Annotated in this window: 108 protein-coding genes (1 of these 108 running past the window's edge); 35 read left to right on the top strand and 73 right to left on the bottom strand. The window is 67.1% G+C overall.

The annotated features are described in order from the left end of the window. On the top strand, window positions 1-52 hold the end of the coding sequence (locus tag V1Y59_RS00540; protein ID WP_330502898.1) for a dihydrofolate reductase family protein. 515 nt of this gene lie to the left of the window's left edge; only the last 52 of its 567 coding nucleotides appear in the window; the start codon falls outside the window, past its left edge; it ends in the stop codon at window positions 50-52. Window positions 53-129: 77 nt separating this feature from the next. On the opposite strand, the gene rpsQ is transcribed toward V1Y59_RS00540, so the two are convergent. The 11 genes from rpsQ to rpsJ are packed head-to-tail and all read right to left on the bottom strand — an operon-like array spanning window position 130 to window position 5,427. Beyond that, entirely contained in the window at window positions 130-429 is a 300-nt protein-coding gene (gene rpsQ, locus V1Y59_RS00535) for a 30S ribosomal protein S17 (RefSeq protein ID WP_431309069.1), read from the bottom strand. After that, entirely contained in the window at window positions 426-659 is a 234-nt protein-coding gene (gene rpmC / locus V1Y59_RS00530) for a 50S ribosomal protein L29 (RefSeq protein WP_330432749.1), read from the bottom strand. The genes rpsQ and rpmC overlap by 4 nt, the downstream gene beginning before the upstream one ends. Continuing rightward, the gene (gene rplP / locus V1Y59_RS00525) at window positions 659-1,075 is read right to left on the bottom strand and encodes a 50S ribosomal protein L16 (RefSeq protein ID WP_086534385.1); all 417 of its coding nucleotides are present in this window, start codon (window positions 1,073-1,075) and stop codon (window positions 659-661) included. The genes rpmC and rplP overlap by 1 nt, the downstream gene beginning before the upstream one ends. A gap of 3 nt (window positions 1,076-1,078) precedes the next feature. Then, entirely contained in the window at window positions 1,079-1,885 is an 807-nt protein-coding gene (gene rpsC / locus V1Y59_RS00520) for a 30S ribosomal protein S3 (RefSeq protein WP_330432751.1), read from the bottom strand. Continuing rightward, window positions 1,885-2,295, bottom strand: coding sequence for a 50S ribosomal protein L22 (gene rplV / locus V1Y59_RS00515; protein WP_330502897.1), 411 nt, complete (start codon window positions 2,293-2,295; stop codon window positions 1,885-1,887). Before rplV ends, rpsC begins: the two co-directional genes overlap by 1 nt. Further along, window positions 2,295-2,576: a 30S ribosomal protein S19 gene (rpsS, locus tag V1Y59_RS00510; RefSeq protein ID WP_005170311.1), complete on the bottom strand. Its 282-nt coding sequence runs from the start codon at window positions 2,574-2,576 to the stop codon at window positions 2,295-2,297. Before rpsS ends, rplV begins: the two co-directional genes overlap by 1 nt. A 20-nt stretch (window positions 2,577-2,596) precedes the next feature. After that, window positions 2,597-3,433, bottom strand: a complete 837-nt coding sequence (gene rplB / locus V1Y59_RS00505; protein ID WP_330432753.1) for a 50S ribosomal protein L2 — start codon at window positions 3,431-3,433, stop codon at window positions 2,597-2,599. Window positions 3,434-3,463: 30 nt separating this feature from the next. Then, window positions 3,464-3,769, bottom strand: a complete 306-nt coding sequence (gene rplW, locus V1Y59_RS00500; RefSeq protein WP_330502896.1) for a 50S ribosomal protein L23 — start codon at window positions 3,767-3,769, stop codon at window positions 3,464-3,466. 1 nt (window position 3,770) lies between these two features. Further along, entirely contained in the window at window positions 3,771-4,427 is a 657-nt protein-coding gene (gene rplD / locus V1Y59_RS00495; protein WP_330502895.1) for a 50S ribosomal protein L4, read from the bottom strand. Then, the gene (gene rplC, locus V1Y59_RS00490; RefSeq protein WP_330502894.1) at window positions 4,424-5,101 is read right to left on the bottom strand and encodes a 50S ribosomal protein L3; all 678 of its coding nucleotides are present in this window, start codon (window positions 5,099-5,101) and stop codon (window positions 4,424-4,426) included. The genes rplD and rplC overlap by 4 nt, the downstream gene beginning before the upstream one ends. A 20-nt stretch (window positions 5,102-5,121) precedes the next feature. Continuing rightward, window positions 5,122-5,427 (bottom strand): 30S ribosomal protein S10, encoded by a 306-nt coding sequence (rpsJ, locus tag V1Y59_RS00485; protein WP_003938093.1) that lies wholly within the window; start codon window positions 5,425-5,427, stop codon window positions 5,122-5,124. A 709-nt stretch (window positions 5,428-6,136) separates the two neighbouring features. Between rpsJ and V1Y59_RS00480 the strand changes: the two genes are divergently transcribed. The 6 genes from V1Y59_RS00480 to V1Y59_RS00455 all read left to right on the top strand — a co-directional run bounded on the left by V1Y59_RS00480 (window position 6,137) and on the right by V1Y59_RS00455 (window position 14,746). Continuing rightward, window positions 6,137-6,613, top strand: coding sequence for a hotdog fold domain-containing protein (locus tag V1Y59_RS00480; protein WP_330432779.1), 477 nt, complete (start codon window positions 6,137-6,139; stop codon window positions 6,611-6,613). Window positions 6,614-6,657: 44 nt separating this feature from the next. Further along, on the top strand, window positions 6,658-9,396 hold the full coding sequence (locus V1Y59_RS00475; protein WP_330502893.1) for a glutamate--cysteine ligase: 2,739 nt from the start codon (window positions 6,658-6,660) through the stop codon (window positions 9,394-9,396). Between the two features lie 3 nt (window positions 9,397-9,399). Next, on the top strand, window positions 9,400-11,199 hold the full coding sequence (locus tag V1Y59_RS00470) for an N-acetylglutaminylglutamine amidotransferase (RefSeq protein ID WP_330502891.1): 1,800 nt from the start codon (window positions 9,400-9,402) through the stop codon (window positions 11,197-11,199). Continuing rightward, a complete protein-coding gene (locus tag V1Y59_RS00465; protein WP_330502890.1) occupies window positions 11,196-13,166 on the top strand; it encodes a S9 family peptidase in 1,971 nt (656 codons plus the stop codon). The genes V1Y59_RS00470 and V1Y59_RS00465 overlap by 4 nt, the downstream gene beginning before the upstream one ends. An 8-nt stretch (window positions 13,167-13,174) precedes the next feature. Beyond that, the gene (locus V1Y59_RS00460) at window positions 13,175-13,870 is read left to right on the top strand and encodes a GntR family transcriptional regulator (protein WP_330502889.1); all 696 of its coding nucleotides are present in this window, start codon (window positions 13,175-13,177) and stop codon (window positions 13,868-13,870) included. 135 nt (window positions 13,871-14,005) lie between these two features. After that, on the top strand, window positions 14,006-14,746 hold the full coding sequence (locus V1Y59_RS00455; RefSeq protein ID WP_330502888.1) for an aspartate/glutamate racemase family protein: 741 nt from the start codon (window positions 14,006-14,008) through the stop codon (window positions 14,744-14,746). 4 nt (window positions 14,747-14,750) lie between these two features. Here V1Y59_RS00455 and V1Y59_RS00450 read toward each other — a convergent pair whose 3' ends face one another. Beyond that, window positions 14,751-15,983, bottom strand: coding sequence for a CynX/NimT family MFS transporter (locus V1Y59_RS00450; protein ID WP_431309068.1), 1,233 nt, complete (start codon window positions 15,981-15,983; stop codon window positions 14,751-14,753). Then, the gene (locus V1Y59_RS00445; protein WP_330502887.1) at window positions 15,980-16,660 is read right to left on the bottom strand and encodes a FadR/GntR family transcriptional regulator; all 681 of its coding nucleotides are present in this window, start codon (window positions 16,658-16,660) and stop codon (window positions 15,980-15,982) included. The genes V1Y59_RS00450 and V1Y59_RS00445 overlap by 4 nt, the downstream gene beginning before the upstream one ends. Before the next feature lie 162 nt (window positions 16,661-16,822). Between V1Y59_RS00445 and V1Y59_RS00440 the strand changes: the two genes are divergently transcribed. Both V1Y59_RS00440 and V1Y59_RS00435 read left to right on the top strand, forming a co-directional pair. Next, window positions 16,823-17,548 carry a DsbA family protein gene (locus tag V1Y59_RS00440; RefSeq protein WP_330502886.1) on the top strand — a complete coding sequence of 242 codons (726 nt, stop codon included), beginning with the start codon at window positions 16,823-16,825 and terminating at the stop codon, window positions 17,546-17,548. Window positions 17,549-17,574: 26 nt separating this feature from the next. Next, window positions 17,575-18,219, top strand: a complete 645-nt coding sequence (locus V1Y59_RS00435; protein WP_330502885.1) for a vitamin K epoxide reductase family protein — start codon at window positions 17,575-17,577, stop codon at window positions 18,217-18,219. A 25-nt stretch (window positions 18,220-18,244) separates the two neighbouring features. Here V1Y59_RS00435 and V1Y59_RS00430 read toward each other — a convergent pair whose 3' ends face one another. Genes V1Y59_RS00430 through mftE form a run of 4 tightly spaced genes read right to left on the bottom strand, consistent with a single transcriptional unit; the run spans window position 18,245 to window position 22,208 of the window. Further along, entirely contained in the window at window positions 18,245-18,673 is a 429-nt protein-coding gene (locus tag V1Y59_RS00430; RefSeq protein ID WP_330502884.1) for a PPOX class F420-dependent oxidoreductase, read from the bottom strand. A gap of 9 nt (window positions 18,674-18,682) precedes the next feature. Next, the gene (gene mftG / locus V1Y59_RS00425) at window positions 18,683-20,026 is read right to left on the bottom strand and encodes a mycofactocin system GMC family oxidoreductase MftG (protein WP_330502883.1); all 1,344 of its coding nucleotides are present in this window, start codon (window positions 20,024-20,026) and stop codon (window positions 18,683-18,685) included. Between the two features lie 5 nt (window positions 20,027-20,031). Continuing rightward, a complete protein-coding gene (gene mftF, locus V1Y59_RS00420; RefSeq protein ID WP_330502882.1) occupies window positions 20,032-21,465 on the bottom strand; it encodes a mycofactocin biosynthesis glycosyltransferase MftF in 1,434 nt (477 codons plus the stop codon). Continuing rightward, complete coding sequence (mftE, locus tag V1Y59_RS00415) at window positions 21,462-22,208, bottom strand: mycofactocin biosynthesis peptidyl-dipeptidase MftE (protein WP_330502881.1); 747 nt, start codon at window positions 22,206-22,208, stop codon at window positions 21,462-21,464. The genes mftF and mftE overlap by 4 nt, the downstream gene beginning before the upstream one ends. Before the next feature lie 180 nt (window positions 22,209-22,388). Here mftE and V1Y59_RS00410 point away from each other — a divergent pair, with 180 nt between their 5' ends. Further along, entirely contained in the window at window positions 22,389-23,501 is a 1,113-nt protein-coding gene (locus tag V1Y59_RS00410; protein WP_330502880.1) for a CaiB/BaiF CoA transferase family protein, read from the top strand. A 232-nt stretch (window positions 23,502-23,733) separates the two neighbouring features. Here V1Y59_RS00410 and V1Y59_RS00405 read toward each other — a convergent pair whose 3' ends face one another. The 5 genes from V1Y59_RS00405 to mftA form a co-directional block, all read right to left on the bottom strand. Further along, window positions 23,734-24,546, bottom strand: coding sequence for a mycofactocin-coupled SDR family oxidoreductase (locus V1Y59_RS00405; protein WP_330502879.1), 813 nt, complete (start codon window positions 24,544-24,546; stop codon window positions 23,734-23,736). Between the two features lie 123 nt (window positions 24,547-24,669). Beyond that, complete coding sequence (gene mftD / locus V1Y59_RS00400; RefSeq protein WP_330502878.1) at window positions 24,670-25,869, bottom strand: pre-mycofactocin synthase MftD; 1,200 nt, start codon at window positions 25,867-25,869, stop codon at window positions 24,670-24,672. A gap of 45 nt (window positions 25,870-25,914) precedes the next feature. After that, a complete protein-coding gene (gene mftC, locus V1Y59_RS00395) occupies window positions 25,915-27,201 on the bottom strand; it encodes a mycofactocin radical SAM maturase (RefSeq protein ID WP_330502877.1) in 1,287 nt (428 codons plus the stop codon). A gap of 44 nt (window positions 27,202-27,245) precedes the next feature. Continuing rightward, complete coding sequence (mftB, locus tag V1Y59_RS00390) at window positions 27,246-27,614, bottom strand: mycofactocin biosynthesis chaperone MftB (protein ID WP_330502876.1); 369 nt, start codon at window positions 27,612-27,614, stop codon at window positions 27,246-27,248. After that, window positions 27,614-27,709 carry a mycofactocin precursor MftA gene (gene mftA, locus V1Y59_RS00385; protein WP_330432806.1) on the bottom strand — a complete coding sequence of 32 codons (96 nt, stop codon included), beginning with the start codon at window positions 27,707-27,709 and terminating at the stop codon, window positions 27,614-27,616. Before mftA ends, mftB begins: the two co-directional genes overlap by 1 nt. Before the next feature lie 110 nt (window positions 27,710-27,819). Here mftA and mftR point away from each other — a divergent pair, with 110 nt between their 5' ends. The 3 genes from mftR (at window position 27,820) to V1Y59_RS00370 (ending at window position 30,038) form a co-directional block, all read left to right on the top strand. Continuing rightward, entirely contained in the window at window positions 27,820-28,440 is a 621-nt protein-coding gene (gene mftR, locus V1Y59_RS00380) for a mycofactocin system transcriptional regulator MftR (protein ID WP_330502875.1), read from the top strand. Window positions 28,441-28,571: 131 nt separating this feature from the next. Further along, window positions 28,572-29,627 carry a ferredoxin--NADP reductase gene (locus V1Y59_RS00375; RefSeq protein ID WP_330432808.1) on the top strand — a complete coding sequence of 352 codons (1,056 nt, stop codon included), beginning with the start codon at window positions 28,572-28,574 and terminating at the stop codon, window positions 29,625-29,627. Between the two features lie 42 nt (window positions 29,628-29,669). After that, window positions 29,670-30,038 (top strand): DoxX family protein, encoded by a 369-nt coding sequence (locus V1Y59_RS00370; RefSeq protein ID WP_330502874.1) that lies wholly within the window; start codon window positions 29,670-29,672, stop codon window positions 30,036-30,038. A gap of 164 nt (window positions 30,039-30,202) precedes the next feature. Here the strand turns inward: V1Y59_RS00370 and V1Y59_RS00365 are convergent, their stop codons facing one another. The 6 genes from V1Y59_RS00365 to V1Y59_RS00340 form a co-directional block, all read right to left on the bottom strand. Continuing rightward, window positions 30,203-30,925 (bottom strand): DNA alkylation repair protein, encoded by a 723-nt coding sequence (locus V1Y59_RS00365; RefSeq protein WP_330502873.1) that lies wholly within the window; start codon window positions 30,923-30,925, stop codon window positions 30,203-30,205. Beyond that, window positions 30,925-32,139, bottom strand: a complete 1,215-nt coding sequence (locus V1Y59_RS00360) for an NAD(P)/FAD-dependent oxidoreductase (protein ID WP_330502872.1) — start codon at window positions 32,137-32,139, stop codon at window positions 30,925-30,927. The genes V1Y59_RS00365 and V1Y59_RS00360 overlap by 1 nt, the downstream gene beginning before the upstream one ends. Window positions 32,140-32,236: 97 nt before the next feature. Next, window positions 32,237-32,806 carry a hypothetical protein gene (locus V1Y59_RS00355; RefSeq protein WP_330502871.1) on the bottom strand — a complete coding sequence of 190 codons (570 nt, stop codon included), beginning with the start codon at window positions 32,804-32,806 and terminating at the stop codon, window positions 32,237-32,239. Beyond that, a complete protein-coding gene (locus V1Y59_RS00350) occupies window positions 32,803-33,450 on the bottom strand; it encodes a hypothetical protein (protein ID WP_330502870.1) in 648 nt (215 codons plus the stop codon). Before V1Y59_RS00350 ends, V1Y59_RS00355 begins: the two co-directional genes overlap by 4 nt. Next, window positions 33,450-33,968, bottom strand: a complete 519-nt coding sequence (locus tag V1Y59_RS00345; RefSeq protein WP_330502869.1) for a hypothetical protein — start codon at window positions 33,966-33,968, stop codon at window positions 33,450-33,452. Before V1Y59_RS00345 ends, V1Y59_RS00350 begins: the two co-directional genes overlap by 1 nt. After that, window positions 33,965-34,546 carry a hypothetical protein gene (locus tag V1Y59_RS00340; protein WP_330502868.1) on the bottom strand — a complete coding sequence of 194 codons (582 nt, stop codon included), beginning with the start codon at window positions 34,544-34,546 and terminating at the stop codon, window positions 33,965-33,967. Before V1Y59_RS00340 ends, V1Y59_RS00345 begins: the two co-directional genes overlap by 4 nt. A 153-nt stretch (window positions 34,547-34,699) precedes the next feature. On the opposite strand from V1Y59_RS00340, the gene V1Y59_RS00335 reads away from it, so the two are divergent. Together V1Y59_RS00335 and V1Y59_RS00330 are read left to right on the top strand one after the other, a co-directional pair. Continuing rightward, the gene (locus V1Y59_RS00335) at window positions 34,700-36,160 is read left to right on the top strand and encodes an amino acid permease (RefSeq protein ID WP_330502867.1); all 1,461 of its coding nucleotides are present in this window, start codon (window positions 34,700-34,702) and stop codon (window positions 36,158-36,160) included. Beyond that, on the top strand, window positions 36,157-37,041 hold the full coding sequence (locus tag V1Y59_RS00330; protein WP_330502866.1) for a universal stress protein: 885 nt from the start codon (window positions 36,157-36,159) through the stop codon (window positions 37,039-37,041). The genes V1Y59_RS00335 and V1Y59_RS00330 overlap by 4 nt, the downstream gene beginning before the upstream one ends. A 343-nt stretch (window positions 37,042-37,384) precedes the next feature. Here the strand turns inward: V1Y59_RS00330 and V1Y59_RS00325 are convergent, their stop codons facing one another. The 4 genes from V1Y59_RS00325 to V1Y59_RS00310 all read right to left on the bottom strand — a co-directional run bounded on the left by V1Y59_RS00325 (window position 37,385) and on the right by V1Y59_RS00310 (window position 41,361). Next, window positions 37,385-38,248: an SDR family oxidoreductase gene (locus tag V1Y59_RS00325; RefSeq protein WP_330502865.1), complete on the bottom strand. Its 864-nt coding sequence runs from the start codon at window positions 38,246-38,248 to the stop codon at window positions 37,385-37,387. A gap of 51 nt (window positions 38,249-38,299) precedes the next feature. Further along, window positions 38,300-38,911, bottom strand: coding sequence for a TetR/AcrR family transcriptional regulator (locus V1Y59_RS00320; RefSeq protein WP_330502864.1), 612 nt, complete (start codon window positions 38,909-38,911; stop codon window positions 38,300-38,302). Next, window positions 38,908-40,269 carry a cytochrome P450 gene (locus V1Y59_RS00315; RefSeq protein WP_330502863.1) on the bottom strand — a complete coding sequence of 454 codons (1,362 nt, stop codon included), beginning with the start codon at window positions 40,267-40,269 and terminating at the stop codon, window positions 38,908-38,910. Before V1Y59_RS00315 ends, V1Y59_RS00320 begins: the two co-directional genes overlap by 4 nt. A 108-nt stretch (window positions 40,270-40,377) precedes the next feature. After that, complete coding sequence (locus V1Y59_RS00310; RefSeq protein WP_330502862.1) at window positions 40,378-41,361, bottom strand: o-succinylbenzoate synthase; 984 nt, start codon at window positions 41,359-41,361, stop codon at window positions 40,378-40,380. An 80-nt stretch (window positions 41,362-41,441) separates the two neighbouring features. Here V1Y59_RS00310 and V1Y59_RS00305 point away from each other — a divergent pair, with 80 nt between their 5' ends. Beyond that, window positions 41,442-42,374, top strand: a complete 933-nt coding sequence (locus V1Y59_RS00305) for an oxygenase MpaB family protein (RefSeq protein WP_330502861.1) — start codon at window positions 41,442-41,444, stop codon at window positions 42,372-42,374. Between the two features lie 255 nt (window positions 42,375-42,629). Here V1Y59_RS00305 and V1Y59_RS00300 read toward each other — a convergent pair whose 3' ends face one another. The 8 genes from V1Y59_RS00300 to V1Y59_RS00265 all read right to left on the bottom strand — a co-directional run bounded on the left by V1Y59_RS00300 (window position 42,630) and on the right by V1Y59_RS00265 (window position 50,807). Continuing rightward, window positions 42,630-43,385, bottom strand: a complete 756-nt coding sequence (locus V1Y59_RS00300) for an alpha/beta fold hydrolase (RefSeq protein ID WP_330502860.1) — start codon at window positions 43,383-43,385, stop codon at window positions 42,630-42,632. Window positions 43,386-43,450: 65 nt separating this feature from the next. Further along, entirely contained in the window at window positions 43,451-43,741 is a 291-nt protein-coding gene (locus V1Y59_RS00295) for a hypothetical protein (protein WP_330502859.1), read from the bottom strand. Between the two features lie 138 nt (window positions 43,742-43,879). Next, window positions 43,880-44,848 (bottom strand): alpha/beta hydrolase, encoded by a 969-nt coding sequence (locus V1Y59_RS00290; protein ID WP_431309067.1) that lies wholly within the window; start codon window positions 44,846-44,848, stop codon window positions 43,880-43,882. A gap of 301 nt (window positions 44,849-45,149) precedes the next feature. After that, window positions 45,150-46,340, bottom strand: coding sequence for an elongation factor Tu (gene tuf / locus V1Y59_RS00285; RefSeq protein WP_235723556.1), 1,191 nt, complete (start codon window positions 46,338-46,340; stop codon window positions 45,150-45,152). Window positions 46,341-46,454: 114 nt separating this feature from the next. Next, window positions 46,455-48,560, bottom strand: coding sequence for an elongation factor G (gene fusA, locus V1Y59_RS00280; RefSeq protein ID WP_330502858.1), 2,106 nt, complete (start codon window positions 48,558-48,560; stop codon window positions 46,455-46,457). 77 nt (window positions 48,561-48,637) lie between these two features. Next, on the bottom strand, window positions 48,638-49,108 hold the full coding sequence (gene rpsG, locus V1Y59_RS00275; RefSeq protein ID WP_330502857.1) for a 30S ribosomal protein S7: 471 nt from the start codon (window positions 49,106-49,108) through the stop codon (window positions 48,638-48,640). Window positions 49,109-49,114: 6 nt separating this feature from the next. Further along, window positions 49,115-49,486 carry a 30S ribosomal protein S12 gene (rpsL, locus tag V1Y59_RS00270; protein WP_007619326.1) on the bottom strand — a complete coding sequence of 124 codons (372 nt, stop codon included), beginning with the start codon at window positions 49,484-49,486 and terminating at the stop codon, window positions 49,115-49,117. A gap of 412 nt (window positions 49,487-49,898) precedes the next feature. Beyond that, complete coding sequence (locus V1Y59_RS00265; RefSeq protein ID WP_330502856.1) at window positions 49,899-50,807, bottom strand: exodeoxyribonuclease III; 909 nt, start codon at window positions 50,805-50,807, stop codon at window positions 49,899-49,901. Between V1Y59_RS00265 and V1Y59_RS00260 the strand changes: the two genes are divergently transcribed. From V1Y59_RS00260 to V1Y59_RS00250, 3 genes are all read left to right on the top strand, one after another. Continuing rightward, window positions 50,806-52,509, top strand: a complete 1,704-nt coding sequence (locus tag V1Y59_RS00260) for a sigma-54-dependent Fis family transcriptional regulator (RefSeq protein WP_431309066.1) — start codon at window positions 50,806-50,808, stop codon at window positions 52,507-52,509. The genes V1Y59_RS00265 and V1Y59_RS00260 overlap by 2 nt on opposite strands. A 138-nt stretch (window positions 52,510-52,647) precedes the next feature. Next, entirely contained in the window at window positions 52,648-54,144 is a 1,497-nt protein-coding gene (locus V1Y59_RS00255; protein ID WP_330502855.1) for an aldehyde dehydrogenase family protein, read from the top strand. Window positions 54,145-54,181: 37 nt separating this feature from the next. Continuing rightward, window positions 54,182-55,294, top strand: coding sequence for an NDMA-dependent alcohol dehydrogenase (locus tag V1Y59_RS00250; RefSeq protein ID WP_330502854.1), 1,113 nt, complete (start codon window positions 54,182-54,184; stop codon window positions 55,292-55,294). 97 nt (window positions 55,295-55,391) lie between these two features. On the opposite strand, the gene sigC is transcribed toward V1Y59_RS00250, so the two are convergent. Further along, complete coding sequence (gene sigC, locus V1Y59_RS00245; RefSeq protein ID WP_330502853.1) at window positions 55,392-55,946, bottom strand: RNA polymerase sigma factor SigC; 555 nt, start codon at window positions 55,944-55,946, stop codon at window positions 55,392-55,394. A gap of 131 nt (window positions 55,947-56,077) precedes the next feature. On the opposite strand from sigC, the gene V1Y59_RS00240 reads away from it, so the two are divergent. Next, window positions 56,078-58,390, top strand: a complete 2,313-nt coding sequence (locus tag V1Y59_RS00240; RefSeq protein WP_330502852.1) for a heavy metal translocating P-type ATPase — start codon at window positions 56,078-56,080, stop codon at window positions 58,388-58,390. Here V1Y59_RS00240 and V1Y59_RS00235 read toward each other — a convergent pair. Continuing rightward, window positions 58,348-60,354 carry a cytochrome c oxidase assembly protein gene (locus tag V1Y59_RS00235; RefSeq protein ID WP_330502851.1) on the bottom strand — a complete coding sequence of 669 codons (2,007 nt, stop codon included), beginning with the start codon at window positions 60,352-60,354 and terminating at the stop codon, window positions 58,348-58,350. The genes V1Y59_RS00240 and V1Y59_RS00235 overlap by 43 nt on opposite strands. Before the next feature lie 241 nt (window positions 60,355-60,595). On the opposite strand from V1Y59_RS00235, the gene V1Y59_RS00230 reads away from it, so the two are divergent. Together V1Y59_RS00230 and V1Y59_RS00225 are read left to right on the top strand one after the other, a co-directional pair. Further along, entirely contained in the window at window positions 60,596-62,098 is a 1,503-nt protein-coding gene (locus V1Y59_RS00230) for a PepSY-associated TM helix domain-containing protein (RefSeq protein ID WP_330502850.1), read from the top strand. Beyond that, a complete protein-coding gene (locus V1Y59_RS00225; protein ID WP_330502849.1) occupies window positions 62,095-62,772 on the top strand; it encodes a DUF5134 domain-containing protein in 678 nt (225 codons plus the stop codon). The genes V1Y59_RS00230 and V1Y59_RS00225 overlap by 4 nt, the downstream gene beginning before the upstream one ends. A 6-nt stretch (window positions 62,773-62,778) precedes the next feature. Here the strand turns inward: V1Y59_RS00225 and V1Y59_RS00220 are convergent, their stop codons facing one another. The 12 genes from V1Y59_RS00220 to V1Y59_RS00165 form a co-directional block, all read right to left on the bottom strand. Next, window positions 62,779-63,477, bottom strand: a complete 699-nt coding sequence (locus V1Y59_RS00220; RefSeq protein WP_330502848.1) for a DUF2275 domain-containing protein — start codon at window positions 63,475-63,477, stop codon at window positions 62,779-62,781. 27 nt (window positions 63,478-63,504) lie between these two features. Next, entirely contained in the window at window positions 63,505-65,349 is a 1,845-nt protein-coding gene (locus V1Y59_RS00215) for a pyruvate kinase (protein WP_330502847.1), read from the bottom strand. Between the two features lie 65 nt (window positions 65,350-65,414). Further along, window positions 65,415-66,461, bottom strand: a complete 1,047-nt coding sequence (locus V1Y59_RS00210; protein ID WP_330502846.1) for a YdcF family protein — start codon at window positions 66,459-66,461, stop codon at window positions 65,415-65,417. A 103-nt stretch (window positions 66,462-66,564) separates the two neighbouring features. Next, window positions 66,565-67,215 carry a TetR/AcrR family transcriptional regulator gene (locus V1Y59_RS00205; protein WP_330502845.1) on the bottom strand — a complete coding sequence of 217 codons (651 nt, stop codon included), beginning with the start codon at window positions 67,213-67,215 and terminating at the stop codon, window positions 66,565-66,567. Continuing rightward, the gene (locus V1Y59_RS00200) at window positions 67,212-68,018 is read right to left on the bottom strand and encodes an enoyl-CoA hydratase family protein (protein WP_330502844.1); all 807 of its coding nucleotides are present in this window, start codon (window positions 68,016-68,018) and stop codon (window positions 67,212-67,214) included. Before V1Y59_RS00200 ends, V1Y59_RS00205 begins: the two co-directional genes overlap by 4 nt. An 11-nt stretch (window positions 68,019-68,029) precedes the next feature. Next, the gene (locus tag V1Y59_RS00195; RefSeq protein WP_330432842.1) at window positions 68,030-69,217 is read right to left on the bottom strand and encodes an acyl-CoA dehydrogenase family protein; all 1,188 of its coding nucleotides are present in this window, start codon (window positions 69,215-69,217) and stop codon (window positions 68,030-68,032) included. Window positions 69,218-69,231: 14 nt separating this feature from the next. Beyond that, entirely contained in the window at window positions 69,232-71,286 is a 2,055-nt protein-coding gene (locus V1Y59_RS00190) for an acetyl/propionyl/methylcrotonyl-CoA carboxylase subunit alpha (RefSeq protein ID WP_431309065.1), read from the bottom strand. 5 nt (window positions 71,287-71,291) lie between these two features. Beyond that, the gene (locus tag V1Y59_RS00185) at window positions 71,292-72,890 is read right to left on the bottom strand and encodes an acyl-CoA carboxylase subunit beta (RefSeq protein WP_330502843.1); all 1,599 of its coding nucleotides are present in this window, start codon (window positions 72,888-72,890) and stop codon (window positions 71,292-71,294) included. Then, the gene (locus tag V1Y59_RS00180; protein WP_330502842.1) at window positions 72,887-74,047 is read right to left on the bottom strand and encodes an acyl-CoA dehydrogenase family protein; all 1,161 of its coding nucleotides are present in this window, start codon (window positions 74,045-74,047) and stop codon (window positions 72,887-72,889) included. The genes V1Y59_RS00185 and V1Y59_RS00180 overlap by 4 nt, the downstream gene beginning before the upstream one ends. Further along, window positions 74,044-75,774 (bottom strand): acyclic terpene utilization AtuA family protein, encoded by a 1,731-nt coding sequence (locus V1Y59_RS00175; protein ID WP_330502841.1) that lies wholly within the window; start codon window positions 75,772-75,774, stop codon window positions 74,044-74,046. The genes V1Y59_RS00180 and V1Y59_RS00175 overlap by 4 nt, the downstream gene beginning before the upstream one ends. A 4-nt stretch (window positions 75,775-75,778) precedes the next feature. Next, complete coding sequence (locus V1Y59_RS00170) at window positions 75,779-76,579, bottom strand: TIGR03084 family metal-binding protein (protein ID WP_330502840.1); 801 nt, start codon at window positions 76,577-76,579, stop codon at window positions 75,779-75,781. Window positions 76,580-76,693: 114 nt separating this feature from the next. Next, a complete protein-coding gene (locus tag V1Y59_RS00165; RefSeq protein WP_330502839.1) occupies window positions 76,694-77,626 on the bottom strand; it encodes a hotdog domain-containing protein in 933 nt (310 codons plus the stop codon). 169 nt (window positions 77,627-77,795) lie between these two features. On the opposite strand from V1Y59_RS00165, the gene fadD1 reads away from it, so the two are divergent. From fadD1 to V1Y59_RS00150, 3 genes are all read left to right on the top strand, one after another. Then, window positions 77,796-79,388 carry a fatty-acid--CoA ligase FadD1 gene (gene fadD1 / locus V1Y59_RS00160; RefSeq protein WP_330502838.1) on the top strand — a complete coding sequence of 531 codons (1,593 nt, stop codon included), beginning with the start codon at window positions 77,796-77,798 and terminating at the stop codon, window positions 79,386-79,388. Window positions 79,389-79,466: 78 nt separating this feature from the next. After that, the gene (locus V1Y59_RS00155; RefSeq protein ID WP_330503214.1) at window positions 79,467-80,465 is read left to right on the top strand and encodes a phosphotransferase; all 999 of its coding nucleotides are present in this window, start codon (window positions 79,467-79,469) and stop codon (window positions 80,463-80,465) included. Beyond that, complete coding sequence (locus tag V1Y59_RS00150; RefSeq protein ID WP_330502837.1) at window positions 80,462-81,481, top strand: NAD-dependent epimerase/dehydratase family protein; 1,020 nt, start codon at window positions 80,462-80,464, stop codon at window positions 81,479-81,481. Before V1Y59_RS00155 ends, V1Y59_RS00150 begins: the two co-directional genes overlap by 4 nt. A gap of 1,885 nt (window positions 81,482-83,366) precedes the next feature. Here V1Y59_RS00150 and V1Y59_RS00145 read toward each other — a convergent pair. From V1Y59_RS00145 to V1Y59_RS00110, 8 genes are read right to left on the bottom strand one after another with little or no spacing between them, the layout of a single operon-like run. Then, complete coding sequence (locus V1Y59_RS00145; RefSeq protein WP_330503213.1) at window positions 83,367-84,227, bottom strand: SDR family NAD(P)-dependent oxidoreductase; 861 nt, start codon at window positions 84,225-84,227, stop codon at window positions 83,367-83,369. A gap of 43 nt (window positions 84,228-84,270) precedes the next feature. Continuing rightward, complete coding sequence (locus tag V1Y59_RS00140) at window positions 84,271-85,539, bottom strand: hypothetical protein (RefSeq protein ID WP_330502835.1); 1,269 nt, start codon at window positions 85,537-85,539, stop codon at window positions 84,271-84,273. An 8-nt stretch (window positions 85,540-85,547) separates the two neighbouring features. Further along, window positions 85,548-86,090 carry a Cif family virulence factor gene (locus tag V1Y59_RS00135; protein WP_330432852.1) on the bottom strand — a complete coding sequence of 181 codons (543 nt, stop codon included), beginning with the start codon at window positions 86,088-86,090 and terminating at the stop codon, window positions 85,548-85,550. A gap of 35 nt (window positions 86,091-86,125) precedes the next feature. Then, a complete protein-coding gene (locus V1Y59_RS00130) occupies window positions 86,126-86,317 on the bottom strand; it encodes a ferredoxin (protein ID WP_330432853.1) in 192 nt (63 codons plus the stop codon). A 6-nt stretch (window positions 86,318-86,323) separates the two neighbouring features. Continuing rightward, entirely contained in the window at window positions 86,324-87,667 is a 1,344-nt protein-coding gene (locus tag V1Y59_RS00125) for a cytochrome P450 (RefSeq protein WP_330502834.1), read from the bottom strand. Then, window positions 87,664-88,452 (bottom strand): SDR family oxidoreductase, encoded by a 789-nt coding sequence (locus tag V1Y59_RS00120; protein ID WP_330502833.1) that lies wholly within the window; start codon window positions 88,450-88,452, stop codon window positions 87,664-87,666. Before V1Y59_RS00120 ends, V1Y59_RS00125 begins: the two co-directional genes overlap by 4 nt. Beyond that, window positions 88,452-89,690 carry a cytochrome P450 gene (locus V1Y59_RS00115; protein WP_330502832.1) on the bottom strand — a complete coding sequence of 413 codons (1,239 nt, stop codon included), beginning with the start codon at window positions 89,688-89,690 and terminating at the stop codon, window positions 88,452-88,454. The genes V1Y59_RS00120 and V1Y59_RS00115 overlap by 1 nt, the downstream gene beginning before the upstream one ends. Beyond that, window positions 89,690-90,271, bottom strand: a complete 582-nt coding sequence (locus V1Y59_RS00110; RefSeq protein ID WP_330502831.1) for a TetR/AcrR family transcriptional regulator — start codon at window positions 90,269-90,271, stop codon at window positions 89,690-89,692. Before V1Y59_RS00110 ends, V1Y59_RS00115 begins: the two co-directional genes overlap by 1 nt. A 64-nt stretch (window positions 90,272-90,335) precedes the next feature. On the opposite strand from V1Y59_RS00110, the gene V1Y59_RS00105 reads away from it, so the two are divergent. From V1Y59_RS00105 to V1Y59_RS00080, 6 genes are all read left to right on the top strand, one after another. Continuing rightward, a complete protein-coding gene (locus tag V1Y59_RS00105; protein ID WP_330503211.1) occupies window positions 90,336-91,802 on the top strand; it encodes an aldehyde dehydrogenase in 1,467 nt (488 codons plus the stop codon). Window positions 91,803-92,220: 418 nt separating this feature from the next. Further along, a complete protein-coding gene (locus tag V1Y59_RS00100) occupies window positions 92,221-92,967 on the top strand; it encodes an SDR family oxidoreductase (protein WP_330502830.1) in 747 nt (248 codons plus the stop codon). After that, complete coding sequence (locus tag V1Y59_RS00095) at window positions 92,964-93,857, top strand: NAD(P)-dependent oxidoreductase (protein WP_330502829.1); 894 nt, start codon at window positions 92,964-92,966, stop codon at window positions 93,855-93,857. The genes V1Y59_RS00100 and V1Y59_RS00095 overlap by 4 nt, the downstream gene beginning before the upstream one ends. After that, entirely contained in the window at window positions 93,854-94,246 is a 393-nt protein-coding gene (locus V1Y59_RS00090; RefSeq protein ID WP_330502828.1) for a carboxymuconolactone decarboxylase family protein, read from the top strand. The genes V1Y59_RS00095 and V1Y59_RS00090 overlap by 4 nt, the downstream gene beginning before the upstream one ends. Continuing rightward, complete coding sequence (locus tag V1Y59_RS00085; RefSeq protein ID WP_330502827.1) at window positions 94,243-95,625, top strand: alpha/beta hydrolase domain-containing protein; 1,383 nt, start codon at window positions 94,243-94,245, stop codon at window positions 95,623-95,625. Before V1Y59_RS00090 ends, V1Y59_RS00085 begins: the two co-directional genes overlap by 4 nt. Before the next feature lie 60 nt (window positions 95,626-95,685). After that, on the top strand, window positions 95,686-96,342 hold the full coding sequence (locus V1Y59_RS00080; protein WP_330502826.1) for a PaaI family thioesterase: 657 nt from the start codon (window positions 95,686-95,688) through the stop codon (window positions 96,340-96,342). An 8-nt stretch (window positions 96,343-96,350) separates the two neighbouring features. Here V1Y59_RS00080 and V1Y59_RS00075 read toward each other — a convergent pair whose 3' ends face one another. The 3 genes from V1Y59_RS00075 to V1Y59_RS00065 are packed head-to-tail and all read right to left on the bottom strand — an operon-like array spanning window position 96,351 to window position 101,161. Then, complete coding sequence (locus V1Y59_RS00075) at window positions 96,351-97,088, bottom strand: branched-chain amino acid ABC transporter ATP-binding protein (protein ID WP_330502825.1); 738 nt, start codon at window positions 97,086-97,088, stop codon at window positions 96,351-96,353. Next, complete coding sequence (locus tag V1Y59_RS00070; RefSeq protein WP_330502824.1) at window positions 97,085-99,847, bottom strand: branched-chain amino acid ABC transporter permease/ATP-binding protein; 2,763 nt, start codon at window positions 99,845-99,847, stop codon at window positions 97,085-97,087. The genes V1Y59_RS00075 and V1Y59_RS00070 overlap by 4 nt, the downstream gene beginning before the upstream one ends. A gap of 57 nt (window positions 99,848-99,904) precedes the next feature. Next, entirely contained in the window at window positions 99,905-101,161 is a 1,257-nt protein-coding gene (locus V1Y59_RS00065) for an ABC transporter substrate-binding protein (RefSeq protein ID WP_330502823.1), read from the bottom strand. 265 nt (window positions 101,162-101,426) lie between these two features. On the opposite strand from V1Y59_RS00065, the gene V1Y59_RS00060 reads away from it, so the two are divergent. Together V1Y59_RS00060 and V1Y59_RS00055 are read left to right on the top strand one after the other, a co-directional pair. Further along, window positions 101,427-102,128, top strand: coding sequence for a TetR/AcrR family transcriptional regulator (locus tag V1Y59_RS00060; protein ID WP_330502822.1), 702 nt, complete (start codon window positions 101,427-101,429; stop codon window positions 102,126-102,128). 30 nt (window positions 102,129-102,158) lie between these two features. Further along, entirely contained in the window at window positions 102,159-103,091 is a 933-nt protein-coding gene (locus tag V1Y59_RS00055; RefSeq protein ID WP_330502821.1) for an amidohydrolase family protein, read from the top strand. Here the strand turns inward: V1Y59_RS00055 and V1Y59_RS00050 are convergent. The 4 genes from V1Y59_RS00050 to V1Y59_RS00035 form a co-directional block, all read right to left on the bottom strand. Next, on the bottom strand, window positions 103,079-103,843 hold the full coding sequence (locus V1Y59_RS00050; protein WP_330502820.1) for an amino acid ABC transporter ATP-binding protein: 765 nt from the start codon (window positions 103,841-103,843) through the stop codon (window positions 103,079-103,081). The genes V1Y59_RS00055 and V1Y59_RS00050 overlap by 13 nt on opposite strands. Before the next feature lie 3 nt (window positions 103,844-103,846). Then, window positions 103,847-105,586 carry an ABC transporter substrate-binding protein/permease gene (locus V1Y59_RS00045; protein ID WP_330503210.1) on the bottom strand — a complete coding sequence of 580 codons (1,740 nt, stop codon included), beginning with the start codon at window positions 105,584-105,586 and terminating at the stop codon, window positions 103,847-103,849. A gap of 150 nt (window positions 105,587-105,736) precedes the next feature. Continuing rightward, a complete protein-coding gene (locus tag V1Y59_RS00040; RefSeq protein WP_330433144.1) occupies window positions 105,737-106,012 on the bottom strand; it encodes a DUF2277 domain-containing protein in 276 nt (91 codons plus the stop codon). A 163-nt stretch (window positions 106,013-106,175) separates the two neighbouring features. Next, the gene (locus tag V1Y59_RS00035; RefSeq protein ID WP_330502819.1) at window positions 106,176-107,144 is read right to left on the bottom strand and encodes an NADPH:quinone oxidoreductase family protein; all 969 of its coding nucleotides are present in this window, start codon (window positions 107,142-107,144) and stop codon (window positions 106,176-106,178) included. 49 nt (window positions 107,145-107,193) lie between these two features. Here V1Y59_RS00035 and V1Y59_RS00030 point away from each other — a divergent pair, with 49 nt between their 5' ends. Then, the gene (locus tag V1Y59_RS00030; protein ID WP_330502818.1) at window positions 107,194-107,889 is read left to right on the top strand and encodes a class I SAM-dependent methyltransferase; all 696 of its coding nucleotides are present in this window, start codon (window positions 107,194-107,196) and stop codon (window positions 107,887-107,889) included. A gap of 76 nt (window positions 107,890-107,965) precedes the next feature. Here the strand turns inward: V1Y59_RS00030 and V1Y59_RS00025 are convergent, their stop codons facing one another. The 4 genes from V1Y59_RS00025 to V1Y59_RS00010 form a co-directional block, all read right to left on the bottom strand. Next, window positions 107,966-108,937: a hypothetical protein gene (locus tag V1Y59_RS00025; protein ID WP_330502817.1), complete on the bottom strand. Its 972-nt coding sequence runs from the start codon at window positions 108,935-108,937 to the stop codon at window positions 107,966-107,968. A 128-nt stretch (window positions 108,938-109,065) separates the two neighbouring features. Further along, window positions 109,066-109,815, bottom strand: coding sequence for an SDR family NAD(P)-dependent oxidoreductase (locus V1Y59_RS00020; protein WP_330502816.1), 750 nt, complete (start codon window positions 109,813-109,815; stop codon window positions 109,066-109,068). Next, the gene (locus V1Y59_RS00015) at window positions 109,812-110,753 is read right to left on the bottom strand and encodes an alpha/beta hydrolase (RefSeq protein WP_330502815.1); all 942 of its coding nucleotides are present in this window, start codon (window positions 110,751-110,753) and stop codon (window positions 109,812-109,814) included. The genes V1Y59_RS00020 and V1Y59_RS00015 overlap by 4 nt, the downstream gene beginning before the upstream one ends. Further along, a complete protein-coding gene (locus tag V1Y59_RS00010) occupies window positions 110,750-112,147 on the bottom strand; it encodes a flavin-containing monooxygenase (protein WP_330502814.1) in 1,398 nt (465 codons plus the stop codon). The genes V1Y59_RS00015 and V1Y59_RS00010 overlap by 4 nt, the downstream gene beginning before the upstream one ends. Window positions 112,148-112,275: 128 nt before the next feature. Here V1Y59_RS00010 and V1Y59_RS00005 point away from each other — a divergent pair, with 128 nt between their 5' ends. Further along, on the top strand, window positions 112,276-112,923 hold the full coding sequence (locus V1Y59_RS00005) for a TetR/AcrR family transcriptional regulator (RefSeq protein ID WP_330502813.1): 648 nt from the start codon (window positions 112,276-112,278) through the stop codon (window positions 112,921-112,923). Window positions 112,924-113,045 lie beyond the last annotated feature (122 nt).

Genomic DNA, 113,045 nt, shown 5'->3' with positions numbered 1-113,045 from the left:
ATTCGGGTCGGGTGTCACGCTGATGCGATACACACCGGCCGTCGGGCCCTGACATGCAGCGAACACACGAGTGGCCCGCTCCCTCTCGGGAACGGGCCACTCGTGACGACTGTGTCGGTGATGGGCCTCTTACTTGGCCTTCTCCATCACCTCGACGAGACGCCAGTGCTTGGTCGCCGACAGCGGACGGGTCTCCATGATCCGCACGCGGTCGCCGATTCCGGCGATCTCCTGCTCGTCGTGTGCCTTGACCTTGCTCGTGGTCCGGATGATCTTGCCGTACAGCGGGTGCCGCGTACGATCCTCCAGCTCGACCACGATGGTCTTCTGCATCTTGTCGCTCACCACGTAGCCGATCCGCTCCTTGCGGCTCGCACGCGGATCGGTCGCGACGTTCTGGCTTGCGCTCACGTTCTGGTCCTCACTCATGCGTCATCACCTTCCGGTCCCGACGCCAGACCCAGCTCACGCTCGCGCATCACGGTGTAGATCCGGGCGATCTCGCGACGCACGGTCCGCAGACGACGGTTGTTGTCGAGCTGGCCGGTGGCCATCTGGAAACGAAGGTTGAACAGCTCTTCCTTCGACTCGCGCAGACGATCGACCAGATCGGTGTCACTGAGCTCGCGCAGCTCGTTGGCTGCCACTCCGAGTGCCATCAGAACTGCTCCTCTCTGGTCACGATGCGGGTCTTGATCGGGAGCTTGTGCTGCGCGCGACGCAGGGCCTCGCGAGCGGTCTCCTCATTGGGGTAGGTCATCTCGAACAGCACGCGACCCGGCTTCACCGGGGCCACCCACCATTCCGGCGAACCCTTACCGGAACCCATGCGGGTCTCAGCAGGCTTCTTGGTCAGCGGACGGTCCGGGAAGATGTTGATCCACACCTTGCCGCCACGCTTGATGTGCCGGTTGATGGCGATACGAGCGGACTCGATCTGCCGGTTGGTGATGTATGCACCTTCCAGCGCCTGGATGCCGTAGTCACCGAACGTCACCTTGGTGCCGCCCTTGGCCTGGCCCTTCAGGCTGGGGTGATGCTGCTTGCGGTGCTTGACCCGACGGGGGATCAGCATGAATCAGCCCTCCTGCTTCTCGGCGCCCGCCGCTGCAGTCGCCTCGGCCGGAGCATCGGCGGCGCGACCCGCGTCGGTGCTCGTGGCAGTGGTGCCCGACGCACCGCTGCGGCGAGGCCGGCTGGGCCGGCGCGGACGACGGTCCTCGGTGGCCGGCGCGGCTGCACTCAGCTCGCGTCGTCCGCCGACGATGTCGCCCTTGTAGATCCACACCTTCACGCCGATGCGGCCGAAGGTGGTCTTGGCTTCATAGAGTCCGTAGTCGATGTCGGCGCGCAGCGTGTGCAGCGGCACGCGTCCCTCGCGGTAGAACTCACTGCGGCTCATCTCTGCGCCACCCAGGCGACCCGAGCACTGGACCCGGATGCCCTTCACGTTCGGCTGACGCATCGCCGACTGGATCGCCTTGCGCATCGCGCGGCGGAACGCCACACGGTTGCTCAGCTGCTCGGCGACGCCCTGGGCCACCAACTGGGCCTCGGACTCTGCGTTCTTCACCTCGAGGATGTTCAGCTGCACCTGCTTGCCGGTCAGCTTCTCCAGGTCGCCACGGATCCGGTCGGCCTCGGCGCCGCGGCGGCCGATGACGATGCCCGGACGGGCGGTGTGGATGTCGACGCGGACCCGGTCACGGGTGCGCTCGATCTCCACCTTGGCGATGCCGGCGCGCTCGAGTCCGGTGGACAGGAGCTTGCGGATGGCGACATCCTCTTTCACGTACTCCGCGTACTGCTTGTCGGCGTACCACCGCGAACTCCAGTCCGTGGTGATGCCCAGACGGAAGCCGTGCGGGTTGATTTTCTGGCCCACTACTGAGCTCCCTTCTTCGGCTGACGCGAGCGGGCGCGACCGCCGGTGGCCTTCTCCGGAAGGCTCTCGACGACGACGGTGATGTGGCTGGTGCGCTTGCGGATGCGGAACGCACGACCCTGCGCACGCGGCTGGAACCGCTTGAGCGTCGGGCCCTCGTCGGCGAACGCGGTGGCGACGACCAGGGTCCGGCGATCCAGATCCAGGTTGTTCTCCGCGTTCGCGACAGCGCTGGCGAGGACCTTGTACACCGGCTCGGATGCCGACTGCGGGGCGAACCGCAGGATGTCGAGGGCCTCGTCCACGTTCTTGCCGCGGATCAGGTCAAGTACACGACGGGCCTTCATCGGCGTCACCCGCACGAAGCGTGCGGTCGCCTTGGCCGTCGGATTATCGGTCTGCGTAGTCATTACCGGCGCTTCGCTTTCCGGTCATCCTTGATGTGACCCTTGAAGGTGCGGGTGGGGGCGAACTCGCCCAGCTTGTGCCCGACCATCGACTCGGAGACGAACACCGGCACGTGCTTGCGGCCGTCGTGGACGGCGAAGGTGTGGCCGATGAAGTCCGGGATGATGGTCGAACGGCGCGACCAGGTCTTGATGACCTGCTTGGTGCCCTTTTCGTTCTGCGTGTCCACCTTGGCAAGCAGGTGGTCGTCGACGAACGGGCCCTTCTTGAGGCTGCGTGGCATTCTCTAACTCCCTCCTGTGCTTATCGCTTGTTCTTGCCGGTGCGACGACGCCGAACGATCAGCTGGTCGCTGGCCTTGTTCTTACGGGTCCGGCCTTCCGGCTGGCCCCACGGGCTGACCGGGTGGCGACCACCCGAGGTCTTGCCCTCGCCGCCACCATGCGGGTGGTCGACCGGGTTCATCACGACACCGCGCACGGTCGGGCGCTTGCCCTTCCAGCGCATGCGGCCGGCTTTGCCCCAGTTGATGTTGCTCTGCTCGGCATTGCCGACCTCGCCGACGGTGGCGCGGCAGCGCACGTCGACGCGACGGATCTCACCGGACGGCATACGCAGGGTGGCGTAGGTGCCCTCCTTGCCGAGCAGCTGGATCGCTGCGCCGGCGCTGCGGGCCATCTTGGCGCCACCACCCGGACGCAGCTCCACGGCGTGGATCTGGGTACCGGTCGGGATGTTGCGCAGCGGCAGGTTGTTGCCGGGCTTGATGTCGGCACCGGGGCCGCTCTCCACCACAGCACCCTGGCTCAGGCCGCGGGGCGCGATGATGTAGCGCTTCTCGCCGTCCACGTAGTGCAGCAACGCGATCCGCGCGGTGCGGTTCGGGTCGTACTCGATGTGGGCGACCTTGGCGTTGACGCCGTCCTTGTCGTGGCGACGGAAGTCGATGACGCGGTAGGCACGCTTGTGGCCACCACCCTTGTGGCGGGTGGTGATGCGGCCGTGGGCGTTACGTCCACCGCGGCTGTGCAGCGGACGAACCAGCGACTTCTCCGGATGGTCGCGGGTGACCTCGGCGAAATCGGCGCCACTGGCACCGCGACGACCCGGGGTCGTCGGCTTGTATCTACGAATAGCCATGTTCTAGTCCCTCAGTTCTGCGAGTCCCGGTCAGCCGACCGGTCCTCCGAAGATCTCGATGGGCTTGCTGTCTGCGGCCAGGGTCACGATCGCGCGCTTGGTGTCCTTGCGCTTGCCGTAGCCGAAGCGGGTGCGCTTGCGCTTGCCCTGCCGGTTGGCGGTGTTCACGCTGGTGACGGTGACGTCGAAGATCTTCTCGACCGCGATCTTGATCTGGGTCTTGTTCGACTCGGGGTGCACCAGGAAGGTGTACACGTTGTCCTCCATGAGTCCGTAGGACTTCTCGGAGATCACCGGCGCCAGGATGATGTCACGCGGGTCAGCCTGCGTAGCCATCTCAGGCCTCCTTCTGGTTCTGTGCGATGAACGCGTTGAGCGTCTCCACGCTGAACACCACGTCGTCCGCATCGAGGACGTCGTAGGTGTTGAGCTGATCCGGAGCGATCGGCAGGACGTTCTGCAGGTTCGCGACGCTCTTCCAGGCGGCCACGTCCTCGCGGCCGAGGACCACCAGGAACTTGCGACGGTCGCTGAGCGCCTCGAGGAACAGACGTGCCGACTTGGTCGACGGGGTCTGTCCGGCCACCAGCTCGGTGATGACGTGGATGCGCTCGTTGCGGGTCCGGTCCGAGAGGGCTCCGCGCAGGGCGGCGGCCTTCATCTTCTTCGGGGTCCGCTGGCTGTAGTCGCGCGGCTGCGGACCGTGCACGGTGCCACCGCCGGCGAACTGCGGTGCGCGGGTCGAGCCCTGACGGGCGCGACCGGTGCCCTTCTGCCGGTACGGCTTGGCGCCACCGCCGCGGACATCGCCGCGGGTCTTGGTGGCGTGCGTGCCCTGGCGGCCTGCGGCCTGCTGGGCCACGACCACCTGGTGCATCAACGCGATGTTCGCGGGGGCGTCGAACAGCTCGGCGGGCAGATCAACGGTGCCGTTGGTCGTGCCGTCGGCCGCCTTGACGTCCAGCGTCAATTTCGTGCTTGTCTCGGTGCTCACTTGGTCGCACCACCCTTCACTGCGTCGCGGATCACCACGATGCCGCCCTTGCGGCCGGGGATCGCGCCCTTGATCAACAGCAGACCGGCCTCGGCGTCCACCTTGTGCACGGTCAGGTTCTGTGTGGTCACGGTGTCGTTGCCCATCCGGCCCGCCATCCGCATGCCCTTGAACACGCGACCCGGGGTGGCGCAGCCACCGATCGAGCCGGGTGCACGGTGCACGCGATGCGCGCCGTGGCTGGCACCCAGACCGGCGAAGCCGTGGCGCTTCATCGCGCCGGCAAAGCCCTTGCCCTTGGAGGTGCCGGTGACGTCGACCTTGGTGCCGGCATCGAAGATCTCGGCGGTCAGTTCCTGGCCGACCTCGAGCTCCGAGACGTCCGCGATGCGGATCTCGGCGAGGTGACGGCGCGGGGTGACACCGGCCTTGGCGTACTGCCCGGCGACCGGCTTGGAGACCTTGCGCGGGTCGATGGCACCGTAGGCCACCTGCACGGCGGTGTAACCGTCGCGCTCGGCGTCACGGAGCTGGGTGATGACGTTCGGTCCGGCCTGGATGACCGTCACCGGGACGACACGGTTGTTCTCGTCGAAGACCTGGGTCATGCCGAGCTTGGTGCCCAGAATTCCCCGTGTGGCACTTTGATGGTTGGTCGCGCTCTGATTGCTCATGATTTCTTCTCGCCCCCCGCCTACTGGATGTTGACGTCGACGCTGGCCGGCAGATCGATGCGCATGAGCGCGTCGACCGTCTTCGGCGTCGGGTCGAGGATGTCGATGAGTCGTTTGTGGGTGCGCATCTCGAAGTGTTCGCGGCTGTCCTTGTACTTGTGCGGCGAACGGATGACGCAGTAGACGTTCTTCTCGGTGGGCAACGGCACCGGGCCGACCACGCGTGCCCCGGTGCGGGTCACGGTTTCCACGATCTTGCGCGCCGAAGCGTCGATCGCCTCGTGGTCATAGGCCTTGAGCCTGATGCGGATCTTCTGTCCCGCCACGCTGTGTCCTCTTCCGTCAGTTGTTCTCGACAGACGAACACCGCGTGACCGCTCCCCCGGCGACCCGGGGCCCGGCGCACATTGCCGGGGGACACATTGACCACCCGCGTGAGATTCGGGGATCGACGCTGTTCATCTGTCGTTGTACGTTGGCTCGCCCTGTGAGCGAACCGGCTGTGCTCCGGCACCCGCGGTCGGGCGTGTCGTGACCACGAACCTGATTCGGCGCATGCGTTACACGCCCGGTCCCGGAATCCGGGGCCTGGGAGTCATTAACCTGATCGAGGCCGCAGAAGAACTGCGTCCACCGGTCAAGGCAACCCGAATAGTATGCACCAGCCCGGGGTGCAGATTCAAATCCGGCCGGAACCCGACTCACCAGGTCTTGGCACGGCGGTCGACAGAACCCGGGTCCATTCCCGCGGGTCCCCCCGGTTCACGCGGGTTGTCGACGGACCGCGGGACCCGACCCGGCCCGCGTCAACCAAGTCGGTCCACCTCAACCAAGTCGGCCCACCTCAACCGAACCGCCCGAGTGACCGAGGGCGACCGCTCCCCTGTCCTTGCCGCGCCGCCTCCAATGAGCAGCACCGGGCGCTCCCGACGCGATCCGGGTTCTCTCGGCGCGATCCCGGGTTCTGTCGGCAAGATTCCGGGTTCTGTCGGCGATGAAGCCACGCCACCTTACCCCCGAGTAAGATCCCCACCCATGACCGCCTCCCCCACCTACGCCCTCCGCCGACGCCTCCCCGACAACGTCGTCGGGCGCACGCTGTTCTCCCTCGGCATGGTCGCCCGCGTCCCGTACTTCGGCACGGTCCTGCCGTATGTCACCGACATGCGTCCGGGCTTCTGCCGCGTGACCGGTCCCAACTGGTTCGGCGTCCACAATCACCTCGGGACGTTTCACGCGATCGCGGCGTGCAACCTCGCCGAGGCGGCGATGGGGATGCTGATGGAGGCGACCACTCCGGCAAGCCACCGCTGGATCCCCAAGGCCATGTCCACGCAGTACCTCGCCAAGGCCACGACCCGGCTGACCGCAGAAGCACGCCTGGCCGAACCGGTCGACTTCGATGCGATCGCCGACGGCACCGACGTCGTGATCGAGGTACGAGTCCTCGACTCGCACGGAGCCGAGGTCGTGCACTGCGACATCACCACCTGGGTGACTGCCAAGCGCTGACTGCTGGACGTGCCGTCACACGCGGATACTTCTACGCTTGGACGATGACGGCGGACATCGAGCGCGCCGATCCGGGCGATCTCCGCCGAGGAACACGCAGAGTGGGTGTGGAGGAGGAATTCCACCTCGTCGACCTGCGTTCGTCGCGGCTCACGACACGCGCGCCGGAACTGCTGGAGATACTGCCCGACGACGGTCCCTATGTAGAGGAACTGCAGAGCTGCGTCATCGAGGCCAACAGCGGCGTCTTCGACACCCTCACCGATCTTCGGGACAACCTGCGCTCCCATCGGGCCGGGCTGGTGGACGCGGCCCGCACGCTCGGTATCGGCGTCGTCGCCGCCGGGTCGGTGCCGCTGGCGGTGCCGACGCAGATGCGGGTCACCGAGAGCCCTCGATATCGCCGCATGCTCGCCGACTATCAGCTCCTCGCCCGCGAACAGCTCATCTGCGGCACGCAGGTGCATGTCGACGTCACCGACCGCGACGAGGCGGTCGCGGTGGCGTCGCGCCTGGCCCACCACATCCCGACGCTCCTCGCGGTGTCGGCGAGCTCTCCGTTCTGGGCCGACGGCTCCGACACCGGGTATGCCAGCGTGCGCACCCTGGTGTGGCAACGCTGGCCCACGACGGGTCCGTTTCCCGCCGTGCGCGACGCCGACGAGTACGACACCGAGATCGATCGCCTGATCAGCAGTGGAGTGATCTCCGACCCCGGAATGGTGTACTTCGATGTGCGGCCGTCCGCGCACGTCGGCACGCTGGAGCTGCGCGTCTGCGACAGCTGCCCGTCGATCGACACGATCACGCTGATCGCGGCGCTTTTCCGCGCCCTCGTCACCCGCGAGGCCGCCCGCCTCGACGAGCCGGCCGCGCCGACCCCGCCCGCGCTGTACCGCGCTGCGGTGTGGCAGGCCGCACGATCCGGGCTCGAGGGCGACCTCATCGACGTGGCCCGCGCCGCCCCGCGACCCGCCGCCGACGTGGTCGCCGACCTAGCCGCGTCGCTCCGGCCCATCCTCGAGGAGACCGGCGACTGGACGCTCGTCGACGAACTGACCCGCACCACCATCGATGCGGGCAGTTCCTCGGCCCGCCAGCGCCGGATCCTGCGGCGCACCGGCCGGCTCACCGCCGTCGTCGACGGCCTGCTCGCCGAGACCGCGGGCACCCTGACGGCGGCGGCGCGGCCCTATGATCCCGACGGTCGGCTCCTACACGGTTATCAGCGGGCCGAGCCCGTCGCCGACGTGCCGATGGTCGAGACCCCCGAACGCCTGTCCTACGACGAGGCAGTCGACCGGGCCGCGATCGCTCGCCCCGGATACCGGGAGATCCTGTCCGCGGCCGCCGACCTCGGCGCCGTCGAACTCCGCAAGCGGCAGTATCAGATCGAGCGCGAGCAGAGCACCGACGGAGTGACGTTCCGGGTGAGCGGTCAGGATCGCGCCCAGCTGTTCCCCCTCGACGTCATCCCCCGCTACATCGGTGCCGACGACTGGCGGCGGGTCGGCGCCGGCCTCCGGCAGCGGGCGTTGGCGTTGAACGCGTTCATCGTCGACGTCTACCGCGATCAGCGCATCGTCGCCGACGGCATCATCCCGCCCGAAGCGCTCGACCGGGCGCCCGGCTACCGGCTGACCGGCCGTGTGCCGTCATGGCAACGGGTGCGCACCCACATCTGCGGGACGGACCTGGTCTCCCCCGCACCCGGACAGTTCCTCGTCCTCGAGGACAACCTCCGGGTGCCGTCGGGGATCGCGTACGCGATGTCCAATCGTGCGTTGATGACCCAGTTCCTGCCGGAGCTGCCGATGCCGGCCGAGACGATGTCGGTCGCCGGTGTGCCGCACATGATCCGGGACACGATCACCGCCGCCGCCCCGCCGGACCCGGATCCCGACGGTGTCGACATCATGCTGAGTTCGGGGTGGACCGATTCGGCGTGGTTCGAGCACACCCTGTTGGCGCGCGGCGCGGACCTGCGGCTCGCGACGCCGGAGAACATCTCCGTCGAGGCGGGCGACACGGATCGGGCACGTGTCTTCGTGCACCACGGCACCCGCCGGACGCCGGTCAACACCGCCTATGTCCGGATGGACGAGGACATGCTGCTGTCATCGAAGGGGTTCGACGACCAGCCGCTGCGCGCCGGCATCCTGGCGGCCCTCGCCGCCGGCCGCCTGTCGATCGTCAACGCGCTGGGTAACGGCATCGGCGACGACAAGGCGATCTACTATCACGTTCCGGCGATGATCCGGTACTACCTCGGTGAGGAACCGCTGATCGGCCAGGTCCGCACCTGGTTGTGCGCCGAGCGTCACCAGCGCGATCACGTGCTCGCCAATCTGGCCCATCTGGTGGTCAAACCGATTGACGGGCTTGGCGGTTCCGGCATCACCATCGGCCCGGAATGCACGGACGCCGAACTCGCCCGGCGGCGCGAGGACCTGATGGCCCAGCCCGAACGCTACATCGCGCAAGAGGTGATCGCGCTGTCCACGCATCCGACGTTCGACGGGAACGGCTTCTATGCTCATCATGTCGACCTCCGGGTGTTCGTGCACCTGCGCGACGAGGACGGTCAGGTCAGGGCGCACATCGCTCCCGCCGCGTTGAGCCGGGTGGCGCCGGCGGGCAGCCTGATCGTCAACTCCTCGCGCGGCGGCGGAGGCAAGGACACCTGGGTACAGGATGTCGGGACGCACGGTGTCGGCGTGCACGGTGTCGGCATGCACGGTGTCGGCGCGCACGGTGTTGGGGCAGCAACGGGAGAGGAATGACCTATGTGCGGCGTATGTGGTGAGATCCGTTTCGATGCAACACCTCCGGACATCTCCGCGGTCGACGCGATGACCTGCGAGATGACCCGACGCGGACCCGACGGCTCGGGGGTGTTCGCGAAGGGGTCGGTGGCGCTGGGGCATCGACGACTCAAGATCATCGACCTGTCCGAACGCGGCGGTCAGCCGATGGTCGACCCCGAACTCGCGCTGGCGCTGGTGTTCAACGGCTGCATCTACAACCATCGTGAACTCCGCGGCGAGCTCGAGGCCAAAGGCTACCGGTTCTTCTCCCACGCCGACAGCGAGGTGATCCTCAAGGCCTTTCACGCCTGGGGACCCGATTGCGTCGACCACCTCATCGGCATGTTCGCCTTCGCCGTTGTCGACACCGACTCCGGGACGGTGACGCTGGCCCGCGACCGGCTGGGCATCAAGCCGCTCTACATCGCCGAGACCCCGGGGCGGCTCCGGTTCGCGTCGTCGGTGCAGGCCCTCCTGCGCGGCGGCGACGTCGACACGTCGATCGATCGTGTTGCGCTGCACCACTACTTCAGTTTCCACTCGGTGGTCCCCGCACCACACACGATCTACAACGGCATCCGCAAGCTCCCCCCGGCGACGGTCCGCACCATCACACCCGACGGCCGCAGCACGGAAAAACGGTACTGGACACCCACATTCGAACCCCACCCCGATCGCGCCGACTGGGACGAGCGGCGCTGGCAGCACGAACTCCTGGACTCACTGCGAACGTCGGTACGCCGGCGCATGGTCTCCGACGTCCCCGTGGGCGTGCTGCTGTCGGGCGGCGTCGACTCGTCGCTGGTGGTGGCCCTACTCGCCGAACAGGGCCAACACGATCTCGCCACATTCAGCATCGGATTCGACTCCGCCGGAGGCGAGTCCGGAGACGAGTACGCCTACTCCGATCTGATCGCCGACACCTTCGCCACCGACCACCACAAGATCCACATCGGCACCGACCGCCTGCTACCCGCCGTCCCCGACACCATCGCGGCGATGGGCGAACCGATGGTCAGCCATGACTGTGTGGCGTTCTACCTGCTCTCCGAAGAGGTCAGCAAGTCGATCAAGGTGGTGCAGTCCGGCCAGGGCGCCGACGAGATCCTGGGTGGGTACTCCTGGTATCCGCCGTTGCGCGACACCGCACGCGCGGACACCACGAAGGCGTACGCCAACGTGTTCTTCGACCGTGGGCACCGCGCGATCCGCGACATCCTCAACGACGAGTACCTGACCGACGCGGACTACGACCCCAGTTGGGAATTCGCGCTCGCCCACCAGTCGGCGCCGGGCGCACGGACCGCGGTGGACGCCGCGCTGCGGCTCGACACCACGGTCATGCTGGTCGACGATCCGGTCAAGCGGGTCGACACGATGACGATGGCGTGGGGGCTCGAGGCCCGCGTGCCGTTCCTCGATCACGAGTTCGTCGAACTGGCGGCGACGTGTCCGCCCGACCTGAAACTGGCGCACGGCGGCAAGGGAGTCCTCAAGGAGGCCAGCAGATCCCTTCTTCCCTCCGCGGTGATCGACCGCACCAAGGGCTACTTCCCGGTGCCCGGGATCCGGCACCTCGACGGCGGGCTGCTCGACCTGGTCACCGATGCGCTGCGGTCGCGGCCCGCAGTCGATCGCGGTCTCTACCGGCCGGCGGCACTCGACCGACTGTTCGCCGACCCCAACGGAATCCGCACCACGCTCGACGGCAACGAACTGTGGCAGGTCGCCCTGCTGGAGATGTGGCTGCAGAGCATGGAAGCGGTCACCACTCGATGACCGCACGTGAACCCTTTCCGTCGGGACCGACGATCGACCCGCGGTCGACCGCCCCGACTCGTACGGTCCGGTTCGACGACACCGGATGGCACACCTACGGCCCCTCGGTGTCACCGGATGGCTCGGCGTTCGCCTACATCGTCGACGACGGGACCGGGTATCCCCGTGCGGCGCAACGTTCTCTCTCGGTCGACGGGGTCGGTGATCTGCGCTGGGTACGACTGCGCGCCAACGGCCCGGTCCGCCGGGTGGTCCACTCCACCGACGGTCGGTGGCTCGCGATCGAGATCGCACCGAGCGGCGGTGAGCACCACCAGGTCTGGGTGGTGACCACGGACCCGGAGGACGACACCGCGTTCCGGGTCGGCACCACCCGCCCCGACGGGCGCTCGTTCCGGACCGTCACCCTCGTCGGCTGGGACACCGATTGGGTGCTGCTGACCGCAACCGATTCCGACGGCACCGCGCACAGCTTGCGTGTGCATCCCGGAACGTCCACGACGATGACCCTCGATGTGCGGGTCGGCGGGGCACTCATCGATTCGTGGAAGGGCGCGACGCTGGTGCGGGTGGGTCCGCGCGGGTACCGCGACATGCTGCTGATCCGCCGCCGCGTCGACACCGCCGAGGGCGAGATCACCATGACCCCGCTGCTGCCCAACGATCCCGGCTCGGTCACCGATCACGGGTACATCCTCGATCAGGGCTTCGACCATTCCTCCCTCGTGTTCGTCGGCCCGCCGCAGGATGCCCAGCGTGACCTCGACAGCGTGCAGGCCCTGGTCATCAGCGACTTCGACGCCAAATTCCCCCGGCTGCTGGGCGTGGAGGTGGCCGAGCACGGCGTGCGGTTCCGTGTGTTGGCCCAACGCGGCGACATCGGGATCGACGAGTTCGCCGTGTCCAACGACCAGTCGACGGTGGCGATGCTCTGGAACGTCCGGGGGCGCAGCGAACTACAGGTGCTCACCCTGCCGGATCAGACTCTGCACGAACCGATCCCGCTTCCCGGCGACGTCGCGAGCGATCTGTCGATCAGCGCCGCCGGCACCCTGGTCGCCGTCACGGTGTCGAGCCCGCAGCATTCGCCACTGGTGCATCTGGTCAACACCGCCACCCGCGAGGTGTTCGCGGTACGAGACGACGTGGTCGCCGGTTCCGGCAGCTCGAGTGCACTGCGGCCGGAGTTGGTGGAGTTCTCAGCACGCGACGGGATGCCGTTGTCGGGGTGGCTGTTCCGCGCGAAGCGCGACCGCGGTTCCCCGCCGGCACCGGCTCTGCTGTACTTCCATGGCGGCCCGGAGGCCCAGACACGACCCGACTACCACTTCCTGTTCGGTCCGCTCGTCGACGCCGGGATCACCGTGTTCGCACCGAATGTGCGCGGGTCGTCGGGCTACGGACGTCTGTTCTCCCATGCCGATGACCGGTACGGCCGGTATGCGGGGATCGACGATGCCGCCGACTGCGCCGAGTATCTGGTGTCGCAGGGCATCGCGGACGGCGACTCGCTCTATTGTTCGGGACGCTCCTATGGTGGCTATCTCACGCTGGCCTGTCTCACCTTCCACCCCGACATGTTCGCCGCCGGGATCGCGATCTGCGGGATGAGCGACCTCGAGTCGTTCTTCCGCAACACCGAGCCCTGGATAGCGGTGGCCGCCTACACCAAATACGGCCATCCCGAATCGGATCGAGAGCTGCTCGCCGACCTGTCGCCGATCCATCGGATCGCCGATGTGCGGGCTCCGCTGCTGGTGGTGCACGGCGCCCACGACACCAACGTGCCGGTGAGCGAATCACAGCAGATGGTCGACGAGCTCCGAGCCCGCGGTGCCACCGCGGAGATGTTGCTGTTCAACGACGAGGGTCACGAGATCGTCAAGCGCCACAACCAGCAACAGCTCACCGAAGCGGTCGCCGGTTGGATTCTCGAGCATCCGCGACGGCCGGGGGCGGCCCGATGAGCTCGCGTATGACCGAGCGGCTGATCGCACAACTCGTCGAGACCAGGACGGGCAGTGCCCGCGCCAACGTCCTCGAAGAGCTGCGTCGGCTGATCCTGTCCGGGGGCGCCCCGCCGGGGGTGCAGCTGCCGCCCGGTGAGATCGCCGACGCCTTCCGGGTCAGCCCGATCCCGGTACGTGAGGCGCTCAAGACGCTGGTCGGCGAGGGACTCGTCGTCCATCAGCGCAACTCCGCGTACCGGGTCAGCCAGTTGTCCACCGAGGAACTCCGCGAGATCTACTTCGTCCGCGGCACTCTCGAACAGGCCGCACTCGCGCAGGCGGTCACGCGCATCGACGCCGCCGGCCTCGACCGCGCCCGCAGGTGCCACGACGACCTGGTGACAGCCGTGAAGTTCAACGACCGCAAGGCTTTTCACGTCATCTCCCGAGAGTTCCATCGCGAACTCACCGAACCGTGTGCGATGCCGCGACTACTCAACATGTTCAACGCGACGTGGAATCTCACCGAGCCGTTCCAGGTGATGCGGTCGGTGGGTACCGCGACGCAGGAGGCATTGAACGACGACCACGCGACGATGCTCGAGGCGTTCGCCGCGCGCGACAGCACAGCGCTGCTGGAGATCGCGCAGATCCATCATCGGCGGCTGGAGAGTGCGATCATCGAGACCTCGGCCGAACTCCACCTCCGGCACGACGATTGATCCACGGCGAGGACGGATACCTCCGATCGAGATATATCGCCCACTTAATTCCCGGGAAACAATGGCCTCATAGGGTGGGCCCGATGTCCCGACACGGTGATCTGCCGAACGTCTGAGTGGTAGGAGACGCGACCGATGCGCATCTGTGTCATCAATCCGAACACCTCGTCGGCGATGACCGAGACCATCGCGACCGCGGCTCGGTCGGTGGCGCGACCCGACTGTGAGATCGTCGCCGTGACGTCGTCGATGGGTCCGGCGTCGATCGAGAGCCACTACGACGAGGCCCTCGCCGTGCCCGGCCTGCTTCGCGCCATCGCGCAGAATCCCGACTGCGACGGCTACCTCATCGCGTGCTTCGGCGATCCCGGCCTCGATGCCGCCCGCGAGGTCGCCGCTGCCCCCGTTCTCGGTATCGCCGAAGCCGCGATGCACCTCGCCGGACCGCTGGGCCGCAGCTTCTCGGTGGTCACGACCTTGCACCGAACCATCGGCCGCGCAACCGATCTGGTCGACCACTACGGATTCGCCGGACGGTGCGCCGGCATCCATGCCTGCGACATCCCGGTACTCGAACTCGAGACCAATCCGGCCACCGCCGAGATCCTCCAGAAGGCCTGCCGGGAGGCGTTGCACGCCGACGGCTCGGACGCGATCGTCCTCGGATGCGCCGGGATGGCCGACCTCGCCCACCGGATCGGCGGGGAGATCGGCGCGCCGGTCGTCGACGGTGTGGCCGCGGGGGTGGGCATGCTGGCGTCGATGGCCGCGATGGGGCTGCGCACCGGGACGGCATCAGGCGAGTTCGGCCCGCCACCGGCGAAGGGGTATTCCGGCATCCTGCGCGATTTCGAGATCGGCCGACCGGGCGGCTGATCGCTCAGAGCACCATCTTGACGTCGCGCGCCGCCCACAGCGCGGCCACCCCCTGCGGGATCAGTGCCAGCCCGAGCGCACCCATCGCGAACGACCATGACCCGGACAGGTCGTGCAGGCCGCCGATGAGGATGGGCCCGACTGCCGCGACGACGTACCCGATCGACTGTGCCATGCCCGACACCTGACCGGTGACTGCCGTCGACGGACTGCGCAACACCATGAACAGCAACGCGAGACTGATCGACGCGCCGGGACCGAACATGACCAGCATGACCCACAGCGTGGTGAGGTGATCGGTACTCAGCAAACCGACGAAGCCGGCGGCGCACAGGGAGATCACCGCGAGGGTCACCAGGCGCTGATCGGCCCATCGTCCCGCGACGATGGGGATCACCAATCCGGCGACCAGCGCCATCGCCTGACCGGTCGCCAGGATCACGCCGGCCTGCGCCGCCGACCGGCCGTCGTCGAGCAGATACTGCGGAAGCCACGCGCTGAACGTGTAGAACACCAGCGACTGCGAACCCATGAACACGGTGATGGCCCAGGCAATCGGATTGCGCAGCAACGATCCCGACGGTCCGGAGGCGACCACCCGATGAGTGGTCGACAGCTGCGGGATCCACACGAACAGCGCCAGAACCGCGAGCAGTCCCCACGATACGAGGGTGACCTGCCAGTCGCCGCCGAGGCGCTGGTCGATCGGTACGGTCAGCCCCGCTGCAACCGCCGCGCCACCGGACAGCGTCATCGAGTACAGGCCGGTCATCAGGCCCGAGCGATGCGCGAAGTCACGTTTGACCAACGCCGGCAACACCACGTTGCACACGCCGATCGCCGCACCGATCACCGCCGACCCGACGAACAGGCAGGCGACATCGGGGACGAAGCGCAGTCCCATCCCGGCGATCAACACGATCAGCGCACCGAACACCGTTCGCTCGATACCGAACCGCGCCGCCAGCTTCGGGGCGAACGGTGCGCTCAACCCGAAGAAGAGAACGGGCAACGCGGTGAGCATCCCGGCCAGCGCACTGCCGAATCCGAGATCCGCCATGATCTCGTCGACGAGCGGCGCCACCGACACCACCGCGGGTCGGAGATTGGCGGCCACCAGCATGATGCCGAGCGCGGCGACGATCGTCGACGCGCCTCGCACCCGGTTCGACGACGCATGTGTCGCAACCGTCGACCCGGTGGTGTGCGTGTCCCGTCCCGGCGAGCTGCCGCTCATGCGCCGAGCCTGCGTTGCGCGTCGTCGAGGTAGGAGCCCACCGCCGCGCGCGCCGCATCGGGGTCACCCGCTGCCACCGCGTCCACGAGTTCCCGGTGTCCGCGCGGATGAACGCCCTCGGCAATGCTCGGGTCGACGACGGCCTGGTGCGTACGCATCATGACCTCGACGATCCCGTCGTAGAGCTCGGCGAGCAGTCCGTTACCCGAAGCGGTCACCACCGCTGCGTGAAATGCTATGTCGGCGTCGGCATATGACTGCGCATCGCCGGACTCGAGCGCGCGTTCGGCGTCGGCGAGATGGTCCCGGATACCATCGATCTGGCCTGGCGTCGCGTGCTCCGCCGCCGCCGCGGCCGCCTCCACCTCGATCGCGCGACGGGCCATCAGCAGTTCCAGGGGATCGTCGTCGCGCACACAACGCTCGATGGCTGCAGCGAGTGCGTTGGCGCTGCGGACATAGGTACCGTCGCCACGCCGCGGCACCAGCATCCCGGAGTGCTCGAGCGCACGCACCGCCTCGCGGATCGTGTTGCGGCCGACACCGAACTGTTCGACGAGTTGCGGTTCTGGCGGAATCCGCTCGCCGACCGGCCACGTTCCGCTGCGGATCAGCTCGTGCATACGTCCGACCACGAGTTCGCTGGTGCGTGCAGGAGGGACGATCGGATCCGACATCTAAACAACCTAACATCCCATGTTTGAGCGGGTTAAGGATACTGTGAGGTCGACCAAGTAGCCTGTTCCGGGAAGTCCCTGCGCGACGCGGCCGCCTGTCGCTCGCCCGTTCGCCAGGGTCTGCACAAACCGTCCACCGAACAGCGAAGGCTTCAGCACCCCATGGCCCAGAACTCGAAGAAGGTCATCGTCGACCCCCGCAAGGCGGAGAAGCGCCGATCCATGCTCATCCGTATCGGGGCGGCCGTGGTCTTGATCGCGATCGCAGTGGGTATCGGACTCTGGGCCGTGATGTCGAACGAATCGAGCACCGGCAGCGCCTCGGAGGTGACCGTCGCCACCGACGACAACGCCTACCGCGTGACCGGCGCCCCTGCCGGCAGTACACCGCCCGCGGTGGTGACGGTGATCGAGGACTTCCAGTGCCCGGCCTGCGCACAGTTCGAGCAACAGTTCGGCCCGGTGCTCGCCGAACTGCGGGAGAACCCGAACGTGGCCGTCGACTACATGCCGATCGCGATCCTCGATCGCATGTCGAGCACCGACTACTCGACCCGGGCCGCCAACGCCTCGGCCTGTGTGGCCGAGTCGACCGCACAGAACGGCGACTTCACGACCTGGCTCCAGTTCCACGATCAGCTCTACGCCCAGCAGCCCTCCGAGGGCGGAGCCGGCCTGTCCGACGACCAGCTGAACAACATCGCCACCGAGGCCGGTGCGAGCAACGTCCGTCAGTGCATCGACGACCGGCAGTTCGAGGACTGGGTCGCCGACACCACCCAGTCGGCCGGCGCGACGTCCACCCCGACGGTACGTATCAACGGTGAGGACGTGCAGCTGTCGACGCCGGAGGCCCTGCGCGAAGCCGTTCTCGCCGCCACCAACTGAGCCCGCCACCGGAGAAGCACTGCATCATGACCGACACCACCGACCACCGCGACGGCACGGCCCACCCCGAGGACGCCGAGGGGACCTCGGCGCCGGGCTGGGCGTCGGTCGTTCCGGCCTCCCGGCCGGTCGGTGTCGCCGTGTTGCTCGCCGGCGCCATCGGGCTGCTGGCGGCCGCGACGCTCACCGTCGAGCGTTTCCATCTGCTGGTCGATCCGAACTACACACCGAGTTGCAGCATCAACCCGGTCCTGTCGTGCGGCTCCGTCATGGTGACCGACCAGGCTGCGATCTTCGGCTTTCCCAATCCGCTGATCGGCATCGCCGCGTTCTCGGTCATCGTGGTCACCGGCGTGCTCGCGACTGCGGGAATCGCTCTGCCCCGGTGGTATTGGCTCGGGCAGACGCTCGGCACGCTTGCCGGGTTCGTGATGGTGAACTGGCTCGCCTACCAGAGCCTGTACTCGATTCACGCCCTGTGCCCCTACTGCATGGTGGTGTGGGTCGTGACGCCGCTGATCCTTGTCCTCAGCGCGGGCCGGGTGCTCGGCTCCTCGCGTCTCGCCAACGAGCTCCGCGGATGGCTCTGGGTGTTGCTGCCGGTCTGGTACGTGATCGTGATCGTCGCGATCGGGGTCGAGTTCTGGGATTACTGGTCGACCCTGATCTGAGTACCGGACGTCGCGCCGGTGACGATCAGCCCGACACGTCGAGGTGGGCGATGACCTTGGTCGGCTCGATCCAGACGACGAGTTCGCCGGGGACGCCGTTGCGTTCGCCGAACTCCTCGGCGCGGTCGGCTCCCATGTACCGAGCGCCGCATGCGGTGGCGATCCGCCGGACCTCGGCGAGATCGTCGCCGGTGACCGCACGGCCCTGGATCTGCACGAAAGCGTAGGGCGGTGCGGGTAGGTCGACGGTCAGCACCACGCGCGGATCCCGGCCGATCGCACGGCCTTTCGCGGTCGTTGCCCCGGTGTTGAATGCGATCCGATCGCCGTCGAGGACGAACCAGACGGGAGCGCCCAGGGGTCTGCCGTCGGCGGCGAGAAAAGCCAGATGGCCCGTCTTGGTACCCGCGGTGAGGAAATCTCGGATCTCCGGGTCGGTGAGAGTGGGACTCATGGCGTCAGCCTACGGCCCGTGACGTCGGGTCTGTATGAGCTCGTCGGCGATGCGCACCGCGACCATCATGATGGTCGCATGCGGCCCGCTACGGCCGGCTGTCGGCAGAAGTGAGCCGTCGACGATCCGCAAGCCGGCGATGCCGTCCACGCCGCCCAGCGAATCCGTTCGCTTCCCCATCGGCATGCTGCCCCACGCATGCTGCGACGTACGGACAACGGGATCGGCGGCGATCGAGCCCGGCTCGACGATGTCGACGAAGTCGCTCGATGCGAGCATGGTCGCGACCGCATCGACGCCACACTCGGCCTTGTGTGCCGAAGCGGGGTCCATCGAACCGAGGTCGACGATCGGCCCGCTGGGCCCGATACGGATCGAGCCGGCCGATCCCGGACGCATCACGGCCACTCCGATCGCCGGCCCGGACCGCGGAATACCATTGACATAGTTCGCCATATCGTCGCTATAGCAACGTATTTCGAGGTCATCGGCGGTGTGGACCACCGACTGCAGCAGCGCGGTACGGCGGTGGGCGACGACGTCGCGGCGCCGATAGTGCACCAGGATCTCGCGGTGCTCGTGGATGGGGAGTTCCCGGATACCGGCGAGCGCGCCCAATCCCGAATGCAACAGGATCGCGGCCGTCCCGAGCGTTCCGGCGCTCAGCACGACCTCGCCGGTCGACAGCGCCTCGTCGCCGATCCTGACCCCGTCCACCCGGCTGCCCGACACGATCAGCTGCGCCACCTCCGCGTCGGTGACGACGGACAGGTTCGAACGGTCGGCGACGGGTCGTAAATACGCCTCCGCGGCGGTGCGGCGCAACCGCCCGTCCCGATTGGACCGGACCCGATTGACGCCGATGATCGGCCACGCGTCGCGCGGGGCGCGGACGGGAAGCTCCTTGGCCCAATAGGTTTCGAAATGCTCGACGACGTCGGCGAGTTCGTCGTCGGCGAATGTGGACACTCCCATCGTCCCGTGCGGGCCATCGAGTTCGTGGTAGGCAGCGGCGATGTCGTCGGAGGTCCAGTCGTCCGGCCAGCCGACGAAGTCGTCGGGGTGCCAGCGCAGGAAATAGCCGCCGTTCACCACCGAGGAGCCACCGAGGCCACGCCCGCGGACGACACCGAGACCGGACATCTCCTCGATGTCGACGGCGAAATCGGTACCGGGTTCGATGGGCAGGTGACTGAGTTCCAGTACCGCCGCCGAAGGCCATACCCGAGGACCACGCTCCACCAGCACCACGCTGCGTGCCGAATCGCGGGACAACCGTTCGGCGATGACACATCCGGCGCTGCCCGCCCCGACGATCACCACGTCCGCCGTCGTCGGCAGCAGCCCACGCATCGCGGTTATGTCGTGAGTACCGGCCGCAGGGCGCCGAGCTCACGATGGGCGATGGCACCCTGCCACAGGCCCGCTCCATAGGCGAGGTCGTCGAGCCGATGCAGGACGGTGTAGCCGAGCGGACCGAGCGCGGGCCCCCCAGCCGGGTCCGCGACCACCTGGCGGGCCCACGAAACGACCCCTTCGGCCAGTGCGACCTCGATGGCGAGGCGCCGGAATCTCGGCCAGAACAGCGCCAGCACCACGGCGACCGGCCAATAGTGCCGGCAGATCGCACCGGCCGCCTGCAGGAGCCCGAAGCCTACTGCTCGCCCGGTCATCTGGGTCGCGACCAAGGGGGCCCCGGGCAGGTCACCCAACCGACGACGCAGTCGCATGCCGGTGTTCGCCACGATGATCAGCGCGATCGCCAGACCGATGCGGGTGCGGGTCAGCAAGGCGGCGACGGCGAGCGCCATCGGGATCGACATCACCACCGGTGCGGCGAACCCGCCGTGTCGGTCGGCGAGGTGTGCGGCACCGGTTCCGTAGTAGCGGCGCCGCTGCAGAACCGAGCGCACGTCGGTGCGGTGATCGTGTGCGACCTCCGCCACCGGGTCGTAGCGCACGCGCCACCCCGCCTTGTGGGTTCGCCAGCACAGGTCCACGTCCTCGGCGACGCGCAGCGACTCGTCGAATCCACCGAAGGCCTTGCGACGCACCACCATCGCGGCGCTGGGCACGTACGGCACGCGACTGCCCGGCACCACCGAACACTCCTCGGGACCCATGTCGAGCGACGAGTGACCGTTCTCGTAACGCTCCACCATGGACGCCTCACGCGCCGCTCGGCTCAGCCCGACGATGCGCGGGGCGACGATCGCCACGGCAGGATCGGAGAAGTGCCCGAGGAGCATGGTGAGCCAGTCGGCGGTCGGCACGACGTCCGAGTCGAGGAATGCGACGAAATCCGTGGTCGCCGCGGACGCCCCGGCGTTCCGTGCCGCCGACGGGCCACGGTTCTCGTCGAACCGGATCACCCGATGGCGCTGGTCGACTCGGATCGGTGTCCGAGAACCGTCGTCCACCACGATCACCTCGACGCCGTCGACCGCACGCAGGAGTCGATCGACACCGGACTGGTTGTCGCGCACCGGAACCACGATGGTGACGTCTGCGGGTTTGGGGCCGAACATGGGCCGCGGATTGGCGATCCCACTGTCGAGCAGTCGACGTGCGAGGCTCCGCGTCGCCGGATCGCACACCTCGATCCGCCCGTCCGCCGATGTCATGCCCAGCGCGGCGTCGGTCAGCCGCAGCATGCGGGTCGGCGATCCGCCGACGAGGTAGCGCAGGTCGCGGCGGCGGGCACACCGCATGTCGATCTGGACCTGGAATCCGTCGGGGAGCGCGTGCTCGACCGTCGCCACGGTCTTGGCCTCCCGATCGATCGCCGTCATCCGAGCCGCCCGCTCTCCCCGACCACCCAGGCCCGCACGGCCGCGACGAGTTCGGAGACGAGGGCGTCGGTCAGTGTCTCCCCGTGCGTACTGCTCGCGCCGGTCGGATCACCGAGCACGCCGTTGTCACTGACCGCGGCGACGCCCCCGGCGCGCATCGTCGGCAGCAGTGTCGACACGGGCGACGTGTTCCCCGATTCGGCGGCCGTCATCACGACCGAATCGGGCGAAAAGTGCAGTAGTACCGAGGTTTCGGTGAGCCCGGCATGGGCGTCGGCATCCGGGAACGCGCACGGGAACCACGCGACGTCGCGTCCCTCATACCGCAATCGCCGCACCGCCTCGACCAGGGTCGGACCGTTTCCGCCGTGCCCGTTGACGAAGACGAGACGGTCGGCCCACCGGCATGCGCTGCGTCCGAATTCGATCAGCAGCATCTTCAACGCGTCGTGGCCGAGTGAGATCGTCCCGGGGAACCCCTCGTGTTCGCCGCTCGCCCCGTAGTTCAGCCCGGGTGCGATGACGACGAGTCCGGAACCGTCGGGTTCGTCCGATTCGCCGGTACCGAACGTCCCGAGCGAGTGGACCGCGCGGCCTGTCACCTCCTGGGCGATGCGCGCGTCGGTGTCGAGGGGCAGGTGCGGCCCGTGCTGCTCGGTGGCCCCCAACGGAACCAGAACCGTGCAGCTGCGTTCCGATAGTTCGGGCCACGACATCTGTCCCAACGCGGCCCGACGCTCCATTCGTTCAACTTTAGCGACGCGGTCGGCGCGTGTTAACCGGGTCGGCGCAATTCTTCGATAGGAATCCTGCATCCTTGGCAATGATCGGCCCGACTGTCCGAGCGCTCGATCGGTTGTGGGATGCTGGACGGCAGACGTGAGACCCGACACATCGGGGCGGGTACGGATCGGGAGGACACCATGACGTCGACGACACCACGTAACAGCGGAAAGAGCGGACCCCTCAGCGCAATCCGGGTGGTCGAGTTCGCAGGTATCGGACCGGGGCCGCATGCGGCGATGTTGCTGGCCGACCTGGGTGCCGACGTCGTGCGGGTCCAGCGTCCGGGCTCGCTGCCCGCGGCCGACCGCAAGGCCGACGCGTTGCTGCGGGGACGGCGTGTCGTCGAGGCCAACCTCAAGGACCCGGCCGATCGGGACACCATCCTCGGATTGGTGGCCAAGGCTGACGTACTCCTCGAGGGTTTCCGGCCCGGTGTGATGGAACGCCTGGGATTCGGCCCCGACGACCTCACTGACGTCAATCCCGGTCTCGTCTACGGCCGGATGACCGGCTGGGGTCAGGACGGGCCACGTGCCGACCGTGCGGGCCACGACATCAACTACATCTCCCTCACGGGCATGCTGCACGCCGTCGGTCGCAAGGACGACCGCCCGGTGCCGCCCCTCAACCTTGTCGGCGACTTCGGTGGCGGTTCGATGTTCCTCGTCGTCGGTGTCCTCGCCGCGCTGCAGGAGCGCCAGGTGTCGGGCCGCGGACAGGTGGTCGACGCCGCGATGGTCGACGGCGCGTCGGTGCTGGGTCAGATGATGTGGGCCTTCCGCGGTACCGGACTGTGGAGCGATCAGCGGGGCGTGAACATGCTCGACACGGGCGCCCCGTACTACGAGGTGTACGAGACCTCGGACGGCAAGTACATGGCCGTCGGTGCCATCGAACCGCAGTTCTATGCGGAACTGCTCGCCGGCCTGGGTCTGGCCGACGCGGATCTGCCTGCGCAGAACGACATTGCGCAGTGGCCCAAGTTGAAGCAGATCTTCACCGACACCTTCGCATCACGCACTCGCGACGAGTGGTCGAAGGTGTTCGAGGGCACCGACGCCTGCACCTCGCCGGTCCTCGATTTCGGTGAGGCCCCGTCCGATCCGCACATGGCCGCGCGCGCGAACCTGGTGGAGATCGACGGCGTGATGCAGGCGCAGGTCGCTCCCCGGTTCTCGAGGACGACACCGGACACCCCGGCAGCGCCCGATCGAGTCGCGACCGACCCCGCCACCCTCTGGCAGGACTGAGCCCGACCACCACGTCGCACGTCACCTCCCGACGCGCCCAGCACGTCCGCACGTCACCTCCGCACGTGCCCAGCACGGCGGCCGACAGAACCCAGAATTTCGCCGACAGAATCCAGCCGTCCATCCATACGGATGGAACAGCACACGCTGGATTCTGTCGGCGAAATTCTGGGTTCTGTCGGCGTGAAAAGAGATGCCGTCGGCGGAATTCAGGATTCCGTCGGCGCGAACCTCAGACCTTGGTCGCGCCCATGTCGATCGAGAACTCGGCCCCGGTGACGGCTTTGGCGCCGTCGGATGCCAGGTAGAGGACGGCGTCGGAGATCTCGTCCAACGAGGCCACCGGATGGTGGTTCATCATCGAGCTGAGATGCGGTGCGACCCAGGGGATGCCGAAGATCCGGTGCGCTTCGGTGTCGGCCACGCCCATCGGGGTGTCGACCGCATAGGGATGCACGCTGTTGACGCGGATGCGGTAGTGGCCGAGTTCCTTGGCCGCGGTCTGGGTGAGTCCGCGCAGTCCGAACTTGGACGCGGAGTAGGAGGCCTGCAGGGGCATCGCCTTGAGTCCGGCCGACGAACTGATCACCGTGATCGACCCACCGTTGCCGGCCTCGAGCATGGCCGGGATCGATGCGCGCAGCGTCTTCCACGTACCCACCAGGTTGACGTCGACGACGTCGGTGAATTGCTCCTCGGTCAGTTCCCAGACCTTCCCCCAGGTGAGCAGTCCGGCATTGGCCACCACGCAGTCCAGGCGTCCGAACTGTTCGACGCCGTCGGCGACGAGTTGTTCCTGGAAGCTCAGGTCGCGGGTATCCCCTTGTCGCGCAAGGATCTTTCCGCCGGCTTCCTCGACGAGACGGATCGTCTCGGCGAAGTCGTCGGCGGTCGCGGCCGGGTAGGTGGTGTGGTCGGCCACCGGCCCCGCGATGTCCATGCCGATGATCGCGGCACCTTCGCGCGCGAACCGCAGCGCATGGTTACGTCCCTGCCCGCGCGCCACGCCGGTGATGTAGACGACCTTGCCGTCGAACTGCCCCATCCCCAGAGTCCTCGTTCTCTCGTCGTGGTCACCCGCCACAGGTGATCCGTGTGAGAAAACTGTAACACGTTCTACTTTGGGTGGCGGGTGACCGAGAGGGCGATGATCAGCGGGGTCGACGGTTCAGGCGACGCCGAACGAGCGCTCGAAGTCTTCCGGGATGACCAGGTCGTCACGGCTCAGTTCGTGAACACTCTTGCGTCCCAGACCCATCAGCGACGAGTCGAGTCCCATGCGGAGCAGATCGAGAACGTTCTCGACGCCTGCCTGCCCGTTGGCGGCCAGTCCCCACAGGTACGCCCGCCCGATCATCACCGCGCGTGCACCGAGGGCCAGCGCCTTGGTGACGTCGCTGCCGCGACGGATTCCGCCGTCGAGCAGAACCTCGATGTCGTGGCCGACCGCGTCGGCGATCGGCCCGAGTACGCGAATGGTCGCCGGGGTGCCGTCGAGGTTGTTGCCGCCGTGATTGGACACCGAGATCGCCGACGCTCCGATGTCGACGGCACGCCTGGCGTCATCCATCCGGGTGATGCCCTTGACCATGAAAGGCCCATCCCACTGCTCGCGCAGCCACTTCAGGTCATCCCAGGTGGGCGGAGGGGTGTTCATCCACTGCCCGTAGGCGCCGAAGAAGGTGGGACCGGGCTCGCCGGGCGGGGTGAGGTTCGGCGCGGTCAGATCCGGGATGTTGATGCGGCCGCCCTTGACCCAGTCCAGGGCGTAACGCGGCCGTACCGCGATCTCCGGAGCGAGCTTGAGAAGTGCCGGGAAGTCCACCTTCTCCGGGATCTCCGGGCTGCCCCAGTCACGACCCACGTTGAACACCCAGTCGGTGGTCACGATGAGCCCCTTGGCACCGGCCGCCTTGGCACGCTCGGCGCGGGCCAGGATCTCATCACGCGACCCGAGCCAATAGATCTGGAAGAAGATCTTGTCGTTGGCGGCCGAGACCTCCTCCACGGGATGAGAGGCGAAGCTGGACAAGCCCATCGCGGTTCCACGTGCTGCTGCTGCGCGGGCCACGGCGACCTCGCCGTCGGGGTCGACCGCCTGGACACCGGTGGGGCTGATCATCACCGGGAACGAGATCTCCTGGCCCATGACGGTGGTGGACAGCTCACGGTCGGGCTGGGTCCCGACGACGTGCGGTGCGAATCCGAGTTCGTTGAACGCCTGCGTGTTGTCGTTCACCGTGATCCCGGCCTGGGTTCCGGCGACCAGCGACGAGTACACCGACTTCGGCAGTCGCTTCTTGGCGCGTCGCTGCGCTTCGTGCACGGTCTCGAACCAGGGATTCCTGGCCCACGGATTCTTCGGCATCGTTCTACCTATCTGCTCGATGAAGATGTGACCCGGCTCGGCGGGTCAGCGGCTGTCCGGGGTGAACCCGGCCAGCGGGTTCTCGTCACAGCTCTTGGACGGGGGCGCACCGACCGGCAGCAAATCGCCGTCCGGCCGTCGCGTCATCAGCGTCAGCGGGGTGCCACGCGAATGATCTTTGTTGGCAGTCGGTTTGGTGCGTTCGCCGGCGAGCAGTTCCTCGCCGTAGCCCTGCACACATTCCGGATCCGGACCGGCGAGCGGCAGACCGGTGAAGAACTTGGCGGCCATACAGCCACCGCGGCATGCGTCGAAATGCGCGCACTTGGTGCAGGCGCCGGCATTCTGCGGTTCGCGGAGTTCGGTGAAGAGGTCCGAGCGCTGCCAGATCTCCTGGAAGCCACCATCGGTGGTGATGTTGCCGGCGAGGAAGTTCTCGTGGATGGCGAACGGGCACGCGTAGACGTCGCCGACCGGGTCGATCAGGCACACCACCCGGCCCGCACCGCACAGGTTCAACCCCGGCAGCGCGCCACCGCCGCCTGCCCCGCCGAACGCGGACAGATGGAAGAACGAGTCACCGGTAAGCACGTTGTCACCATGGGCGACAAGCCAGTTGTAGAGCTCGCGCTGCTGTTCGGGGAGCGGATGCAGGTCGTCCCAGACATCGGCTCCACGACCGGACGGCCGGAGCCGGGTGATCCGCAGGGTCGCGCCGTAACGATCCGCGAGCGCCTTGAACTCGTCGAGCTGGGAGACGTTCTCCCGGGTCATCACGACACTGATCTTGGCGTCGCCGAAGCCTGCCTCGTGCAGATTCTCCAGGGCGCGCACGGCCATGTCGAACGACCCCGGTCCACGGACGGCGTCGTTGACCTCGGCGGTCGCGCCGTCCAGGGAGATCTGCACGTCGACGTAATCCGAGGCGGCGAGCCGCGCAGCGACCTCTTTGTCGATGCGTAAACCGTTGGTGGAGAACTTGACCCCCACCTGATGGCTGGTCGCGTAGTCCACCAGCTCCCAGAAGTCAGTGCGCACAGTGGGTTCGCCACCGCCGATGTTCACGTAGAAGACCTGCATGCGTTGCAGTTCGTCGATGATCGCCTTGCACTGTTCGGTGGACAGCTCACGCGGGTCACGTTTGCCCGACGACGACAGACAGTGCACGCAGGCCAGGTTGCAAGCGTAGGTCAGTTCCCACGTCAAACAGATCGGGGCATCGAGGCCTTTCTCGAACTGATCGACCAGCCGTCCCACCCTCGGCGGGGAACTGGGGGCGGGCGCGGTGTCCACCGAAGCAGTTGCGGTGGGCGGCATTTCCAGGGTGGTCATCGTTGGACTCCTCAGGGGCGTGGCGAGTCGGGTGCGGTCCGGGGTCAGGCGTCGGGTGATGATCTCGGCGGGCGGCGGGTGATCATTCCCGAATCGGCGAGTGCACGCAGCGCCTGTAGATAGAGGGGCCGCTCGGCCGCCTCGATCCCGGCCGCGGCGAGAGCCTCATCGGCAGACCGGTGGTCGGCGAGCGACTGCACGATCCCGACGACGGTCAGATTCTTCAGGAACGACAGTTTGCGTGTGCCGAAGTGATAGAGCAGCGCACCGAACGGCTCCGGCCGCAACGCCACCTTCGGATTGAGCTCCCACGCGGCGTCGATGTCGAACGGGGCGGGATCTACCGGGGTGGGGCCGGGCCCGGCGGTCGCATCGCGACCACCGGACACCGGACTCGATGTCGGGACCGACATCAGTAGACCCCGCACATCCCGTCGATCGACACTTCCTCGACCAACGATTCGCCCACGAGCTCCTCGTGATCCGACGTGACAGACTGATCAGCCATGATCCAACCTCCAAATTCTCTCGATCGTGATGTGGATCACGGGCTACTATAATGGCACTCGGTGCAGAAAAACACCCCCAGGCACCAAACTGCCCGAATGGACAGGTGACATGACTCCGTCCGACGCGCCGGCTCCCCTGACGCAGACCGGCCAACCAGGCCGGCGACCGGTCACGTCGCGGGCGCAGATCAGCGCGGTCGCGATCGACCTGTTCACCGCCAACGGTTTCGAGGAGACCAGCGTCGACGACGTCGCCGACGCGGCCGGCATCGCCCGACGCACGCTGTTCCGTTACTACCCGTCGAAGAACGCGATCGCGTGGGGTGACTTCGACGGCCACCTGGACGCGATGCGGGCGCTGCTCACCGACATCCCGCCGACCGAACCCATCGCCGAGGCGCTGCGGCGCGCCCTGATCTCGTTCAACCGGGTGCCGCCGGCCGAACTGGCCGGACACCGTCGCCGGATGACACTGCTGCTCGGCGTTCCTGCGCTCCAGGCCCATTCGATGCTCATGTACGCCGAATGGCGACAGGTGGTCGCCGAGTTCTGTGCACAGCGGCTCGGGTTGTCCGACGACGACCACCTCCCGCAGACGATCGCCTGGATGTGCCTGGGCACCGCCCTCGCCGCCTACGACCAGTGGCTCGCCGATCCGGCCACCGATCTGGAGACCCTCATCATCACCGGGAGCCGTACGCTTGCGGAGGGCGTCAGCGCCCTGTCATGATCGGCGGGCGCTGCGGTAGACTGAACTAGAACGTGTTCTCATTTTCGCTTGAACAGCGACGATGGCGCCCGAGCGACGCGTGACAGATGTCGTCGAGACCACGGTGGACTCGAGCGGCGGAGAGGTGGGAGATGACCGAGCTGACACCACATGGCTCGAGGAGTGTGATCCTGACGGTCACCGACGTCATCGACGAGACCGCCGACGCGCGCTCGATCGTCTTCGACGTCCCCGACGCGCACCGCGACTCCTTCACCGAGTACAAGCCCGGCCAGTTCCTGACGCTCCGAATCCCGAGCGACCGCACCGGTTCGGTGGCGCGGTGCTACTCCCTGGCATCGTCGCCGAAGACCGACCGGCTACCCAAGGTGACGGTCAAGCGGACCTCGGACGGCTACGGATCCAACTGGGTGTGCGACAACCTCTCCCCCGGTTCGCAGATCGAGGTGCTGCCGCCGTCGGGCGTCTTCACCCCCAAGGACCTCGACACCGCGCTCCTGCTGATCGCGGCCGGCAGCGGGGTGACGCCCGTGATGTCGATCCTGAAGGCCGCCCTGCACGCGGGCACCGCGCCGATCACATTCTTCTATGCCAACCGCGGCGTCGACGACGTGATCTTCGCCGATGAACTCCGCGACCTGCAGCGCGATCACGCCGACCGGCTGACCCTGGTCCACTGGCTGGAATCGCTGCAGGGGCTGCCCGACGACCGGTCCCTGGCCACCCTGTTCCGCGCCTACGCAGACCACACCGCCTACATCTGCGGCCCCGGACCGTTCATGGACGCCGTGCACAAAGGCCTTGCGGGCGCAGGCTTTCCGCATCACAACGTCCACACCGAGGTGTACAACTCGCTGTCCGGGGACCCGTTCGCCGATGTCGAACTCGAGGAGGTCACGGAGTCCGAGGACGCCGAGGCCGCCACCGTCGAGGTCGAGCTCGACGGTGAGACACACAACCTCCGGTGGCCGCGCAAGCGTTCATTGGTCGACATCATGCTCGCCGCGGGCCTCGACGCGCCGTATTCGTGCCAGGAGGGTGAGTGTGGCTCGTGTGCCTGCACCCTCACCGAGGGTACGGTCGAGATGGAGAACACCGGCGCGCTCGATCCCGAGGACATCGCCGACGGGTACATCCTGGGATGCCAGGCGCATCCGACGTCGGATGCCCTCAAGATCGAGTTCTGAGATCCGAACGGCCGGCACCACAACACGACCCAGGGGGAACCGATGAGTCCCGACCGACTGGCCCGACTCATGGCAGGAATGCTGATCACGATCGGCACGCTGCACTTCGTCGCGCCGAAACCGTTCGACGACATCATCCCGGAGGAGATTCCGGCCGACCCGAGGACGCTGACCTACGCGTCCGGGGCTGCCGAGATCGGCATCGGCGCAGGCCTGCTGGTCCCGCGGACCCGCCGGCTCTCCGCGGCTCTGGCCGCAGCACTGTTCATCGCCGTCTACCCCGCCAACATCAACATGGTGCGACTGTGGAAGGACAAGCCGCTCGCGATGCGCGCCGCTGCGATCGGCCGCCTGCCGTTCCAGTTCCCGATGATCTGGGCGGCGATCAAGGTGTTCCGCGGGTCGCGCTGAAGGCTGCGGGGTATGAGGTCTCGATACGGCGCCTCGCAAGCTCGGGGCCTACTCGACCAGCGAGGGGGCAGGCACCCCGACACACGAGGTCTCGATACGGACGCCGTCCTTCCGATGGTCGAGTAGCCGCGAACGAAGTGAGTGGCGTATCGAGACCACACCCGTCAGCGCAGCGAGCGGTAGTGCGCGCGCTCGTCGGCCTCGAGGTGTTCGACCGCGTAACTCAGTGCGGTACGGCCCATCTGGGGTGCGTGATCGTTCAGATACGACGTGAGCAGGCCGCGGTCGACCCGCTTGCCCATCTCGCGCAACATCCACCCGGTCGCCTTCTGGATGAGATCGCGACGGTCGTCGATGACGACGGGCACCACCGCGAGAGTCGCCTCCGCCACACCGTGTTTGAGGAACGCGAACGTCCCGACGATGCCCGCCCGACGCATCCACAGGTCGGTTTCGTAGGCGAGTTCGACGAGCCTGCGATGATCTCCGTGCCGAACCAGCCACGCGCCGAGGACTGGATCGGCCGACGCGTCGACCAGATCCCAGTTGTTCACCCGGCCCTCCGCCAGCGCGGCGAGGTACTGATCCACCCAGCCCCTTCGGGTGGAGTCGTCGGGTGAGCGTTCGAACTCGGCCCGCATCAACAACAGTCCGGCCAGTCGGTACTCGTGGATCTCCGACGCCAGCAACCGGTCGACCGTCGCGGCGTCGACGCCGCGGAATCGCTTGGCCACCGCACGCAACTGGGGCACCGTCACCCCGATGAACCGATCGCCCTCGCCGTACTGGCCGGGACCGGTCTTGAAGAACCGTGCCGACCCCGCCGCGCGCACCGGGTCCGCGAGTTCGGCGATCGCCGCCTCGATATCGGCCGAGGTGTCCGACACTAGCCCAGGAGTTCGGCGATCGGCGTCGGCGTGAGCAGCTTCGGCCGCGTCTTCATCACGGCACCGACCTTGCCGGCACCCACCACGCCGGTCAGCACCCCGTCGCGACTGTAGTAGGCGAGGAATTTGGTTCCGTCGTCGTCGACGAGATGCAGGTCGTCGGTGGCTTCCGGGCGACCGAGGACCTGGATCTTGAGATCGTACTGATCGCTCCAGAAGTACGGTGGCGCAGCCGGGATCATCGCGTCGGTCTGTGCGATCCGGTGTGCGACAACGGTCGCCTGCTCCACTGTGTGGGTCCAGTGCTCGACGCGGCGGGTACCGCCGTCCTCGGTACGCCAGTTGGCGACGTCACCGAGCGCGTAGACGTCGGGGGCCGAGGTGAGCCCGTGTTGGTCGCAGGCGATGCCACCTCCGGACTCACGTGGCGCGAGTTCGATCCCGGAGCCGTCGAGATAGTCGGTGACCGGGGTCGACCCGATGCCGACGACCACGATGTCCGCGGCGACCTCGGTGCCGTCGGCCAACCACACACCGGTCACCTTGGTGCCGTCCGAGACCACCTCGTCGACACCGACTCCCGTGCGGACGTCGACGCCGTTCGCGACGTGCATCCGGGTGATCAGGTCACCGATGCCGGTGCCGAGCGCAGCGGCCAACGGAGACGGCGCCGGCTCGACGAGTGTCACCGCGAGCCCTGTGCGGACCATGCTGGCGGCGACCTCGCAGCCGATGAACCCCGCGCCGACGACGACGGCTCGCGACGCCTGTCCCATCTCGCCGCGTAAGGCGAGGGCGTCGTCGATGGTGCGCAGCATGTGGACGCCGGCCACCCCGTCGGTACCCGGGAGGGAGCGGGGCACCAGCCCCGTCGCGAGGACGAGCGATTCGTAGGCCACGGTTTCGCGGGTGGCCTCGTCGTCGAGCCGCTGCACGGTCACGGTGTGGTCCGCGGGCGAGATCTCGCACACCCGCTCACCGATCCGCAGCGTGACCGATGCATCGCTGAAATAGTCGGTCGGCTTGAGGTCGACCCGGTCGTCCTTGCCGAGCAGCACCGACTTCGACAGCGGCGGGCGATCGTAGGGCGGGTGGGCTTCCGCGCCGATCAGCGTGATCGGTCCTCGGTAGTCGTTGCTGCGCAAACTCTCCGCGACACGGATACCGCCCAGTCCGGCACCGACCACCACCACACCCGCAGGTGACCCGTTCATGATGACTTCCTCCTGACACGTTCGTCGCCCGTGCCGGCCAGAACTGCCGCCACGGGTCCGGCCGCCGCGCGGCCGTGGGAATGCATGTGAGCATCCCTCACCGGGTGACGTCGCCGACCGGATCGAGGTCGGCGAGCCGCCAATGTCCCTCGACATTACGCATAGACGCCCACCGAGCGATAGAAGTGCGTTCCCCGTTGCGCGCCTGCTGGTCGTCAGGCGTGGCACCGTCCGACGGCGGCGTCGTCACCGTCTGGTCGATGAAGACCAGGACCCGGGCGGTGTCGTCGCCGTACGAGTCGACGCCCGTGCCGACGACCCGCGAGGTCATCGTCACCCCGGCTGCGACGGCGCCGGGCAGGATCACGTCGGCGCCGGATACCTCGTACGCGGACGCCAGAGGGGCGGTGAGCTGGACTGCCACCTCCCGTCGGGCTTGTGCCCCGGAGTCCGGGGCGAAGTTGGTCAACGCGGTGACGGCATCCCTGGTGGCGGTCAGCAGTGCGGTGCGCTGTGCGTCGTCGGGGATCGGGCGGGCCCGTTCGGCAGCGATGAAACCCACGACGGCAAGCACGGCGGCGACCACGGCGACCGCGACCGCAATAGCGGCGCGTCGACGGGCACGTGGACCGAGATGCGGGCGCGGTGCGTTCTCTGCGGGTGTCATGCCGGCTCCGTCCCGCTGATGAGCCATTTCGAACCGACACGGGTCACCGTCACCTCGACCGTCACCCGGTTCTGACCGGGGTCGGCGCCGACGAGTGCCGGGTCGGACGCCTCGGCGACCACCAGCGACACCGCGACGGTGCCATCGTAGCTGGGCGGGTCGCTGACCAGACCGGCGGACAGCACCGTGCCGCTGCTCGGCCGCTTCATGCCACGGACCTCCGCCGACAAGGCGTCGGCGACTTCGCGGATCCGATCGTGCTGCTCACCGGTGGTGACGGCGAGCGCCCGATCGATGTAGGCGGCCGGATCAGCCGGGTCGGCGGTCAGCAATGCGGCGATCCCCGCTCGCGACGCCTCGAGCGCTGCCTGTTCCGCTGCCGTCCCGCCCGCGGCGTCACGGTTCTGCACCCAGAGTGTGACCAGCCCACCGAGAGCGACCACGAGCACCGCGACACACCCGACCACAGCGACGCGGAAGCGCGACGAGCGTCGTCGGGCGCGTGCCCGGAGAACTCCTGCAGCCACGATCCGTGCCTGCCGCGCCGCGCGGGTGGCATCATCCACCCGTCGTCGCGCGCGAGCGAGGTCGTCGGCGCCGGATGCCGGATCAGAGGTCGTTCGGGTCTCGTCGGGGGCGCCCATCACAGCACCTCCACCGCAGTCAGCACCCACTGACCCCCCAGCCGATCGAATTGTGCAGTGATCGAACGCCTTTCGGTTGTGGACTCGTCGGCATCCGAGCCCTGCGTGGTCACCGACGTCCGGATCAACGTCTGACCGCGGTCCGGTTCGGCGTCGACCACACCCACCACCTCGGGTCGCCAGATGACGCTGCGCACCCCGTCGGCCGGCGGGCGGGTCAGTTCCGTCGCATACCGATCCGCGAACTCACCGCCGATCAACGCCCGCGCACGATCACGGTCCGCCCGCCACGAGGAGACGTCCACCGAGAAGACCTGTGCGACGATCTCACCGGCGTCGCGGCGCAATTCGGTGCGCGTGCGCTCGGTGGCCGAGTCGTCGGCCCGCTGCCGCCCTTGTGCGACGAGCGCACCCGATACCACCAGCAGCGTCACGGCCAACACGCATGCGACGACGACGGCACGCCGCGTCGAGATCACCTGTGATCCCCGGTCATTCATGGGACGTCGATCACTCATGGGAGATACTGCACCGCCGCGAGTTTGAGTCGACCGTCGTCGGGTTCCACGAGCACACTGAGCCGAAACCGCTGCACGGGTTCGGGACTCGCGGCGTCGTCGCGGCGGACGGTGAACACCACGGTGGCCGCGACGAGCACACTGGCACGGTCACCGGAGCGAGCCGACACGCCTGCCCCGTCGACGACGCCGCGGCCGATGGTGCCCTGCGAAACGACGAATCGGGTGTAGGCGTCGGCCGATTGGGCGAATTCGTCACGGAACGCACCCGTCGCACCGTCGAGAATCCGGCGCACCTGCCCGGCGCCCCGGGGGTCCGGGCTGAGCAACACCTCGACCCTTTCCGTGGCGGCCTGCCGGAAGTCCTCATCGGTGTAGGAGCGCTCCGCGCGGACCCAACCCACCACCACGACCACGGCGACGACAACCGCAGCCACCGCCAACCCGATGGCCCACCGGTCGGCACGCGACCGGCGCCGAAGGCCCGCCCTGACCTCCTGTTCGCGCAGATCGTCCACCGCGCGCGGCAACTCGGCACGAGCCGCCCGCTCCTCGTCGAGCACGGCTTCCCTGGCCATCGATGGTCCTCTCCGCCGGTCCGTCGACCCCCCGTCGACGGAGTCCACCCTATCGACGGGGACGACGGGCGGTCCCGGCTGTTTGGCCGATGCCATGCGAAAGCGACGTTTCGGGCGCAGAATCGACTACTAACTGCGAGAAGGGCAGCGCCGATGACGCAAGCACAGTCGTTTTCGAGCACAATTTTCCGTCGTAAGCCCGTGGTCGGCGCGCGGGCGCCCGGGCAGGCGGCAGACGAACCGCACCTGAAACGCAGTATCGGGACCTTTCAGCTCACCTTCTTCGGCGTAGGGGCCACAGTCGGCACCGGTATCTTCATCGTGATCCCGGAAGCGATCAGCATGTCCGGCCCTGCCGTGATCCTGTCGTTCCTCATCGCCGGCATCGCGGCGGGGCTGGCCGCGATCTGCTACGCGGAGATGGCATCGGCGGTCCCCGTGTCGGGGTCGAGTTATTCCTATGCCTACGCGACGATGGGCGAGGTCGTCGCCGTGGGCATCGGCGCGTGTCTGATGCTCGAGTACGGCGTGTCCGCCGCCGCCACCTCCATCGGGTGGGGGCAGTACCTGAACGAGTTGATCAACAACCTCTTCGGCTGGTCGATCCCGAACGAGTTGACCGCGGCTCCATGGGGGGTCGACGACCCCGGGTGGATCAACCTGCCGTCGGTGGTGCTCGTCGTGATGTGCGGGCTTCTCCTGATTCGCGGGGCCAGTGAATCGGCACTGGTCAACACGATCATGGTGTCGATCAAGATCGGCGTGCTGCTCCTGTTCGCGGCGGTATGCTTCACCGCGTTCACGTCGAGTCACTTCTCACCGTTCATGCCGGAGGGGATGGCCGGGGTGACGTCGGCGGCCGCGGTCATCTTCTTCACCTTCATCGGGCTGGACGCCGTGTCCACCGCCGGCGACGAGGTGCGCAATCCGCAGAAGGCGATGCCGCGAGCCATCGTCGGCGCCCTGGTCGTCGTGGTCAGCATCTACCTGCTGACGGCCGTCGCCTCCATCGGCGCCCAGGCGTGGACCGAGTTCAGCCCGGACGACGAGGCGAGCCTGTCGAGACTCGCCAACAGTGTCACCGGTTCGACGTGGGTCGGCGACATCATCGCGCTCGGCGCGGTCATCTCGATCTTCTCGGTCACCCTCGTGGTGATCTACGGGCAGACACGCATCCTGTTCGCGATGGGACGCGACGGGCTGCTGCCCAAGACCTTCGCACAGGTCAGCCCGAAAACGATGGTGCCCGTGAACAACACCGTGATCGTCTGCGGGGTCATCGCCCTGCTGGGCGGGTTCGTGCCGATCGACGCACTCTGGGATCTGGTGTCGGTGGGTACCCTCGCCGCGTTCATCACCGTGTCGATCGGTGTCGTCATCCTGCGGCGCACCATGCCCGACCTCCCGCGACCGTTCAAGGTGCCCGGATACCCGGTCACCCCGGTGCTGTCGGTGGTGGCCTGCGTCTGGATCCTCAGCGGACTGGCCCCGGTCACCTTCCTGTTCTTCGGGCTGTGGGTCGCCGCGGCGCTGCTGTTCTACTTCCTGTGGGGCCGTAGGCACAGCAAGCTCAATGCCGGACCCGCGCCCAGCGCCGACGAGGTCTCGCAGTGACGATCCTCGTCGGGTACGTACAGGGCGAAGGCGGCACCGGCGGCGTCCAACTCGGTGCGATGGCCGCGGAGTCGCTCGGTACCGACCTCGTGGTCGCGACGGTGGTCCCGAAACCGTGGACCACTCCCTCGATGGGCAAGGTGGACGCGGAGTTCACCGCCTGGACCGATCAGGTCGTCGAGAAGGCGCGGCAGGAGATCACCGACTACATGGAGATCTACCCTCCCGAGTTGTCGTGGGAGTTCCGGCGACTCGACCATCGGACGGCGTCACGCGCGCTCATCGACTGCGCCGTCGAGCTCTCCGCCGACGGCATCGTGATCAGTTCGACCGGCGACGGCCAACTCGGGCAGATCGTGGTCGGTTCCACCGGCGACACCCTCATGCACCGTTCACCGGTCGCGGTCGGCATCAGCCCTCGCGGCTACCGGTCGCCGAAGCACGGTCAACTGACCAGGGTGACCGTGGCGATCACCGGTGCCGACAATGCCTCGCGCGCGGTCCTCGAACGCGGGCGAACTCTGTCCGCTCGCATGGGCAAACCCTTGCGGGTGATCACGTTCGCGGTGCGGGGCGGTGCGATGTACCCGCCACTCGTGGGGCTCAGCACCGAAGATGCCGTGCTCGAACAATGGCAGGAGCAGTCCGCGCAGGCCCACCGCGAACTGCTCGACGACGGCTCCATACCGTCGGACACGGAATGCGCGGTCGCCGCGGGACGCGGGTACCGCGAGGCCTTCGACTCCATCGACTGGATCGAGGGCGAGGTGCTCTTCCTGGGTAGCACCCGCGAAGGCGTGCTGTCCCAGGTGTTCCTGGGTTCCCGTGCCGCCAAGATCATTCGGCACTCGTCGGTTCCGGTGGTGGTGTTGCCCAGGTGACGGAGTCCCCGCCGATCGGGTAGGCACCGCCCATCCGCTAATCGAGTAGGCACCGAGCGAACCGCCGTATCCCCCGCGGATCGAGTGTAGGCACCGAGCGAAGCGCCGTATCCCCCGCGGATCGAGTAGGCACCGAGCGAAGCGAGGCGCCGTATCGAGATCCCGCTCACCGGGTTTCGATACGCCGGCTCGCAAGCTCGCGCGGCTACTCAACCACCGGAAGGGATACGCGGCATGCACGCTCGCGCGGCTACTCAACCACCGAAATGGGCACGCCGCCATGCACGCTCGCGCGGCTACTCAACCAACGGACGGGGCGGCTACTCGACCACCGTAAGAGTCGCTACTCCGCGCCGATCCGACGCGAGTACTCGGCGCGCCGTCCATGATCGAAGTCGAGGAACATGGTGTCGAGCTTGGTCATCCGACGCGACGCCCGCTTCATGCGCTGCGGGAACATCGGGTTCGCGTGGGTCCACGCCATCGACCGCGGCGCGGTCAGCCGCACCCGGGGCCGGGCGATGATCGAGAGCACCTGCGCCGCCACCTCTTCGGGTTCGATCGCCCGCACCATGCTGTTGGTGTTCAGACCCGAGATGAGTCCCGTCCGGGTGAACGTGGGCAACACCGTGCTGATCCGCACGCCAGTGTTCTCGAGTTCGGCGTCGAGCGCCTCGGAGAACTCGATCACGGCCGCCTTGGCGCCGTTGTAGATGGTGAGACCCGGCGTCGGCAGCCGGCCCGCAACCGAGGCGATGTTGACGACCTGGCCCTGCCCGCGCGCAACCATCCTCCGCGCGGCCAACTGCGTGCCGGTGATCACGCCGATGACGTCGATGTCGTAGGTCCGTCGGATCAGTGCGTCGTCGTAGGAGAGGAAATCGCCGACGGGCATGATCCCCGCGTTGTTGATGAGCACGTCGATCGGACCGACGGCCGTCTCGACCGCGTCGAGGAAGTCCGCGAACGAGGCGCGGTCGGTCACGTCGACGGTGAACCCCTCGACGCCCAGGTCAGCCGCCGCCTTGCCCACGGCGTCGTCGTCGATGTCGCCGAGCGCGACGACCGCACCCGCATCGAACAACTGCGTCGCGGTCTCGAATCCGATCCCGCGGGCTCCGCCGGTGATCGCGATCACCTTGCCGCGCAGTGCAGCACGGATCTCGTCGCGGTCGGGTCCACGGCGCAGCAGATCACGAACAGACATCAGAAGAACCTTCCATGAGGAGTCCACGAGCGTGGAGGTGGTCGGCGGCGGTCACCAGATCATCGGTGCGAGGAACTTCGCGGCGAGATCACGGACCGCATCGGGGTGCTGACGGTCGTCGGACGTGGGCACCTCGAGGTAGGAGATGACCAGGCGGACATGCAGTTCCACCGCCTGGTGCAGATCCTCGTCGGGCATCGTCGCACCCGCGTCACGCAGTGTGGCGGCGACGCGGTCGGTGACCATGTCGACGAACAGTGCGGTCACCGCCGAGGTGATGCCCTTCATCTCCGAGTCGGTGAGCACCAGCCGGCGCATCAGCGGGTCCTCGGAGATCATCACCGCCCCTTCGGCAAACGCCTCCACGACCGCCTCGGCCGGACCCAGGCCGACAACCGCCTGCGTCAGTCGGTGCATACCGCGCTCGTACAGGTCGTTGGCCACCGCGAGCAGCAGCGCTTCCTTTTTGGGGAAACGCCGATACAGGGTGCTGCGACTCACGCCGGCCTGGACCGCCACCTCGTCCATGTTCGCGCGACGCACACCGACAGAGGTGAACTCGGCCTCGGCGGCTGCGAGGATCGCCTGCTCCTGGTCTTCGGGGCTGGCGGTGTTGCGGGCTTTGCGCGCAGTCTTCGTCTGCGACGTCGACGCCGGTGTCATCGGCGCCGGAGGTCGACGGGCAGTTTGTCTTTCGGTACCGGCAGCGCGCTGTAGTCCATCGGCATCTGATAGCTGTCGGGCACCGACCACTCGTAGTCGCGCAGCAGGTGGTGCAGGATCGTCTTGATCTCCATCTGGCCAAAATACAGCCCGATGCACTTGTGGACCCCGCCGCCGAACGGCATCCACGCCATCCGATGGCCCTTGTCCTCTTTGCGCTCCTTCGTGAAGCGCTCGGGGTCGAACATGTCCGGGTTGGTGTAGAACTCCGGGTCGCGATGATTGGTCAGCTGCGGCACGGTGACCATCGACCCCTTCGGCACGAAGAACCCCTGCACAGAGGTGTCCTTGACTGCCATCCGGGGCTGCGCCGGCACCGGCGGACACATCCGCAGCGACTCCTTGAGCACCAGGTCGAGAACCGAGAGCTTGGCGAGGTCGTCATAACCGAGTTCCGGGTTGAGTTCGAGGGACTGCTCGCGAGCCTGCTGCTGCCATTCCGGCGCCTTCGCCATCCGGTAGGCCATCTGCGTCATGGTGATCGTCGACGTGTCGTGCGCGGCCATCAACACGAAGATCATGTGGTTCACCACGTCCTCGTCGGTGAACCGCTCCCCGTCGTCACCCTCGACGTGACACAGCACCGAGAAGAGGTCAGGGGTCTCGCGGGCACGCTTGGCGGCAATGTTCTCGTAGAAGAACTCCTCCAGGATCTTGCGGCCCCGCAAGCCCTTCCACCATCGTCCGCCGGGCACCGGCTTGCGCACGTAGGCGACCCCGGCGCGCACCGTGTCGATGAACGCCTTGTTGATCTTGTCCGCCTGATCCTTGGGCAGTTCGAGCCCGAGGAAGACCTCGAGCGCGACGTCGAGGGTGAGGCTCTTGAACTCGTCGAACATCTTGACCTGCCCGGTCGGGAGGTCGGCGACGCGCTCGGCGATCATCGGCTGCATCTCCTGCATGTAGCCCTTGAGCGTCGACGGCGTGAACGCCTGCTGCAGGATGTGCCGGTGATGGCGGTGCTCGTCGAAATCGAGGAGCATGATGCCCCGGTTGAAGAACGGGCCGATGAAGTAGCTCCACGCCGGTCCGTTCGCGAACGCCTTGTCGCGGTTCATCAGGACTTCGTCGGCGGCCCGCGGCCCCGCCGCGATCACCATCTTGACTCCCAGCGCGTTGAGGCCGGAGACCTGACCGAACCGCGCCAGGCGCTCGTCGCCGAACGCGAAGGGATCGCGTCGCATCGACATCATCTCCAGGATCCCGTTGCGCTGCGCCGTCGGCACCGCCAGCAGGTCACTGCCTGCCGGCGCCTCCGCGAACACTTCCGACCGCTGCGCTGTCCCTGTCGAGCTCATAGCCACTCTCCTCGTCCCCGATCCACGTCGTGCGATGCGTCGATCCACGTGATCCGCGTCGCATGATCAGTCTATTGGAACAGAAAACGGAAAATGTTTCTAGTACCGCTACGCGTCCCGAACGGCGGGTCCGCCCGCCAGCACCGCATGACAGCGCACCAGGCGTTCCCGCCACCACCGCTCACGATCCGAAGCGGCACGCGACTGTGCATGCGGGCGGAGGTCGCCGGTGAACCATCGCGGCTCCACCAGCCCGCCGTCCGGCACGAAGGGCTCCGCGACGTCGTCGGTGAACATGCTCCCGGTACCCAACCCGCACGCGTGGTCGAGGCGGGGCAACGCGGCGGCGGCGGCCACTCCGGCCGCCATCCCGACCGCCGAATCCAGCGCCGACGACACCACGACCGGCAGCCCGATGGTGTCGGCGAGTTCGAGCGTCGCGCGCATCCCGCCGAGCGGCGCCACCTTGACGATCGCGATGTCGGCGGCGTCGGCGGCCACCACCCGATACGGGTCGTCGGCCTTGCGGATCGATTCGTCGGCCGCGATCGGCACGTCGACGGCTCGGCGCACCGCCGCGAGTTCCGGCACGGTGGCGCACGGCTGTTCGACGTACTCGACGTCTCCGATCGCCCGGATGGCGTCGATCGCCTGCTCGACCGACCAGCCGCCGTTGGCGTCGACCCGAACCGCCGGAACGACCTCACGCGCTGCGTCGACGCGGGCGATGTCGTCGGCCAGGGTCTGGCCACGTTCGGCGACCTTCACCTTCGCGGTCGTCGCACCCGGGTACCGCGCGAGGATCTCCGCCACCCGGTCCGCATCGACCGCGGGCACGGTCGCGTTCACCGCCACCCTGTCTCGGACCTGCTCGGGTGGGCCGAGGTAGGCGGACTCGATGCCCGCCGCCAACCATGCCGCGGACTCGACGTCGCCGTACTCGACGAACGGACCGAACTCCCCCCAGCCGGCCGGCCCGCGGAACACGATCATCTCGCGCGCGGTGATCCCGCGGAAGCGGGTGCGCATGGGCAGCCGGAGAACGAACGACTCGGCCAGCAGTTCGTCGGGTCCGGGCAGGTCCTCGACCACAGGTACCTCCACTCGTCGGCCTACATCCCACGTTGAAACAAATCTTTCGTTCCGTTCCAACCTGGGTTACCCTTCCTGACATGTCAGTCAACCAGGACTACGAGCGCTCGATCCGCGAGGCCGAGCCGATGATCGAGCCCGACGACCCGGACTCGGCCCTGCCCTCGCCCCGCCTGGGCGCCGATTCGCTGATCTGGAAGTTCTACGGGGACAGCCGCGGCATCCTCGGCTTTCAACGCCTCGCCGGCACGGAGAACTGCATCGAGCAACTCGGCCAGGCGGTGCTGGACCACTCGGTGATCTTCGACGACTTCCTCGGCCGGGCCAAGCGCACCGGCCCACCGGTGATGAAGACCGTCTACAGCACCGAGCCCCAGAAGTGGGGTCGGACCGTCCGCGACTTCCATCGCGACATCAAGGGCACCATCAGCGACGGCTCGCGATACCACGCCCTGAATCCTGAACTCTTCTACTGGGCCCACGCGACATTCGTCGACCAGGTGCTGTACATCACCGACACCTTCATCCGCCGACTCAGCTACGCCGAGAAGGTGCAGATCTTCGAGGAGAGCAAGGTCTGGTACGACCTGTACGGCGTGAGCTCGCGCAGTCAGCCGCAGACCTACGAGGAGTTCCTCGAGTACTGGGACGACATGCTCGATCGCTTCGTCCCGCACAAGACCGTCGTCTATGCCACCGGCTACATCCGTCAGGGCCTGCCGCGGCCGAAGAAGATCCCCGCCCCGGTGTGGAAGGTCGCCTCGGCACCGCTGAACGCCTTCCTGCGCACCGTGATCGTCGGGACACTGCCGCAACAGATGCGCGACGTCTGCGGACTGAAGTGGGATGCCAAACGGGAGAAGAACTTCCAACGTTTCGCCGCGACGATGCGAGCGTTGAACCCGGCATTCAACCGCCTACCGATCAAGTGGCTGTACGTGCCGTGGGCGTATCAGGCTTGGCGCGAGATCGGGGTGGATCCGCGACCGCTGTACAACAAGCGGGCCGCCTGACCGTCTCGACTGGGCGCCGTTTTCGGTTGACTGGGCGCCGTTTTCAGTTGACTGGGCGCCGTTTTCAGTTGACTGGGCGCCGTTTTCAGTTGACTGGGCGCCGTTTTCAGTTGACTGGGCGCCGTTTTCAGTTGACTGGGCGTCCCACGTGAATGGTCTCCGGCGAAGGACCACTCGGTGAGGACTGTTGGCGGGCGTCGGGTGCCGCGTTTGCGGACGCACCCCGCCGATCGATTTCCGCCGAATCGTCCCAGGTCAGCTGCTCTGCACGAATTCCCCCGCGACAGCAGCGAATTCGGCTGGCTTGTCGCGATGCACGCTGTGACCCGCATCGATCTCGACGAATCGGGCGGCGGGCAGCGTCTCGCAAAGGGTGCGCAGGTGACGGGGCGGCAAGAAGCTCCGCCGGCCACCGGAGATCACCAGGGTGGATGCGGCGACGACGTCGAGGCGTGCCCACCAATCGGGGTCGGGAGTCTCGAACTGCCGGCCCACCTCGGTGCCCACGCGGCGATCGAACCGGATCAGTGGCCACGGATTCCGTACCGCGGCGCCGACTCCGCGTACACGTTCGCCGAGTGACGCGGCGACGACGATGCCCTCGTCGACGTGGGCCTGGTCACGCGGCATCGGCGGGACCTCCTCGAGTACCAGCCGTCGCACCCGGTCGGGTATCGCCATCGCCAGGCGTAGCACGGTGTGCGCACCGAGCGAGTGCGCGACGATGTCGGTCACGCCGATGTCGAGCTCGTCGAGTACGAACTCGAGGTCATCGCGAAAGTCATCGAGCAGGTACGTGGGCGCATGACCGCTGCGGCCGTGTCCACGCAAGTCGACCGAGATCACCTGCCGCCCCGCACGACGCAGCGCACTCGCGAACGCACGCCACGTGGTGTGATCGCCGGCCATGCCATGTACCAGCAACACCGGCGGACGTTGCCCGTCGTGACCTGAGACCCGGACGCCCAGCGCCAGATCACCGGTCGGGTTCGATCGATTCAGCACGCGCACGTGATTCTCATACGTCAAACCGCAGCCCGGACACAAGTCGGGTGCACGGCGCTGTAACGTCAGAATCAAACCCCGCCTTCCGGCCGCGCGATGTGAGCCTCCCACCTGCGGCGGCGTTCGTCGTCGGTTTGCTCCCACCATGGCGTCCCGCGCTCACCCAACGCGACCTTCGCTGCCTGCACGCCCCGGCGTGACTCCGGCGCGCCCCTCGTGCGTTTCACATCTCGGCGCCACGCCATCAGGATCGACTGCAGCTCAGCCCGCCGTTCCTCGGGGATCAGTGGGTCCGTTGCCCGCCACTTCCGACCGTTCACGACGACGTGCCGACCGTCGGGAGTTCGTTGCGGACGGGACATGTTCCCAGAGTGTCACGCCGGCTCGAAACGGTGCGTGATCAGATCTCTCTCACGGCTTCTGCAGGGCGACGCTGTTCATCACCCCGAGCGGCCGCGCTCGCGGCGTTTGTCGGTACGGGGATCTGTCAACGGATCGAATCAGTCCCGGAACCAACCACTGCGCTTGGCCTCGAGAACCATGTCCTGCCAGTAGCCCCACTGGTGTGTGCCGACCGCGGGGTAGTCCGTGGTGATCCGGACGCCGGTGATGGCGGCGGCGATCTCGAAGGTTCGGGTCTGTGCGAGTGAGATCACCTCGAGGGGTGTGCCCTTGATCGAGCCGATCGCGTCGGTGTTGTACTTACCCCACACGCCGGAAGCGGCGCCGACCCGGACCCGCATGCCCCGCATCCGGTCGAGTTGGGCGACAGAGTCGTTCGCGATCCAGCGGTTGTGCCAGGGCGGGCCCCACATGGCGTCGGCGCTGAACGGGCCCACACCGGCGGCCATCCCGGCGTCGATCAATGCGAGGCGCACCGCCTCGCGCATCGTCGGCGCGGATGGGTTCAGGAAGCCCGACATCGAGAAGATGTGGGAGATCCGCTTGCGGTGGTACGCACCGAAGATCATCGCGGCGTTGCCGCCCATCGAGATACCCATCATGGCGTACTTGCCGCGCGGACCGACCGCGAGTCCGCGCGCGTCGAGTTCGTTGATGATGGTCTTGAGCCGACAGGTCCACCGGTAGCGGTACTTGACCTTGTTGCCCGGGCTGGCCGACTCCCAGTCGGTGTAGAAGCTGGCCAGGCCACCGACGGGCTGGATCACGTTGACGCCCGAATCGGCGATCCGCTGGATACGCGTCTCGTGCCGCCAGCCGCTCTTGTCGCCGGTCGCGCGCAGTCCATCGAGGGCGATGACCGTCTTGTAGTTGCCCCACCGGGTCCACATGTCGACCGGCGTCGTCGGCATGCCGCATCCGGAGACGTAGAACCGGCCGAAGGACGCCGCGCTCGCGTTTCCGGCCTCGACGGAACCGATGCCGACGATGGTGGCTGAGACGAGCAGACAGACCAGGAATCGGCGCCGCTTCGCCAATCGGCGTGGGCGCATGGAGAGTACCGGCACCGCAGAACCGTAATCCGTTGTCCGAGTGGCTTGCCACACCTGTGACCAGAGCAGCGACAGACCGAAACCGCGCTGTTACCAAAGTGGCGGATGTTGCTGGAGTTATCACTGGACGCGGGTCATCTCGGATCCCGCGGGTCGGTTCGGACAACGCGACTCGTCGACGGCCCGCGCGAACCGAGCCGACCCGCGCGAACCGAGTGAACCCGCGCCAGTAGCCCGCCGGAAAGCGAAAGGCGCCCGGCCACTTTCGTGACCGGGCGCCTTCTCGACTCAGTGAGTCAGATCATGAGTGACAGTGTCACTTGTTGATCTTGGTGACTCGACCCGCACCGACGGTGCGGCCACCCTCGCGGATGGCGAAGCGCAGGCCCTCGTCCATGGCGACCGGCTGGATGAGCTTGACGCTCATCTCGGTGTTGTCGCCCGGCATGACCATCTCGGTGCCCTCGGGGAGGGTCACGACTCCGGTCACGTCGGTGGTACGGAAGTAGAACTGCGGACGGTAGTTGTTGAAGAACGGGGTGTGGCGTCCACCCTCGTCCTTGCTCAGGATGTAGGCCTGGCCCTCGAACTCCGTGTGCGGAGTCGTGGTGCCCGGCTTCACGATGACCTGACCGCGCTCGACGTCCTCACGCTTGAGGCCGCGCAGCAGCAGACCGGCGTTGTCGCCTGCCTGTGCCGAATCGAGCAGCTTGTGGAACATCTCGATACCGGTGACGGTGGTCTTGGTGGACTTGTCACGGATGCCGACGATCTCGACTTCCTCGTTCACGTTGACCTCGCCGCGCTCCACACGACCGGTGACCACGGTGCCGCGGCCGGTGATGGTGAAGACGTCCTCGACGGGCATGAGGAACGGCTTGTCGGTCTCGCGGACCGGGTCCGGGATCGACTCGTCGACGGCCGACATGAGCTCCTCGACCGACTTGACCCACTCGGCGTCGCCCTCGAGCGCCTTGAGCGCCGAGACCTTCACGACCGGTGCTTCCTCGTCGAACTCCTGGGCGGCCAGCAGTTCGCGGACCTCCATCTCGACGAGCTCGATGATCTCGTCGTCGTCGACCATGTCGGCCTTGTTCAGGGCGACCAGGATGTAGGGCACACCGACCTGGCGGGCCAGCAGCACGTGCTCACGGGTCTGCGGCATCGGACCATCGGTGGCTGCGACCACGAGGATCGCACCGTCCATCTGGGCCGCACCGGTGATCATGTTCTTGATGTAGTCAGCGTGACCAGGAGCGTCGACGTGCGCGTAGTGGCGCTTGTCGGTCTCGTACTCCACATGCGAGATGTTGATCGTGATACCACGAGCCTTCTCTTCGGGAGCCTTGTCGATCTGATCGAACGCGAAGCTCTGGTTGAGCTCCGGGAACTTGTCGTGCAGCACCTTGGTGATGGCCGCGGTCAGCGTGGTCTTGCCGTGGTCGACGTGACCGATGGTGCCGATGTTCACGTGCGGCTTGGTCCGCTCGAACTTCGCCTTCGCCACTTTGTTTGTCCTCCTGGACTGTTGTTGTCCTACTGGGCGGATCCCAGCAGGAGTTGTTCACTTACGTTGTTGCGCCCGCTTGTGGGCCAGCGCGGTCGCGATGGTCGCCGACGATTACTCGCCGGTGGCCTTCGCGATGATTTCCTTCGACACGTTCGACGGAACCTCCGCGTACGAGTCGAACACCATGGAGTAGTTTGCCCGGCCCTGGGTCTTCGACCGAAGGTCTCCGATGTAGCCGAACATCTCCGACAGCGGCACCTGTGCCTTGACGACACGTGCACCACTGCGCTCCTCCATGGCCTGGATCTGGCCACGGCGGGAGTTCAGGTCGCCGATCACGTCACCCATGTAGTCCTCGGGTGTGGTGACCTCGACCGCCATCAGCGGTTCGAGGATCACCGGACCGGCCAGCTTCGCAGCCTCTTTGAGGACCTGCTGGCCTGCGATCTTGAAGGCCATTTCCGACGAGTCGACGTCGTGGTACTGACCGTCGAGCAGGGTGGCCTTGATGTTGACCAGCGGGTACCCGGCCAGCACGCCGTACTGCATGGCGTCCTGGATACCGGCGTCGACCGACGGGATGTACTCGCGCGGCACACGGCCACCGGTCACGGCGTTGTCGAACTCGTAGGTCGCGCCGTCCTCGGCGTCCACCAGGGGCTCGAGCTTGACGATGACCTTCGCGAACTGGCCGGAACCACCGGTCTGCTTCTTGTGGGTGTACTCGTGCTTGTCGACCGCCTTGCGGATGGTCTCGCGGTAGGCGACCTGCGGCTTGCCGACGTTCGCCTCGACCTTGAACTCCCGCTTCATGCGGTCGACCAGGATGTCGAGGTGGAGCTCGCCCATACCGCCGATGACGGTCTGGCCGGTCTCCTCGTCGAGCTGGACCGAGAAGGTCGGGTCCTCTTCGGCGAGCTTCTGGATGGCCGTCGACAGCTTCTCCTGGTCGGACTTGGTCTTCGGCTCGATCGAGACGTTGATGACCGGGTCCGGGAAGCTCATCGATTCCAGCACGATCGGCGAGTTCGGATCGCACAGGGTGTCACCGGTGGTGGTGTCCTTCAGGCCGATCATCGCGTAGATGTGGCCTGCGGTCGCATCCTCGACCGGGTTCTCCTTGTTGGCATGCATCTGGAAGAGCTTGCCGACGCGTTCCTTCTTGCCCTTGGTCGCGTTGAGGACCTGGGTGCCGGCGTTGATGCGGCCCGAGTAGACACGCACGAAGGTCAACTTGCCGAAGAACGGGTGTGCGGCGATCTTGAATGCCAGCGCGGAGAACGGCTCGTCCGAGGACGGCTTGCGCGACATCTCTTCTTCTTCGTTACCCACGGCATGACCCTCGACCGACGGGACGTCGAGCGGGTTCGGCAGGTAATCGATGATCGCGTCCAGCATCGGCTGGACACCCTTGTTCTTGAACGCCGAGCCACAGATGACCGGGTAGTACTCGCGGGCGATCGTCAGCTTGCGGATGGCGCCCTTGATCTCCTCGACGGAGAGCTCCTCGCCACCGAAGTACTTCTCCAGCAGGGCCTCGTCGCTCTCGGCGACGGTCTCGAGCAGCTTCTCGCGGTACTCGGCGGCCTGATCGGCCAGATCCGCGGGGATCTCCTCGATGGTCGGCTCGGCGCCGATCTCGACGGTGCCGCGCCAGGTGATGGCCTTCTGCTCGATCAGGTCGACGACGCCGTCGAAGCTGTCCTCGGCACCGATCGGCAGCTGCAGCACGAGCGGCTTGGCACCGAGACGCTCCTCGATGGTGCGCACGGTGAAGAAGAAGTCGGCACCGAGCTTGTCCATCTTGTTGACGAAGCAGATGCGCGGAACTTCGTACTTCTCCGCCTGCCGCCAGACCTGCTCGGACTGCGGCTCGACGCCTTCCTTGCCGTCGAACACGGCAACCGCACCGTCGAGCACGCGCAGGCTGCGCTCCACCTCGACGGTGAAGTCGACGTGCCCGGGGGTGTCGATGATGTTGATCTGGTTCTTGTTCCAGAAACAGGTGACGGCCGCGGAGGTGATGGTGATACCCCGCTCCTTCTCCTGCTCCATCCAGTCGGTGGTCGAGGCACCGTCGTGGGTCTCACCGATCTTGTAGTTCACACCGGTGTAGAAGAGGATTCGCTCGGTTGCGGTGGTCTTGCCGGCATCGATGTGGGCCATGATGCCGATGTTGCGAACCTTTTTGAGGTCGCTGAGCACTTCCTGTGCCACGTGGTTTCCCTTCGGGAATTGCTGTTGAACAGGGCTTGGGCTCCGCGTGACGGGTGGCCGTCACGCGGAGCAGGTTCTCACCAGCGGTAGTGCGCGAACGCCCGGTTGGCCTCGGCCATCTTGTGGGTGTCCTCGCGACGCTTGACCGACGCGCCGAGACCGTTGGAGGCGTCGAGCAGCTCGTTGGCCAGACGCTCGACCATCGTCTTCTCGCGACGCTGACGGCTGAAGGTCACCAGCCAGCGCAGGGCGAGGGTGTTGGCACGGTTCGGCTTGACCTCGACCGGGACCTGGTAGGTGGCGCCACCGACGCGGCGGCTCTTCACCTCGAGGGTCGGCTTCACGTTGTCGAGGGCGCGCTTGAGGGTGATGACCGGGTCGGTGCCGGTCTTGTCGCGGGCCTGCTCGAGCGCGCCGTACACGATGCGCTCGGCGGTCGACTTCTTGCCGTCCAGCAGGATCTTGTTGACCAGCTGGGTGACCAGCGGCGAACCGTAGACGGGGTCGTTGATCAGGGGGCGCTTGGGTGCGGGTCCTTTACGTGGCATGACTTATCAGTTCCCCTTCTTCGCGCCGTAGCGGCTGCGGGCCTGCTTGCGGTCCTTGACACCCTGGGTGTCGAGTGAGCCGCGGATGACCTTGTAGCGCACACCCGGGAGGTCCTTCACACGACCGCCACGGACGAGCACCATCGAGTGCTCCTGCAGGTTGTGGCCCTCACCGGGGATGTAAGCGGTGACCTCGACGGAGCTGGTCAGGCGCACACGGGCGACCTTGCGCAGCGCGGAGTTCGGCTTCTTCGGGGTGGTGGTGTAGACGCGGGTGCACACGCCACGACGCTGCGGGCTCCCCTTGAGGGCCGCGGTCTTGGTCTTGGCAGCCTTGTCGTGACGGCCCTTGCGGACCAGCTGATTGATGGTTGGCACTAGGTGTTCATTCCTTATGTTGATGTTGGCATCTGTTGCGGTTGGTGCTCCGGGCAAGCATCGAGAACCGTTTCCGATTACGTTGCTTCCACAACTCGCCCCACCAGCGATTTCTCGCTGGTCAGTACAATTTTGCTACCCCGAGGTCGGGCGTGTCATACACTCGACGACGGTATCGCCTGTCAGGCCGTGTGCCCCAGGTTACCCGGGCATGCGGACTGGCCCAGCATGGGCCGGGCACCGGCGAACCACTCTACCGACCGAGTTTGCACAGGTCAAAAAACGGATCCGGGACGTTAACGGCAACTGTCCCGCTGAAGTTCCCAGCGCTGGGCGCCGGCCACTTCTTCCCCCGGACGTTGCTTCCTCCCCCAGCTGCAACCAGCGGAAACTCCGATGTCTGGGGGACGAACTACTCGGTCGGGCCGATGTCGGCGGATTGCGGCAGCTTCACCCCGGCACCCCGCTTGGCCGGATTCGACGGCGGCGGCACGACCGGACCGACGTCCCCGTCGGGGGCGGTGTCGAGGTCGACGATCACCGGCGCGTGGTCGCTCGGTTTGCTGCCCTTGCGCGCCTGCCGGTCGATCCAGGCGGCAGCGACCCGCTCGGCGACGGGCCCGCCGGCGAGGACGAGGTCGATGCGCATACCGAGATCCTTGTGGAACATGCCCGCCCGGTAGTCCCAGTAACTGAACACCCGGTCGTCGGGCCACCGGTCGCGGACGACGTCGTGCAGCCCGAGCGAGTCGAACGCGGCGAGGGCCGCCCGTTCGGGTTCGGTGACGTGGGTGTGCCCGACGTAGGCATCCGGATCGAACACATCGGCGTCGGCTGGCGCGATGTTCATGTCGCCGCACAGCATCGTGTTGGCCGCGGAATCGTCGCCGTTGCCCGCGGCCACGCTGTCCCGCAACCGGGCGAGCCACTCGAGCTTGTACCGGTAGTGGTCGGAATCGGGGGTCCGTCCGTTCGGCACGTACAGCGAGTGGATGCGCACTCCCCCACACACCGCCGACACCGCTCGGGCCTCGGTCGGCGAGTCGGATTCGGGGTAGCCGGGGACACCGTCGAAGCCACGACGGACATCGTCGAGGCCGACCTTCGACAACAGCGCGACACCGTTCCACTGTCCCTGGCCCACGTGGGCGATCTCGTAACCCCGCTCGGCCAGATCGTCACCGAGAACCTCGTGGAAGGCGTCGTCGGAGAGTTTGGTCTCCTGCAGACAGACGACGTCCGGTTGGCGCTGATCCAACCAGGGCAGCAACCGCGGAATCCGCTGCTTGACCGAGTTCACGTTCCAGGTGGCGACTCGCATGGGGTCAACGGTAGCGGCCGGGTCGGACTTGGCATTCACGGTGACCTGTGTCACGTTTGTCTGCATCGACGTCTCCACCCGACCCTCCGACCACGCGCCACGCCGAGCTGTCATCGAGTACTCGTGGCGGCGGTCGGCGATGTCTGGCGTACGGCCCGCGGACCCGACCCCCAGCGCAGTGGTCGACATCGCATCCGCCGATCCACTGCTCGATGCGGCTCGGCCCGTTCTCGACGACGCGGCCACCCGGTTGGCCGACACCGACATGTCGCTACTGCTGGTCGACCACGAATGCCGGATGGTGTCACGGGTCGCGTTCGGCGCCGCGATCGAGCGCACCCTCGACGAACTCGGCGCCACCCCCGGAGCGCCGTTCGGTGAAGAGGTCGTCGGCACGACGGCGCTCGGCACGCCCGCGGAGATCCGCGGGGGAATCGCGGTCAACAGCAGCGAGCACTACCTCGAGCGGTTCAAGTCCATCAGTTGTTTCGGGCAGCCGATCGTGCACCCCGCCACCCGGCGTCTCGCCGGCATCATCTGCATGTCCGAGACCGCCGAGCGCATCAATCCTCTCGCCGTCCCCTTCGTCAACCAGGTCGTCGCCGACATCGCGGACCGCCTACTCGATCGTTCCCGGGCCCATCAGCGGCGCGTGCTCGACGCATTCCAGCGCGCCGCACCTCGCCGTGACATCGCGGTCGCCGCGATCGGCGACGATCTGCAGCTGACGAATGCGTTGGCCGCAGAACTTTTGTCCCCCACCGACATCGGGGTTCTGCGAGCCTTCGCGTGCGATCCCGGCCTGCGTGAGACGGTGCTGCCGCTGACGCTGGTCTCCGGCGTCGAGATCGAGGTCGCTATCGAGCCGGTCGCCGGTGCGCGGGGTGCGGCCATGTTCCGGTTCCGGCCGACCCAGCCCGGGTCGTCGGCACCGGCCTCGCGGTCAACGCCTGCCGCACAGGCGATCACCGTCACGATCACCGGAGAGCCCGGCACCGGTCGCTCGACACACGCCACCGCCCTCCTCGAACATTTTCCGGGGCCGCAGGCAGTGGTCGTCGACGTCGCCGACGACCTGATCGACGGGCGGCAACCGGACGTGGTCGGGTCGATCGCCCGGGCCCGGGCCCGGCACGCGCCGCTGATCGTCGACGGCGTCGACCTCCTCGACGACCGGTCGGTGGCACTCCTCGGGAAAGCCGCGGCGACCTGGTCCGGCGACGCGCCGATGATCATCGTGAGCGCTCCCCGCGAGCAGCTCACGGTAGGCGTCGCCGCGCTCATCGGGCGCTGTGGGCGTCGCATCGACCTGCCGCCCCTGCGGCATCGCAACTCCGAGTTCGCCGCGATCGCCAGCGGGGTGCTCGAGTGCATCCACCCCGGACTCACGCTGTCCGGCAAGGCCACCGACGCATTGCTGAGTCAGGACTGGCCGGGCAACTTCTCCGAGCTCGAATCCGTTCTGCGTCAAGCCGCCGACGGATGTACCGCACGCGGCGCGAAGGTGGTCGAACCCACCGATCTCCCACCGACCCACCGCACGACGAGTCGCGCCGCACATCTGTCCGGCCGGGAACAGGCCGAGCGGATCGCGATCATCGAGGCCCTCGACCGAGTCGGCGGCAACAAAGTGCACGCCGCACGCGAACTCGGCATCAGCCGCACCACGCTGTATGCGCGCATGCGCGCGTTGGGAATCTGAGCGGAGTCCGGTCCGGCTGCTGTCCACGTGGCTGTTCATTTTCTGGACAGCTCGACCCCGGCCATCGGTGGCAGAAATGAAGCAGGTCACACCTATGACCCAGATCACTTCTGATCTGCCATCGACCAGGAGGATTCCATGACCGCCGTCGCCACCGACCTGCTTCCCCGGATCCGCGACTTCATCGCCGCGGACCGCCCGATGCTGATCGGGGGTGAGTGGGTATGGGCGCAGACCGGCCGCACGTTCGAGACGATCGACCCCGCGACCGCACGGCCGATCACCTCCGTCGCCCACGGTGACGCCGGCGACATCGACCGCGCCGTCCGCGCGGCACGCCAGGCATTCGACGACGGTCCGTGGTCGCGGATGAAGCCCAACGAACGCGAACGACTGCTCTGGCGGGTCGGCGACCTCCTGACCGAGCGAGCCGCTGAGTTCGGCCAGCTCGAGGCGCTCGACAACGGCAAGGCGGCGACCATCGCCACCGCTGTGGACATGAACTGGTCGGCCGACATCTTCCGGTACAACGCCGGCCTGGCCACCAAGATCACCGGTTCGACGGTCGACGTGTCGATGCCCTTCGTCCCCGGCGGCGAGTTCCACGCCTACACCCTGCGCGAGCCGGTGGGCGTCTGCGGACTGATCGTGCCGTGGAACTTCCCGCTCCTGATGGCCGCGTTCAAGCTGGCCCCGGCGCTCGCCGCCGGCAACACGGTGATCCTGAAGCCGGCCGAACAGACCCCTCTGACGGCTCTGTTGCTCGGTGAGATCTTCCAGGAAGCCGGTTTCCCGCCGGGTGTGGTCAACATCGTCACCGGATTCGGCGACGCGGGAGCGGCGCTCTCCGCGCACGACGATGTCGACAAGATCGCGTTCACCGGTTCGACCGAGGTCGGAAAAAAGATCGTCGACGCGGCCAGGGGCAACCTGAAGAAGGTGTCGCTGGAGCTCGGCGGAAAGAGCCCGAACATCGTGTTCGCCGACGCCGACTTCGAGAAGGCGGTCGCCGGTTCGGTGGCCGCGTGGATGTTCAACCACGGCCAGTGCTGCGTGGCCGGCACGCGCCTGTTCGTCGAGCGGCCCATCTTCGACGATTTCACCGCCGCCGTCGCCGAGGCCGCATCGCAGGCGAAGATCGGACCCGGACTCGATCCGACGACCGAACTCGGCCCCCTGGTCAGTCAGGAGCAGTTCGACCGCGTCTCCGGCTACCTCGCGGCCGGCCTCGCCGACGGCGCGCGGGCTCTGACGGGCGGAAAACGTTGGGGCGACGAAGGTTTCTTCATCGAGCCGACCGTGTTCGTCGACGTCGAACCGTCCTTCTCGATCGTGACCGAGGAGATCTTCGGACCGGTCGTCGCGGCCCTGCCGTTCGATGCCGATTCCGGAGTAGCCGCTGCCGCAAACGATTCCATCTACGGGCTGGCCGCCGGCATCTGGACCAAGGATCTGTCCAAGGCACACAAGACGGCCCGCGCGATCAAGGCCGGATCGGTGTGGGTCAACCAATACAACGGTTTCGACACCGCGATGCCATTCGGGGGCTACAAACAAAGTGGGTGGGGTCGCGAACTCGGTACGTCCGCGATCGACCTCTACACGCAGACGAAAGCCGTCAACGTCGCACTCTGATCACCACTCCCCACCCGTCGCAAAGGAGCGAACAATCATGAAAACCAAAGCAGCTGTCCTCACCGGCCCCGGCAAACCGTTCGAGATCACCGAGCTCACCCTCGATCCACCCAAGGACGGCGAAGTACTCATCAAGTACACCGCCGCCGGGCTGTGTCATTCCGACCTGCACCTCACCGACGGCGACCTGCCGCCGCGGTTCCCGATCGTCGGCGGTCACGAAGGTGCCGGGATCATCGAGGAGGTGGGTCCGGGGGTCACCAAGGTCAAACCCGGCGACCACGTGGTGTGCAGCTTCATCCCGAACTGCGGCACCTGCAGATACTGCTCGACCGGACGCCAGTCCCTGTGCGACATGGGCGCCACCATCCTCGAGGGATCGATGCCGGACGGCTCGTTCCGATTCCACAACGGTGACACGGATTTCGGCGCCATGTGCATGCTCGGCACGTTCGCCGAACGTGCGACGATCAGCCAGCATTCGGTGGTGAAGGTCGACGACTGGCTCCCCCTGGAGAAGGCCGTCCTGGTCGGATGCGGTGTCCCCACCGGATGGGGGTCGGCGGTGTACACCGGCAACGTACGCGCCGGCGACATCGTGGTCATCTACGGCATCGGCGGCATCGGCATCAACTCGGTGCAGGGTGCCGTGCACGCGGGCGCCAAACACGTCATCGTCGTCGACCCGGTGGCGTTCAAGCGCGACACCGCCATCAAGTTCGGCGCCACCCACGCATTCGCGAGCGCCGCCGAGGCACAGCAGACGATCACCGAGATCAGTTGGGGCCAGGGCGCCGACACCGCGATCGTGACCGTCGGCACCGTGGACGAGGAGGTCGTGTCGGCAGCGATCGGTGCCGTCGGCAAGGGCGGAACGGTGGTGCTGACCGGACTGTCGAGCCCCGAGAAGTTCACCGTGCACTGGCCCGGTATCGATCTCACCCTGAACGAGAAGTCCATCAAGGGCAGCCTGTTCGGGTCGGCCAACCCGCAGTACGACATCGTCCGGCTGCTGCGGCTCTACGACGCCGGCCAGCTCAAGCTCGACGAACTGGTCACCACGACCTACACGCTCGACCAGGTGAACGACGGTTACCAGGATCTGCGCGACGGGAAGAACATCCGCGGCGTGCTCATCCACGACCACTGATCTCCGGTTCGGCACCGCACCGAGAACCCCGGCCCGGGCGCGTGGCTCCCTGCCGCGTCCGGGCCGGCCCACGTCGCGCCACCGCCCACGGCGAAGGTCAGCCGGTGTGTCGTTCTCCCGACTCGTAGGCCGCCATCAGGTCGTCGCGGGCTCGTGCCACGCGTGAACGAATGGTGCCGACCGGACAGCCACAGACGACGGCGGCATCGGCGTATCCGATGCCGAGGATCTGGGTCAGCACGAACGCCGCCCGCCGATCCTCGGCCAGCCCCTCGACGAGCATCTCCAACTCGACGTGGTCGTCGTGGCGCATGCTGCGCCGTGGAGAGGCGGCGATCGTGTCCGGCGGTGTCAGCGAGAGCTGCGGGCGCGACGCCGCTCTCCGGAAATGGTCGGCGACGGTTCGCCGGGCTATCGCGAGCAGCCAGGTCCGGCCCGACGATCCGGCGCGGAAGCGCGGCAGTGCGCCGATCGCCCTCAGATAGGTGTCCTGGGTGAGGTCGTCGGCACTGCGGCGATCCGCCAAATACCCCACGAATCGCCACACATCCTCGCGCGTAGCCTTGACGAAGGCCTCCAGAGCGAGTCGATCACCGTGGGACGCAGCCACGGCGAGACGGGTCACCTCGTCGTCGCCCGGCCTCGTGGTCACCCGGCAACCGTATCCGACGTACTACAGCCCGTCGTCGGGTGCCGGGAACTCCGCGGCCATCCTGTGCGACTACTCATCTGGAGGCATGTGCCGGTGGATGTGCACCGGCATGGGTGAACATTGGAGGCAGCGTGACACAGGTCACCCCGTTGGCGGTAGGTGCCGAGGAGACCCGCCGGGTGGAACTCGAGGTGTCCGGCATGAGCTGCGGCGCATGCGCGGCTCGGGTGGAGCGAAAGCTCAACAAGGTCGACGGCGTCCGGGCCTCGGTGAACTATGCGACCAGGATCGCGACGATCGACGCCCCCGGATCGTTCGACGACGACGAACTGTGCACCGTCGTCGACGCCGCGGGATATTCGGCGCAGCGCCGTGTGTCCGGGCCGATCGATCCCGACGACGACCCAGATCTACGCGCCGCGCATGCGCTCTTCCGTCGGATGGTCATCGCGCTCGTCCTGTTCGTCCCGCTCGCCGACCTGTCGATCATGTTCGCGACGGTCCCGGCCACCCGCATCAGCGGCTGGCAGTGGATCCTGACCGCCCTGGCCGCGCCGATCGTCACCTACTGCGCGTGGCCGTTCTATCGGGTCGCGGTCCGCAATCTGCGCGTGGGCGCGCTGTCGATGGAGACGCTCATCAGCATCGGCATCATCTCGGCCACCGGGTGGTCGCTGTATTCGATGTTCGCCGCCGGCGCGGAGATCCGCGACGTCGGCGTCTGGGAGGCCATCCTCGGCAGCGACTCGATCTATCTCGAGGTCGCCGCCGGAGTCACGGTCTTCGTGCTCGCGGGCCGCTACTTCGAGGCACGTGCACGATCACGCGCCGGCGGGGCGTTGCGCGCGCTCGCCGCGCTGGGGGCCAGGGACGTCGCGATCGTGCTCGCCGACGGCACCGAGATGCGTATCCCCGTCGGTGAACTCAAGGAAGGCCAACAGTTCGTCGTCCGTCCCGGCGAGACCGTCGCCGCCGACGGACTGGTGATCTCGGGTGCATCCGCGATCGACATGAGCGCCATGACCGGGGAGTCACGCCCCGTCGACGTCGACGAAGGTGACGCCGTGATCAGCGGGACGACCGCGCTCAACGGGCGGCTGATCGTGGAGGCCGCGCGCGTCGGCGACGACACGCAGTTCGCGGCGATGCTGCGCCTGGTGGAGCAGGCGCAGAGCGCCAAGGCCGACATCCAGCGCCTCGCCGACCGGATCGCCGGCGTCTTCGTGCCGATCGTGATCGTGATCGCCCTCGCGACGATGATCACGTGGCTGGTCGTCGACGGCGACGTCGACAATGCGGTCGGCGCCGGCCTGGCCGTTCTGATCATCGCCTGCCCATGCGCATTGGGGCTCGCGACGCCGACCGCGCTGATGGTCGCATCGGGCCGGGGCGCCCAGCTCGGCATCTTCCTCAAAGGCCATCAGGCACTCGATGCCTCCCGCGAGGTGGACACCGTGGTGTTCGACAAGACCGGCACCCTCACCAACGGCGCACTCGACATCGTCTCGGTGTCGGTGGCGACCGGTCACGAACGCGACGATGTGCTCCGTGCGGCCGCGACCCTCGAGTCCGCCTCCGAACACGCGGTCGCCAAGGCGATCGCGGCCGCATCCGACGCCGATGGCGGCGACGTCACGGACTTCGTGGCCGAACCCGGCAAGGGTGTACACGGGGTTGTCGGCGGACGGCAGGTGCAGGTGGGTTCGCCACGGTGGGTGGCCAAGGGCGCCGCGGTGCCGGCCGGGCTCGCACGCGCCCGCCGTGACGCCGAAGGCGCCGGCCAGACCGTAGTCTACGTGGCCATCGACGGCGCCGTGTGCGGCGCCATCGCGGTGGCCGACACGGTGAAGTCGAGTGCCGCCGAGACGGTCACCGAACTCCGCCGCCTCGGGATGCGGACGTTGCTGGTGACCGGCGACAACACCGAGGCGGCCCGCAAGGTCGCCGCCGAGGTGGGCATCGATGAGGTCGTCGCCGAGGTGCTGCCCGACGAGAAGGTCGCCCGCATCGAACGCCTCCGACAGGAAGGCCGCGTCGTCGCGATGGTCGGCGACGGCATCAACGACGCTCCCGCGCTGGTCACCGCCGACCTGGGTCTGGCCATCGGCCGCGGCACCGATGTGGCGATCGCGGCAGCCGACATCATCCTGGTGCGCCACGACCTGCGCAGCGTCGTCGAGGCACTCGGCCTGGCCCGCGCCACCCGGCAGACCATCCGCACCAACATGATCTGGGCGTTCGGCTACAACGTCGCGGCGATCCCGATCGCGGCAGCCGGTCTGCTCAACCCGCTCATCGCGGGCGCGGCGATGGCGTTCTCGTCCTTCTTCGTCGTGTCCAACAGCCTGCGGCTGCGGCGCTTCGCCGCGGGACGGGAGTGGACGGGCAACGAACCCGCCGATCAGCCCCGATCCCGGGAGAGTTCGGTCAGCATCCGGTTGTAGGCGGTGAGCTCGTCGTCGTCGTAGGTGTCGGCATGGCGATCCTTGCGGCGGGCGGTGCGACGGTCCTGGGTGGCCCACTGGTGCACGAGCGCGATGACCACCAGCAGGGCCGGCACCTCGCTCGATCCCCACGCGATCGCACCGCCGAGGAACTGGTCGTCGAGCAGATCCGGGATCCAGGGCACCCCGAGCGACGTGTAGAAGGTGCCGCCGATCACCGAGTCCATCGTCATGGTCGCGATACCGAAGAACGCGTGGAACGGCATGATCGCGAAGAGCAGCCCGAGACGCCCGAGGAACGGCAGTCGCTTGGGCCCTGGGTCGATGCCGATGATGATCCAGTAGAAGAGATACCCGGTGATCAGGAAGTGCACGCTCATCAGGTCGTGACCCCAGTGGTAGTACGCCAGGGTGTCGAACACCGACGTGAAATACACGCCGTAGAGCGACAGCACGAAGATGAGCAGCGCCGCGACCGGGTTGGTCAGTACGCGGGTGAACTCGGAGTGCACGAGCCGGACGATCCACTCGCGCGGTCCCGGCAGTCCGCCCCCGGCGGTGGGCAGGGCCCGTAGCGCGAGGGTGACGGGTGCGCCCAGGACCAGCAGTACGGGGATGAACATGTTGAGCGCCATGTGTTCGGCCATGTGCACGCTGAACATCGCGCTGCCGTAGGTGCGCACACCCGACGACGTCGCCACCAGCAGCGACACACAGCCCAGGACCCACGACAGGGTTCTCGCCCACTGCCATTCGATGCCGCGGCGCCGCAGTCGCCGGACGCCGACCAGGTACACGACGGCCAACGCGATCGCACCGACCCCGAGGAACAGGTCGAAACGCCACAGGAACGCCAACCGCGCGATGGACGGCGGGTCGGGCAGTTCGTAACCGAGGAAGACGTCCCATGCGGTGAACTCGTGCGCCAGGAACGCCGGCGCGGTCCGGGTCGCCATCCCGGCGAGGGCGGTCTGCAACGTCACCGCGGCCACCACACCCACCTGCAGCAGGGCCGTCGCCGTCGTCGGCAATTGCGTCGCACGCCGCATATCGATCAGCAACCGGACGTCGGCGGCCACACCGACGCCGACGGCCATCGCGGCGATCAGGGCCCACCGGCCGTAGGCGGTGCTCACCACGTCGTTCATCGGTAGGAGGAAGGCGAGCAGGATCGCCCCGTACACGACCACCACGAGGTCGAGGACGACGAGTGTCCACGCGACGCGCCGGCCGGCCTGCACCCGGTCGACGAGAGGGGTGTCGCGGTGCAGTGTCAGCGCGGTCGCGACCCGGAGACCGGTCAGCACCGCGACGGCTGCACCGAACACGATCACCGCGGTCGTCGTGAAATCGTGGTCGGGGCCCTGACCCGCATTGCCGGCGACCGGCAGCGCCACCGCGGCGATCAGGCCCGGAACCAGCAGGAGGGTGTGCGCGGTCCACGAGAGGCTGATCCGGGCCACGACAGCGATCAGCAGGGCACAGCAGGCGCTGACCAGCCAGGCCACCGCCTGCTCGGAGGTCTCGATCAGCGACAGTGCACCCGACGTGCTGATCAGCGTGCCGGTCGACACCCCGGACTGATCGGCCGCGGTGATGACGACCATCACGAGGGCACCGACCATCCAGGCAGGCGCGACGGTCGCGATGAGCCGATGTGCGCGGAAGGTCTCGATGCCGATCATGCCGTCGGCGTCGGGGCGGGAACAGATCGTCACGTAGACGAGCGACCCGACCGTGATCGCCGCCAGAGTCGAGACGCCGAAGAATCCGGCCGGCGTCGCCACCGCGGTGAACCAGCCGGGAAAACTGTCGCCCGTCTCGCGGAACCGCGACGTCCCGGACACGATCGCGTAACCGACGAGCGCGAGCACCCCCAGCGCGATGGCCGCCGACACCACCATCGCCGGGGCCGCTGTCGTCGTGGTGACGGTGCGCGGGCGGTGCGGGGCTGTGCGGGTCATGAGGTCCTGGGTGATCGTCCGGCCGGGATGCCGCCGGGAGAGCGTGGGTCGCGGTCAACTCTACGACCGGGCGTCGTCACCACGAAAAAGCGTTCCACGTCACATCGATCTCCTCAGGACTCCCGGGAACCGGGCCGCACCCCGACACGACTACTCGTATGACGTCCTGCTGACAGCCCGGCATGAACACCAGCCCAATGCCCGTCGGCCGCTGACTGCCGCACAGAACGGAGTTCTTCGAATGACCGCGAGTTCGCCACCCGAGACACCCGATCATTTGGGGTCCGGCGATGAGAATGCGTCGCGAGCGACGGCAGTCCCGAAGGGCGCGTGGAATCGCTGGCGGCCGTTGTTGCTGCGGTGGCACTTCTACGCCGGCCTGCTCGTCGGACCGTTCCTGCTGATCGCGGCTGTGACCGGCTTGCTGTACAGCCTCGTGCCGCAGATCGACCGGGCCGTCTACAGCCACGAACTGACCGTCGACGACGTCGGTGAGCAGCGCCTCCCGCTCAGTCAGCAGGTGGCCGCGGCCCGGGCGGTACATCCGGAGGGCACGGTCAGTTCGATTCGGCCGCCCGAGGCGCCCGCGGACACCACCCGCGTCGTTCTCGCGGTGGACGACGTCCCGGAGAGCTACGGCCGGACCGTGTTCGTCGACCCGTACACCGGTGAGGTGCGGGGCGCCCTGACGACGTTCGGGCAATGGATGCCGCTGCGGGCGTGGTTCGACGAGTTCCACCGGACGCTGCATCTCGGCGCATTCGGACGCAACTACAGCGAGTTGGCTGCGAGCTGGTTGTGGTTCGTGGCGGTCGCCGGACTCGTGCTGTGGATCGGTCATCGGCGCCGTACCCGGAAGACTCGCCGGTTACTCATCCCGGACACCGACGCGCCCAGACGTCAGCGCCTGCTCAGCTGGCACGGCGCGATCGGTATCTGGGTCATCATCGGGCTCCTCGCGCTGTCCGCGTCGGGCCTGAGTTGGTCCCGGTGGACCGGGGCGAACATCGCAGATCTGCGGACCGCGATGTCGTGGACCACGCCGACCGCGTCCACGTCCTTGAGCGGCGAGGCATCCGACGACGGTGGTCACGGCGGACACGGCCACGGCGCCGCGAGCGCTGCCGCCGCCGACATCGACGTGAGCGCCGTCGACGGTGTGTACGCCGCGGCCGGCGCTGCCGGCCTGCGCGATCCGCTGGTGATCACACCGGCCACCGACGCGGACACCGCGTGGTCGGTGCGGGAGAACAAGCGCAACTTCCCCGAGAGCTACGACGCGGTCACCGTCGATCCCACCACGGACGAGATCGTCGACCGCGTGGACTACGCCGACTGGCCGTTCATGGCCAAGGCGACCTCCACGTTCATCGGCCTGCACATGGGTATCTACTTCGGGCTCGCCAACCAGATCGCGCTCGCCGCCCTGGCGATCGGGCTGATCACGATGATCGTGCTGGGCTACCTGATGTGGTGGCGGCGCCGCCCGACCCGTTCACAACGGGCGCTGGCGACACCCCCGCGACGCGGCGCGCTCGGCGAGCTGAAACCGGCAGAGGCGGTCGCGGTCGTCGCCGTCGTGGCGGTGATCGGTTGGTACATGCCGCTGTTCGGTCTGCCGTTGGCTCTGTTCATCGCGGTCGACACGGTGATCGGGGCATTTCGGAGCCGGGATACGGACACGCGTGGCACGGACCGGAATGACACGGACAAGCGTGGAATGGCCAAGGAGGTGCGTGCGTGATCGCAGATCTCGCGTTGCGCTGGGTCGTCACCGTTCTGTTCGCTCTCTCGATCGCGGAGTTCGGGTACTCCCTGACCACACATCGGCTCGGCCGACCGGGGGTGGTCAGTCACGTCCTGCACATCGCGATGGCCGCGGCAATGATCGTGATGGCGTGGCCATTCGGAGCCGACTGGCCGACCGTGGCGCCGATGGTCTTCTTCCTCCTCGCCGCCGTATGGTTCGTGGTCGCGGCCGCGGCGTTCGCGAACGAGGCACCGGAACGGATCGCGCACGGCTATCACGCGGTGATGATGGCGGCGATGGCATGGATGTATGCCGTGATGCACGGCGATCTCCTGCCCGGTTCGGGGTCCGGAGAGTCGGGCCACGAGATGCACACGATGGCGCTCGCGATGTCCGGGACGCCGCTCGCCCACGACCATTCGGAGCACACCGGCGACACGCCTTCACACGTCCACGCCGCGCAGCCCGACTATGTGGTGGCGATCAACTGGCTGCTGGCCATCGGTTTTCTGGTGGCCGCGGTGTTCTGGCTCTATCTGTACTTCAGTCGGCGCGCCATCGCGGGAGCGCCGCAGGAGCGCGCGTCGGCGATGCTCACCAATACCGGCGAGCTCGCGCAGGTGTTCATGGCCGCGGGCATGGCGATCATGTTCTTCGCGATGGTCTGATGCGGGTCATGCCGCCGGTCGGCCCCGAGAGGAGCGGGCCGACCAGTGGTCGAGGTCCAGGTCATCGGGTGCGCTGCCCGGACGGGGCGGGACACTGCCCCAGGCGGCGAAGACGAGTCCGGCGAGGACCGGTAGGTGCGACAGGACTCGTGCGAGGGTCACCGCGCCCTCGGCGACGTCGTGGATCACGTAGCCGATCAGGACGACCGTGAAAACGCTCAGCACCACCAGGAGCCCCGGCAGCGCGCGCTGCCACCACGCCGCGACGACCATGCACACGCCGAGCGCCAACGCCCAGGCGGTCGTCTCGTTGACCAGGTGCGCCGATGTCGGGTGCTCGCCGTGCATCCCGAAGTCCGTGCCCGTCATCTGCAACATGGCGATGATGATCTGGGCGATGCCGGTACCGGTCAGACCGATCCGGATGATGTTGCGGCGTAGATGTCGTCGCACCCCCACGAATCCGGGCGAGGACGTCGCGGTGCCGGCGAGAATGGTGTCGGTGAGGTCGGGAGCGCCCTGTTCACCGACTCCGGCGAGGGCTTCGGACTGACGTCCGGCAAGCGCATACCAGGCCCGGCACGAGGCGCACTCGTCGAGGTGTGCGTCGACCCGCGCCGACGGCACACCCTCGTATTCGCCGTCGATCCGCGCGGACAAAGCCTCGCGGGCAACCTCACACCGCACCCCACCATGATGGCCCATCCTGGCCGGACGCCCAATCCGGGCACGTCAGCGTTCAGCCTGCCATGCACCGAGTCGGCGCATGAGAGTGCGCTTCTTGTCGACGTGTCCGCGCATACGGGACAGGATCTCGGTGAGCGCCTCGATGGCGTCGACGATGTGGGGGCCCTTGTTCAGCATCACGCATTCGGCTCGCTCACCTGCAGCCGCGTCGGTGACCTCGGCGCGTGTCGGAAGGCCCCGGTCGGCCAACGAATCGAGCACCTGCGTCGCCCAGACCACCGGCACATGAGCGGCCTCGCACAACCACAGGATCTCCTCCTGCACTTCGGCGAGCCGTTCGAAGCCGGTCTCGACGGCGAGGTCACCGCGCGCGATCATCACGCCGACGCGTCGTGTGCGCATCAGTTGCAGCAGCATCTCGGGCAATGCCTCGAACCCCGTGACCGTCTCGATCTTGAGCACGATGCCGATGTCGGTCGCATCACGTTCCTCGAGGAGACGTTGCAGTGCGGCTACGTCGTCCGGGCCCTGCACGAACGACAGGTTCACCACGTCGGCGAGTTCGACGACGGTATCGAGGGCGGTCACGTCCTCATCGGTGATCGCGGTCATGGCAAGCGCGGTGTCGGGCAGATTGATGCCCTTCTGCCCTTTCAGTTTCGTGCCGTTGGACTTGGCGCGGGTGATCTCGATCGTCATCTCGCCGTCGGGGACCGTTGACACCGTCCCCTCGATCTTGCCGTCGTCGAAGAACACCCGATCGCCGACCGCGACGGAGTCGAAGATGTCGGGCAGGCTGCACCCGATCCGATGCTCACCGTCGCCGGTCGGCGCGGTCGGAGTCATGTCCGCAGTCAGGGTCAGGATGTCGCCGCGGAAGACCCGGAGCGTCTGCTCGACCGGGGGCAGGTCACCGACTACTGCGTCGGCACTGTCCGTACGCAGCACGATTCCCGGTGTCAGATAGACAGTGCGGTCACAGGTCACCAGAACACCGTGCGGTGTGGCCTGATCGACGGTGAGGGTGCGGGTACGTTCTCGGGCGTCGGTGAGGGTGATTACGTCACCCTTCGTCAGGGCGCCGGGCCAGTCGTGGTCATCGACCGGCACCACCTCCGCCGGCGAGCCGGCCGCACCTTCCGATCGGTCGGGCCCGTCGCCGAACCAGAACCTCGCGGGCGACGTGACGCGACCGAGCGCGTCCCGCCGCGGCTTGATCTTCACCACCTTCGGCCCCGGCTCGATCGGGCCGGTCCGCAGTTTCGGGCCCGCCAGATCCATGGCGATCCGGATGTCACGGTCCGCATCCCGGATGTGACCGGCCATCGCCCGCCAGGCGTCGGGACCGTCATGTGCACAATTGATCCGGGCCAGATTCATTCCGGCTGACGCACAATCGTGGACGAGCTCGGCGTCGGTCGCGGCGGCGCTCGGCATCGTCACCATCACGCGCGCGCTGCGGCCCTTCGGCTGGTCACCCAGCAACGCCACGGCGTTGCCCTCGAGCATGTCCTTACCCTCGTCTGGGTCGACGTGCGTCTGGTCGGTCCGCTCCCCGTCCTCGTGCTCATCGGCGGCTCGGGATTCGGTTTCGGCGAGCGCGTCATCGATGATGCGGATGACCGCCGTGAGGTTGGCCAGCACCCCGGATTCCATCCGGCCCAGCGACGACAGGCCCTCGGCGGCCAGTCGCGGCTGCAGATCCCGAAGGTCGTGCGCACGCACCGCTCGATAGTGCAGCGCGTTGACGGCTCCTGCCCGATGTTCGGGCTGTACTTCCGACAGCTGGTCGGCGGCCGACGATTCGGCGGCGAGCGCTTCGTCCCGCAAGGCCTCGACCTCGTCGCGAAGTCGGGTCAGACGACTCCTCCGCTCGGCACCGATACCCACGATCTCGCCTCCATCGCAACGTGAACGACACGCCTTTCTCCGTGGAGGGTATCCAGCGCTCACTCCTACAAAACGTGCACCAGTGCCATCACCCACGGCACCGACAACACCACGACGACAGCGAGATTGAGCTGCCAGTGATCGCGCAGGATCGCGACAAACTCGCGGACCTGTGCGTTGGGGAAGAAGTAGGTGGCGGTGTGTGCGCCGGTGCTGAATCCGTCGATACCCACCGACCGCATGAGCGTTGCGGCGCGGAATGCGTGGTAGTCGCTGGTGACGACGGCGGCCACTCCGGTGATGTGGTTCTCGTCGAGTAGCCGTTTCGTGAACGCCAGGTTCTCGGCGGTGTCCGTGGACGCGTCCTCCAACCGGAGCCGGTCGGCGTCCACGCCCTGCTCGGCGAGATGGTTCGACATCGCCTCGGCCTCGGACAGCCTCTCGTCTCCTCCTCTGCCGCCCGAGCACACCAGGATCGGGTCGAGACCGGCGCCGAGCGCGGTGTCGAGGAGTTCCCGTCCACGATCGAGCCGGCCCGCCAACAGCGGGCTCACCCGGTCGCCACCGATGAGCCCGGCTCCCAACACGATCACCGCACCCACCGGCTCCTTGCGCGCGCGCCGGCGCCCGTGGATCGCATACGCCAGCGACCATCCCAGGAACGCGACGAACACGGATCCGAGATAGCCTGCAGGCAGCCCGATGGCCAGCACGAAGAGAAGGAACGTGTTGGAGGCCGCCGCGTCGAACCACCCGATCACCACGCCGATGAACACAGCCACGACGTACCCGATCAGAAGCGTCCCGAGCGCCGACGACAGCAGCGTCGCGGGTCGGACACCTTCCTTGCGGGCCAGGTCGGCACCGTTGACGATCAGGTAGGTGCCGAGGGCGCCGATGGCGAGCAGGCCACAGATCCCGACGGCGATCAACGTCCACGCCGCGGTGAGTTCGCTGCCCGTCGCCGCCACCCCGAGAAAGACCACCAGCATGACGGCCAGGACACCGGCGGCGGCGAAGTAGAGACCGGGGCGCAATCGGCGTGGATCACGCCACGCGGTGATCAGCCCGCTCAACACGAGCAGAGCCCACACCGCCGCGAAAATGTACATGTGCCAATCCTGTCACCACCCCCATTAGGGCCCCTTCGTGACGCATCGCTCGTTCCTCGCGAAGCTCCTCAGGGACCGGGTGTGGGGAACCTCGCGAAGCTCCTCAGGGACCAGGTGGAAGACTCTGTGAACCAGGTGGGGGAACCAGCACCGCAGACACCATCGCCGTCCACGTGGCGACCACCTGCGCGCGCCGCTTCGAGTCGTCGGACAACGTGTCGGCGAGGCCGAGGCCGCGGGCGAGGTCGAGGGTGACCTGCGCGATCCGGCGCGAGTCCGGATAGCGGCCGTCGGGATCCAGCGCGGCGACCGTCATCTGGTGTGCGGCACGGGCGAACTTGTCCTCCATCGGCAGGATGAGCTCGCGCAGTGCGGGATCCGATGCGGCCGCCGCCCACACCTGCAGGGCGGCTTTGAACTGGGGGCCGGTGTAGATCGCGACCGCACGGTCCACCGCGGCCGCGACCCGCTCGGTCTCGTCGTCGGGCAAGGCCGCGAGTGTCGTCGATGCGGTCGAGGTCATGTCGTCGAAGACCTGCTCGAGCACCGCGGTGATGAGGGCTTCCCGCGTCGGAAAATGATGCTGCGCCGCGCCTCGGGACACCCCGGCACGCATCGCCACCGCCGCGACCGTTGCCGCCGACCACCCGTCGTGCGCGAGTGCGTCGATCGTGGAGCGCAGCAACCGTTCCCGCGTGAGCCGCGAGCGTTCCTGCTGCGGTTCACGGGAAACGGGTTGCCGGGGATCGGTCATGTCGCGTCCACGGTGAGATCCCAGGGCGGTCGTTGCTTCGACAGGAACGCGATCATACCCGCCCGGGCCTCGTCGGACCCGAACAGTGCCGCCGACTCGGCGGCCCGCATATCGGCCGACGTGTCGAAGTCCGAGAGGATCGAGGCGGTGGCCAACGCCTTCGACGCCGCCAGCCCTTGTGGCGACGACCGTCTGATCCCGGTCAGCACGGCGTCCAGTCCGGTGGCGAGGTCATCGGATGACGCGAATGCCTCGGTAGCCAGCCCGATGCGAACCGCCGTGCCGGGGTCGAACGTCTCGCCGGACAGGAAGTACCGTCCGGTGGCCCGTGCGGTCAGTTTCGGCAGCAGGACCAGCGAGATCACCGATGGCGCGAGCCCGAGGCGCGCCTCGGTGAGGGCGAAGGTGCACGACGGTCCGGCGAGCACGATGTCGGCGGCCCCGATGAGTCCGAAACCGCCTGCCCGCACGTGTCCGTCGATGCGGGCGATCACCGGCTTGGGCATCGTCAGGATCGTGCGCATGAGGTCGATCATCGATCGGGTACCGTGCGCGGACGCGTCCTCGACCGACATCCCGGACTTCAGCGCCTCGCTCAGATCGGCTCCCGCACAGAATGTTCCACCCGTGTGGGTGAGCACCACCGCACGAACCGACGGATCGTCGGAGGCGGAGGCCAATGCGGCGAGCAACTGGTCGACGAGCGTCACCCCGAGCGCGTTGCGATTGGCGGGTGAGTCGAGAACCACCGTGGCGATCCCGCCGGCGACGGACGTGTGGACGACCTCGGTCGTGTCGGACATGTCACCTCACCTCAGTAGGATTTGGGCAGCCCGAGACTGGTCTGGGCGACGAAGTTCAGGATCATCTCCCGGCTGACCGGGGCGATGCGTGCGATACGCGCCAGCGCCAGCATCGGCGCGAGGCCGTACTCGGTGGTCAATCCGTTGCCACCCATGGAGTGCACGGCGTGGTCGACGATCTTCACGCACGCCTCCGCGGCCGCGTACTTGGCCATGTTGGCGGGCTCTGCCGCACCCCAGTCGTCGCCGGCGTCGTACAGGGTGGCGGCCTTCTGCATCATCAGCTTGGCCATCTCGATCTGGACCTTGCCCTCCGCCAGCGGATGGGCGATGGCCTGGTGGGCACCGATCGGCGTCTTCCACACCGTGCGGTCGTTGACGTAGGAGACGGCCTTGCCGAGCGCGAAACGACCCATCCCGACCGCCGATGCCGCCGCCATGATCCGTTCGGGGTTGAGTCCGGCGAAGAGCTGGCTGAGCGCGGCGTCCTCCGACCCGACGAGCGCGTCGGCCGGAAGCCGCACGTCGTCGAGGAAGAGCTGGAACTGCTTCTCCGGGTTCTGCAGTTCCATGTCGATCATCGTGTATTCGAAGTTGGGCGCATCGGTCGGCACGATGAACAAGGCGGGCTTGAGTTTTCCGGTTTTCGCGTCCTCGGTACGGGCGACGATGAGAACCGCCTCGGCCTGGTCGACCCCCGAGATGTAGACCTTGCGTCCGGTCAGCAGCCACTCGTCGCCGTCGCGCCGGGCGGTGGTGGTGATCTGGTGGGAATTGGACCCGGCATCGGGTTCGGTGATCCCGAACGCCATGGTGATGGTGCCGTCGGCGAGGCCGGGAATCCACCGGTCCTTCTGTTCGTCGGTGCCGAAGCGCGCGATGATGTTGCCGCAGATGGCCGGCGACACGACGAGCATCAGCAGACCCGCACCGACGGCGGCGATCTCCTCCATCACGATCGACAGCTCGTACATACCGGCCCCGCCACCGCCGTACTCCTCCGGCAGGTTGACTCCGATGAATCCGAGTTTGCCTGCCTCCAGCCACATCTCGTCGGTCTTGCGGCCTTCCCGAGCGCACTCCCGGAAGTAGTCCTGCCCGTACTTCGCGGCGAACGCCGCCACCGACGCGCGCAGGGCCGCGCGTTCCGGCGTCTCGATGAAGGGGTTGGGCGCGGTGTCGTCGATCGTGTCGGTCATCGAAATGTCTCCTCTTACTGGGCGGTGGCGGAATCGTTGGTGGTGTCGGTGTTCTCGGCGTCGTCGGCGGTGATCACCGCGAGGACGTCGCCGACGGACAGTTGCTGGCCGGCCTGCACGGAGAGGGTGGCAACCACGCCGTCGGCGGGTGCCGAGATGGTGTGCTCCATCTTCATCGCCTCGAGCCATAGGAGTGGCTGGCCGGCGGTGACCCGTTCACCCTCGGCGACCGCGATCCGGATCACCGAACCCGGCATCGGTGCCAGCAACGACCCGGGACGGGCGATCGCCGACGGGTCGACGAACCGCGGGACCCGACGCAAGGCCACCGAGGCACCCGGACCGTCGACGACGACGAGGTCGGCGTACCGCGACACCCGCAACGTGCGGCGCACACCGGCGACGTCGACGGCGACCCGGTCTGCAGTCGCCGCGACGACCGTGCACTCGGGGAGATCCGGCAGTTCCACGCCGTCGCGGCCGTAGCGGTACCGGACCTCGATCTCGGTGTCGGTGCGCGTGTCGAGGTAGCGGCGAACGCGGTGCGCGGACGCCAGATTGCGCCAGCCCGAGGGCAACCCGCGTTGCACCTGCGCATCCCGACGCGCCTGCTCGGCATCGGCCAGGGCAGCAGCGCTCACGGCGACCCGGACGTCGTCGTCGGTCGCCAGGGGCGTCGACAACACGTCCAATCCGATTGCGTCGATGAATCCGGTGTCGGTGTCGCCGGCCAGGAACTGCGGGTTACGCAATGTGTTGACGAGCATGTCCCGATTGGTGACCGGGCCGTGGATGGTGGCGTCGGCCAGCGCCCGCGCCAACATCGCCGCCGCCCGCCGCCGGTCCGGTGCCCAGCTGATGACCTTGGCGAGCATCGGGTCGTAGAAGGTCGAGATCTCGCTGCCGCTCTCGATGCCGGAGTCGACCCGGATTCCGGGGCGGGCAAGCAGGCCGAACGCGGTGTCGGAGTCCACGGCGATGCCGTGCACGGTGCCCGACTGCGGCTGCCAGTCGGCGGCCGGATCCTCGGCGTAGAGGCGCACTTCGATCGAGTGCCCGGTCGCCGCCGGGGCCTCGGGGGCGAGCCGCTCGCCCATCGCTACCCGTAGCTGCCACTCCACGAGATCGGCACCGGTGGTCAGTTCGGTCACCGGATGCTCGACCTGCAGGCGGGTGTTGGTCTCCAGGAAGAAGAACCGTCCGGTCTCGTCGGCGAGGAACTCGACCGTCCCGGCTCCGGTGTACCCGATCGCCGAGACCGCGGACCGTGCGGCGGCGAACAGTTGTGCGCGCAGATCGCCGCCGATGCGTTCCACCAGTGGCGCCGGTGCTTCTTCTACGACCTTCTGGTGCCGCCGCTGGATGGAACACTCACGTTCGCCGACCGCCCACACCTCACCGTGGGTGTCGGCCATGACCTGGACCTCGATGTGATGGCCCCGCTCGACGTACGGCTCACAGAACACGGTCGGATCACCGAACGCCGATTCTGCCTCACGGGCTGCAGCCGCCACCGCGTCGGACAGTTCGTCGAGCGTACGGACGATCCGCATCCCACGGCCACCGCCACCGGCCGACGCCTTGATCAGTAGCGGCAGGTCGTCGGCGGTCACCGCTGCCGGATCAAGATCACCGAGCACCGGTACCCCGGCGTCGGCCATCAGCTTCTTGGCGTTGACCTTGGAGCCCATGGCGGAGATCGCCGACGCGGGCGGCCCGATCCAGGTGAGTCCGGCGTCGATCACCGCCTGCGCGAATTCGGCGTTCTCGGAAAGGAAGCCGTATCCGGGGTGGATGGCGTCGGCGCCGGCGGCGTGTGCGGCGGCGATGACGAGATCACCACGCAGATAGGTCTCCGCAGATGTGGCGCCCGGCAGGCGGACCGCCTCGTCGGCCATGCGCACATGCGGTGCCGCGGCGTCGGGGTCGGAGAACACCGCGACGGTCCGCATGCCCATCGCCCGCGCGGTGGTGAACACACGGCAGGCGATCTCGCCGCGGTTGGCGACGAGCACGGAGTTGATTTCGCGGGTGGGGTTGATCTCTCGGGTGGGGGTGTCGGTCATCATGAGCCTCACATCCGGAAGACGCCGAAGTTGGACGTGCCCTGCACCGGGGCACTGTGGATCGCGGAAAGGCAGAGCCCGAGAACGGTTCTGGTGTCCCGAGGATCGATGACACCGTCGTCGTAGAGCATCCCGGACAGGAACGCCGGTACCGACTCGGCCTCGATCTGCCCTTCGATCATCTGCTTCATGGCGGCGTCGGCGGCCTCGTCGACCGTGCCGCCGCGGGCCTCGGTGGCCGCCCGCGACACGATGGAGATGACGCCGGCGAGTTGGGCGGCACCCATCACCGCCGATTTGGCGCTGGGCCAGGCGAACAGGAACCGCGGGTCGTAGGCGCGTCCGCACATGCCGTAGTGACCGGCGCCGTAGCTGGCACCCATCAGCACGGAGATGTGCGGAACGGTCGAGTTGGAGACCGCGTTGATCATCATCGAGCCGTGTTTGATGATGCCGTTCTGCTCGTACTCCTTGCCCACCATGTAGCCGGTTGTGTTGTGCAGGAACAGCAGTGGGGTGTTGCTGCGGTTGGCGTGCTGGATGAACTGGGTCGCCTTCTGCGCTTCCTGGCTGAACAGCACTCCCTGCGCGTTGGCGAGGATGCCGATCGGATAGCCGTGCAGGCGTGCCCAACCGGTGCACAGCGAGCTGCCGTACTCGGGTTTGAACTCGTCGAAATCACTGTCGTCGACGATGCGGGCGATCACGTCGCGCGGGTTGAACGGGATCTTCAGATCCGACGGCACGATGCCGAGCAGTTCTTCGGGGTCGTGGCGGGGTTCGCGAACCTCGGTCACCGGTGCGGGGCCCTGCTTGTGCCAGTTCAGCCGCGACACGATGCGCCGCCCGATACGGATGGCGTCCTGTTCGTCGGCCGCGTAGTGGTCGGCGAGACCGGACTGGCGAGCGTGCATCTGGGCGCCGCCGAGGGATTCGTCGTCGCTGTCCTCGCCGGTGGCCATCTTGACCAGCGGCGGACCGCCGAGGAAGACCTTGGAGGCGTTCTCGATCATCACGACGTGATCGCTCATGCCGGGGACGTAGGCGCCACCGGCGGTGGAGTTGCCGAAGACCAGCGCGATCGTCGGGATGCCCGCCGCGGACAGTCGGGTGAGGTCGCGGAACATCCGCCCACCGGGGATGAACACCTCTTTCTGGGTCGGTAGGTCGGCGCCGCCGGATTCCACCAGCGAGATGACGGGCAGTCGGTTGGCCAGTGCGATGTCGTTGCAGCGCAGAATCTTGCGCAGCGTCCACGGATTGGAGGTGCCGCCGCGCACGGTCGGGTCGTTGGCGACGATCATGCATTCGACACCCTCGACGACCCCGATGCCGGTGACGACCGATGCGCCGACCTGGAAGTCGGAGCCGTAGCCCGCGAGTGGACAGAGTTCGAGGAACGCCGAGTCCTCGTCGATCAGCAGCTCGATGCGTTCGCGCGGGATCATCTTGCCGCGCTTACGATGCCGTGCGACATACTTCTCACCGCCGCCGGCGAGCGCCTTGTCGAACTCGTTCTGCAACTCCCCGAGCTTCTCGGTCATCGCCGCGCTCGCGGAGGCGAATTCCTCCCGGTCCGGGTCGAGTGTGGAGCGTAGTACGGTCACTGCTGGTACCCCAATCGTTTTGCGGCGAGGCCGGTGAGGATCTCGGTGGTGCCACCACCGATACCGAGGATGCGCATGTCGCGGTACTGGCGTTCGACTTCGGTGCCGGTCATGTAGCCGAGTCCGCCGAACAGTTGAACCGCTTTGTTAGCGACCCACTCCCCCGTCTCGACTGCGGTGTTCTTGGCGAAGCACACCTCGGCGATGAGGTCGTCGTCGGAGCTCACCTTGCGCTCGACGACGGCGCGGGTGTAAGTGCGGGCGATGTCGATGCGGCGCGCCATCTCGGTCACCGTGTCCTGGACGGACTGGCGAGCGATCAGCGGCTTCCCGAAGGTCTCTCGGTCGCGCGCCCAGGCGAGCGTCAGATCGAGGCAGCGCTGGGCACTCGCGTATGCCTGGACCGCCAGCCCTGCCCGCTCCGAGACGAAACCGGCTGCAATCTGTGCGAATCCGGAGTTCTCCGCACCCACCAGGTTGGTGATCGGTACCCGGACGTCGGTGAAGGAGAGTTCCGCGGTGTCCGAGCTGCGCCAGCCCATCTTGTCGAGCTTGCGGGTGACGGCGAATCCGGGCGTGTCCGTCTCGATGACGAGCAGCGACACCCCCGAGGCCCCCGGCCCGCCGGTGCGGACCGCCGTGGTGATGAAGTCGGCGCGCACCGCGGAGGTGATGTAGGTCTTGGCGCCGTTGACGATGTAGTGGTCGCCGTCGCGTACCGCCGTGGTGCGGAGGTGGCCGACGTCGCTGCCGCCGTCGGGCTCGGTGATGGCGAGGCTGCCGATCTTCTCACCGGCCAGTGTCGGGCGCACCCATCGGTCGATCTGCTCGGGGTCTCCGGCGGCGATGAGATGCGGGAGGGCGATGCCGTGGGTGAACAGCGATGCGAACACGCCGGCCGCGGCCCCGGCCTGGTGGAACTCCTCGCCGAGGATCGACGCGTCGACCAGGTCACCGCCGGACCCGCCGACCTCCTCGGGTATCCCGAGGCCGAAGAGCCCGAGTTTGGCCGCCTCGCGGTGTAACTCGCGTGGCAGCAGACCGTCGCGTTCCCACTCGTCCTGATGGGGTAGCACGTGCCGCTCGACGAACCCTGCGACCGTGGCACGCAGTTGCCGCCGCTCAGGCGTCTCCCACACCGGGCTGGTGATCGTCACTGATCCTCCTGACTCTGCTGGGTGAATGCCACCGGGATCGGCACGGGGCGCGACCGCAGCCACTCCCCCATCCCCTTGGCCTGCGGGTCGAAACGTACGTTCTCCGCGACGCCTCGGCCGAGCACCCCCTCGATGACGAAGTTCACGGCGTTCAGGTTGGGCAGGCGGTAGCGACGGACGGTGAGCTCGGCGACCTCGGGGAGGAGCTCCTTGAGGAGGTCGACGTCGAGAGTGTGATCGAGCCACGCGAAATGTGCCGGATCTCGCACCCAGACACCGATGTTCGCGTTTCCTCCCTTGTCACCGCTGCGTGCTCCGGCGAGCGTTCCCAGCGGCAGCGACGCGGTCGGACCCCAGTCGGGCGGCAGCTGCGCGGACGGTTCTTCGGCGTCGACGGACGGGTCGCCACGCAGCGGGCTCGGTGCGATGCGTTCGACGACTCCCGACGGCAACGCGACCCGGTGGTCGACGACCTCGGCCGCGACGTAGCCGGGTTCGAACACGCCGTAGGGTGCGCCGTTGCCGGGTGGCGCGGTCATGGTGAAGCCCGGGTAGCTGGCCAGCGCGAGCTCGACCGCCGCCGCCGAGAACGGTCGGCCGACCTTCTTGGCGTCCGGATCGCGCACCACGCAGCGAAGCAATGCGCTCGCCTGCTCTTCGGTGGTCGCGTCGGTGCGGTCGAGACGAGAGAGGTCCCAGTCCATCTCGGCCGGCTGGGTCGGCAGCGCCGCGGTGAACTGCTCGCGGAACAGTTCGGCCTTCGCCTCGATGTCGAGTCCGGTGAGGATGAGGGTGATCTCGTTGCGAACGCCCGCAAGGTGGTTCAGTGACACCTTGGTCGTGGCGGGCGGAGCCTCGCCGCACACTCCGCTCACCCGCACCCGATCGTCGGCCTCCTGCGTGAGGGTGATGGTGTCGAGTCGGGTCGTCACGTCGGGTCCCAGATAGCGCGGTCCGCCGACCTCGTACAACAACTGGGCGGTGACCGTGCCGACCGTGACCGCACCGCCGGTGCCGGGATGCTTGGTGATCACCGACGATCCGTCGGACCCGACCTCGGCGATGGGGAAGCCGAGATGACCCATCCGCGGCAACTCGGTGAAGAACGAGTAGTTGCCGCCGGTGGCCTGCGCGCCGCATTCGATGATGTGGCCGGCCACCACCGCACCCGCGAGAGCGTCCAGATCTTCGTATCCCCAGCCGAATTCACTGGCCGCAGGTCCGACCGTGAGGGAGGCGTCGGTGACGCGGCCGGTCACGACGACGTCGGCGCCGGCGTCGAGCGCCGCCTTGATCCCGAACCCGCCCAGGTACGCGTTGGCCGTGAGTGGATTGCCGAGTCCGAGGTCGGCGGCCCGGTCCGTGAGGTCGTCTCCGTCGACGAACGCGATGGCGGCGTCGACACCGAGACTGTCCGCGAGCTCGCGTAGCGCGATGGCGAGGCCGTGTGGGTTCAGTCCTCCCGCGTTGGCGACGATCCGGACACCCTTGTCGATCGCGAGGCCGAGGCAGTCCTCCATCTGGCGCAGGAACGTCTTGGCATATCCGGACTTCGGGTCCTTCATGCGGTCGCGCCCCAGGATCAGCATGGTCAACTCAGCGAGGTAATCACCGGTGAGATAGTCGAGTTCGCCGCCGTCGAGCATCTCGCGGACGGCAGCGAACCGGTCGCCGTAGAAGCCCGAGGCGTTGCCGATGCGGATCATCCGGCCCGTGGTGTCGGCCATGACGTCAGGCCCCCGATCCGGCGCTCGTCGCAGCCCGGCCGGTGCCGGGTGGGCCGGCGAAGGCCTGCGCGATGCGCGCCCAGCGGTGCGCCTCGGCGCCCACGATGTCGAGGTCGAGGTCGTCGAGCGGCCGACGCTGGGTGACCAACTGGCAGAAGTCGCGGGCGGGTCCGCGCACGATGTCGGTCGCGTCGTCGGGACCCCAGGTCCACAGTTCGCCCGACGGCGCGGTGATCTCGTAGCGGAATGGCGCGGTGGGTGGAGTGAGGCCGTTGACCGCGTAGGCGAAGTCGCGGGTGCGGACCCCGATGTGCACAACACCCCGGATCCGGTCCGTCTCCACCCGGGTGACCCCCAGCGTGTCGGCGACGTCGAGCCCGTGCGCCCAGGTCTCCATCAGCCGGGCCGTCGCCATGGACGCCGCAGACATGGGCGGTCCGAACCACGGGATCTTCACACCGTCGGGCACGGTGCGCAGCGCATCTGCGAGCGCAGTCCGGGCCGTGCGCCAGTCGTCGAGGATCTGCGCCGGCGGCGCCGCGGAACGCTTCTCGGCCACCTCGTCCACAAAGCCCTCGGGGTTGTGCGCCCCCTGCTCGATGACCTTCGCGAAGCCCTCGGGATCGGTGGCGGCGATCGAGGCCACCTCGTCGGTCCACGACAGATGGGCGATCTGGTGCGCGATGGTCCAGCCCTCCGCCGGCGTCTGGAGCGCCCACGAGGCGTCGTCCAGCCCGGCGACGAGGGCATCGAGTTCACGGGATTCTTCGGTCAGATCGGCGACGAGCCTGTCCACCAACGACATGCGACCAGCGTCACACAGGCCTTCAGAAAAATCAAGCACGCATGATTGTTTTCCGCCGACAGAACCCAGAATCTCGCCGACAGAACCCGGAAAGTCGCCGACGGAACCCTGCGGTCAGCGGTAGATGACGTCCGCGGTCGCCGTGCTCAGCAGCAGACCGTCCTGGGCGCGCATCGTCGCCTCGAAGGAGGCGATCCGACGACCGACCTTGATCGGCGCAACCTCAACCACCACGTCGGTGCCGCGCACGGCCGGCGACCGGAGGAATCCGATGGCCAGATCCCCGAGTTGGTAGTCCACTCCGGCAGCGGCGTTGGCCTGTCCCGCGAACGAGCACGCCTGGGCCGCCACCGATGCGATCACCCCGCCATGCATGGTGCCGAAGAGGTTCCCCATCCACGGTTCGGTCGTGACCGTGAACCGCACCCCGGCGGCGCGGTCGTGGTCGATCAAGGCGACCCGCCCATTGAGCAAATCGACGATGGGTCCGCCCGCCAGTGCTCCGCTCGCGATCTGCTCGACGATCTCCCGGCCCGACAGATGCGGCTCGATCGCGGGAGGGAGGTCGACGCCGTGCGTGTACGCGGTGCCCGGTGTCGGACCGAGCCCGGGCGCCTTGGACGGGGCCTCGTCGTAGCTGCGACCCACGGCCACGTTCCGCGCGGTCCCGGTGCAGCACACGTGACCGGTGGAGGTGGTGATGTCGACGCGGGTGGAACCGAAGCTGTCGTCGCGCATCATCAGATCGGCGGTGGCCGTGATCCGGTCGTCGATCCCGACGTGGCCCTGCATGGCCATCGAGAGTCGTGCCTGCACGCAGGGAGTGGTACTCGGGCCGGACCGGAAGTACGGCAATCCGCCCAGGTGGTCGAACAACACCGCGAGCGCCGGGAGGTCGATGCGTCCGCGGTGATCGGTGAAGAGTGGTCCGAGTTGCTGCTCCGCGACGACCCGCCCGCGGCCTGCGACCGCGACGTTGCCGATACCGAACGCGCTCACCGGGTCGTTCGGCGGTTCGCGGTGGGTCCAGTTCGGCTCGGCAACCATGGGCACTTCTCTCACAGGTAGGGCGTCTCTCACAGGCAGGGCGGGGCGATGCAGGATGACACCGCACGTCAATCCAAGCACCTGCGTCCGAGTGGTCGGCATCACGCGCCAGTAGACATTTCTCAGAATCTGTACACACGAAATGAGAACAGGTTCTACAGTTGGGCTCGTGGCCGAGACAGTGACACAGCTCCTCCGCGAGCGCGCGAACGACGACAATCCCGCGATCACCTACAACGGTGACGAGTGGACGTGGCGGGAGTACATCAGTGCCTCCTCGGGCGTGGCCGCCGCGATCATCGGCGTGATCGACCGGTCCCGGCCCCCTCACGTCGGAGCTCTGCTCGGCAACACCCCGGGCATGCTGGTCGCGCTCGCGGCCGGCGCGCTCGGCGGCTATGTCACCGTCGGCGTCAACAACACCCGTCGCGGTGAGGGTCTGGCCGCCGACATCCTGCGCGCGGACTGTCAGGTGCTGATCACCGATGCCGAGCACCGGCACCTGCTCGACGGATTGGATCTGCCCGGCGTCCGCGTGTTCGACATGTCGTCGCCGGAGTGGGCCGAACTCCTCGCAGACGCCGGCGACCTGGTGCCGCTGAGCGAACCGACCGCGATGGACACGTTCATGCTGATCTTCACCTCCGGCACGAGCGGTAATCCCAAGCCGGTGCAGTTTGCGCACATGATGATCCCGTTCGCCGGCCCGGTCCTGGCGGACAAGTACAACGTCGGCCCCGGCGACGTCTGCTACCTGTCGATGCCGCTGTTCCACTCTGCCGCGCTGATGGGCGGGTACTGCGTGGCCCTGTGCGGTGGCGCCGCGATGGCACCGGCCAAGTTCTCGGCGTCGACATTCCTCGACGACATCCGGCGATACCAGGCCACCTACATGAACTATGTCGGCAAGCCCCTCGCCTACATTCTCGCCACCGAGGAGAAGCCCGACGACGCGGACAATCCGCTCCGTGTCGCCTTCGGCAACGAGGCCACCGACCGCGACATCAACGATTTCTCCAGGCGCTTCGGCTGCACCGTCTGGGATGGCTTCGGGTCCACCGAACTCGCGATCATCATCACCCGTGAGCCGGGAACGCCGGAAGGCTCGATCGGCAAGGGCTTTCCCAATGTGGCCGTGTACAACTCCGATACAGTGACCGAATGCCCTAGGGCGGAGTTCGACGAGAACGGCGCATTGACGAACGCCGACGAGGCGATCGGTGAACTGGTCAACGTCGACGGTGCCGGCATGTTCATGGGCTACTACAACGATGCCGACGCGACCAGCGAACGGATGCGCCACGGCAAGTACTGGTCCGGCGATCTCGCCTACAAGGACGCCGACGACTGGATCTATCTCGCCGGCCGGACCGGCGACTGGATGCGGGTCGACGGCGAGAACATGGCCGCCGGGCCGATCGAACGGATACTGCTGCGGATACCCGAGATCAATCGCACGGCCGTCTATGCCGTACCGGACGAACATGTCGGCGACGCGGTGATGGCCGCGGTCGTTCTCCAGGATGACGCCACTCTCACACCTGAATTGTTCGCCGAACAGCTTGCCGCGCAGTCGGATCTGTCCCCCAAGGCCTGGCCACGGTTCGTCCGGATCGCCGACGACCTGCCGACCACGGCGACCAACAAGATCCTGAAGCGTGAACTGAAGAAGGAAGGTGCCGTCGCGGGTGACGGGACGCTGTGGACCAGGGACGCGAGGTCGACGCAGTACCGTGTCGCGGCCGACGCAGCGGCGGTCTGACCGGCCGTGACGGCGTCCACGGCGGATGGGACCGGTAGCTCCGCTCTGCCGACCGATCCGGACCATCTGACTCCGGACATGTTGTCGGACCTGCTCGGTCTCACCGGACGTCGAATCCTGTCCGTTCGTCATGAGCCGGTCGGGTCAGGGCAGATGGCCGGCTCGTTTCGCCTCACTCCGACGTACGACGATGGTGACGGTCTGCCACCCACGATGGTCGCCAAGATCGCGATCGGCGATGCGTCTCAACGCCAGTTCGCGTCCGGGGTGTTCCGCAATGAGGTGATGTTCTACCGCGACCTCGCTCCGACGCTCGATGTTCCGGTGCCGGCGTGTCACGCCGCCGAGATATCCACGGACGGCACCGAGTTCGTCCTCCTATTGCAGGACATGACGCCCGCGGCGCAGGGCGATCAGATCGCCGGGTGCACACCGCAGCAGGCTCGTGCCGTCGCCGTCGCCGCAGCGGGCCTGCACGCTCCGCGATGGTGTGACAAGAGCCTGTTCGACATGCGCGGACTCGCGCTACCCGGTCACGACGATCGGCTGCTGATGGACTCGGTCCTCGAGCCGATGGCCGAGGCGTTCCGGTCCCGATTCGACCTCGGCCGACGAGAGGCGGCGGCCATCGACTGGCTGGTCGCCGAGGCCGGTCCCTGGTTGGAGCGGAAGCCACGGACGTTCGCCGTGATTCACAGCGATCTCCGTATCGACAACGTCCTCTTCGGCCCCGCCGACACGGTCACTGTCGTCGACTGGCAGACGATCACTGTCGGGAATCCACTGCGCGACATCGCTTTCCTGCTATCCACGAGCCTGTCGGTCGCTGATCGGCGTGAGCATGAGCGCGATATCGTCGGCGCCTACCACGCGGCACTCGTGGAGAAGGGTGTGACCGGCTACTCACCTGAGGAGTGCTGGGCCGACTATGTCGACTCGCTGATCCAGGCGCCGATGATCATCGTGTTCGGCTGTGGTGCGGCGATCCCGACGGAGCGCGGCGATCGGATGTTCCGCGTCATGCTGGAGCGCAGTGCAGCAGCGATCGACGACCTCGTTCCCGGTGCGCTGGGGTGAAGCTGGTCATCGGCGCCACCGGCTTTCTCGGCTCCCGCCTGGTGCGTCAACTCGTGGAGTCGGGGGAATCGGTGCGTGTACTCGTCCGCCCGACCAGCGACACGAAGTCCATCAATGATCTCGATGTCGAACGGGCCGTCGGTGAGCTGTTCGACGCGGAGTCGGTTGCGGCCGCGATGGATGGCTGCGATGTGGTGTTCTACTGCGCTGTGGACACGCGGGCATGGCTGACCGACTCCACCCCGCTGTTTCGGACCAACGTCGATGCGCTGCGCGCGGTGCTGGACGTGGCCGTGTCGGTTGATCTGCGCGCCTTCGTTTTCACCAGCTCGGCCGCGACGATCGGGCTCGTGTCGGGGCGGCTCGCCGATGAGGGCGACGCGTTCAACTGGTCCGACCGGGCGCCCGATTATGTGCGTTCACGTGTCGCCGGGGAGGAACTGGTTCTCGACTACGCTCGCTCCCGGGGATTGCCCGCGATGGCGATGTGCGTGGCGAACACCTACGGTCCGGGCGACTGGCAACCGACGCCCCACGGTTCGTTCGTCGCCGGGGCCGCGCTGGGCAAGTTGCCGTTCACGGTCCGCGGGTGCCGATCCGAGTCCGTCGGTGTCGACGATGCCGCCCGGGCGCTGGTTCTGGCGGCTGAGCACGGTCGTCCCGGTGAGCGCTATATCGTCGCCGAAAGGTCCGTCGATCTGGGCGAAATCGTCGCGATCGCCGCCGACGCTGCGGGTCGCCGGCCACCGCGGCTCGTCCTCCACCGACGACTGCTGTATGCCATCGGAGCGGTGGGCTCGATGCTGACACGACTGACCGGGCGACCTCGTCAGTTGACGGTCGCCTCGGTCCGGCTGATGCACATCATGTCACCCATGGACCACACCAAAGCGGTACGCGAATTGGGTTGGAGCCCTTCGCCGGTGAGCGAGTCAGTCGTCGACGGTGCGCGCTTCTGGGTGGACCGAGTCGCGCGACGGCGTGCACAGCGGACGAATAGCGTGGGTGACCGCTGACGGTCGGTGTCTGTGGTCGGCGGTCCGCGGGTACGTGTGGCGGACACGACGAACCGAGCGCGTGTCCGATCGGTCCCAGGCAGTACGGGGCAGCGCGTTTCCCACAGGCCGACATTGGAGACCCGCGATGCCGACGATCCCGCGCCGTCGACCTTGAGAACCTGGTCCGCGCATACGTTCTCGGAATCACCATGGAGGTCCGTTGAGTCGTCGGCCGTCACCACGTTGGCGTCGGCGTCCGTGTCGCCTGCAGATGTCGGTTGGTCGGTGACGACCGGGACGAGACTCTCCTCGCCAGCCTGGTCATCTGCCTTCTCGTCCTCTGCCGTCTCGTCCTCTGCTGTCCGGTCCAGTTCGTCTGACACGTTCACGGCACCCTCGGACACGGTGGCTCGGTCGGCGTCGGTCGGGACGTCGGTGGTGAGGTCGGGTCTCCGGATCTCGGCGCCGCGGGTGTCGGACTTTCCGGCCCGGCAACCGTCCACACCACACCCGCAGCGCAATTCGACACCGGGCACCCCGATCAACTCCGCCAACGCGATCACCCGCTGCTGCCCGACCCGACGACCATCGGCCCGACACACCCGCTCGGCGATCAACCCGGCGATCCGCGTCTGCAGAAACACCCCAAACTCGGCCGGGATACACGCCTCAAGATTCATGTGCCCAAACGATTCCTTGCTGAGCACCACATTCGCGTAGACATCCGAGATGTCCTCACGGTTCTCGGCAGCACCATCCGGATCGAGACCGATCACCGCAGAATCCAGATCCTCACGCAACGCCGTATCCGTCGTCGCCCGATGACCCAACTCCAGAGCAATGTCCTCGAAGGTCACCGACACCCCACCGGCAGCGTCACCGGTGCCCGCACCGGCATCAGGATCGGCATCGTCGGCAGGAGTGTCATCGACATCATCGGCGGTAGTGGCGTCGGCATCGGAGCCGGCGTCCCCGCCCGATTCACCAGCATCCGCCGTCGGGTCTACCCCATCAGGGACGTCCTTGTCGGCGGGGTCCTTGTCGGCGGCATCCTTGTCGTGCGTGGGATCGTCGTGGCAGTCGTTGTGCCCGATCGCATCCTCGGCGGCCTCCGCGAACCGCTCCTGCAGATCACCCTTCGGCGCCGCCGCAGCCGCCCGCACCAACAACGACATCCGATGCGTGCTGAAATCACCGTCCAGATACGCCTCACGGATCTTCGGGAACTCCGCCAGCATCTCCCCCAGGCGCGACCACTTCCCCGCCATCGTGCGCGACACACCCAACCGCAACGAGATCTCCGAAATCGCAGCACGCTCGGCATGCTGACGCGCCCGCACCCGACCACCCGGCCCCTGCCCCAACAGGCGTTCGTTGTATGTCGAGAGCCCCAACCGATAGGCCCCCAGCACCACCCGCGCCTCGGCCTGCCGACTCAACCGCAACGCATCGCGTAAACCAGGAACCAGGTCATCGACATCCCCCGACGCCAGCAACCGCTCATCGGCTGGCCGATCGGAGAACGAGAACACTGAATGCCTTTCGAGAGATTTGGCTGCGGAGAATGTGGTGGAGAAGTACTGATGTCAGAGTATCGGGCGGGTACGACAAGAATCGTTCATCGAAGACGTCAGTGTGGATGCCCGCATTGATTCGTTGAGAACAGGGTATCGGTCGGCACCGACAAGATTGGCGCACAACGGTTCAAGAGGTCTCGATACACTTCTCGCCTAGCGGCTCGAAGCTACTCGACCAACGGTGAAGGCGCGGCTCGACGCTTCCGACCGGGCAGGCCCTTCGTGACGCATCGCTCGTTCCTCGCGAGGCTCCTCAGGGACCGATTTCACGTCACCACCCGTTCCTCGCGAGGCTCCTCAGGGACCGAGGGCCCGCATCGGAGTGTTCAGCTCAGGAGGTCGGCCAACTCCGCGAGAGTGTAAGGCGCCGAGTCCTTGTGGTCACGGTAGGCGACGAAGGATGCCTGTTGCGGCTCGTAGCGTCCGATGAAACCGCCTGCCGCAGTGAACACCTGACCGGTGATCGAGCGGGCGGCGTCACTGGCGAGGAAGACATACAGAGCGGCCACGTACTCCGGCGGCGCGGGATCGAGCGCTGCGTCGCGGGTCAGTTCGTCGAGGATGCCACGACGGTGCAGGCCCTCGATGTGCGCCACGTAGTCGTCGCCCGTCGACAATCGCGATTTCGCTCCGGGCATCACCACGTTCACCCTGACGCCCCGGTCGGCGAGATCCGCGCCCGCGGCGAGCGCCAAGGCGTTCACGCCGCCCTTGGCCGCCGGATATCCACTGCCCCCGAACATCCCGAGTGAGGCAGCCGAACCGGTCAAAACGATCGACCCCGACTCCTGCTCCGCGAAGATCCGACCGGCCGCCCGGACGAGGTGAAACGCACTCATGAGATGAGCGTCCAACTGGGCCCGGAAGTCCTCGGTGCTGATCGACAGGATCGTCGAACCCGGCGGCTCGGCGATACCCGCACAGTTCACGGCGATGTCGAGGGCCCCGAACTCGGACAACGCCGCATCGACCATCTTCTGGGCCACCCCGTCGTCGCCGGCCGACCCGACCACACCGACCGCGTACCCGCCGCCGCCACGGATCTCGGTGACGGTCTCGTCGACAGCCACGGAATCTCGCCCGTTGACCACCACCGAGACCCCGCGCCCGGACAGCGCATAGGCGACCGACAGTCCGATCCCCCGGGTCGCGCCGGCGATGGCGGCGACGCGACCCGACAGACTCAGCTCCGCAACCCCGCCTCCGGGTTGCGCCTGCGCATCGGCCGCATCAGACACCGCTGCTCACCGGGGTGATCGGGATGGATCGACCGCGGTCGGTGAACTCAAAACTCGCACCGGAGCTGAACCGTGCGATGGCCACCTCACCTGTTTCCTTGTGCGGCTCATCACCTCTGGACAGCACGAACTCGATGGCTCCGTCGGCCTCCCCGGCCGATGCCACCGTCCAGTACGTGTCGACGGCGGTCGCGATCGCCTGCAGCGGTCCGGACTCCCCGGCCTTCAGCAGCGTCACCCAGCCGCCGTCTGCCATGGCGCCCGAGTCGCTCGGCACCTGCACCACCACGTCGTCGCCGCGCACCTCAGCGCCGACTCCGGTGTACTGCCGCGGCCCCAGCACCGGATGCAGGTTGATCACCGTCGCCAACGCCTCCGCGTCGGAGCCCAATCGCAGTGCAGCTCGCAAACGGTCGGCCGACAACCCCGCGATGCCGGTCAACTGCTTGCGGTAGATCTCCTGCACCTGGTCTTCATCGGTGGCGTGCCGCCGCACCGACCAGAGGAATCCCAGCGACAGCAACTGGTGCTGCAAAGCGATCTCCTCGGCCATCCGCGCCAACGCGGTGTGCGACCACTCCCGGAACTGGAGGTCAGCCAGGAGCGGGCCGCGGTAGTCGACCAGCCCTTCGGTAGCCGACCCGTCGATGGGCGTGAGCTCGGTCCGTCCGGCGCGCGTTTCGAACATCTCCTGCGCATCGGCGGGGAGGGGCAGTTCATCCCGGTCGTCCTCGATCGTCACCGTCCACTCACAGTGTGGTGTACGACCTTCCGGCCGTCGGGGCGGCCGGTGGATCGGACGAATGCGCGCCCGCCGGTTCGTGGCGATGGCCGTCGCGTCGAAGGTCGGGTCCTCGATGTCGTGGCACATCGTCGTCACGTAGTCGTCGCCCATCGGTTCGACATCCATGAGTGCGCCGCAATGCTGCAGGAAGAACGACCCGTGATACTTGTCGGTGACCTCGTAACGAAAGTCCATGAACTGCGGCGGGGCACCGATGTCGAGCTGTAGGCACTTGAACATGTCCTCGACACCGTCACCGTCGATACCCAGGGCCGTGCGCATGCGGTGGGTGTAGACGGGGCTGGCCGCCATCCACTCCTCGATGGCGACCTGTCCCATCACCTCTCGTCCGAAGGCACTGATGAGATGGGCCATCCCACTGCGGTCGATCAACTGGCCGGACAGCAGCAGTTCCGGAACGAGAATGGCGAGCTGTTCTTGACTCAGGCCTTGATAGGCCGGGGCTGGAAGAGTCATGGTTCAGCTCACCAGAACGCGACCGGAGCCTTGCCGAACGGATACCACCCCGGCTGATCCCCGGTGGCCTTCTCGATCCGCTTGAGCATCCCGTCGCTCATCGCGTTGCTCTTGAGCATCTCGATGAACAGGGCGGAGACGTTGCCGTAGTCGAAGAAGTCACGCTGCCAGGAGAACTGGAAGTTGCCGCCGTATTTGAACCAGCTGCCCTGGATGCCTTCGAGGGCGTAGTGCGACCCGTCCTCGCGCGTGCCCTCGTAGACCTGCTTCCAGAAACCGATCATGTCGCCGGTCTGATCGTCGATCACCCACGCCTGATAGGGGTACTCCCAGCCTTCGAGCCCTTCCATCTCCTGGCCGAGCGCGATGTCACGGATCTCGTCGCGCCCGACGGCCATGAAATCCTTGTCCGGCCCGTAGTTCCACCCGTAGGTCGCGTCCTCGGTGTAGAACTCCGCGAGGGGCTTCCAGTCACCCGCCTTCTCCGCAGCGACGTTGGCGTCGAGCCATCGCTGCTTCATCTCCTCCAGTTCGGCACGATCAAAAGCCATGTCATCCACTCCACTTCACTCGTCTTCGAGATGATTCAGTCTTCAACAATTCTCAGAGCCTGGGTCGGGCAGTACATGACCGCGGCCTCGACCTCTGCTCGAGCGCTCTCATCGGGCTCTTTGTCCAAGATCTCGACGTGGTCGGAGTGCGCCCGGAAGACGTCGGGCGCCTCCATCTCGCACATGCCATGCCCCTGGCACAGATCCAGATCCACTTCGACACGCATCGGTGGTCACCGCCTCCGGTACTTCACGCGGCACGGCTGCTGGAGTTGGACCACCATCTTCGAGTGGTCGTTGCGGTAGGTCTCCGACGGTTGGAGCATCTCGAACTCGTAGTTCTGAAACAACACCGAGAAGATCGCCTTGAGCTGCATGATCGCGAACTGCGCACCGACACAGCGATGCCGGCCCGCGCCGAACGGAATCCACGTCCACCGGTTGGCCAGGTCCTCTTGCCGTGGCTTGTCGTAGCGGTCCGGGTCGAACGTGTCCGGTTCCGGGAAGTCCTCCGGCAGCCGGTTCGAGATCGCGGGCGAGACGGCGATCGACTGGCCGGCCTTCACCTCGAAGTCCTCGACGTGGAAATCGTTCTGCACCACACGCATCAGGACGATGAGCGGCGGATGGAGACGAAGCGCCTCCTTCAACGCGTTCTCCAGTTGCGGCATCTGGCGGGTGTGCGCGAACGTGTACTCCGGCCGCTCACCCTCCGGTGTGTCACCGTAGATCTCGTCGAGTTCGGCGTACACGCGTGCCATGTAGTCGGGATTGCGCAGCAACTCGATCAGCGTCCACGCCGCCGTGCCGGACGTGGTGTGATGTCCGGCGAACATCATCGAGATGAACATGCCGGTGATCGTGTTGGCGTCGAACCCGACCTGGACGAGGACGTCCATCAGGTCGCGATCTTCTTTGTTCTCGGTCGGATTCGCGATCCGCTCGTCCATCACACCCTGGATGAACTCGACCAACTCGGCCCGGGCCTCGTCCCGCTTGCGGAAGCTCTCGATGTCGGCGTTGTAGTCGACGTAGGCGATCGGGTCGGTGCCCTTCTCCAGATCGTGGAACAGGTGCGCGATGTGCCCGTCGAGCCGCTCGCGGAACTTCCGACCGATCAGGCACGCCGACGACGTGTACAGCGTGAGTTCCGCGAAGAACTCGAGCAGATCGATCTCGCCTTCCTCACCCCAGTTCGCGATGATCCGCTCGGCCTCGTTCGGGATGGTCACCGCATGCTGCTTCATGTGCGGGCCCTTGAGCGCCGAATTGTGAATGGCCTTCGAGCGTTCCTCCGGGCTGGTGTCGAAGACCACGCCCTCACCGAACACGGGTGTCATGAACGGATATGCGGCGGCCTGATCGAGATCCTCCTCCGGAGCGCGGAAGAACTCCTCATTCGCGAGCGCACCCGAGACCAACACGACCTCACGGTCGGCGAGTTGGAACTGTCCGACGTCGCCGCATTCCTCGCGCACGCGCCAGAACAGACCGATCGGGTCGGTGGCCAGTTCGTCGAGGTGGCCGTGCTCGCCGTCTCCGCCGGAGACGCGCTTGGGCTTGGTCAGAGCGGTCATGCGTCGGATCCCTTCTTGTTGAGTGCGCCTTCGGCCTCGATCTCCACCACGCGCATGTGCGCGCCACGCGGCATCGCGACGATGGCGGCGACGCCCTGGGCGAGATGCTCCGGCGCGAGGAAGTTCCCGTGCCGCGCCAGGCCGTGTTTGATCCAGTCGTTGAGCATGGCCTCGGTGGATTCCTGATCCAGATTCATGCCCATCCCGGTGATGGTCTGCCCGGGCCGGATGACGCTGGCCCGCACCCCGGTTCCCTCGAGTTCGAGTTGGACGGTCGCCACGAGACCGTCGATGCCTGCCTTCGCGGCCACATAGGCCGACGACCACGGACGCGGATGCAAGACGACATCCGAACCGATGAACACGAAGTCGCCACGACCCCGTTCGATCATGCCGGGAACGACGGCCCGATAGATCCGATGCGCGCCGATGAGGTGAATGTTCACCTGCGAGGCGAACTCTTCCGGCGTCACCTCGTAGGACAGTCCGATCGCGAGGTCACCCGCGCCGGCGACCGTGACCTCGATTGGCCCCAACGCAGCCTCGGCCTTGGCGACACAGTCGACGACCGACTGCTCGTCGGTGACGTCGAGCGGAACGGCGACGGCCTCACCACCGGACGCGGTGATCTTGTCCGCGAGTTCCTGGAGACGGTCGATGCGACGGGCCGCGAGTGCCACCGGATAGCCTGCCGCAGCGAGGTATTCCGCGGTGGCCGCGCCGATACCCGACGATGCGCCGGCCACCAGGACCGGACGTCGGTCGGGATGTGGGATGAACGCCATCAGCGCACCTGCACTTTCACGGGGAGTTCGGCAAAGCCGCGCACATTCACCGAATGCACGCGAACCGCCTTCTCGATGTCGATGTCGACGGACTTGATGGTTCGGACCACCTCGGACAGGCCGATATTCGACTCGAGCCGGGCCAGGTGGGCACCCAGGCAGAAGTGCGTGCCCATCCCGAAGCTCATCAGCGACTGGCTGCAGTCGCGTCCGATCTGGTACGCGTCGGCGTTCTCGAAGACTTCCTCGTCGCGGTTGGCCGATCCGACGAGCAGCAGGACCCGATCGCCCTCCGGGATGGTGATGTCGCCGTAGGTGACATCGGTGGCGACCTTGCGCAGCACGATCTGCGTCGAGTTGTCGTAACGCAGTGTCTCTTCGGTCCAGTCCGGTACGAGCTCCGGATCGGCGATCACCTTGGCGAGCTCGTCGGGGTTGCGCCACGCCCAATACAGGGCATTGGCAAGCAGTTTCGTGGTGGTCTCGTTGCCCGCGACCACCATCAGCACCATGAACCCGACGATCTCGTCCTCTGTGAGGCTGGTCTTCTCACCGGTCTCGTCGTCGTCGATCTCCGCGGTGATCAGGGCCGACACGAGGTCCTCACCGAGATCACCTCTGCGCTCGGCGATCAACGCTGTGTAGTACTTGTGCAGCTCGATGTACGCGTAGACGGCGGCTTCGGGGATGTCGAGCACGCCTTCCTCGCGGTGCAACAGCAGATCCGACTGCTTGCGCAGGAACGAACGGTCGGCCTCCGGCACACCCAGCAGCTCCGACACCACGTCCATCGGCAGCAGGCCCGCGAAGTCCTCGACGTAGTCGAACTCCCCCTTCTCCAGGCACTTGTCCCAGTGCTGTCGAGTCAATTCCGTGATGCGCTCGGTCAGGTCGTTGACGCGGCGCGGGGTGAAGCCCTTCGACACCAGCTTCCGGATACGCATGTGCTTCGGGTCGTCCATCGCCAAGAACGACATGGACTTGTGGGCGTCCGGGCCGTACGACGACGGGTCCATCGACACGCCCCACGCGTTCGACAGGTTCACCGCATCCCGGAACCCGGCTCGGACGTCGGCGTGCTTGGCCAGCGCCCAGAAGTTCATCTCAGCGTTGTAGTAGACCGACGCCTCGTGCCGGAGCCGGGCGTAGGTCGGGTACGGATCCTCGTGGAATTCATAGGCATACGGATCGAACGGGACCAGATGCTCCATACCGGTGCGCGTGACGATGTCGGTCATCACTTCTCCATCAGTAGATGTGCGGCTGCGACAAGACGTTCCGACGTCTGCTCGTAGGACATGTGCCCCATCCCGGCGTGCACGAGACCGCCGGCGTAGATCATCTCCAGCGCGTCGAGCAGCGGCCCGGGGTGCTCGGGGTCGACCTCCAACGCCTCGGCGAGCCGTCGCCGGATGAATCCGCCGATGCGCAGACGTAGATGCTCGACGTCCGGGTCGGTGCCCAGCAGCGCCATCGTGACCGCTCCTCCGAGCTGCCCTTCACCGGCCACCACCATCGAGACCTCGCGCAATACCTGCGAAACCCGTTCGGCCGGCGGGGACGACAGATCCGGCTCCGCGACGCCGGCACTGAGACGACGCCAGAAGACCTCCGCGACAAGGTGACTCTTCGACGAGAAGTAGGTGTAGGCCGTGGCCGGCGCGACACCCGCCAACTTCGCGACCGAACGCACGGTAAGCCCGTCGAAGCCTTCGGTGTTGAGGACCTCGACGGCCGCGTCGGTCAGCCGATTGACGGTTTCCGCCTGCTGCTGCGTGAGCCTCCGGCGGGTCGATTCCTGGAACACGGGACTGGACATGTGAGCGAGGCTACACTAGCTTTGAACTTGAGTCCAGACACCTGTCCAGATGGAGTTCCAGACAATGGCCCTACGCCCCGCATCGTCGTCAGAACTGCTGATCGACGGCAAACTCGTCACCGGCAACAGTGGCACGTTCGATGTCGTGAACCCGGCAACCGAAGAGGTTCTCGGCCAGGCCGCCGACGCCACCGCCGACGACATGGATGCCGCCATCGCGGCCGCCCGGCGGGCCTTCGATGCCACCGACTGGTCGCGCGACCACGCCTTCCGCGCTCGATGCCTCCGCCAGTTGCGCGACGCCCTACTCGCGCACGGGGATGAGTTCCGCGAACTCACCGTCGCCGAGGTCGGTTGTCCCGCCTTCCTGACCAGCGGCCCGCAGTTCGAAGGCCCGGTCACCGACTTGGGCTATTTCGCCGATCTCGCCGAGAACCACGAGTGGACAAAAGATCTCGGCCTGGCCAAACCGATGGGCCTCAAGAACACTCGCGAGGTCCGCTATGAGGGCGTCGGCGTGGTCGGCGCCATCACCCCGTGGAACTTCCCGCACCAGATCAACTTCGCGAAGATCGGCCCGGCCCTGGCCGCCGGGTGCACGGTGGTCCTGAAGCCCGCACCCGACACACCGTGGTGCGCGGCGCTCGTCGGGAAGGTGATCGCCGAGGAAACCGACTTCCCACCCGGCGTGATCAACATCGTCACCTCCAGCGACCACTCACTCGGCGCCCAGTTGTCGACCGACCCACGCGTCGACCTGGTGTCGTTCACGGGTTCCACCGCGACCGGCCGCAAGGTGATGGCGTCGGCGGCGGAGACGCTGAAGAAGGTGTTCCTCGAACTGGGCGGCAAGTCGGCATTCATCGTCCTCGACGACGCCGACCTTGCATCAGCCTGCTCGATGGCGGCGTTCAACGTCGTCACCCACGCCGGGCAGGGTTGCGCGATCACCACCAGGCTCCTCGTTCCTCGCGAAAAGCTCGAGGAGGCAACGGCTCTCACCCGAGATGCCATGTCGGGGTTCGCCGCCGGCGACCCCACCGACCCCGGCACCATCTGCGGACCGCTGATCTCCGCGGCGCAGCGCCAACGCGTCGAGTCCTACATCGAACTCGCCAGGAGCGAGGGCGGGACCATCGAGGTCGGCGGCGGACGCCCCGCCGACAAGAGCGCGGGTTTCTTCGTCGAGCCCACACTGATCTCGGGGCTCGACAACTCCGCGCGCGTGGCGCAGGAGGAGATCTTCGGTCCGGTTCTGGTGATCCTCGCCCATGACGGCGACGACGACGCCATCCGCATCGCCAACGACTCACCATACGGCCTGTCGGGGGCGGTCTGGGGCACGGACCCAGACCGGATCAACAAGGTGGTCAACGGAGTTCGGACCGGCACGATGGGCATCAACGGCGGTATCTGGTACGCCGCCGACGTGCCGTTCGGCGGCTACAAGCAGTCCGGTATCGGACGGGAGATGGGTGTCGCCGGCTTCGAGGAGTATCTGGAGTCCAAAGCCGTGGCGACGCCGGCATGACTACCTGTCACCGACCGCTGGGGCGATCTCGATACGCCTCCAACCGCTGGTCGAGTAGCGACGAGCGAGCGCAGCGAGCCCGACGCGTATCGAGGCCCCGCCAACCGATCTCGATACGCCTCCTCGCAAGCTCGTCGGCTACTCGATCAACGAAGAAGGGACCACCCAACCGCCGGTCGATCAACGAAGAAGGGACCACCCACCGCTGGTCGATTAGCGACGAGCGAGCTTGCGAGCCCGACGCGTATCCGCCGGGCTGAGCTTGTCGAAGTCGAGGCCCCGCCAACCGATCTCGATACGCCTCCTCGCAAGCTCGTCGGCTACTCGATCAACGAAGAAGGCCGCTGGTTGAGTAGCGGTGAGCGAGCTTGCGAGCCCACCGCGTATCGAAACCGAAACCACAACAGAAAGCAGGACAATGACTTCCGAGAACCGTAAGCGTTTCCAGGACAAGACCATCATCGTGACGGGCGCCGCCGGAGGGATCGGTGAGGCGTACGCGCGTGGGCTCGCCGCCGAGGGCGCCAACGTCGTGATCGCCGACCTCAACGACGAGACGGGCAAGCAGGTCGCCGCCGACATCGGCGGCCTGTACGTCAACACCGATGTCTCCGACGAGCAGTCGGCACAGGCACTCGCGACCGCGGCGGTCGACGCCTACGGCACGGTTCACGGTCTGGTGAACAACGCCGCCATCTACGGCGGGATGAAGCTCGATTTCCTCATCACCGTGCCGTGGGACTACTACAAGAAGTTCATGAGCGTGAACCTCGACGGGGCGCTCAACGTCACCCGCGCCGTCTATCCGCACATGACCGATGGTGGCGCCATCGTCAACCAATCCTCCACGGCGGCGTGGCTCTACAGCGGCTTCTACGGACTGGCCAAGGTCGGCGTGAACGGCCTCACCCAACAGCTGGCCACCGAGCTCGGAGGCCAGAACATCCGGGTCAACGCGATCGCTCCGGGACCCATCGACACCGAGGCCACCCGGTCCACCACCCCGAAGGAGATGGTCGCCGACATCGTCAACCGGCTGCCGCTCAAGCGGTTCGGTACACCCGAGGATCTGGTCGGCATGTGTCTGTTCCTGCTCTCCGACGAGGCGGGATGGGTGACCGGTCAGATCTTCAACGTCGACGGCGGGCAGGTCATCCGGTCATGAGCGACGGCTCCACACCGTCGGCCGGGCGCGCACGGCTCGGCTACGTCGGCCTCGGCAACATCGGCGGACCCATGGCAGCACGTCTGGCGAAGTGGGACGGCGGTCTGATCGTCTTCGACTTGTCCGACGATGCGGTGCGAACCCTCGTCGACCAGGGTGCACGCTCGGCCGAGTCGCCGGCCGCGCTCGCCGCCACCACGGATATCATCGGGATCTGCGTGGTCACCGACGAGCAGGTGCGAGCGGTGGTATCGGGTGCGGACGGTCTGCTGTCGACCGCGCGCCCGGGCACGATCATCACGGTTCACTCCACCATCAGCCCGGAGACCGCATCCGAACTCGCCGAGGTGTGTGCGCAGAAGGACGTACGCCTGCTCGACGCACCGATCTCCGGCGGCGCCCCGGGCGCCGAACAGGGACGGCTCGCCATCATGGTCGGCGGGCCGCGCGAGGCCTACCAGCAGCTGAAAGAACCGTTCGCACTGTGCGCCGACATGATCGTGCATGCCGGGGACGCGGTCGGCTCCGGGACCCGGATGAAACTGGCGCGCAACCTCCTGCATTTCATCTCCTTCACCGCCGCCACCGAGGCGTCCCGACTGGCCGAGGCGGCGGGAATCGACATCGCCAAGCTCGGCAAGGTGGTCCGACACACCGATGCCATCACCGGTGGCGCAGGTGCAATCATGTTGCGCGACACCACAGCCGAGATCGATCCCGACGATTTCTGGTACGACATCTTCACACACGTGCGAACCTTGGGAGAGAAGGATCTGGCGCTGGCCCTCGACCTGGGCGAACGCCTCGGCGTGAACCTACCCCTGGGCACCCGGGCATACGCCGACCTGGCACGCGGCCTCGGCGTACCGCACCACGAAGGAGAGGCATGACCGACACCGACACCCAGCACACGCCATCGGATCAACGCCGACGCGGACTCGAGATGATGTCGCAGGTCTACGGATGGGAGATGTCCGACGGACCAGGACTGCATTTCGCCCACACCGCCGACCAACTCTTCGCCGAGGTCTGGACGCGCGAAGGGCTGTCCATCCGCGACCGCCGGCTCCTACTCCTCGGCGCACTCGCGGCCGGCGGACACGTCGACGTCGCCGAGATCCAGGCCGGCGCCGCCCTCGGCAACGGCGAACTGACCCCGGAGCAGTTGGAGGAGATCGCGCTGTTCCTCTGCTACTACGTGGGTTGGCCGGTCGGCACCAAGATGAACATGATGTTCGGAGAGGTCAGCAAGAACTACCGCAAGAATCAGGGAAAATGATGTCCGTGGCGTTCACCGAGCTGACCGGAGGAGCCGGCTGCTCCATCGTCAGTGCCACACCCGGCCCCGATCTCACCGCACATGGCTACCGCGAGAACGAGTACGCCGTGCACGGTATCGCGCGCAGCTTCGCGCCGTCGGGTGCCTCGTTCGCGGTCGTCGACACCGCCGCCTACACGACCCGCGCCCTGGTACGACGACCGATCGACACCGCCGACTTCACCGGCACGGTCGTCGTGGAATGGCTCAATGTGTCGAGCGGGGCCGACGCGGCACCCGAGTACACCTACCTGTCCGACGAACTCGTCCGAGCCGGATACGTCTGGGTCGGGATCTCGGCACAGTTCACCGGGATCGAAGGCGGCCACGGCTCGGTGGGCATGGCGCTCGGCAGTGGACCGCAGTCGCTGGCCGCCAAGGACCCGCAACGCTACGGCGACCTGCACCATCCGGGCGACGCCTACTGCTTCGACATCTTCGGCACCGTCTGCGCGGCACTGCGACAGGCCTCCGACGACAGCCACCCGCTGGGCGGCCTGTCGGTGAAACATCTTTTGGCCGTGGGTGAGTCGCAGTCGGCGATGGCGCTCACGACCTATGCGAATCATGTCGTCGAGGTCCACGACGCGATCGACGGCATCCTCATCCACAGTCGCGCGGCCGGCGAGATGCCCTTCGGGGACCCCGGATGCGGTGTCGACATCGCCACCGTGTTCGACGCCGACCCGGCGACGATCCGTGAGTCCCTGCGCATCCCGGTGCTGATCGTGCAAACCGAGACCGACGTACTGACGAACTTCCGGTTCGTCCGGTCCCGCCAACCCGACACCGACCGTCTGCGGCTCTGGGAGATCGCCGGCACCGCGCACGCCGATCTCCATCAGATCGGCCCGTACGAGGATCTGCTCGGCTGTCCCACGCCGGTCAACCGCGGGCAGCAGCGCTTCGTCCTGCGGGCCGCCCTGAGCCACCTAACGCGGTGGGCCGGCGGAGGTACGCCACCGCCGTCCGCGCCACCGCTGTGCGTCGACGACGCCACCGACACTTTCGAACTCGATGAGATCGGCAATGTCCGCGGCGGGGTCCGCACCCCCTGTGTCGATGTCCCGACGCAAGTGCTGAGCGGGATCGTCTCCGGTGAGCTGCCGAGGATCTGCCTGCTGTTCGGGTCGACCACGCCTGCCGACCCGGACCTTCTCGCCCGCCGCTACCGCGACACCGACGACTATCTGGCGCAGTATCGCGCCGCGACCACCGAGGTCATCGACGCCGGATTCGCGCTCGAAGCCGACCGCGAGGAGATCCTCGCCGATGCCCGCCCCGACCTCGTGCCCGCCCCGACTTCAAACCCCTCGAGCCCACAGTCGACCGTCCGATGAGCCGAGACCGTGCCGAGCGGTGCCGATCACGGCGACCGTTCGAGCAGCGATAGGAGCCCCATGGAGTTCACCCTCGAGGACATTTCCGACGACGAGATCGCGCGCCGCCGGGACCTGTACGAACCGCTCACCGATTCGGTCCGCGAACTCGTCGACGCGGTGATCCGCACCGAGGTCGACGACGACTCGGTACGCGAGGCCCATCGATTGATCGAGGCGGCTGTCAACACCCTGCGCGCCAAGCAGATCGACGGGTCCTACGGGGTCCGCTTCACCGCGGACCTGCAGGGCATGCCGTGGGGAAATGCGGTGATCGGGCTTCGAAACGCCATTGCGCCACCCGTGCAGACGGTGCGCCATGCGGACGACCGCGTCACCGCGGATTTCACGCTCGGCGCGGCGTACGAGGGTCCGTCGGACTGTGTGCACGGCGGGATCTGCGCGATGGTTCTCGACCATGTGCTCGGCGAGGCCGGTAGCGCCGACGACGTCCCGTGCTACACGGGCACCATCTCGCTGCGCTTTCTGCGCCCCACCCCACTCGGATCACTGCACGCCGAGGCCGTCATCGTCGAGCGGGACGGGCGAAAGAAGATCGTGCACGGTTCGCTGTCAGATGAGAAGGGACAGACGGTGACCGCCGAAGGCGTGTTCATCGTGCCCAAGAACTGGGACGGGCCGATGCCCCGCAAGGCGCGACGTCCGGGCGACGCTTAACCGACCGGTCACGCCGGTGTCGGCTGGTCTCCGACACCGTGCAGATACGCGCGTTCGACCCGCCCCATGTCCGCGGCCAGGGTCGCTGCCGCATCCTCCAGGGCGACCGTACCGTGTACCAGCACGACTGCCCGGTCGGCGACCTCGAGCGCCAGCCGTACGTGCTGTTCGACGAGGACGACCGCGGTGCCCGTGGCCGCGACGTCGCGCAGCACCGACATGATCGACTCGACCACCACCGGGGCAAGGCCCATGCTGAGTTCATCGATGAGCAGGACCTTCGGCTTCTGCAGCAGGGCCCGTGCGATGGCGAGCATCTGCTGCTCGCCACCGGAGAGCTGCCCGGCGGCGACCCGCAGACGCGGCCGTAAAGCCGGAAAGTACTGCAGCACTTCCTCCATCGTGTGGTCGCCGGACCTGCGCGTGCGCTGGTGGATCGCCAGTCGCAGGTTCTGCCGCGTACTGAGCCGCCGGAACAGGGCGCGGTCGTCGGGCACCAGGACAACCCCGGCACGGACCGCACGTCGGGGGTTGCCCGACGGCATCTCGTCGCCGCCGACACGGACCGTCCCACCCATTCTCGGGATCAGGCCCGACAGTGTCAGCAGCAACGTCGTCTTGCCGGCGCCGTTCGGCCCGAGGATGGCGACGACCTCACCCTCGTCGACGGCGAAGTCGAGGCCACGGATACACGGACTCGTCCGCACATGCCCGGCGTCGAGGTGGGTGCAGTCCAGCACGGTCATGTCGGTACCTCCTCGTTCGCCGGCGGTGTGGGTGCCCCGTCACGCTCGTCGTGCGCGGGTGACCCGAGGTAGGCGCTGACAACCCGTGGGTCACTACGGATCTCGGCCGGTGTCCCGGATGCGATCACCCGGCCGAGGTCGAGCACGACGACCCGGTCACAGATGTCGAACACCAGATCCATGTCGTGATCGACGAGGAGCATCGTCACACCGGATTCCCGTGCCGCCCTGAGCCGGTCACCCAGCCACCGACTCTCGGCGCTGTCGAGTCCCGCGGCGGGCTCGTCGAGGAGCGCTACGGCGGGGCGTCGGGCGAGGACCCGGGCCACCGACACCAGCTGCCGCTGACCTTGCGACAGGTCCGCCGCGGCCGTATCGGCGAGGCCGTGGATGTCGAGCAGTCGCAGGACCGCGTCGCAGGTCTCCGACGCGTCGCTCCCGTTCATGCCGGCGAGGACGTTCTCCGCCACGGAGAGTTCGTCATAGAGCTCGAGATCCTGGAATGTCCGGCCCAGGCCTGCCCGGCTCCGGCGATGCGGCGGACCGCTCAGTTCCGTGCCGGCCAGCACCACCCGACCGTCCGAGCGAACGAATCCGCCGACGGCGTCGATCAGCGTCGTCTTGCCTGCCCCGTTCGGCCCGATCAGTCCCACGATCTCACCGGAACGCACATCGAAACCGACATCATCGACTGCCCGCACCGTTCCGTACCGAACGGTCATCGCCTCGACCGACAGGATGACCTCGGCCGACCCCGACCGGGCAGGTGTGTCCGGACGCGGCGCGAGGGTGGACTCCAAGTGGTCTGTGCCGATCACGGGTGCGGTCGGTGCCGAAGTTCTCCGCGACATCCACCTGTGGAGGAGGCCGGCGAGACCGTCGGGGTTGGTGACCACGGTGAGCACCAACAGGATTCCGCTGACGAGCATGTAATAGTCACCGAACGCGAGGTAGCGGTCGGAGGCGAAGTAGAGGATGCCACCGGGGGCGAGCACGCCGGCGAGCAACGCTCCGGAGATCGACGTCACACCTGCAACGTAGAAGATCGCGAACAGCCCGATCCCGGCGAACACCGTGAAACTGCCTGCGGTGGCCAGGGTTTGCTGATACGCAAGCAGCGCGCCACCCAGACCCGCGATGAAGGACGCGATGGCGAACGCCGCGAGCTTGACGACGCCGACGTTGATGCCGGTGGCGGCCGCCGATCGTTCGTTCGCCCGCACCGCGAGCATCGACGCGCCCAGGCGGCTGCGGCGCAGCCAGGCCACTCCGACGGCGACGATCACGATGGTCGCCAGGCAGACGATGCCGAAGGCGAGACGGGGATATCCCTGGCCCGCACCGATTCCGAGATCCAGTCCGAACAGCGTCGGCGGTTCGATGGGCGCTCCCTGCATTCCGCCGTTGAAGGTCGGGTTGCGAAACCAGAAGGCTTCGAGGAACACCGCCAGCGCGAGTGTCGCGACCATCAGCGGGAGACCACGCACCCGCAGGGCGGGAAGTCCTACCAACACCCCGACCACCATCGCCGCGCACGCCGCCAGCAGCGGCGAGATCGGGAACGGCACACCCAGATCGGAGCTGAATCTACTGAGACTGTAGGCGCCCACCCCGGCCAGGGTGAGCTGTGCGAGCGACACCTGACCGGCGTAACCGGTGACCACGACCTGCGAGAGCGCGATCACCCCGAAGATCATCGTGGCGATGACCGCGAGCCGAAGACTCCCCGATGTGGTGAGCAGCGCACCGAACCCGACGATCACACCGATCACCACCGACAGCGTCAGGCGTCGCGGCCTCGGCGATCGCCCCATGTACTGGCGGATCACCGCACCGCGTCCCGGCAGCGGCTGCCCGCGGATCAGCAGGAATCCGACGATGAGGACGAGCGGCACCGCCTCGGCGACACCGGCCTGCGGCAGCCAGTCCCAGGTCGACTGCAGGTTCGTGGCCTCCGACTGCAGCATCCCGATGAGCAGTCCTGCGCCGACCGTGACGGCGATGCTGGCGAAGTTCCCCACCAGGGCAGCGGCGAGGGCAGGCACGATGAACATGGTGTACGCGACCGGGTTCAGCGGCACGATCGGCGCGATGACGATACCGCCGATACCCGCGGTGGCCGACGACAACGCCCAGTTGCTGATGGCGATCCGATCCGGCGACAACCCGGTGACGAGCGCACCCTTCTCGGACTCGGCGGCAGCCTCGGTGGCGACCCCGAAACGGGTGTAGCGCAGCACGAGTCCGGCGCACACGGCTATACCGACGATGACGACGGCCAGCCACAGACGGTCGGCCGGCACCGCGCTGCTGCCGATCTCGACCGGCTTCGGCGCGAAGATCGGGCCGACGGTCGGCGTGTCCGCTCCGACCCGCAAGGCGATGAGTGCCTGGATCACCAGCATCAGGCCGATGGAGGCCACCGCCTTCGCCAACACTGGAGCGGTCCGCATCTGACGAAAGACGGCCAGATACAGGATCACGCCGAGCACCGCCGAGATGACGACCGAGATGATCAGCGCGGGTGCCACGGCCAGATCTCCGCCGAGATCGATGGTCGACGGGAACCCGGGGATCGGGATGAGCAGCTCGCCGTGCCGTAGGAACGCGAAAGTGTATGCGGCATAAAGGGCGACGGCGCCGGTGGCGAAGTTCACCACACCGGAGCTCTTGAAGGTCATCACCAGGGCGAGGCCGAGTGCGGCGTAGACCGCACCGTTGCCGAGGCCCAACGCGAGGAAGGCGAAATGCTGTGTCATGAGACGTCCTCGGTCGGGGGCCGCACGTGGCGACCCCCGACCATTCGGTCGGTGCGGTCAGTTCGCGCCGTTGTTGACCGCTGTCGTGTTCTCCAGCGTCGCGTCATCGGTGACGTCGCTGACGAGGATCGCCCGACTGCACAACGCCCTCAGCTGAGGCACCGCGCTGCCGTCACAGGTGAACGTGATGCCCTCTGCCGCCGGCAGCGGCACATCCTTCGCCGACGACATCGCGGTGGCGATCGCCTCCGGCGTGACCGGCCCGGTCAGCGACTCCCCCACCTCGCCGAGTGACATGACCACCTGGTAGCCGAGGTAGCCGAGCCCGGCCGGGTCGGTGTCCGGGGCGTACTCGGCCATCACGCTGCGGTACAGGTCAGACGACTCGGTGTCGGCGCCCACGACGACCGTGGTGAACGCCTTGGCTCCGGCGACGGCCTCGTTCCCGACGTTGTCGAGGACGGGTTTGTCGAGGCAGCTGGCGATCAGATACTTCTGCACGTCGGGCGCGACGGTCTGCAGGGCCTTCAGCGACGAGATGCACTGCCCGGTGTCGCCGAGAATCGTGACGGCGTCCGGGTTGTCGGCGAGGCCGGCGGTGATCTGTGGTGTGGGATCAGCGGTCCCGGTCGGCACCGTCACGACCTTCAGTTCGATTCCGGCCTGCTGGAACATCGGTGTGCCCAGCGCCTGCACGGACGCGGCTGCGTCACCACTGTCACCGACGAGCACGGTGAACTTCTTGTATCCGGCCTGCGCAGCGGTGGCCGCCTGCCCCGAAAGGACTGCGACGATGCCGCCGGAGAGCATGTAGGCGTTCTCCGAGACCATCTCGACCTGCGACACGGGCGCCTGCGAGATGTAGGGGATGCCCGCGCCGGTGATGATCGGCAGCATCACCGCGCCCTGCGCCCCCAACGGCGAGATGACCGCTGCGACTTGGTCCTCCACCATCTGGTTGGCGCAGGCGGTTGCCGAGGCGGGGTCCTCCTGCTGCTCGCAGACGACGAGATCCACCTGGTGCCCACCGATTCCGCCGCCATTGTTGTTCAGGTACTGCGCGGCAGCCTCACCACCCTCGCGCACCATGGGCAGCGACACCGCCCCACCCTCGGGGGTGATGTAGCCGATCTTGATCGGATCACCCGTGGCCGGGTTCGACGGAAGGGCAGAGGTGTCACCGGCCGGGGCCGAGGAGTCTGACGAGCTGTCGTCGGCACACGCTGTCACGCCGCCGAGGACGAGCAATCCCGCCGCCCCGGCCATGACCGTCGAACGAAGGCTGCGCTTGAAGAATGGAGATGCTGCTTTCATGTGGCCCCCTTCAGAGCTGACGCGGCCGAGATCCTTGCCCTGGCCTGCGAAGAGGACTTCCAGTAAGCGCAACAGTAACGATCACGGTAACTCCTCCGGGCAGAACACTAGCGTGATACAGATCACGGGAGAAGGGTTTTCCGTCAAATCGGTCATGCCGCCGCGCGGACCGACTTTCTCGCGAAACCCCGGCGCCGAACGACCACGTAGGGTTGGTCGAGCGTCCGAAACGCCGGGCGCCGCGCCGGCGGAGGGAAGGGAGACGATGGCCAGCCCCAAGACTCGCCGAACCTCGACGAACCGACGCCCCCGCGGGTCGATCTCCGCCGACGAGATCATCACCGGCGCTTTCGAAGTCGCCAATCAAGTGTCGTTGGCCGAATTCAGCATGCCGCTGCTCGCCAAGCACCTCGACGTCGGGGTCACGAGCATCTACTGGTACTTCCGCAAGAAGGAGGACCTCCTCGACGCGATGTCGGAGAAGGCCGGCGCGGAGTACCAGGAGGCGACCCCGTTCGAAGGTGCCGACGACTGGCAGGACGCACTCCGCAGACACTTCCGCCGGATGCACCGGACCTTCCGGGCGCAGCCGGTCATGGTCGAACTGACGCTTCTGCGCGTTCGCAATGCCCGGTCGAGCCCCGCGTCACTCGAGGTGATGGCCGAGAAGCTGGAGACCATCATCGCCTCGTTGGTGTCCGCGGGGTTCACCCGCGACGGTGCTCTGGAGGTGTACCTCTCGCTCCTGGCGCACGTGTGTGGCAGCGCGATGCTCGAACACTTCGGCGTCTTCACCGGCAGCGAAGCCGATCCCGATGGCACCGTACGTCCGAACGACCCACTGATCGAGGCCCTGTCCACCCGCGGTCATCACATCGACAACGTCAACGAGCGAACATTCGAGTTCATCTTCGAGGCCATCCTCCTCCGCGCGGAAGCGATGCTCTCCGACCACCGCGACGGGTGATCGGAAACGCGCGGAGGTAGCGTTGACGACGTGAACAGCGCCGTTCCGAACAGCACGTCCCCACCGTTCAGCGCCGACGAAGCCGCCCGGGTCAGGGCGATCTGGACATCACTCGGCCTGCCCGGACTCATCGACGTCCACACCCACTTCATGCCGAAACCGGTGATGGACAAGGTCTGGGCGTACTTCGACTCCGCGGGGCCGATGCTCGGCCGCGAATGGCCGATCACGTACCGCGCCGACGAAGACGTCCGGGTCGCGGCTCTGCAGGAGTTCGGTATCCGCGCCTACTCGTCGCTCGTGTATCCCCACAAGCCGGACATGGCCGAGTGGCTCAACGGGTGGGCCACCGACTTCGCCGCCCACCACCCCGATTGTCTGCACACGGCGACGTTCTACCCGGAGGAGTCGGCGCCGACCTACGTGTCACAGGCCATCGCACGCGGCGTCGGGGTGTTCAAGTGTCACATCCAGGTCGGCGACTTCACGCCGACGGACTCGCTCCTCGACGGCGTGTGGTCGCAGATCGCCGACAGTCAGATCCCGGTGATCATCCATTGCGGGTCGGGCCCGGCTCCCGGCAATTACACCGGCCCCGGGCCGATAGCGGCACTGCTCCATCGTTTTCCGTCGTTGCCGCTGATCATCGCGCACATGGGAACCCCGGAGTACGTGGAGTTCCTCGACATCGCCGACCGATATCGCAACGTCCGATTCGACACGACGATGTCGTTCACCGACTTCGCCGAGGAATCGGCACCGTTCCCGCGAGATGCGTTGCCCCGCTTACTCGATCTCAGCGATCGGATCCTGTTCGGCAGCGACTTCCCGAACATCCCGTATCCGTACACGCATGCCCTCGAGGCACTGATCCGGCTCGACCTGGGCGACGACTGGCTGCGCGACGTGATCTACCGAAACGCCGCCGACCTGTTCGGCATCAGCTCCGCTCAGAGCACCTGAGACAGGAAGTTGCGCAGGCGTTCCGACGACGCATCGGTGAAGATCTGCTCGGGTGCACCGGTTTCCACGACCGCCCCGTGGTCCATGAACAGCACATGGTCGGACACGTTGCGGGCGTAGCCCATCTCATGGGTCACGACGACCATCGTCATGCCCTTCTCGGACAGCTCGGTGATCAGCGCGAGCACACCCTTCACCAGTTCGGGGTCGAGCGCCGACGTCGCCTCGTCGAAGAACATCACCTGAGGTTCCATCGCCAATGCGCGGGCGATGGCGACGCGCTGCTGTTGCCCGCCGGACAGGTTGCCCGGCCGCGCGTCGGCCTTGTTCCGCAGGCCGACGATGTCGAGTTGCCGTAACGCCACCTCATGCGCCTCGTCCTTGCTCAGACTGCGGAGCTTCTGTGGTCCGAGCGCGATGTTCTGGGCGACAGTCTTGTGCGGGAACAGATTGAAGTGCTGGAACACCATGCCGATGCGGCGCCGCAGCTCGTCGGGATTGTCCGCCAGGACCGAACGCCCGTCCAGCAGGATGTCGCCCTGATCGGGTTCGTGCAGCCGGTTGAGCACCCGCAGCAGTGTCGACTTCCCCGATCCCGACGGACCGATCACCGTGGTGGTCGTCCCGGCGTCGACCTGGATGTCCACGCCGCGCAGGACATGATTCTTGCCAAAGGACAGATGCAATCCAGTGCCGGTCAGTGACACGGCATCTCGGGACACGGCGTCACGGCTGTTGGTGGGATCGGACACTGCTCATCCCTTCTCGACGGCGGTCGGCGGCAGGGGGTCGTCCTCGGTTTCGGCAGGTCTACCGGTCCGCAGCCGGGCATCGATGTAATTGACCAGATGCGTCAGCGGGATGGTCAGCGCGAGGTAGACGATGCCGGCAGCGACCAGCGGCGACAGGTTGCCGGTCTGCGCGTTGAGATCACGTCCCACCGCGAACAGTTCGCGTTGGCTCGCCAGCAATCCCAGGAAGTACACCAGCGAGCTGTCCTTGATGAGGGAGATGAACTGGTTCATCAGAGCCGGCAACACGCGTCGCACGCCCTGCGGCACGACGACGAGCCGCATCGACTGGCGGTAACTGAATCCGATGGCACGCGCGGCTTCCATCTGCCCGTCGTCGACGCTCTGGATGCCGGCGCGGAAGATCTCCCCGATGTACGCCGCGGCCAGCAGCGCCAGGGCGATCGCGCCCAGCCAGTAGGGGTTGTTGCCGGTGATGCCGCGGACCACGGGGCCGACACCGAGACCCACGATGAGGATGACCACCACGGCGGGCAGGCCTCGGAAGATGTCGGTGTAGACACGCGCCGGCCATCTCAGCCATCGGGACCGCGAAATGCCGGCGACCGCCAGCAGCATGCCGAGAATCGTGCCCAACACACCGGACACGGCCGACAGGATCAAGGTGTTGACCAGGCCGGTCTTGATGAGATCGGGGAACGATTCCTTGTACAGCTCCCAGTCGAAGAAGGTGGCGCCGAGCTGCTCGAGAGTGCTCCGCGGGGCCGTGTCGGTGTCCTCGGAGTCGTCGGCGGCCGCGTTCTCCCGGGCGATCGCGGCGAAATCGGGCAGCTCGGGTTCGGGGGCGGCCTTGCTCCCCGGTTTCCATCCGTCGGGCAGTTCGCGCGGAACCCAGTCGGCGTAGAGGTCGGCGTAGGTGCCGTCGGCGATCACGGCGTCCAGTCCGGAGTTGAGCGCCTCGGTCAGGCGCGGCTTGTTCTTGCCGATCGCCCAGGCGATGAAGTTGTTGACGCTGAAGGTGTTCTCGACGATCGAGGCGTTGTCGCCGGGCTGCACCGACCCTTCGGCCTGCTGCGACGGCGCCACCCAGGCGTCGATCTGGCCGGCCTTCAGGTTGGCGTACGCGGTGGCGTAGTCGGGGAACTTGACGGGGTCGAGTCCCAGCGTGTTGACGACGTAGTCGTCCTGCACCGTGCCCTGGACGACGCCGATGCGCACCGACTCGTTCAGGTCGTCGAATCCCCCGATCGAGCCACCGTCGGGGGCGACCAGCGAGAAGTATCCGAAGTCGTAACCGTTGGTGAAATCGACGGTGCGCCGCCGTTCGTCGGTCGTAGTGATCGATGACGACCCCACGTCGAACCGGTTGTTGGCCACCTGCGACAGCAACCCGGCGAACTCGGTGCCGGCGAATTGGATCTGCAGGCCCAGTTTGGCCGCGACCGCCTTGAGGAGCTCGTTGTCGAAGCCGGTGAACACCCCTTCGCTGTTCACGCAGATGCTGGGGCCGGCATCCGAGAGCGTCCCGACCGACAGCCGCCCGGGCGTCAGCAGTTCCAGTCCGCTCACGTCGATCTGGTCGATCGGTGTCGTGGTCTCCGTGGTGAAGCGGTCGTCGCCGCCCTGATCGGCCGCGGCGAGATTCACCGGGGCGGCCGACGCGGACCCCACGCCCGGCGGCGCACAGTTGTCGGTGGGCGCCGCAGCCGCGCGCGGGGGTGCGAGCACAGCGACGGCGGCCATCACACCGATGACCAGCACGACGGCTGCGGCTGTGATGCGCAGCAGGCGGGGTGCGGATGTCATCTCTGCACAGTAGCGAGGACCACCGCTGCCATCCGCCGGACGACGTCCACTGGGTGAAAGCCGACCCGGCCCTTGGTCGATGTCGGACTATGCCGAGTCGCGCGCGGCAATCCGCGCCCGGACCTCGGGACGCCGCAGTGGCGGCACCGTCTTGGGCGGCTGCCGCCGTTCGGGGAGCGCGTCGAGCAGTTCGTGGGTGGCGTCGGTGACCTTCTGCACAGCCGCTTCGAACGCCTCGACGTTGGCGGCCGACGGATGCCGGACGCCGCTGACCTTACGGACGTACTGTCGCGCCGCGGCCTCGATCTCCTCGTCGGTCGCGGCGGGTTCCAAGCCGCGGAGTTCGGTGATGTTGCGGCACATGGTGGACTCCTCGGGCAGGTTGTGGTCGGGTCGGCCTCGATACGCGCCGGGCTCGCAGGCTCGCTCGCCACCCGGTGGTCGAGTAGCCGACGAGCCTGCGAGGAGGCCCACCCGGTGGTCGAGTAGCCGACGAGCCTGCGAGGAGGCGTATCGAGACCCGTCGTCAGTCGGCGATCTTGACGACTGCCTTCCCCAGGATCCGCCCCTCGGCGAGATCCGTCAACGCCTTCGGCAGTTCGTCGAGCGTGTAGGTGACGTTGACCTGCGGACTCATCCCGGCGGCGATCATCTCCCCCAGCTCGTCGTGCAACAGAGCCGGCAGATCCGGGTGGGTGCGCACGTACTCGCCCCAGGCCGCGCCCACCACCGAGATGTTGCGGAAGAGCACCCGGTTGAGCTTCACGGTGGGGATACCGCCCGCGGCGAACCCGATGACCACGTACCGGCCGTCGGGCGCCACCTGGCGCAGGGCCTCGTCGAAAACCTCACCACCCGACGGGTCGATCATCACGTCGACACCGGCCGGCTCGATCTCCTTGAGCTTCGCACCCCAGCCCTCTTCGAGCTGGACCACCTCGTCGGCGCCCGCGCTGCGCAGCAGCTCCTCGGCACCCTTGCGATGCACGATCGCGATCACCTTGGCGCCCATGGCCTTCGCCACCATGATCGATGCGGTTCCCACGCCACCTGCCGCGCCGAGGACGCCGACGACCTCACCAGGCGCCGTCTGCGCACGTACCTTGAGCGCGAACAACGCCGTCTGGTAGTTGATGCCCATCGCCGAACCCTGTTCGAACGACAGGCCGTCGGGCAGCGGCAGGAGCTGCTCGGGAGCCGCGACGACCTGCTCGGCGAAGCCACCGACGACCGAGGCCACGAGCACCTTGTCGCCGGCCTTGACCGACGATCCCGCCGGCGCCTCACGCACCACACCGGCCACCTCGGTACCCGGGGTGAACGGAGTCGGTACGCGGAGCTGGTACTTGCCCTGACTCATGAGGAGGTCGGGGAAACACACCCCGCACGACTTGATGTCGACGAGGACCTGTCCGTCGGCGGGCTTCGGGTCGTCGACAGTGGTCAGCTCGAGTCCTTCGGGACCGGTCTCTGCGGTCAGCACCTGTGCTTGCATACGGCTCACCCTACTGTGCGGCGATGGGTGAACGGATAGGATCTGCCTCATGACCGCATCGTCGACGCAGATGTCGAACACACCATCGCCGGAGCGACGGAAGGTCGCCGAGGACGCGCCCGGGTTCATGCCGCTCGACGAGGCGCAGACCCTGTTCGAGATCGCGGGTGAGTATCTGTCACAACGTGATTCGACAAAAGTCGGCGTCGAGATCGGCACGTATTGCGGCAAGTCGACGGTGTTCCTCGGTGCCGCCGCCGAGGCGTGTGAGGCGACCATCGTCACCGTCGACCACCACCGCGGTTCCGAAGAACATCAGCCCGGTTGGGAGTACCACGACGAGTCGCTGGTCGACCCGCACACCGGCACGCTGGACACGTCGGCGCGCTTCCGCCGCACCATGTTCGACGCGGGACTCGAGGACACCGTCGTGGGCATGCTGGCGCCGTCGGCGACCGCTGCGAAGGTGTGGGGACAACCCGCCGACTTCGTCTTCATCGACGGTGGCCACAGCATGCAGGCCGCGCAGACCGACCTCGACGGCTGGGCGCCGTGGGTGCGGATCGGTGGTGCGCTGCTGATCCACGACGTGTTCCCGAACCCCGAGGACGGCGGCCGTCCCCCGTACGAGATCTACTGCCAGGCCCTCGCGACCGGCCAGTTCACCGAGGTGCGCGTCGAGGGCTCGCTGCGGGTCCTGCGCCGGGACTCCGGCACCCCCGGCGAGCCGTTCCCCGGCTCCTGATCGGTTCCTCCTCCCCCACTTCCCGATTGGTCCCCCATCTGCAGGTAGCGGACGAGGCAACACGTGGGGGAGGAACTCACGTGATGAGGCCAGAGGCCTGCAGTGCGGCGATCACCTTCGCGTGGAGCACCTTCGGACGAAGGGTGTCACCCCATGTCCAGCGGACCACATGGGGGCCGGCCGCGCGGATCGCGTCTTCCCGTAGCTTCTCCTCGTAGATGACCTCCTCCGGCAGACGATCGTCGCCGAACGGATTCGACCGGTGGTACTTGAAACGACCGTCGAACTCACCGACCACCCGGAGGACACCGTTGGCGTCTCGCCAGCCGAAATCACCCCGCACCTCTGTGCGCCTGCCGCCGATGTCGACGTCGATACTCACCTGTGACTCCGGCGCCGGGATCTTCGTGCTTTCGGCCATCACGAACCGACTGACTGTCTCACCGATACTCTCCGAAGAGCCGTCCGTACGGGCCAGGGCCGCGCGCAGCATCGCGACGCCGTGGTGTCGCCTGAGGCGTGCGAGCTGTGCTTGCAAGTCGCCCATCGTAGTACCGCGTCGAAGCGCCGAATCCAGAACACAGACCGCTTGTAACAGCGTGCTTGTCCGCGCGACGTCGCAGGCCGAGCGGGCCACGGATGTGACCGGGATGCCGTCGACGATGCAGACATCGGAGTCGGCAAGTGCAGCCTGATGAATGATCCCGCGGCCACCCCGCCTTCCGGTTGTGGCCGAGGTGAAGTGGACCTTGGACAGATCCGGATACAGCATCGGAATACGGTGCATGGCGGCCGCCGAGACATGACTCACGGTCCGCTCCGGGCCACCGCTGCTCGATGCCCCGATCACCACCACCCGATACCTCTCGAGTGATGCGGAGTGGCGTTGCGCCCGTTCATCGGTACCGGCCGGCAGGTAGACACCGCGCCAGACACGCGCGATCGCGCCGTTCTCGACGCCGCGGCGCAAGGCGGCGTCCGAAGTGCCCCGGCCAAGTGCTGCTGCTCGAAACAGGAGATGCTCGGAGCCGATACCCAGATCGTCCATGAGTGGTCATCATGCCGGTATCGCGACACCTTCTGCGGATTCCATCCACAAGCGCCGTTCGTCCGCCACATGCCGCTTCGTCCCCCAGATGCAGCTGGGGGACGAAGTGAGATCCAGGGGAAGAACCGTCAAGGCACCATGGCGCGCAGCTTGCCGAGCACATCGGGGTAACGCTGCAAATGTGCGCCACCGTTGACGTCGAAGGCAGCCCCGGTGATCCAGGACGCCTTGTCGGAGGCCAGGAAGGTCACCATGTCGGCGATCTCGTCCGGGCGCCCGGCCCGTCCCAGGGGTGTGTTCTCGATGTACTCCTCGGTCAGCCCCGGCACGATCGACAATCCCGCGGTCAAGGGGGTGTCGACCAGGCCCGGCGACACGGCATTCACTCGGACTCCGCGTGACGCCAGCTCGAGCGCGGCCACCTCCACCAGCATCGTCACCCCGGCCTTCGATGCGCAGTAGGCGCCCATCCCCGCACCGGGCTGTCGACCGTTGAGCGACGAGATCACGACGATGCTGCCGCCGTCGGCGATGCGCTGTCCGGCGTGTTTGAGCACGAGGAACGCCCCGGTGAGACAGACGTCGATGGTGGTCTGCCACTGTTCGAGAGGCAGTTCGGTGATGGCACCCGGGATCGTCAGGCCGGCGCAGCTCACCACCGTCTGCAGGTCCTCGATGCCGTCGAAGCCGGCGGCGACGGACGCCTCGTCGGTGACGTCCATGGCCACCGCGAGGGCGCCCATCTCGTCGGCGGCCGACCGCGCGGCCTCGGCGTTCACATCCGCGACGACGACCTGATCCCCCTCGGCGACAAACGCTTTCGCCACGGCAAGCCCGATCCCCGAAGCGCCACCGACCACCAGCGCGGTGCCGCTCATCGCGCCGCGGCCCCGGCCGCCGACACCTCGGCCGTGAGGTGCCTGGTGAGGAACGAGATCTGATGTGCGACAGCGGTCTCGAACCAGTCCTTGCCCTCGAACACGTCGAAGTGGTCGCACGGATAGTGCCGAACCTCGGCGCGCGCCTTGAACCCCGCCTTGGCCGCGGCGTGCGGTGGTGCGCCCTGATCGAAGTCGGCGATCTGCATCAGGACCGGAGCATCGACGTTCTCGGCCGCCTTGTCGGCGCGGAAGCTGCCGAGTTCGAGGCCGACGGAGGCGTCGACCTCGTTGCGCCATGATGGTCCGGCGATCGCGAGGTAGTCCTCGTAGAAGCCCGGCGAGGTGAGCGCCGCCTTCTCCCCCGGCCTGCCGACGACCGGCATCATCATCGGCGAACGCCCCGCCTTCGCCCCCAGTGCGCTGCCGATCCCCACGACGGTGGAACGCAGCATCGACGCGGCACCCACCTGCGGGTAGTGGTGCACGCCCGCCGACAACCCGTTCACGAGCGGGACCATGCTGATCACCGCGGCGACGTCGGATCGGCCACCGGCGACGATCAGTGCGTGGCCGCCGGATTGGGAGATCCCCCACAGGATCACGCGTCCGGGGTCGATGCCCGGTTGGCGTTTCGCTGCGACGATCGCGCTGCGGTAGTCCTCGGCCTGTGCACGCATCGAGATACGTTGACGCGGCTCGCCTCCCGACAACCCGAAGCCGCGATAGTCGAACACGAACACCGCCAGGCCGGCATCCGCCAACCGCCGAGCATAGGGGTCGAGCCCGGAGTCCTTGGTACCGGCGAATCCGTGCGCCATGACGACCACCGGCCGCCCGGCCGAACCATCGAATGGCGATCGCTCGGTACCCGGATAGAACCAGGCGTCGCAGGTGGTCCCGAGGGAATCGAATGTCACGTTCTGCCGGGTGGTCACTGTCCGGCTCCCGCCGTCGCGGCAGCCGGTTCGACGGACTGCTCACCCACCCGTGACCAGGCCGGACCCCCTTGTGCGGCCGCTCGTCTCATCCCCGACGGGATCTCCTTGGTCCTCATATCGTGTTCGTAGAGATAGTGATCGAGCTGCTGGGTGTGGCGGGGTCGATCGAGCATGTGCCCGGTGTAGAACTGCATGTCCTCGGTGATGACGCGGTGCATGTCGTCGACGGCGGGCAGGCGGTAGCGGCCGACCGCGTAGGCGCCGATCAACCGCGCCTGGCACTCGACGAACGGGAACAACGTCGGAGTCGCCTGCGCGAACCCGGCGAAGACCAGGTCGTCGATACCGGGATAGAACATCCGCTTGTACAGGTCGATGCGATTGTCCGGAGCGCTGATGAAGTCCTCGTCGAAGAACGGGAAGGTGATGTTGTAACCGGTTGCGTAGATGATGATGTCGAAGTCGTCGGCGGTTCCGTCCTCGAAGTGCACCGTCTCGCCGTCGAGTCTGGCGATGTTGGGTTTGGCGATCACGTCGCCCGACCCCAGGCGCAACGGCAGTTCGACCGACTGTGTCGGATGTGCTTCGAAGAACTTGTGATTCGGCGTCGGCAGCCCGTAGTCCTCCGGACGTCCGGCCGTCACCGGCTGCATGACCTGCATGAACTTCCGCTGCCACGACCACGGGATGTACGGGGACGTGTGGTAGTACTTGTCGGCCGGCGTTCCCGCGAAGTATTTCGGCACGATCCACGCACCCGATCTGGTCGACAGGGTCAGCGTGTTGTCGAGCGCCTTCGACGACAGCTCGACGGCGATGTCGGCGGCGCTGTTTCCCAAGCCCACCACCAGGATTCGCTTTCCGGTGAACTCGTGCGGCGTCTTCGGGTCGACGTAGTGGTGGGCATGCATCTCGAGCCCGTCGAATTGACCGGGGAAATCGGGAAGTCGAGGATCCCAGTGGTGCCCGTTGGCCACGATCAGCAGATCGAACAGTCGCCGCTCGCCCCGCTGGGTCTCGAGTTCCCAGCCGCCGTCCTCGAGACGACGGGCGTGGGTGACACCGTTCTCGAACTCGATGTTCTCGAGGAGACCGAAGGCTTCGGCATATGAGTCCAGGTATGCCTTGATCTGGGTGTGGTGGGGAAAGTCCGGATAACTCTCGGGCATCGGAAAATCCCGGAACGACAACTGATGTTTGGACGTGTCGATGTGCAGCGAACGATAGGCGCTGCTGTGCCCGTTCGGATTCCCGAACGCCCAGTTCCCACCGATGCGGTCCGAGGACTCGAAACAGGTGTAGGGCACGCCGTAGTCGGCGAGCATCTTGCCCGCGGTGAGGCCGCTGATGCCGGCCCCGATGACCGCGGTCCGCGGTAGGTATGGACTCATGTCATATTCCTCACCGAACGCCCGGCCGCACCGGATCAGTAGACAGATTGCATATTCTGTCTACCGCATTTCCATCGCCGGGTAAACAGAATCCGAGATTTGTCTACGGGTTTTGCTAGGGTTCGAACGTGAAGGAGGCACCGCCACAGAGTCGGCCCACGAGCACCGTCAGCGCACGGCTGCTCGACGCAACCGAGAAATTACTGGCCGACAAGGGAATCCGGGCGACCACGATGCAAGAGGTGGCCGAGACCGCGGGCGTCTCACGGGCCTGGCTCTATCGGCACTTTCCGGACAAGTCGACCTTGATCGGCGCCGCCCTGGTGCGGCTGAACGAATCGTTCTGGTCGGACGCCGTCGGCGAACTCGACGAGATCGACGACTTCGAGCGGCAGGTGGCGGCAGGGGTACGGATCGGACGTGGCGCCTACGACGACCCTGGCACGCTACTCCTTCGCCTGCGGACCGAGGAGCCCGACGACTTCGCCGCGTGCGCCGGCGCCGGTGTCGCGGGCCTGGTTCCCGACCTCGCGCAGTTTTGGCGGCCCTATATCGAGGCCGCCGCGGCACGTGGCGAGATCCACCCCGGGCACAACCTCGCCGAGGTGTCGGAATGGGTTGCGCGCGTGCTGATCAGCCTCGGAACCGTACCGTCGGAGACCATCGACCCTGACGACCCGGACGCCGTCATCAGGCACGTCCGTCGGTACCTGATGCCGGCGTTGCGGGCAGATCCGGGGGACGTGGCGGATGGTCTCGATACACCGCTCGGCTAGTGTCCTGCGCCATAAATTCGTTAAATAACTGTAACGGAGGGATGTTGCGCGGCAAACGGGCTGCTCGGGCGTGGGATCCTGGGGTATGGCAGGTGGGCGACCGAAGATCGAGTTGGTGTTGA

Origin of the sequence: Gordonia prachuapensis (assembly GCF_036350515.1) — a bacterium.
GTDB lineage: Bacteria > Actinomycetota > Actinomycetes > Mycobacteriales > Mycobacteriaceae > Gordonia > Gordonia prachuapensis.
Note: the sequence above shows the minus strand (reverse complement) of the source record. Positions and strands in the feature narration are given on the sequence as shown.

What these genes read in the sequence shown, in the direction of transcription:
- V1Y59_RS00220 (WP_330502848.1), bottom strand. Translation starts at nt 63,477, where the DNA reads ATGGGCCATCATGGTGGGGTGCGGTGTGAGGTTGCCCGCGAGGCTTTG.
- V1Y59_RS00115 (WP_330502832.1), bottom strand. Translation starts at nt 89,690, where the DNA reads ATGACCGACATCGTCACGCGCACCGGTATGGAGCATCTGGTCCCGTTC.
- V1Y59_RS00460 (WP_330502889.1), top strand. Translation starts at nt 13,175, where the DNA reads ATGACCGAGCGGCTGATCGCACAACTCGTCGAGACCAGGACGGGCAGT.
- V1Y59_RS00010 (WP_330502814.1), bottom strand. Translation starts at nt 112,147, where the DNA reads ATGAGTCCATACCTACCGCGGACCGCGGTCATCGGGGCCGGCATCAGC.
- V1Y59_RS00095 (WP_330502829.1), top strand. Translation starts at nt 92,964, where the DNA reads ATGAGCGACGGCTCCACACCGTCGGCCGGGCGCGCACGGCTCGGCTAC.
- V1Y59_RS00170 (WP_330502840.1), bottom strand. Translation starts at nt 76,579, where the DNA reads ATGTCGTTGGTGGACAGGCTCGTCGCCGATCTGACCGAAGAATCCCGT.
- V1Y59_RS00190 (WP_431309065.1), bottom strand. Translation starts at nt 71,286, where the DNA reads ATGATGACCGACACCCCCACCCGAGAGATCAACCCCACCCGCGAAATC.
- V1Y59_RS00325 (WP_330502865.1), bottom strand. Translation starts at nt 38,248, where the DNA reads ATGTCTGTTCGTGATCTGCTGCGCCGTGGACCCGACCGCGACGAGATC.
- V1Y59_RS00405 (WP_330502879.1), bottom strand. Translation starts at nt 24,546, where the DNA reads ATGGGGCAGTTCGACGGCAAGGTCGTCTACATCACCGGCGTGGCGCGC.
- V1Y59_RS00110 (WP_330502831.1), bottom strand. Translation starts at nt 90,271, where the DNA reads ATGTCCAGTCCCGTGTTCCAGGAATCGACCCGCCGGAGGCTCACGCAG.
- V1Y59_RS00120 (WP_330502833.1), bottom strand. Translation starts at nt 88,452, where the DNA reads ATGGCGTTCATCCCACATCCCGACCGACGTCCGGTCCTGGTGGCCGGC.
- mftE (WP_330502881.1), bottom strand. Translation starts at nt 22,208, where the DNA reads ATGGAGCGTCGGGCCGCGTTGGGACAGATGTCGTGGCCCGAACTATCG.
- V1Y59_RS00075 (WP_330502825.1), bottom strand. Translation starts at nt 97,088, where the DNA reads ATGACCGTGCTGGACTGCACCCACCTCGACGCCGGGCATGTGCGGACG.
- V1Y59_RS00435 (WP_330502885.1), top strand. Translation starts at nt 17,575, where the DNA reads ATGACCGACACCACCGACCACCGCGACGGCACGGCCCACCCCGAGGAC.
- V1Y59_RS00295 (WP_330502859.1), bottom strand. Translation starts at nt 43,741, where the DNA reads ATGTCCCGTCCGCAACGAACTCCCGACGGTCGGCACGTCGTCGTGAAC.
- V1Y59_RS00105 (WP_330503211.1), top strand. Translation starts at nt 90,336, where the DNA reads ATGGCCCTACGCCCCGCATCGTCGTCAGAACTGCTGATCGACGGCAAA.
- V1Y59_RS00255 (WP_330502855.1), top strand. Translation starts at nt 52,648, where the DNA reads ATGACCGCCGTCGCCACCGACCTGCTTCCCCGGATCCGCGACTTCATC.
- rplC (WP_330502894.1), bottom strand. Translation starts at nt 5,101, where the DNA reads ATGAGCAATCAGAGCGCGACCAACCATCAAAGTGCCACACGGGGAATT.
- V1Y59_RS00430 (WP_330502884.1), bottom strand. Translation starts at nt 18,673, where the DNA reads ATGAGTCCCACTCTCACCGACCCGGAGATCCGAGATTTCCTCACCGCG.
- V1Y59_RS00445 (WP_330502887.1), bottom strand. Translation starts at nt 16,660, where the DNA reads ATGTCGGATCCGATCGTCCCTCCTGCACGCACCAGCGAACTCGTGGTC.
- V1Y59_RS00465 (WP_330502890.1), top strand. Translation starts at nt 11,196, where the DNA reads ATGACCGCACGTGAACCCTTTCCGTCGGGACCGACGATCGACCCGCGG.
- rplP (WP_086534385.1), bottom strand. Translation starts at nt 1,075, where the DNA reads ATGCTGATCCCCCGTCGGGTCAAGCACCGCAAGCAGCATCACCCCAGC.
- V1Y59_RS00020 (WP_330502816.1), bottom strand. Translation starts at nt 109,815, where the DNA reads ATGAGCGGCACCGCGCTGGTGGTCGGTGGCGCTTCGGGGATCGGGCTT.
- V1Y59_RS00315 (WP_330502863.1), bottom strand. Translation starts at nt 40,269, where the DNA reads ATGAGCTCGACAGGGACAGCGCAGCGGTCGGAAGTGTTCGCGGAGGCG.
- rplW (WP_330502896.1), bottom strand. Translation starts at nt 3,769, where the DNA reads ATGGCTACGCAGGCTGACCCGCGTGACATCATCCTGGCGCCGGTGATC.
- V1Y59_RS00455 (WP_330502888.1), top strand. Translation starts at nt 14,006, where the DNA reads ATGCGCATCTGTGTCATCAATCCGAACACCTCGTCGGCGATGACCGAG.
- V1Y59_RS00125 (WP_330502834.1), bottom strand. Translation starts at nt 87,667, where the DNA reads ATGACCGCTCTGACCAAGCCCAAGCGCGTCTCCGGCGGAGACGGCGAG.
- V1Y59_RS00235 (WP_330502851.1), bottom strand. Translation starts at nt 60,354, where the DNA reads ATGACCCGCACAGCCCCGCACCGCCCGCGCACCGTCACCACGACGACA.
- V1Y59_RS00045 (WP_330503210.1), bottom strand. Translation starts at nt 105,586, where the DNA reads ATGGCCGCCGTCGCTGTGCTCGCACCCCCGCGCGCGGCTGCGGCGCCC.
- V1Y59_RS00175 (WP_330502841.1), bottom strand. Translation starts at nt 75,774, where the DNA reads ATGGCCGACACCACGGGCCGGATGATCCGCATCGGCAACGCCTCGGGC.
- V1Y59_RS00195 (WP_330432842.1), bottom strand. Translation starts at nt 69,217, where the DNA reads ATGACCGACACGATCGACGACACCGCGCCCAACCCCTTCATCGAGACG.
- V1Y59_RS00265 (WP_330502856.1), bottom strand. Translation starts at nt 50,807, where the DNA reads ATGCGAGTCGCCACCTGGAACGTGAACTCGGTCAAGCAGCGGATTCCG.
- rpmC (WP_330432749.1), bottom strand. Translation starts at nt 659, where the DNA reads ATGGCACTCGGAGTGGCAGCCAACGAGCTGCGCGAGCTCAGTGACACC.
- V1Y59_RS00060 (WP_330502822.1), top strand. Translation starts at nt 101,427, where the DNA reads ATGGCCAGCCCCAAGACTCGCCGAACCTCGACGAACCGACGCCCCCGC.
- mftD (WP_330502878.1), bottom strand. Translation starts at nt 25,869, where the DNA reads ATGCCGAAGAATCCGTGGGCCAGGAATCCCTGGTTCGAGACCGTGCAC.
- V1Y59_RS00480 (WP_330432779.1), top strand. Translation starts at nt 6,137, where the DNA reads ATGACCGCCTCCCCCACCTACGCCCTCCGCCGACGCCTCCCCGACAAC.
- V1Y59_RS00070 (WP_330502824.1), bottom strand. Translation starts at nt 99,847, where the DNA reads ATGACACAGCATTTCGCCTTCCTCGCGTTGGGCCTCGGCAACGGTGCG.
- mftR (WP_330502875.1), top strand. Translation starts at nt 27,820, where the DNA reads ATGACTCCGTCCGACGCGCCGGCTCCCCTGACGCAGACCGGCCAACCA.
- V1Y59_RS00335 (WP_330502867.1), top strand. Translation starts at nt 34,700, where the DNA reads ATGACGCAAGCACAGTCGTTTTCGAGCACAATTTTCCGTCGTAAGCCC.
- rpsG (WP_330502857.1), bottom strand. Translation starts at nt 49,108, where the DNA reads ATGCCACGTAAAGGACCCGCACCCAAGCGCCCCCTGATCAACGACCCC.
- V1Y59_RS00440 (WP_330502886.1), top strand. Translation starts at nt 16,823, where the DNA reads ATGGCCCAGAACTCGAAGAAGGTCATCGTCGACCCCCGCAAGGCGGAG.
- V1Y59_RS00345 (WP_330502869.1), bottom strand. Translation starts at nt 33,968, where the DNA reads ATGAGTGATCGACGTCCCATGAATGACCGGGGATCACAGGTGATCTCG.
- mftB (WP_330502876.1), bottom strand. Translation starts at nt 27,614, where the DNA reads ATGTCGGTCCCGACATCGAGTCCGGTGTCCGGTGGTCGCGATGCGACC.
- V1Y59_RS00360 (WP_330502872.1), bottom strand. Translation starts at nt 32,139, where the DNA reads ATGAACGGGTCACCTGCGGGTGTGGTGGTGGTCGGTGCCGGACTGGGC.
- V1Y59_RS00030 (WP_330502818.1), top strand. Translation starts at nt 107,194, where the DNA reads ATGACCGCATCGTCGACGCAGATGTCGAACACACCATCGCCGGAGCGA.
- V1Y59_RS00320 (WP_330502864.1), bottom strand. Translation starts at nt 38,911, where the DNA reads ATGACACCGGCGTCGACGTCGCAGACGAAGACTGCGCGCAAAGCCCGC.
- rpsS (WP_005170311.1), bottom strand. Translation starts at nt 2,576, where the DNA reads ATGCCACGCAGCCTCAAGAAGGGCCCGTTCGTCGACGACCACCTGCTT.
- V1Y59_RS00260 (WP_431309066.1), top strand. Translation starts at nt 50,806, where the DNA reads ATGGGGTCAACGGTAGCGGCCGGGTCGGACTTGGCATTCACGGTGACC.
- V1Y59_RS00470 (WP_330502891.1), top strand. Translation starts at nt 9,400, where the DNA reads ATGTGCGGCGTATGTGGTGAGATCCGTTTCGATGCAACACCTCCGGAC.
- V1Y59_RS00135 (WP_330432852.1), bottom strand. Translation starts at nt 86,090, where the DNA reads ATGGCTTTTGATCGTGCCGAACTGGAGGAGATGAAGCAGCGATGGCTC.
- V1Y59_RS00205 (WP_330502845.1), bottom strand. Translation starts at nt 67,215, where the DNA reads ATGACCGATCCCCGGCAACCCGTTTCCCGTGAACCGCAGCAGGAACGC.
- mftA (WP_330432806.1), bottom strand. Translation starts at nt 27,709, where the DNA reads ATGGCTGATCAGTCTGTCACGTCGGATCACGAGGAGCTCGTGGGCGAA.
- V1Y59_RS00350 (WP_330502870.1), bottom strand. Translation starts at nt 33,450, where the DNA reads ATGGGCGCCCCCGACGAGACCCGAACGACCTCTGATCCGGCATCCGGC.
- V1Y59_RS00250 (WP_330502854.1), top strand. Translation starts at nt 54,182, where the DNA reads ATGAAAACCAAAGCAGCTGTCCTCACCGGCCCCGGCAAACCGTTCGAG.
- V1Y59_RS00155 (WP_330503214.1), top strand. Translation starts at nt 79,467, where the DNA reads ATGTTGTCGGACCTGCTCGGTCTCACCGGACGTCGAATCCTGTCCGTT.
- V1Y59_RS00370 (WP_330502874.1), top strand. Translation starts at nt 29,670, where the DNA reads ATGAGTCCCGACCGACTGGCCCGACTCATGGCAGGAATGCTGATCACG.
- V1Y59_RS00230 (WP_330502850.1), top strand. Translation starts at nt 60,596, where the DNA reads ATGACCGCGAGTTCGCCACCCGAGACACCCGATCATTTGGGGTCCGGC.
- V1Y59_RS00080 (WP_330502826.1), top strand. Translation starts at nt 95,686, where the DNA reads ATGGAGTTCACCCTCGAGGACATTTCCGACGACGAGATCGCGCGCCGC.
- rplV (WP_330502897.1), bottom strand. Translation starts at nt 2,295, where the DNA reads ATGACTACGCAGACCGATAATCCGACGGCCAAGGCGACCGCACGCTTC.
- mftG (WP_330502883.1), bottom strand. Translation starts at nt 20,026, where the DNA reads ATGCGTGGGCTGCTGCCGACGACGGCGGACGTGGTGATCGTCGGGGCG.
- V1Y59_RS00340 (WP_330502868.1), bottom strand. Translation starts at nt 34,546, where the DNA reads ATGGCCAGGGAAGCCGTGCTCGACGAGGAGCGGGCGGCTCGTGCCGAG.
- V1Y59_RS00100 (WP_330502830.1), top strand. Translation starts at nt 92,221, where the DNA reads ATGACTTCCGAGAACCGTAAGCGTTTCCAGGACAAGACCATCATCGTG.
- V1Y59_RS00140 (WP_330502835.1), bottom strand. Translation starts at nt 85,539, where the DNA reads ATGACTCTTCCAGCCCCGGCCTATCAAGGCCTGAGTCAAGAACAGCTC.
- V1Y59_RS00165 (WP_330502839.1), bottom strand. Translation starts at nt 77,626, where the DNA reads ATGGTTGCCGAGCCGAACTGGACCCACCGCGAACCGCCGAACGACCCG.
- rpsQ (WP_431309069.1), bottom strand. Translation starts at nt 429, where the DNA reads ATGAGTGAGGACCAGAACGTGAGCGCAAGCCAGAACGTCGCGACCGAT.
- V1Y59_RS00065 (WP_330502823.1), bottom strand. Translation starts at nt 101,161, where the DNA reads ATGAAAGCAGCATCTCCATTCTTCAAGCGCAGCCTTCGTTCGACGGTC.
- V1Y59_RS00085 (WP_330502827.1), top strand. Translation starts at nt 94,243, where the DNA reads ATGATGTCCGTGGCGTTCACCGAGCTGACCGGAGGAGCCGGCTGCTCC.
- mftC (WP_330502877.1), bottom strand. Translation starts at nt 27,201, where the DNA reads ATGACCACCCTGGAAATGCCGCCCACCGCAACTGCTTCGGTGGACACC.
- V1Y59_RS00305 (WP_330502861.1), top strand. Translation starts at nt 41,442, where the DNA reads ATGTCAGTCAACCAGGACTACGAGCGCTCGATCCGCGAGGCCGAGCCG.
- V1Y59_RS00200 (WP_330502844.1), bottom strand. Translation starts at nt 68,018, where the DNA reads ATGTCCGACACGACCGAGGTCGTCCACACGTCCGTCGCCGGCGGGATC.
- V1Y59_RS00355 (WP_330502871.1), bottom strand. Translation starts at nt 32,806, where the DNA reads ATGACACCCGCAGAGAACGCACCGCGCCCGCATCTCGGTCCACGTGCC.
- V1Y59_RS00090 (WP_330502828.1), top strand. Translation starts at nt 93,854, where the DNA reads ATGACCGACACCGACACCCAGCACACGCCATCGGATCAACGCCGACGC.
- V1Y59_RS00130 (WP_330432853.1), bottom strand. Translation starts at nt 86,317, where the DNA reads ATGCGTGTCGAAGTGGATCTGGATCTGTGCCAGGGGCATGGCATGTGC.
- V1Y59_RS00450 (WP_431309068.1), bottom strand. Translation starts at nt 15,983, where the DNA reads ATGAGCGGCAGCTCGCCGGGACGGGACACGCACACCACCGGGTCGACG.
- V1Y59_RS00410 (WP_330502880.1), top strand. Translation starts at nt 22,389, where the DNA reads ATGACGTCGACGACACCACGTAACAGCGGAAAGAGCGGACCCCTCAGC.
- V1Y59_RS00475 (WP_330502893.1), top strand. Translation starts at nt 6,658, where the DNA reads ATGACGGCGGACATCGAGCGCGCCGATCCGGGCGATCTCCGCCGAGGA.
- mftF (WP_330502882.1), bottom strand. Translation starts at nt 21,465, where the DNA reads ATGACGGCGATCGATCGGGAGGCCAAGACCGTGGCGACGGTCGAGCAC.
- V1Y59_RS00040 (WP_330433144.1), bottom strand. Translation starts at nt 106,012, where the DNA reads ATGTGCCGCAACATCACCGAACTCCGCGGCTTGGAACCCGCCGCGACC.
- rplB (WP_330432753.1), bottom strand. Translation starts at nt 3,433, where the DNA reads ATGGCTATTCGTAGATACAAGCCGACGACCCCGGGTCGTCGCGGTGCC.
- V1Y59_RS00025 (WP_330502817.1), bottom strand. Translation starts at nt 108,937, where the DNA reads ATGGACGATCTGGGTATCGGCTCCGAGCATCTCCTGTTTCGAGCAGCA.
- V1Y59_RS00210 (WP_330502846.1), bottom strand. Translation starts at nt 66,461, where the DNA reads ATGTACATTTTCGCGGCGGTGTGGGCTCTGCTCGTGTTGAGCGGGCTG.
- V1Y59_RS00375 (WP_330432808.1), top strand. Translation starts at nt 28,572, where the DNA reads ATGACCGAGCTGACACCACATGGCTCGAGGAGTGTGATCCTGACGGTC.
- V1Y59_RS00035 (WP_330502819.1), bottom strand. Translation starts at nt 107,144, where the DNA reads ATGCAAGCACAGGTGCTGACCGCAGAGACCGGTCCCGAAGGACTCGAG.